Origin of the sequence: Micromonospora sp. 050-3, assembly GCF_046549335.1 — a bacterium.
Classification (GTDB): Bacteria; Actinomycetota; Actinomycetes; order Mycobacteriales; family Micromonosporaceae; genus Micromonospora; species Micromonospora trifolii.
Window position 1 is genome coordinate 283,770 of record NZ_JAJPVX010000002.1, and the last position, 111,627, is coordinate 395,396.

A 111,627-nucleotide genomic window follows, 5' to 3' on the forward strand; every position below is an offset into this window, starting at 1 on the left:
GCGGTGGGCCGGACAACATCACGGTGATCATCGCCGACGCCACGGACCAGGACATCGTGGAGGCGACCCCGATCGTGGGCGGCGCCGCCGCCCGGGACCGCGGCATGGCGACCTCCGCCGACGACTCGACTCCGGCCGCCCGGGCCTCAGCGCTCTCCGCGCCGCGTCCGGCCGTGCCCGAGGAGCCGGCGGCCTCCGACGATGACGCCGACCGGCCGAAGCGACGCCCGGTCCGGACCGCAGCGATGGCGCTGGCCCTGCTGGTGATCGTCGGTGGTGCGTCCTTCGGTGGTTGGACGTACACCCAGCGGCAGTACTACGTGGGCGCCACAGACGAGGGCCAGGTTGCCGTCTTCCGCGGTGTCCAGGGTCAGATCGCCGGGATGGACCTGTCCAGCGTGCACCGCCGCAGCGGCACCCGACTGGACGACCTGACGGTCGCCGCACAGGACACCGTCAAGGTCGGCATCCGGGCGAAGAGTGAGCCGGACGCCGAGCGTCAGCTCGCCGAGCTGACCAGCGACACGCCGAGCAACCCCAACCTGAAGCCGCTCTGCCCGCTCGACCCGACCGTCGCCGGCGGCAACAACACGCCCACGCCCACGCCGACGCCAACGCCGATCGGTTCGACACCGACCCCGAACGGCAGCCCGAGCGCCACCGCGTCGCCGACCCCCGACGGGGTTGTCAGCGCGAGCCCGACCGCCGGTGCCACCACCGCTCTCGGTGGGGCCGGCGCGACCACCACACCCGACGTCACGCCCTCCGACTCGGCAACGCCGGCGCTCGACCCGGCCGGCTGCCGGTCTCCTGAGTGAGCGTCGGCTGAGATCCTGAGGACTCCACCCGTGACCGTAGCGGCCACACCGGCACCCTCGCCCGCCACCGCGGGCGAGCAATCCGGCGTACGCCTGGCGCGGTCGCGCCGCAACGCCGAGCTGTACCTGCTGCTGCTCGCGATGGTGCTGGTGGCCGCGTACGGGGCGACCGTCGAGGCGAACCTGCTGGACACGGTCACCCCGGACTTCTGGATGCCGGCCGCCGCGCTCGGCGCGGTCTTCCTCGGCCTGCACCTGGTCATCCGGTTCCTCGCCCCGTTCGCCGACCCGGCGCTGCTGCCGGCGGTGGCCCTGCTCAACGGGCTCGGGGTGGGCTTCCTGCGCCGGATCGACCTGGGCGACGCCCCGGTGACCGAACGGGAGAGCCTGGCCGTCTTCGCGGGGCAGGGCGGGCGCCAGCTGGCCTGGACGCTCGGTGCGGTGATCCTCGCCGCCGCCCTGCTCGCGATCATGCGCGACCACCGGTCGATCTCGCGGTACGCGTACACCCTGGGCCTGGCCGGCATCGTGCTGGTGATGCTCCCGGCGGTGCTGCCGTCGAGCATCTCCGAGAAGAATGGCGCCAAACTGTGGATCGATGTCGGCCTGTTCTCCATCCAGCCGGGTGAGTTCGCCAAGCTCGCGCTGCTGGTCTTCTTCGCCTACTACCTGGTGCGCAAGCGTGAGGTGCTGTCGCTGGCCAGCCGGCGCTTCCTCGGCATCGACTTCCCGCGGGGCCGCGACCTCGGCCCGGTGGTCGGCGTCTGGCTGATCAGCGTCCTGGTGCTGGTCTTCGAGAAGGACCTGGGCACCTCGCTGCTCTACTTCGGCATGTTCGTGGTGACGCTCTACATCGCCACCGAACGGGTCAGCTGGCTACTGATCGGCCTGGTCCTCTTCTTCGGCGGCGCCTACCTCGCCTACTTCCTCGGTTCGACGGTCGGCGGGCCGTTCGCCAACTTCTACGTGCGGGCGGAGATCTGGCTCGACCCGTTCGCCGACCCGACCAACAAGGGCTACCAACTCGTGCAGGGCCTGCTGGCCCTGGGCACGGGCGGGCTCTTCGGTGCCGGGCCGGGCGGCGGTCAGCCGGAGATCCTGCCCGAGGTGCAGAACGACTTCATCTTCGCCGGCATCGGTGAGGAGATCGGCCTCTTCGGCCTCTCCGCGCTGCTGGTCGTCTACCTGCTCATCGTGGAGCGTGGGCTGCGTGCCGCGCTCGCGGTACGGGACTCGTTCGGCAAGCTGCTCGCCGGCGGTCTCGCGTTCACCCTCGGCCTCCAGGTCTTCGTGATCGTCGGCGGGATCAGCAAGCTGATTCCGCTGACCGGTCAGACCACCCCGTTCCTGTCCGCCGGTGGGTCGTCGCTGATGGCCAACTGGCTGCTCATCGCGGTGCTGCTGCGGGTCTCCGACGGCGCCCGCCGACCGGTGACCGGAGGAGGCGGCGGTAAGGCGGCTCGCCCCAGCGGTGGCCCGCCCGAGCAGCTGCACGGTGCTCCCACGGAGGTGATCAAGCCGTGAACGCACCCCTGCGCCGCGTTGGCGTCGTCGTCATGGTCCTGTTCGGTCTGCTCTTCGCCAACCTCAACTGGATCCAGGCCTACAAGGCGGATGAATACCGGACCAGCGACTACAACGGTCGGGTCCAGGTCGCCGAGTACGACCGCAAGCGCGGAAACATCGAGGCTGGCGGCACGGCCCTGGCCACGAGCAAGGAAACCACCGGCAACCTGAAGTTCCTGCGCACCTATCCACTCGGCGCCAAGTACGCCCATGTGCTCGGCTACAAGCCGGTCAACCTGGCCGACCAGGGCATTGAGCGGGTGGAGAACGACTTCCTGGCCGGCACCAGCGACCAGCTGATCGGCGACCGGTTGAAGGACATGTTCACCGGCGACGACACCGGCGGCGGCAACGTGTTGCTCACGCTCTCGAAGCGGGCGCAGGACGCGGCGTACGACCAGCTCCGCAACAACGAGGTGGGCGCGAAGCGGGGCGCGGCGATCGCCATCGATCCGCGTACCGGCGCGATCCAGGCGCTGGTCTCCATGCCGAGCTTCGACCCGAACCCGCTGGCCAGCCACGCCACCAAAGAGGCAACCGCGGCGTACAACAAGCTGGAACAGGACCCGGAAGGTCCGCTGAAGAACCGCGCACTTTCCGAGACGCTGCCGCCGGGCTCCACCTTCAAGATCGTGGTCGCCGCGGCAGCACTGGAGAACGGCGTCACCAAGTCCACCGAGATCCCGGCCGGTTCCAGCTGGACCCCGCCCACGTCGGGCACCCCGATCCGTAACGCCGCCGCCTCGATCTGCCCGGAACGGCAGGTCACCCTGCTGGAGGCGGTCACCGAGTCGTGCAACACCGGCTTCGCCCAGCTCGGCGTGCGGCTCGGCGCCGAGACTCTCAAGGAGAAGGCCCGCCAGTTCGGCTTCGAGCAGGACGACCTGACCGTCGGCCAGCTCGGCGAGGGTGGCCTGCCCACTGCGCCCAGCCGGACCGGGGACATCAAGAACCCGGACGGCAGCACCGACCAGGCCGCACTGGCCCAGTCCTCGATCGGCCAGAACAACGTCCGGATGACCCCGCTCGAAGGCGCCATGATCGCCGGCTCGATCGCCAACAACGGCAGCCAGATGCGGCCGTACCTGGTGCGGCAGCTGCTCGCTCCGGACCGGACCACCAGCTACTACACCGCGAAGGCGCGGGAGCTGCGCCAGCCCGTCGAGCCGCAGGTCGCCACCGACCTGCGCGAGATGATGGTCAGCGTGGTCCGGAACGGCACCGGCAAGAGTGCCGCGATCAGCGGCTACACGGTCGGCGGCAAGACCGGCACCGCCCAGTCCGCCCCGGACCGACCCGACCACGGCTGGTTCATCGGCTTCGCCCTGGACAAGAACGGCAACCCCGTCTCCGCGGTCTGCGTGATGCTGGAGCAGGCCGGCCCCGGCGGTAGCGCCGAGGCCGCTCGGATCGCCGGCCAGATCATGAAGGCCGCCATCGCCGACCCAGGGGGTCGCTGACATGCTCAGCCCCGGCGTGCAGCTTGGCAACCGCTACCGTCTCGACGAGCGGATCGCCAGCGGCGGCATGGGCGACGTCTGGCGCGGCACCGACCAGGTGCTCGGCCGGACGGTCGCGGTGAAGAGCCTGCTCCCCGCCCTGCTCGACGACCCGGACTTCGGCGAGCGGTTCCGCGGCGAAGCCCGCACCATGGCCACCATCAACCATCCCGGCGTGGTGGACGTCTACGACTTCGGCAACGACCAGCAGATCGCCTTCCTGGTCATGGAGTACGTCGAGGGTGACGCCCTGTCGTCCACGTTGAGCCGGGTCGGCCGGCTCACTCCGGCCCGGACGATGGCCCTCGTCGCCCAGGCCGCCGACGCGCTGCACGCCGCGCACGAGAAGGGCATCGTGCACCGCGACGTTAAGCCGGGCAACCTGCTGGTCCGGCCGAACGGCACGCTGGTGCTGACCGACTTCGGCATCGCCCGCTCCGACATGGTCAGCCAGCTCACCGCCGCCGGTTCGGTGCTCGGCACCGCCTCGTACATCTCGCCGGAGCAGGCCACCGGCGGCGTGGCCACTCCCGCGTCCGACGTGTACGCCCTCGGCGTGGTCGCCTACCAGTGCCTGGCCGGTCGGCGGCCGTTCGAGGGCGACAACCCCCTCGACATCGCGATGCGGCACGTCCGGGAGACGCCCCGGCCCCTGCCGGCCGACATCCCTCCGCAGGTGCGCGCCCTTGTCGAACGGGCGTTGGCGAAGGACCCGGCCGCCCGCTGGCCGAGCGCCGCCGCACTCGCCGGGGTCGCCCGTCAGCTCAAGGCCGCGCTCTCCCAGCAGGCCCGGGCCGGCACCAACTCCGGGCCGGTCTCCGCGGCGCCCGCCTCTCCCGCCGCCCCCGGCCGGGCCCAGGTGCCGCAGGCACACCAGATGCGTCCGCCGACTGCCCGCCCGCCGGTGGCCGGGCCGAGGCCGACCGCTGTCGCGCCCGCCCAACAGCCACGCCCCACCGCCGTCGCGCCGGCCGTCCAGCCCGCCCGTCCGCAGGGCGCACCGAACGGCTACCCACGCGGGGCGGCGGCGGTGCCGTCCGGGCCACCCCGCCAGGAACACCCGCCGGCGTACGTCCGGCAGGCCGGCCCGGTGACGCCGTCACCCCAGCCCCAGCGGTCCCGGCCTGGGATGGTGCTTCTCGCCATCCTGCTGGCCGTGCTGGTCCTGCTCTGCTCTGGCGTGATTTCCTACAACCTACGGAAGCAGTCGCAGGCCGGTGTATCCGCCGGGCTGGCGCCGCGCACCGTGGCGTCCGGCGCGCTACGACTCGACGGGCGCGACGATCCGACCCGGACGTCGTACCGTCGGGAGGTACGACTCCAGCCGGGCAACGGCGGGACGACGACGAGCGAAGGACGACAGACGCGATGACAGCGCAGGCCCGCCTGCTCGGTGGCAGGTACCAGGTCGGCGAGCTGCTCGGCTATGGCGGCATGGCCGAGGTGCACCGTGGTCGCGATCTCCGGCTCGGTCGGGACGTCGCGATCAAGATGCTCCGCACCGACCTCGCCCGGGACGCGACGTTCCAGATGCGGTTCCGTCGGGAGGCGCAGAACGCCGCCTCGCTCAACCACCCGGCCATCGTGGCGGTCTACGACACCGGCGAGGAGACCGCGCCGACCGGTGAGACGCTGCCGTTCATCGTCATGGAGTTCGTCAACGGGCGGACCTTGAAGGAGGTCCTCGGCGCCGAGGGGCGACTGCAACCGCGCCGTGCGCTGGAGATCTGCGCCGACATGTGCGCCGCACTGGAGTTCAGCCACCGGCACGGCATCATCCACCGGGACATCAAGCCCGGCAACGTGATGCTCACCCAGACCGGCCAGGTCAAGGTGATGGACTTCGGCATCGCCCGGGCGCTGGCCAGTGGCGCGACCACCATGACGCAGACCAGCGCGGTCATCGGCACTGCGCAATATCTTTCCCCGGAGCAGGCACGCGGCGAGGCCGTCGACGCGCGCTCCGACGTGTACGCGGCCGGCTGCGTGCTCTTCGAGCTGGTCTGCGGGCACCCGCCGTTCGTCGGGGACAGCCCGGTCAGCGTCGCGTACCAGCACGTACGGGAGACGCCGCCGACGCCGAGCGACATCAACCCGGACGTCACCCCGGCCGTCGACGCGATCGTGCTCAAGGCGCTGTCGAAGAACCCGCTCAACCGCTACCAGAGCGCCGGCGAGATGCGGGCCGACCTGCTCCGCGCCGCCGCCGGCCGGCCCGTGCTGGCCACCCCGGTGCTGCGCGAGGCGGAGACTGTGGCAATGGCGCCGGCCGGCGGCGGGGGCGGTTACCCGGCTTCCGGCCGTGGGCAGCAGACCGGGCAGATCCCGGCCCGGGTGGGCGACCCCCGTCAGCGCAAGGCGTCCTCCTGGCTGATCGCGATGTTCAGCGCGGTGGGCGTACTGGCGGTGATTGCCCTGGTCGCCGCCCTGCTCTGGAACCAGCAGAAGGACAATGACCTGAAGTCGGTGCCCACCCTCACCGGCAAGACCCGGGATGTGGCGATCGCCGAGATCCAGAAGGCTGGTCTGTCCGCACAGGTGGGTGACCCGGTGCTGGCAAGTGACTGCACAGAGGGCACTGTCGTCAAGCAGAACCCCGTGCCGACCACGCAGCTGGAGCAGAACCGTACGGTCACCATTCAGATCTGCGGTGGCAAGCCCGAGGTGCGAGTTCCCGCCGGGCTCAAGGGCAGCAAGCGGGACAGCGCCATCGCCCGGCTCAATGAGGCAAAACTCACGTTCGAGATCAAGACGGTGGACGACGAGGCGAGCCAGGACGAGGTTCTCGACGTCGACCCGCCCTCGGGCGAGAGCGTTCCCGAAGGCACGAAGGTGAAGCTCACGGTCTCGAACGGCAAGGTTCGTGAGGTGCCGGACGTCGTCGGACTGGGCCAGGAGGAGGCCACCCGCGTCCTCAAGAACGCCGGCTTCGTTGTTGTCGTGAACGACGGGCCGGAGGTGCCTGCCGCCCAGGCGGGGAAGGTCACCGACCAGAGCCCGAACGGCAACGAGAAGAAGCCCAGCGGCACGAGGGTGACCATCAAGGTGAGTCAACCGGAGCCGGAGACCGACCCGACGCCCACCGGGACGCCGACGTCCACGCCGACGGGCACGCCGACCACTCCCGGTAACGGGGGCGGCATCGGTCTGCCGTTCCCGCCCCCGCCGGGCCGGCCCCAGGACTAGGCCGCCCGCGGGCATCGGCATGACCGAGGCGGAAACGTCCCCGGTCGGGGCGGTACGGCGGTGGCCTCGCCGCCTCCGCCGGTTGGCCGTCGCCGGCCTCGTCGTGCTGGTGCTCGCCAGTCTCCCGTGGCTGTGGACGACGCTCGCCGCACGCGGCCACCTGTACGCCGCCGCCGACGCGCCGGCCGCCGACGTGGTGATCGTGCTCGGCACCGAGGTGGCGGCCGATCGGCAGCGGCCGGGGGACCGTCTCGCCGGGCGCCTGGACACCGCCGCCGAGTTGGTGGCCAGTGGGCGGGCCACTGTCGTCCTCGTGTCGGGCGACGGGGGCGGGGCGTCAGGTGACGAGCCGGCGGTGATGACGACGTACCTCTCCGAGCGGGGCGTCGAAAGGCGTCGGGTGGTGGCCGACCCGTTCGGCCTGGACACCTACGACAGTTGCGCGAGAGCGCGCGAGGTGTACGGCGTCGAGCGGGCCCTGATCGTCACCCAGTCGTACCACCTGTCCCGGGCGGTGACGCTGTGCCGGCAGCTCGGCCTCGACGTCGACGGGGTGACTGCCCGCTGCGACGGCTGCGGCGCTGCCCTGCTCGCCGAGAAGTCGGTTCGGGACTACTTCGCCAGTGGTAAGGCGGCGTGGGACGCGGTGCGCGACCGGCCGCCGGCGGTGCGTTCGCCAGTGGACCCCGCGATCCAGAACGCGCTGCGGGGCTGATCCGGCCGGCATCGGCTCCCCGACAATCTGGGTGACCGGGCCCTGACGTCCGGGCCTCAGGTGGTGGCGAAGGCTGCTAGGCGACGCGCGTTGACCTCGGCGGCCAGCGCGGGTGCCCGCTCCAGCGCCTCGGGGTGACCGCAACTGGCCAGCCAGTTGGCCAGCATCAGGTGACCGCCCTCGGTGAGCACCGACTCCGGGTGGAACTGGACGCCCTCGATGGGCAGCGTCCGGTGCCGCATCGCCATCACCACGCCGGAGCCGGTCCAGCCGGTGACCTCCAGCTCGTCGGGGAGCGTCTCGGGCAGCACTGCGAGCGAGTGGTACCGGGTGGCGGTGAACGGGTCGGGCAGACCGGCGAGTACGCCGACCGAGTGGTGTCGTACCTCGGAGGTCTTGCCGTGCAGCAGCTCCGGGGCGCGCGTCACGGTCGCACCGAAGGCTTCGCCGATCGCCTGGTGGCCGAGGCAGACGCCGAAGATCGGGAGCTTGCCCGCGTACTCCCGGATGACGTCCAGGCAGATGCCGGCGCGGTCCGGGCTGCCCGGTCCGGGCGACAGCAGGATGCCGTCGGCGCCAACAGTGCCCACCTCGGCGACGTCGATCTCGTCGTTGCGACGGACCTCGCAGTCCACGCCGAGCTGGCCCAGATATTGCACGAGGTTGAAGACGAAGGAGTCATAGTTGTCGATCACCAGGACGCGCATTGTCACCTGCTCGGGGAGGGAGGCGCGGAGTTGTTCTGGTCGGTGTCGTACGGCAGCTCGTGCTCGTCGCCGGCCGGGGTCTCCCCGGTCACCGGGTCGCCGCCGCCACCCGTCTCAGCGGGTACGCCGGACTCGACCTGTACGTCGTCGAAGGGCAGCAGGGGCTCCGCCCAGGGGAAGGCGACATACCACAGCAGGGCCACCGTGGCGGCCAGGAGCAGCACCGAGCCGGTCACCTTCCCGACCACGCCGAACGGCAGCTTGCGCCAGATGAACGCGTACATCGGGTCAGCCTCCCAGCTCCGCCGGGCGGCCCGCGGACTTGGGTTGGGTGCGGTCCAGTTCGGCGTGGATGATCAGGCGCTGGTAGTTGTCGAACTTCGGGTTGCACGTGGTGAGGGTGAGCATCCGTTTGGTCGCCTTCTTGTCCGGCTCGCCGGGCACCGGCGCCACCACCTCGACCTGGGTCGGTCGGACGATCCGGGACTGCGACACCCGGTAGACATACCAGTCGGTCTTGCTCTCGACCACTATCGAGTCGCCCTCGTCCAGCTCGTCCAGCCGCCAGAAGGTGGCCCGGTTGCGGTGGCCGGCGACGGAGAAGTTGCCCACCTGGCCGGGGAGCGCGCTGGTCGGGTAGTGGCCCGGGGCGAAGCGGATGTCCTGCTGAGTGACGCCCTCGACGACGACCCAGTTCTTGTCGAGCTTGGGGATGTAGAGGCCCGCGAGCGGCTTTCCGCGTACCGGTGGGGACGGTTTGACGCTCGGGCCGACCGACGGGACCACCGTGGGGTCGTCGGTCGGGCCCCACTCCTGGGCCAACTGGTTGTTGAGGTCGTTCTGGTGGGCGTCGACGATGGCCGACTTGCCCCAGACCTCGTAGCCGGCGAAGAGCAGAACCACCAGGCCGAAGGTGATCAGGATTTCGCCGGTGACGCGGACGCCGGTGCGCAGTCGCGAGCCGAACGACGGGCGGGTCAGCTCGGAGTAGACGCTCTTGTAGCCCTCGCCGGTCTGGTGCGGTCGGAGTTGCACCACCCGCTCGCCGCGTCGGGGTTGGGGAGGGTCGGCGGGGTTGTCGTCCGCCGGCTCATCCGGGACCGCCGTGCGGGGGACGGCACCCATCAACGCTGTCGAGTCCATGGTCGGCGGCCTGCTGGCAGGTGTGGCGGGCACCGCCGGAATCAACGCCGTGGCGGCCGGGTCCGCGCCGCTCGGCGGGACTCGTCCCGGCCCGTTCGGCGGGACCCGGCTCGGCCCGGTCGACGCGAAGCCATCCGGCCCGGCCGCTGCGACGCGGTCGGGGGCGGCCGGGGAGACCGGCGTGGCCGGGGAGCCGGTGGGTCGGGCGGGCCGGGCGCTGACCTGGGGAATGTACGCCGTCGGCGAGTCGGCCAGCGGCGGCGTCGAGGGGCCGGAGGAGACAGGCCGGCTCGGCGTGCCGGAGGTCGCCGGCCGGGCCGGCATCGGCATCCCGCCGGGTGTGGCCGGGCGGGTCGGTGCGGCACCAGGTGGGTTGCCGACGCCCGGTGGGCGGGTCGGTGCGGCGCTGGGCGCGGTCGGTCGGGTGGACGCGGCGCTGGGCGCGGGGGGCCGGGTCGGGGCGTTGCCGGGGGCAGCGGGCCGAACCGGGCCCTGGTTGCTGGCGGTCGGCCGGCCGGAGGCGGTCGCGGGGGGAACCCCGGCGCCGCTGTGTGAGCCTGGCCCGGCAGCTGCGCTGCCCGGCCAGGGCGGCGGCGCTTCGACGCCCGGGCGCCCCGGGGTCTCGGTCGGCTGGGGTCGAGTGGCGCTCGGCTGCGGCGGCTGCTCGGCTCGCGGGGGATGCAGCACCGGCTCGGGCCAGTTGCTGGCCGGAGTCGGTCGGCCCGGTGCAGACTCGGGCCGGTCGAACTTGGGCAGGAAGGCGGTCGGCTCGTCGGTCTGGTCCCGGTGTCGCCCGTCGCGTCGCTCGTCCGGCCCGCTCACTTGGGCACCGTAGCCGAGCGCAGGGCTGTGGAATCCTCGAATGCGGGAACTCGCACCTCGGAGGCCGTCTCCTTGTAGCCAAGCTGGTAGTCGTCGACCGCGTCCTTGAACAACCGGACTCCCTGAGAGCTGGCGAGGGCCTGCTGGAGGGCAGCGGGATCGCCGATCGCTACGATCTTGAACGGGGGGGAGTACACCCGGCCGTGAAGTAGCAGGGTGTTACCGACGCAGCGTACCGCGCTGGTGGTGAGCACGCGGACATTCATGATTGACATGGCCTCGGCTCCGCCGGCCCAGAGCGCGTTGACCACCGCCTGAACGTCCCCCTGGTGCACCACCAGGTCGTCGTTGCTGGCGTCCGACTGCGTCTGGTCCAGCTGTGGCGCGTCGTTCAGCTCGACGGTGACCCCGGGCCCGCCGAGGGCGGTGAACCCGGCGTTCTGGAGGCTGCCCTGGGCGCGATTCTGCTGATCCTTGATCGGGGCGTCCGAGCCGGCCAGGGTGTTGGTCCGTTGCTCGACCTCGCCGCGCAGCGTGGCGGCGCGGCGCTCGCTGGCGGCGACCTGTTCGCGGCGGTCCTCGATGAGCTGGTTGAGCTGGGGGCGCCGGTCCTCCCGGAGAGCGGTGCCGCCCGCTGTGGTCGCGGTGGTGGTGAAGAGCAACCCGGCCGCTGCGGCGATCAGGGGCACCCCGATCGACCAGCCCGGACGGCGTTGGCGAGGTCGCCGGGGCAGCAGCCCGGCAGCGGCCCGTCGGAGGACCTTCTGCCAGGAGGTCGCGCCGGATGTGTACTCCACCGAGCGTTCCTTCCGCGTGTCGGGGATCAGTCCGTGCCGGCTGGGCCGGTACGAATAGTTCCGCCTCTTTCGGTCACTCCGTGCACCGGCCTGACCCCATTCGTGGTCCGGGCGGCCAATCGGGACTACGCTAGCTCTCGAACATTATTGGCCATGGACCGTCGCCCCCGCGCCCGGTTGTCAGGCCGGACGAGGTCGTCACCCCTCTGGAGAGCGCCGTGCCCAAGTCTCAGGTCCGTAAGAAGAAGGTGTACACCCCGCCGACGGACGTCCGTCCGACGACGACGTCGTCGTCGCGCAAGCCTAGCCCCGTGTGGTTGCCGGTCACCGCTGTCGCCTTGATCGTCGTCGGGATCGGCTGGCTGGTTCTCTACTACCTGTCCGAGCAGGAGTACCCGGTCATGGCGTGGGGTTACTGGAACCTCGCCGTCGGCTTCGGTGCGATGGTCGCCTCGCTGGCGTTGCTCTCTCGCTGGCGCTGATCCGACAGACCGTCGCGCCGGCGGTCCCACGTCACCCCGCCGAGCCCCTGCCCAGCAGGATCGGGTGGGGCCCCCTATGGTGTGCGCAGGCAGCGCGGCCTACTGCGAGATGACTCACGTTACCGCTGGGTAACCTTCGCGTAGGCTGCACTGCATGACCGAGCAGAGCGAGGTCATCAGGCAGCAGACCGGGGAGGCCAACTCGATGGGCAGCGTCCAGATCGTCACCACGATCCTCGCGGCCGCCATCACCGCCGTGGCGGTGTGGCTTGCGGTGCGTGCGGTCCTGAAGATGGTGGCAGTCATCCGGCTCGGGCAACCCGCGCCGGAGCGGTTCTCCGACAAGGTCGCCCGCGCCAGGACGATGCTGGTGGAGACCGCCGGCCACACCCGGATGCTCAAGTGGGGCGTGGTGGGCGCCGCGCACTGGTTCGTGATGGTCGGCTTCGTCGTGCTGTCGCTGCTGGTGCTCGAGGCGTACTTCGAGGTCGGCACCACCGACGGCGGTCTGCCGATCATCGGGCACTGGACGATCTTCGGTCTGGTCACCGAGATCATCGGGGTGCTGAGTCTGGTCGGCATCCTGGTGCTGATGGCGATCCGGCTGCGCAACCGGCCGACCCGCCCGGGCGGGAGGTCCCGGTTCACCGGCTCGACCATGTGGCAGGGCTATTTCGTCGAGTGGATCGTGCTGCTGGTCCTGATCTTCGGCTTCGTGATCCGGGGCTTCAAGGTCGCCACCGACCACTTCGAGTTCCCGTTCTGGGCCACCCCGGTCAGTCACGCGGTCGGTGCGGTGCTGCCCGACTGGGCTGACGGCGTCAGCGTCGCCGCAGCCATCAAGATCATTATTTCGATGACGTGGCTGATCGTCATCTCCCTGAACGTCACGATGGGCGTCGCCTGGCACCGCTTCCTGGCGTTCCCCAACATCTTCTTCAAGCGGGAGCCGGCCAAGCCGGCCGGCTCCGGTCTCGGCGCGCTGCGGCCGATGACGAGCCAGGGCAAGCCCCTCGACTTCGAGGAGGCCGACCCGGAGAAGGACCAGTTCGGCGTCGCCCACGTCGAGCAGTTCAGCTGGAAGGGTCTCCTGGACTTCAGCACCTGCACCGAGTGCGGTCGCTGCCAGTCGCAGTGCCCGGCCTGGAACACCGGCAAGCCCCTGTCGCCGAAGCTGCTGGTGCTGAGCCTGCGCGACCACGCGTACGCGAAGGCGCCCTACCTGCTGGCCGGCGGCGGCAAGGATCTGACCGGCGAGGAGAGGGCCACTCAGGCGCAGCTCGCCCACCTGGACGTGCTGGCCCTCGCCGAGGCCGACAAGCCGTTGATCGGCACCGCCGAGGAGGGCGGTGTCATCGACCCGGACGTGCTCTGGTCCTGCACCACCTGCGGCGCCTGTGTCGAGCAGTGCCCGGTGGACATCGAGCACGTCGACCACATCGTCGACATGCGCCGCTACCAGGTGCTGATCGAGTCGAGCTTCCCCTCTGAGGCCGGCGTGATGCTGCGCAACCTGGAGAACAAGGGCAACCCGTGGGGCGCCCCGCCGAACACCCGCGAGGACTGGACCAAGGGCTTGGACTTCGAGGTGCCCCGGTTCGGCGAGGTGGACGACTTCGAGTACCTGTTCTGGGTCGGCTGCGCCGGCGCGTTCGAGGACCGGGCCAAGAAGACCACCCGCGCGGTGGCCACGCTGCTCAACGAGGCGGGCGTGACGTTCGCGATCCTGGGCGAGGGCGAGACCTGCTCCGGCGACCCGGCGCGACGGATCGGCAACGAGTTCGTCTTCCAGATGCTCGCCCAGCAGAACGTGGAGACGTTGAACGAGGCGTTCGAGGGCCGGGACAGGGCCAAGCGCAAGATCGTCGCGACCTGCCCGCACTGCTTCAACACCCTGGGCAACGAGTACGGGCAGCTCGGCGGGGAGTTCGAGGTGGTCCACCACACCCAACTGCTCGCGCACCTGGTCGCCACCGGCAAGCTCACGCCGGTGCAGCCGGTCGACGGCGGCGTCACCTACCACGACCCCTGCTACCTGGGTCGACACAACCGCGTCTTCGCGGCCCCCCGGGAGGTGCTCGGCGACGCCATCGAGGGCGAGCTGACCGAGATGCCGCGTAACAGCGAGCGCTCCTTCTGCTGCGGTGCCGGCGGCGCCCGGATGTGGATGGAAGAGAAGATCGGCAAGCGGATCAACGTGGACCGGGTTGAGGAGGCCATGGCCACCGGGGCGAAGACGGTGGCGGTCGGCTGCCCGTTCTGCTCGACGATGCTCAACGACGGGGTCAACGGCAAGGGCGCCGGCGAGCAGGTCGAGGTGATCGACGTGGCGAGCGTGCTGCTCCGTTCGGTCAAGCCCGAGCAGCCGCAGGGCGGCAAGGAGACCGCGCCGATCGGCGGCTGAGACGCGTACCCCTGGGATCTGTTCAGCGACGGCGGCGGCCCCTGAGGGCCGCCGCCGTCGTGCAAGAATCTCGCCGAGGTGAGGCGACATCGACGGCCTACTCTTGACGACGTTGTTGCCCCTGGTCGGCTTCGTAGCCCTGACCGCGGGCAACGCGTTCTTCGTCGCGGCCGAGTTCGCCCTGGTCACGGTCGATCGGGCGGAGATCGACCGGCGGGCCGCCGCGGGCGACCAGGCCGCCCTGACGGTACGCACGGCGTTGCGCGAACTCTCCTTCCAGCTCTCCGGGGCGCAGCTCGGCATCACCATCACCGCGCTGCTCACCGGCTACCTGGCCGAGCCGGCCCTGGCCCGGCTCTTCACCCCGCTGCTGCGCCCGCTGGCCGGAGACAGCACCGAGCGGCTCACCCCGTTCATCGCGTTGGCCCTGGCCACGCTGATCTCCATGCTCTTCGGCGAGTTGGTGCCGAAGAACGCGGCGTTGGCCCGGCCCATGCCGGCGGCGCTGGCGACGGCCGGCCCGATGCACACGTTCTCCCGGACGTTCGGCTGGGTGATCCGAGGGTTGAACGGCTCGGCGAACCGACTGGTCCGGGCACTCGGCGTGGAGCCGCAGGAGGAGTTGGCCAGCGCCCGCTCACCGGAGGAACTGGGCCTGCTGGCGGGCATCTCGGCGCGGGCCGGCGCACTGCCCACCGACACCGCGATGCTGCTGCGTCGCACCATCCGCTTCGGTGACAAACGGGCAGCGGAGGCGATGACCCCCAGGGTGGACGTGGTCGCGCTGCGCGCCACGGCCACAGTGGCCGAGCTGCTGGAGGAGTCGCGGCGGACCGGGCGGACCCGCTTCCCGGTGTACGAGGAGACCCTGGACCTGGTGACCGGTGTGGCCGGTGTGCCCGACGCGCTGGGCGTGCCGCTGCCCGAGCGCGCGTCGACCCGGGTCGGCTCGGTGGCCCGCGAGCCGGTGTACGTGCCGGAGAGCCTGAACTTGGACGGTGTCCTGGCCGCGCTGAAGGCGGCCAGGGCCGACCTGGCCATCGTGGTCGACGAGTACGGCGGCACGGACGGCGTGGTGACCGTCGAGGACCTCGTCGAGGAGCTGGTCGGAGAGATCGCCGACGAGTTCGACCCGGCGAGCGTGGACGACCACGGGTCGGCCGAGCTGACAGTGCCGGGCGGTGAGCGCACAGTGCTGGTCGACGGTGTGCTCCGCTCCGACGAGTTGGCCGAGCAGACCGGCTTCCGGCTGCCCGAGGGGCCGTACGAGACGTTGGCCGGGTTCCTGATGGCCCAGCTCGGGCACATCCCGCTCGCCGGCGAGACGGTCGAGACGGGCGGCTGGGAGTTCACAGTGGTCGAGGTGGAGCGGCACCGGATCGAGCAGGTCCGGGTCTTGCGCCCGGCGGATCCGGACGACGATGACTGAGCTACTGGTGACAGTGCTGCTACTGCTCGGCAACGGGTTCTTCGTGGGCAGCGAGTTCGCGCTCATCGCGTCCCGCCGGACGGTGATCGAGCCGCTGGCCGCCGGGTCGAAACGCGCCCGCTGGGCGTTGTCGGCGATGAACCAGATCCCGTTGATGATCGCTGGCGCGCAGCTTGGCATCACTGTCTGCTCGTTGGGTCTGGGCGCGATCGCCGAGCCGGCGTTGGCCCACCTGCTGGAGCCGCCGTTCCACGCGGCCGGCCTGCCGGAGCGGGCGGTGCACCCGGTGGCGTTCGTGCTGGCACTGGGCGTGGTGGTCTTTCTGCACACGGTCGTCGGCGAGATGGTGCCGAAGAACATCACGCTTGCCGGTCCGGAGGTCTCCGCGCTCTGGCTCGGCCCGGCGATGCTGGCATTCTGTGTGGCCACCAAACCGTTGTTGCTCGCGATGAAATGGGCGGCACGACGGGTGCTCGCGTTCTGGCGGATCGAGGCGTCGGAGGCGGTGAAGACGGTGTTCACCGCCGAGGAGTTGGCCGGGTTGGTCTCTCAGGCGCGGACCGAGGGGCTGCTCGACGCGGAGCAGCACGCGCGGATCACCGGCGCGCTGGCCCTGCACGCGCGGACGGCGGCGGACGCGCTGCAACCGTGGTCGACGGTGGTGACGGTGGCCGAGGACGTGTCGCCGGCGTCACTGGAGGTGCTGGCGACCCGGACCGGCCGGTCCCGGTTCCCGGTGGTGCAGCGGTCGACCCGTCGGGTGCTCGGCTTTGTGCACGTCAAGGACGTGCTCGGCTACTCCGGGCAGGGTCGCCGGTCCCCGGTGCCGGCCGACGTCTACCGGCCGCTGGCGGTGGTGCCGCCGGAGCGTACGTTGGCCGATTTGCTGCTGGCCATGCGCCGCGAGCGGCGGCACATGGTGCTGGTCAGCGACGGGCGACGGCCGCTCGGTGTGGTCACTCTTGACGATGTATTGACCGCAATCGTTGGTTGATGGACCAATACCCATGGTGTGCAAGCGGTTGCACGACAGTGATGGTTACCGCGCTCGCCTTGATTACCGCCTCAAGCTTCCCTAATGTGGGGCACCGACCGCTGTGGGTCGTCTGCCTCGGCCCTTCCCTCACGCGAGGCGCCCGGCGGTCGGTTGCAAAGGAGTCGGTGCCGGTGGCAACCATGCCCCCTCATCGTCACGACCTGAACGCGTCTGCTCGCTCTGGCGGCTTGCGCCGCGCCGCGCACCGGGTGCTGATCCTGGTCGCCGCGGCGGCGGTCGGCGCCGGTCTGCTGACCGCGCCGGCACATGCCGCGCCCACGGTCGACGAGATCGAGGCGCAGATCGACAAGAAGTGGGAGCAGTTGGAGCCCACCATCGAGCAGTACAACAAGGTCCGGGCGCAGCTGAAGGTCAACCGGCAGAAGTCGGCGGACCTCCAGAAGAAGATCGAGCCGCTGGCGCTGCAAAGCGAGATGGCGCTCAACCGGGTCGGCGACCTCGCCTCCCGCTACTACATCTCGGGCCCGTCGCACGACATTGGCGCGCTGCTGGTCAGCGCCAAGCCGGACACGCTCACCGAGCAGCTCACCATCCTCGACCGGCTCGCTTCGCAGGAGCGCAAGCAGGTCGAGGGCGTGCTTGCCGTGCGGGCCAAGTACGACGGCGAGAAGCAGAAGCTGGACGCGCTGATCGTCACCCAGACCAAGCAGCAGAACGAGCTGGCGGCCAAGAAGAAGCAGATCGACGCCGAAATCAAGCAGCTCGAGGCGTCGATGCCCAAGACCACGGTCAAGACCGCTGCCTGCCCGACCATCAACGGGGTGTTCAGCGCAGCGGCACGCACCGCGATCAAGACCGCCTGCGGCAAGGTCGGCAAGCCGTACGTCTGGGGTGCCACCGGGCCGAACTCGTTCGACTGCTCGGGGCTGACCCAGTACGCCTACAAGGCGGCCGGGATCTACCTCACCCACCACACCGGTGACCAGTGGAACGAGGGCAAGGCCGTCTCGCGAGCCGATGCCCGCCCCGGTGACCTGGTCTTCTTCTTCTCCGGCCTGAGTCACGTCGGGCTGTATCTGGGGAACAACACCATGGTGCACGCGCCACGTGCCGGTAAGCCGGTGCAGGTGTCCAGCATCAACACCATGCCTGTCGCCGGGTTCCGCAGACCTGGCTGACCCACCTCGCGCAACACGAAGGCCCCCGGTCACCGACCGGGGGCCTTCGTGGTTCTCAGCGGGGCGCGCCGACCGGGGACGGCAGCAGCTGCACGTCGGCGAGGTCGACGTACATGATCCGGTGGCCGAACTGGATCTGCGCGTACCGGTTCTTGCCGCGAATCACCGTCCAGTCGCCGGGCGAGGAGCCGTCGAACGTGCTGGCCCGGTAGTACTCGCCGGCCAGCACCGCGCCGACGGCGTACCGCTGCCCGGCCGCCAGGGTGTACTGGAGCGGCGAGATTGTCTGGTAGGGCACCCCTTCCGGGTACGCGGACTGCTCCGGGTACGCCCGTCCGTAGACCGGAATGGTGGTCCGTCCGGGCTTCGGCGTGGCCACCACGCCGACGGTCCAGCTGGCGGTCGGCGCGGACGCCGGGTTGTGGAACCAGGCCCGCTGCCCGAGGTACCAGATCGCCGTCCAGTCGCCCTGTCGTCCGGCCAGCGCGTACGTCTGCCCGGCGGACGCCCGGGCCCCGTGGTCCGACACGACCATCGTGTTCGGGCTGCCGTCCGGACGGAGCGCGATGTCGTTGACCAGCGGCGCGTCCGCGGACGGCGCGCTGCGCAGCACCACCGACGAGGAGCCACGCGGCGCGCAGGGCACGCCCGCGGTGACGCAGCCGGTGAACGCCGGCTGGTTGGTGGCGTAGTCCGGGTCGATCCGGACCAGCCCGGTGGCCGGGGTGCCGGTGTCCAGTCGAGGTGCGTGCAGCAGGTCGAAGTAGTGCGTCCAGTCCCAGTACGGGCCCGGATCCCAGTGCATCCCCCGCACGTTCGAGGCGATGGTGCCGGGCACGTTGTCGTGGCCGATGATGTGCTGGCGGTCCAGTGGGATGCCCAGCCGCAGCGCCAGGTGCCGGACCAGCTTCGCCGAGGTCCGGTACATCGCCTCGGTGTACCAGGTGCCCTGCGCCGCGAAGCCCTCGTGCTCCAGCCCGATCGACTTCGCGTTGACGTACCAGTTGCCGGCGTGCCAGCCGACGTCCTTGGTCTTCACGTGCTGGGCGATGTGCCCGTCGACCGAACGCAGCGAGTAGTGCCAGCTCACGTAGGTCGGATCCTGGACGAGTTGCAGGGTCGTGGCCCAACTCGCCTCGGTGTCGTGGATGACGATGTACTCGATCTTCTGCCGCGCGGGTCGGTCGGAGAGGTCGTGGTTGCCGTAGTCCCCGTCGCCGAACGCTTCGTAGGGCGCCGGGATCCATTCGCAGGAGATGGTGCGGGGGCACTCCACACCGTCCGGGCGGGCCAGCCGGCGCAGGCCCAGCCGGTCCAACCAGGAACGCTCGGGCCGTACCGCACGGGCCGGCAGGGTGATCCGCTGGCCGTCGTCGGTCACCCGGGCTTCGCCAGCGCCGATGGTGGTGAAGACCTCGTCGGCGAAGGCCGCCGCGGCGTCGGCGCTGTCCGCGCCCGAGTAGCGGGCCACCGCGCCGTACCAGGCCGCCGGGTCGGTGTCCGCGCCGACCGGCGCGCCCAGATCCCTCTGGTACGCGCTCAGCAGCGCGGCCCCACCCCGGATGTTGAGGCCCGCGTCGGTGCGCAGTGCCTCGGGGGTGGCGCCGGTCAACGCGGCGGCGGCGTCAACGGTCTGCAACGCGGCGGTGGACGGCGCGGGGGCCTCGACCGGGCGGGGCGCGGGCACCCGGGCGGGACGGGAGTCGTCGCCGCGTGGATCCTCGGCACCGGCGTCGTGGTGGCCCCGCCCGGGTAGGGCGGCCACGTGCCGGGCGTCGGTCAAATGCATCGGGCCGTAGCCGCCACTGGTGCTCGGTGTGCCGGCGTTGGTGTCCCAGCGCGACTCCAGGTAGGAGACGCCGAGCAGCACGACGGCCGGCACTCCGTACTCGGTGGCCGCTGCGGCGTACTGCTGCTGGCGGTCGGTGGTGGGCGCGGCGGCGGCCGGGCCGACGGAGAGTGGCACCGTTGTCGCGGCGGCGACCACTGTGGCGGCGAGCAGTGCGCGCCAGCCGGCCGACAGGGTTGGATGGTGCATCGAACCCCCTAGATTCTCGCGGAGTGAGGTCAGGTCACCATCGCGCCGTCCGGGAGGTCACGTCAATACCTTTCTATCTATCGAAGTGGATGGAAAGAATTCTTCACACACTGTCGGTGACCTCGTCCAATCCGTACGGAGTGTCACGGCCGCACGGGTTGCGGATCGGTAACAGGCGTCTCTACTCTGGTCATTTGTCGGCCCGACAGCAGCTCCGCCCAGCCCGGGCGGTAACGGACCGACACCGCCGAGTCGTTTCCGAGCGAACCGGGGACCCAGGTCCCTCGGGGTGAATCCGCAGCCACTGCGGTAGGGCGCCGACTTCCCGCCCGAACCCGTCAGCTAACCCGGTAGGCGGTCAGGAAGAAGGAGTACGAGACCCCGGTGGCACTCCATGCCCCGCGGCCGTCGTCCGAGCGGTCGGCATCAGCCGGCCCGACGTCGATCGTGCCGCGCCCACGCTGGTCCCGCTTCACCACCGCTCTCGCCGCGCTGGCCGGCATCGCCGTCGTCCTGACCGGCAGTGCCACGGCGGCCCACGCCGACCCGTCCGTCGCCGAGATCGAGCGCCAGATCGACGCCGACTGGAACAAGCTCGAACCGATCATCGAACGGCACAACGCCACCCGCACCGACCTCGCCGCGAAGCGCAAGCAGGCCGACGCGCTGGCCGCCCGGATCACTCCGCTGGAGCGCCAGGTCGACGCCGCGATGGACAAGGTCAGCGCCCTGGCCGTACGCGCCTACAAGGGCGAGAACGTCTCGACGGTCAACGCGGTGCTGGGCAGCCGGTCGCCCAGCGAGGTCGTCGGCCAGCTCGAAATGCTCGACCGCTTCGCGCACAACCAGCAGAAGGACGTACGCCAGGTGGCCGACCTGCGCGACCAGTTGGCCGCGCAGAAGGCGCCGCTGGACGAGATGGTGGCCCAGCTGACCCGCACCGAAGCTCAGCTGGCGGCGAAGAAGAAGCAGATCAACGACGAGATCGACCGCCTGCAGAAGCTGCGTCTCAAGGTGTACGGCAGCGGCGGCGGCGGTCCACTGCGCCCGGCGCCCTGCCCGGGCAGCTACCCCGGCGGCGCTGCGGGCACCGCTGTCAAGTTCGCCTGCGCACAGATCGGCAAGCCCTACGTCTGGGGTGCCGAGGGCCCGAATTCGTACGACTGCTCCGGGCTGATGCTGGCCGCCTGGGCGAAGGCCGGCGTGTCGCTGCCGCACAACGCCGCCGCGCAGAGCCGGGTCACGAAGAACGTCAGCAAGGGCGACCTGCGCCCCGGCGACCTGGTCTTCTACTACAGCGACATCCACCACGTCGGCATGTACGTCGGCGGCGGCTGGGTGGTGCACGCCTCGCAGGCCGGTCAACCGGTCAAGATGAAGAAGGTCGATGACGGCCCGATCCACAGCTACGGCCGCCCAGGCTGACCCTGGGTGACCGAAGGGCCCGTCGCGATTCGTCGCGGCGGGCCCTCGTCGTCTTGTTGCTAGCGGGTGAACCTCAGCGGGTGGGCCAGGTGCGCCAGTGCTGCCAGGCGCGGCTGGGTGTTGGCCCCCGCTGGCCCTGGTAACGCGAGCCGTAGACCACCGAGCCGTACGGGTGCTCGGCCGGCGAGGAGAGCCGGAAGATGCAGAGCTGCCCGATCTTCATGCCCGGCCACAGGGTGATCGGCAGGTTCGCCACGTTCGAGAGTTCCAGCGTCACGTGGCCGGAGAATCCCGGGTCGATGAAGCCGGCGGTGGAGTGCGTGAGCAGCCCGAGCCGCCCCAGGGAGCTCTTGCCCTCCAGCCGGCCGGCGAGCTGGTCACCCAGCGAGATGACCTCCAGCGTCGAGGCGAGCACGAACTCCCCCGGGTGCAGCACGAACGGCTCACCGTCGGGGACCTCGACCACCGATGTCAGGTCGTCCTGCTGCATGGCCGGATCGATGTGGGTGTAGAGGTGGTTGTTGAAGACCCGGAACAGCCGGTCGAGTCGGACGTCGATGCTGGACGGTTGGACCAGGGTGGGCTCGAACGGTTCCAGGCCCAGCGTGCCGGCCTTGATCTCGGAGACCAGGTCGCGGTCGGAGAGCAGCATCGGACCACCATAGCCGCGCTGCCAAAAGTGGCCGGATTCGGTGCCGGTGACCAGCGCGTCGAGGTCGCTGCTCGTACATTTGTTCGATAGAATGCCCACATGGCTTCCTGGTCCGAATTCGCCGCCGACGAGCCCCGACTCGCCGACGGGATCCGCGTTCTCCTCCAGCAATACGGGCCGGGCTTCGGCTATCTGGCCACGGTCCGCGCCGACGGCGGGCCCCGCGTCCATCCGGTCTCCCCGGTCATCACCGCCGAGGGGCTGTTCTGCTTCATCATCGACTCACCCAAGCGCCGCGACCTTGAACGTGACGGCCGTTACGCGCTGCACTCGTTCCCTGCTGAGGAGAGCGACGACGAGGCGTACGTGGCGGGGCGGGCCCGTCCGGTGACCGATCCGGTCCGGGTCGCGCAGCTGGCGCAGAGCGCCCGGGCGGAGCCGCAGGTCGACTGGCGGCTCTTCGAGTTCACCGTCGACGTGGCGATGCTCACCCGCCGCGAGCAGCACATCGCGGGCATTCCGGGCCTCCCGCCTGGTCGGCCGGCCGTTCGGGTCTGGCTCGACCCAAACGCCCCGTCGGCGGTGGCCGCGCCCCTCGCCGTCCCGCAGGCGCGCCCGACCCGCCTCAGCCGTGACGTCCAGTACACGGCCGCCTGACCACAGTCGGAAGATCATCGGTGCCGGCTCCGTCGTACCGGAGTCGGCACCGGGCGTCCGCGCGGGCCCCGCGCCCCGCCACCCGGGAAGATCAACTCGGCTTCCGCAATATCGCGGTGTCCCGGCGATCCGGATGCCCCGACTTCCAGGAAACCGAGTGGATCAACACGGCGGCACGGTCCGCGGACAGCCGCGGCCGGCGGGGGTGCCTGGGTGCACGGGCCCGACGACTCGGGTACAGTGGTGCCGCTTGCGGGTGTAGTTCAATGGCAGAACATCAGCTTCCCAAGCTGACAGTGCGGGTTCGATTCCCGTCACCCGCTCCACTGCGAAGGCCCTGGCCAGGACGAGAGTCCCAGCCAGGGCCTTCGATGCTGTTGCGGCCAGCAGCGCTCGCGGCCGACAAGACCCTGAACGCCCCGAACCCCGGCCGTCCGTGCGTTAACCTCGCTGGCCCTCCACAGCGTTCAAGTGGTGGGAGGTACACACACGATGCAACGACCTCGGGACCTGGTGCCACCGGAAGGCTTCGCCGAGTTCGTCGCGGCGCGCTCCGATGCACTGCTGCGTTCGGCCTGGTTGCTTACCGGTGATGCCGGGCGGGCCGAGGACCTGTTGCAGACGGTCCTGGCGGACGTCTGGCGGCGCTGGGCCACGATCAAGAGTGCCGGGCATCCCGAGGCGTACCTGCGCCGAGCGTTGTTCACCACCTACGTCTCGTGGTGGCGGCGCTGGCGCAGTGAGATTCCGAGCCAGCCACCGGACGAGCCCTCCCGTGGCGACATGGCCGGTGAGTCCGCCGATCGGGACGCGGTACGCCGCGCGTTGGCCCGGCTCAGCCGGCAGCAGCGGGCGATCGTGGTGCTCCGCTACGTCGAGGACCTGACGGTGCAGCGGACAGCGGAAGTGCTCGGCTGCTCGCACAACACGGTCAAGGTGCAGGCCTTCCGTGCCCTACGGATTCTGCGTACCGATCCGAATCTTGAGCTGTTCGCCGCCTGGAGGTCGAGAAGTGACGCGTGAGGATGAGGACATCAGGCTCCTGTTGACCAACGCCGTACCCCCGCTGACGCCGCCACCAGATCGGGTTGTCGAGGTGGCCAGGCGGGTCCGCCGGCACCGGCAGCGCCTGATCGGGAGCGCCGCGCTCGCCGTTGCCGTTGCCGTGGCCGTTGGGCTGGGCGTCGGAGGGGCGCAGATCCTCACCGATGGCAACCGTGCCCCCTCGATGGCGGGCGATTCCGGCGGACAGGGGCAGTGGACTTCGTGCGTCGAGGCTGCACCGGAGATGGTCAAGCGCGGCTTCAATGTCCGGACCGAGGAGGCAGCCGCCCTGCCCCGCCTCGGCGATGACTTCATCCCCGCCGAGGCCGTCATCTGCCGGCTGGAGCAACGCGCTAACGGGGGCGAGGACGTGCTGGTGGCGGAACAGCGCAGCGACGACGCCGCCGCTCTCGCCGCCCTCGCCGCCGTGCTCCGCCTGCCTGATGCGCCACAGAATCCCGGCGGCCTCTGCCGGGCGAACCTGCAGATGGCGCCCTGGCTCGCGCTCGTCGACGCGGAGGGCCGGTGGACACGGCCCGGCATACCACTCGCTACCTGCCACAACCATCTCCCCGACACGGTCAGTGAAGCCCTTCATGCCCTGCCGCTGACCACCGTGGCAACCCATCAGCTCGCCGAGTCGCCCACGGCGGGCTGCGACATGACAGCGCTGGCGAGGACGAGCGACCCTGACGCCCGTCCCGGGGCCCTGCCGGAGCCGCTCCCCGCCGGGCAGCAGGTCCGCCTCTGCGTCTACGACGTGCCGGAGAATCGGCAGGGAAGCCGCATGCCAGCCGGCGACTTCGCGCACGGGACGGTGCTGCCGGAGGACCGACGGGCAGCGATCGAGGGTGCGCTGCGCTCGTCCGGGCCGGCGAACCCGTGCAACACCCACGCCAGCCGCTTCGCGGTGCTGAGTCCGTTGACCGGCAGCGGTCCGCACACCTACGTCGAACTCGACGGCTGCCGTCGAGTCACAATGGGAGCCGCTCCTGATCCTGTGATCAACGCGCAGGGCGACGCCGCACTGATCGCGCTGATCGACAAGCCGTGACCTGTTGGGCGGGGCGTCCGGGGAAATCCGGCCACCGGCCGCGCCTGGAGGTCATGCCGAGATCGCTTGTAGCCCGTACCAGCCGCCGCTAAGGGTGGGTGCCCAACCGGAACTCACAGACGGTGCGCCACGGGCTGACGTCAGGTGTTCCGGCGATGAGCCGGACCCTGTCGACGGCCGCGTTGATCGGCAGGTGCGCGGAGACAGTTTCCGCGGCGTGGCTCAGCACGGGCTTGGCGGCGTCGTGACCAATGGTCAGGTGCGGCACCACGTCGCTGTGCGCCCCGGCGTACGGGGGTGCCTCGGGAAACCGTTGCCACACTGCCTTGGTGAGGTCGCGGAAGGGCAGGTCTGGCTGCGGGGCAAGCCAGACGACCGCGTCACCGAACCAGTCGACGTGCGTCAGTGCGACGTCGAACCGTGGTATCCCGGCAAAGGTCTCGCGCAGCGCCGCCAGGGCCTGCTCATTGATCTGTTGCGGCGACAGGAACGGGTAGAGGACGGTCACGTGCGCCGGCACGCCCCACGAGGCGGCCGGGTCGAGCGATGACCGGAACCGGCCCACCGCGTCCTCGGCCTCGGGTATCGGCACGATGAGCGCCGTCTGTGTCGGTTCCATCCCTGCAGTTTCCAACCACGGCCGGTGCCGGTCCACCGGATTCACCACCCGCCGGGCGGTCCGCACCCACCAAACGTCGGGCAGCAGGAGAGTCAGACAGGCGTGGTGTGCAGGAACCCTTTTAGTTCCGAGAACGCATTCGGGCAGCGAGAAAGGACGGCCGTTCGGTGAGGCGGGCGTAGGCGTCCTCGTTGACCTTGCGGAGTTCGACGCGCGGCCGTGGCTCGACGAGCTTCTCCAGTAGGAATCCGGCGTCCAGGAGTTCGCCGAGGAATGTTTCCAGCGTCATCCGCTGGAAGTGGAGGGCGCCCGGCCCGTGCGGCAGATCGACCCAGGAATCGTCGTAGTAGGAGCCGCCGAAGTGTCGCCAGTCAGCCGTCGGATGGGTGGTCGAGATGACGAGCCAGCCGGCGGGACGTAGCACCCGACGCATCTCGGTGAGCAACTGCCGCCGGTTCGTCAGATGGCCGATGACCAGCGCGCAGACGACCCCGTCGAAGGACGCGTCAGCGGCAAAGTCCAATGGCCGCTCCAGGTCGTGCAGGCGCAACTGCGCCTGAACGGCACGTGAGTGCGCATGGCGGAGCAGTGTGGCGCTTGCGTCGATGCCAGTCACCCGGGCGCCCCGCGCCAACAGTTCAGCCGCATAGTGACCGGCACCGCAACCGACATCGAGGATGTCCGTACCGGCGACGTCACCAGCGAGCGCCAGCATTGCCGGCCGATCGGTGTACGCGTTGTAGGGGCTGGTGGTCGCGTTCTGTGCGAAGAATTCACCGAGCTCGTCGTGGTACCCGGTCCCCGTCGGCATCCGAGCACGATCCCCGACCGCTCAGCGGATCCGCAACCGGTTTCGCCCGGCGGCACGCCCCTGGCCCTCATAGTTGTCGGAAAGCTCCTATCGGTAGTCGGCGAAGATGCGACGCTCCACGCCATCAACGGTGACCGGGCCGCCGTGGGGAAGGATCCACTGCGGTCTGGTGTGGCCGAATGGCACGCCAACGCAGATGACCGCTTCGGGGTTGTAGTGGTTCACCACGCTGACGACCGTGTCCCGCTGCTGCTCGCGGAGGCGTGCCCGATCCGCGGCCGCGGGTCGACGGTCGTGGTCGGAGACCGGCGGACGGGCGACCAGGACCGCGTCGACGGCGCTGAGGAGACCGCGTTCACCCAGTGATCGGACGATCCAGCCGACCTCGCGGGCGGGGAGAAGCTCCTCCGACGTCTCGATCATCAGAACCCCGCCGTTCACGACCTCCGGAGGAAACGGGAAGCGCCCCGCCGTCAGGATCCACTGGATGACGTCCAGACAGCCACCCCAGGTGGGGCCGGTGACTGCGCGGCGCGGCCCGTACCAGCTCCACGGCTCCGTCGGTTCGCGCTCTCCGAAGGACTTCAACGCCTGCGGATCTGCCCAGTCGATGCCGATGTCCTCGGACTCACCCGGATCGGTGATCTCCAGCCGCTCCCCGGTGAGTAACGCCGCTCGCAGCGACCGGACGTGGATGTCATCGACGGCAGGCCCGGGGCCAAGGTGCACCTGGGAGGATCCGCCGTAGAAGCTGGCGATACCGAGGCCCCACAGCCAGTGGTGCAGGTTGGTGTTGTCGCTGGTGCCGAGGAACGGCTTCGGGTCGGCTCGGGCCAGGTCGGCGTCCAGGTGGGGGATGACAGTGATCTGGTCGTCGCCTCCGACGACGGCGAGAATGCCGCGTACCTGGGGATCCGCGAAGGCGGCGTTGATGTCCGCCGCCCGCGCTGCCGCGCTCGCGCTTACCTGGCGGGTGGTGGGGTATTCGACCGGAACGAGGCCGGTCAGGTCGGCGAGCCGTCGCATGGCCTGCTCGTGGATCTCGGGATAGGCACCGGCCGCGGCGAAGGACGGCGACAGGACCGCGAGGCGGTCCCCCGGGCGGGCCTTTCGAGGACGAACAAGCTCATGCACCATGTCGAGATCCAACAGGTGTGCCAGCCGATGCGCATCTCATTTTGTAGGGGTTCCAGGAGAACCGGATGCTTTTCATGTTCATGGCAGGATCTGCCAGGTGCAGGTCGGGATGCTTGGTCCATTCGAGGTTCGCACGGCCGTCGGCACCGTCATCGACGTGCCGGGCGCGCGGCTGCGCGGGCTGCTGACCGCTCTCGCGCTCAACCCGGGTCACGTGGTCCCGAAGGGGACCCTCGTCGACTGGATCTGGGGCGAACATCCGCCCACCGACGCGGCGAACGCCCTGCACCGCCTGGTTTCCCGGCTGCGCAAGGCGCTGCCGGAGGGGTCGATCGAGGGACAGGCGGACGGCTACCGGCTGATTGTCGAACCCGACGTCGTCGACGCCGTACGGTTCGAACGCCTCGTCGGCCTGGCTCGCGATGACGAGGGCCCGCAGCGGGTACGGCGGTTGCGTGAGGCCCTTGACCTGTGGCGCGGTGCCGCGATGCAGGACGTCGGGCTGGTCGACAGCACGGCGCTCGACGCGGCGGTCACGCGATTCGACAGGCTGCGTCTGACCGCCCTGGAGGATCGCTTCGACGTGGAGGTCAGCCTCGGCCACGGCCCGGAACTTGTCGCGGAGCTGACCGACCTGGTGGCCGAGCACCCCGTACGGGAGCGGCTGGTTCTCGCGTTGATGCGGGCCCTCGCCGCGAGCGGCCGCGACAACGAGGCGCTGCTGGTGTATCAGCGCACGAGTGCGGCCCTGGCCGACGCGCTGGGCGTCGACCCCTCGCCGGAACTCTCGGCGATGCACGTCGCGCTCCTGCGGGGCGAGGTGCGACGGCGCGAAGAGGGCCGGAAGACCAACCTTCGTGCCGAGTTGAGCAGCTTCATCGGCACTGACGAGGCCGTTGCCGAGGTCGGCACGCTCGTCGCCGAACATCGGCTCACGACCCTGATCGGGCCGGGTGGCTCCGGAAAGACCCGGCTGGCCACGGAAACCGCGCGCAGAATGCTCGACGACCTGCCGGACGGTGCCTGGCTGGTCGAGTTCGCCGCCATCGGCGCGGACGGTGACGTCGTGCAGGCGACGCTCACGGGGCTCGGACTGCGGGACGCTCTGCTCGGCGAGCCACCGAGCATGGAGCTGGCCGACCGGCTCGTCGCCGCAATCCGCGAGCGGGAGGCGTTGCTGATCCTGGACAACTGCGAGCACGTGATCCAGTCGGCGGCGGTGCTCGCTGACCGGCTGCTCGGGGAGTGTCGGCGACTGCGGATCCTCGCGACGAGCAGGGAACCGCTCGGCATCACTGGTGAGGCGCTCTGGCCGGTCGCGCCACTGGCCCTGCCGGACGTCGACGCCGACCCCGGCGAGATCGAAGCCTCTCCCGCCGTCCGGCTGCTGCGGGACCGAGCGGGCGCGGTGCGGAGGGATCTGGCTGTCGACGGCTCCACGTTGTCGACGATGGCGCGGATCTGCCGGGCGCTGGACGGGATGCCACTGGCGATCGAACTGGCCGCCGCCAGGTTGCGCACCATGTCCATCGACCAGCTCGCCAGGCGCCTCGACGATCGGTTCCGCCTGCTGACCGGCGGCAGCCGTACCGCGTTGCCCCGGCACCGGACGCTGCGCGCGGTGGTCGACTGGAGTTGGGAGCTGCTGACCGACGCCGAACGGACGGTCCTGCGCCGGCTGTCGGTGTTCTCGGGTGGGGTGAGCCTGGAAGCGGCCGAACGGGTCTGCGCCGGCGACGAGGTCGAGCAGGAGGACGTGCTCGAGCTGGTCACCGCGCTGGCCGAGAAGTCGCTGTTGGTCGCCGAGGCCGGCGAAGCCCCGCGCTACCGGATGCTCGGCACGATCAAGGAGTACGCCGCGCACCGCCTCGGCGAGGCGAGGGAAACGGACCTGGCGCGGCATGCGCACCTGGCGTACTTCACCGAACTCACCGAGACCGCAGAGCCGCAGCTTCGCCGCGCGGACCAGGTGAAATGGCTCGCCACTCTCGAAGTCGAGCACGACAACATCGGTTCCGCGATGCGCGGTGCCCTCGCCGCCGGCGAAGCGCACGCGGCCATGCGGCTGGCCGCGGGTGCCGGCTGGTACTGGTGGCTCGGTGGACACCGGACCGAAGGCATGGAGTTGATCACGGCGGCCACCGAAACGGCTGGTGAGGTCAGCGACGAGATCCGGGCCACTGTGTACGCGCTCGTCGTGCTCTTCATCAACTCGGGGCCTGGTGACGAGCACCAGGCGGCGGAGTGGATCCACAAGGCGTACGAGCTCAGCCAGCGCAGTAACGGCAGCCACCCGGGGACAGCGCTCGTCGTCCCGCTGGAACGCATGTTGCGAGCCCCAGACGCGATCCTGCCCGCATGGGAACCGCTGCTGAACCACGAGGATCCCTGGGTACGCGCACTGGCCCGGTTGCAACTCGGCAAGATGCGGATCATTTTCGGCCAGGACGGTCGGGAGGTGGACGCCTATTTTGTGGCGGCGCTCGCCGAGTTCCGGGCACTCGGCGAACGGTTCGGGATCTCATTCGCCCTGACCGAGCTGGCGGAGCTGATTGCCGTACGCGGTGAGTTCGTCGGTGCGTGCGAGCTCTACGAGGAGGCGGCAGCGGTCGTCACCGAGGTCGGCACCGTCGAGGACATCATCCGGATGCGGTCCCGGCAGGCTCAGCTGTACTGGTTGCTCGGCGATGAGAAGTCCAGTGCGGCTGCCATGGCCGAGGCGCGACGATGCGCGGCGCGGGTCACGTGGCCGGGTGCGTTGGCCGTGCTGGCTTTGTCACAGGCGGAACTCGCTCGCTGGAGTGGCGATGCCGAGGAGGTGGCCCGGCAGGTCGGTGTCGCGGCGACCCTGTTGCGCGACGAAACGAAGCAGGCGCACATCCGCGTGGTGACACACGACCTGCTCGGTTATGTTGCGGACGACCTCGGTGAGGCACGTAGGCACCACTCCTTGGCCTGCGAGGCGGCAGCCGAGACAGGGCACGCACCCTCGATCGCGCGGGTACTCGTCGGCGTAGCTGACCTGGCGCTGCGCCATGACCAGTACGAGCACGCCGCCCGGCTGCTCGCCGCGAGCAGCGCTGTGCGCGGACGGCAGGATCATTCCCAGCCGGATGTGGCCCGGATCGAGCAGGAAGTACGGCGCCGCCTCGGCGAAGTGGGCTTCGCAGAGGCGGCGCGAGAAGGCAGCCGGACGGACTGGAATCGGTTGGTCGCTGTCACGCTCGCTTCGTGAACGTGGAACGTGCCCACAGGTAGCCGACGAGAGCGATGCCGACGCACCAGGCGAGGGCGGGGATCACGTCACCGCTGGACGGCGTTCCGTTGAGGAACCCGCGCAGAGTTTCGATGATCGGCGTGAAGGGCTGGTATTCCGCGAACTCCCGCAGCCCGGGCCCCATCTTGTCCGCCGGCACGATCGCGCTGCTGAAGAACGGCAGCATGACCAGCGGTACGGAGGCCAGACCCGCGGTTTCCGGAGACTTGGCCGATAGCCCCAGGGCGACAGTGAGCCAGCCGGCGGCGAAGCCGAGCAGCACGATGATGCCGATTGCGCCGAGCCAGCCCAGGAGGCCCGCCGACGGGCTGAATCCGAGCAGGAAGGCCACTCCGACAAGGGCCGCGATGGCGACCAGGTTGGTCAGCACGCTGGCGACGACGTGACCGGTCAGCACCGCGCCGCGGGAGACGTGCATGACTTTGAACCGGTTGATGATGCCCTTCGTCATGTCGGAGTTCACAGCGGTCGCGGTGGCCCCCAGCCCGTAACAGACCGCCAACAGCATCAGTCCGGGAGTTGCGTAGTCGATGTAGTCGACACCGACGTTGAAGGCGTCACCGAACATGTACACGAACATCAACATGATCACGATGGGCATCAGGACCGCGTTGAACACCGAGGTCGGGTTTCGGGCGATGTGCTTGAAGTTGCGACGCAGCATGACGATCGAGTGGGACTTGGTGCTCATTTCGCGGAAACCTCCTGGGTGCGGCTGCCCGTCAGGGCGAGGAAGACGTCGTCGAGGTCCGGCGTCTGCACGGAGAACCCTTCGGCGCTGATCGCGTACTCGTCGAGCCGGTCCAGCAGGGCCCGCAGCGAGGCCGTTCCGCCATCGCCGGGAACCCGCAGCGCCAGTGCCTCGTCGTCGCGTGTGGCGCCGGTGAGGACCCGGGCGGCCGCGTCGAGTTCGGCGACGGTGGTGAACCGGAGCCGGACGTGAGTGCCGGGGATCTGGCGCTTGAGCTCGTCGGGCGTGCCCTGGGCGACCAGACGCCCCTGGTCGAGTACGGCGATCCGGTCGGCGAGCTGATCGGCTTCTTCGAGGTACTGGGTGGTGAGGAAGATCGTCACGCCGTCGGCCACCAGGTCACGGATGATCGACCACATCGTGCGGCGGCTACGTGGATCGAGGCCCGTCGTCGGCTCGTCGAGGAAGATGATCCGCGGGTCGCCGACGAGCGTCATCGCCAGATCCAGCTTGCGGCGCATACCACCGGAATAGGTCGACACCGGCTTCTGTGCCGACTCCACCAGATCGAACCGCTCCAGCAGTTCCGTGACGACCCGCGTGCCGTCCTTGCCGGGAACCTGGCTGAGATCCACCATCAGCTGCAGGTTCTCTCGGCCGGTCAGCAACTCGTCCACCGCCGCGAACTGTCCGGTGACACCGATCGCCGCGCGCACCGCTTTGGCCTCGGTGGCGGCGTCGTGCCCCGCGATGCGTACGGTCCCACCGTCGGCCTTCACCAACGTGGTCAGCACGTTCACCGTCGTCGTCTTACCCGCCCCGTTCGGACCGAGCAGGGAGAAGATCGTGCCCGCACGGACATCCAGATCGATGCCATCGAGCACGACCTTGTCCTTGTAGGCCTTCCGCAGCCCGGAGACTGCAATCGCTGAACTCGTCATGCAACTACCATCGGCGGCCGGGCTGTCACCCCCCTGTCATGGCCCTGACACGGCCACTGACACCGCGTTTCACTACGTCAGGCCCCCGTTCGGCAGTGGCGGCGTTACCGACTGCGGCCCGTCGTCGGGATGGGTCAGCGCGCCCGCTTGACGCGCCGGTCGTCGAGCCAGAGCGCCAGCCCGTTGCGACTGCGGTAGACGGCGATGCCGGCGATCACAAGGGTGATCAGAATCCCCCAGCCCCAGAATCGACCACCCACCCCGCCGGGCGGGTTCGCCTCGCGGGTGCGGCCGGCGCTGAGCACGCTGTCGGCGACGTCGACGGCGAGGACCTGCTCCGGGGCGGTCATCAGGGTTCGTGGCGCCGTGGCGTCGGGCGCCAGCGCCAGCACCCGTACGCTGCGCACATTGGGGTAGGCGGTGCGTTGGTCCAGCTCCAGCGGCTGGTCGAACCGGTCCGTGCTGAGGGGTTCGGGCTGGTAGGCGACCACCAGCGCCGACCCGTCCGGGCCCCAGCCGAGCAGTCGGATGGCGGTCACGCCTGTGACACCGGGCAGGGGCAGTGGTGTGGTGTCCCGGCCGGTGGCGCTGTCGACCCGGCGCAGGCTCCAGTCGGTGGTGCCGGCCTTCCGGCTGATCAGCGTCAACGCCCCGTCGGTCGTCCAGGCCCCCTTGCCGGCCAGCCAGCTCTCGGCGGGCAGCTCGAAGGAGGAGACGGCGCGGCCGTCCGGGTGGGCGACAGCCACGGTCCGACCGATCTGGTACGCGACCCGCTCACCGCCGGGGGCGAAGGCGACGGGCGAGCCGGAGATCGGCTGCTGGGCAGCATCCGCCAACTGGGTCCAGCGTTCGCCGTCGAGCGTGACGATGCTCAGCACCTGCCGGTAGCCGCTGCGCACCGGGTCGGTCGGCACGCTGTCGTCGACCACCAGTTGCCTGCCGTCCGGGGACCAGGCCCTGGGGGTCGCCCCCACGCTGTCGGCGACCTTGCTGCGCAGCTGCCGGGTACGGCCGGCGACGAGGTCGATGACGTCGACCCGTGGGTCGCTCTCCGGGCCGGCGGGCCGGGCCACGTAGCGGCCGTCCGGGGAGAGGAGAACCTGCTCGCCGACGGGTGCCTCGTACCCCATCGAGAAGATCCGGTATCGGTCGGAGTCGGCGCCGACCACGCCGACGATCCCGTCCTCATCCCAGCCCTGGAGGCGTGACGCCTGACCGCTGAAGATGACCGAAGCCGGTCCGAGTCGGGGTCGGTCGGTGGCGTGCAGCGCCCCGAGCGGTGGCAGCGCGATCCGGTCGGGCAGCGCGGCGTCCGCGCCGGCCGCCGGATCCACGGCAGGTGTACGCGTCAGCGGGAGCACAGCCCCGGTCAGCGCGACGAGCACGAGCACCACGACAGCGGCGAGGACGGCCCGGCGGCGGGAGCGGCGGGCCGTGGCGAGCGCTCGTTCGTAGACCGGGTAGGCGGGCACGTCGGCCGCGGCGGCGTGCAGCGTCTCGCGGAGTCGCGCTGTCACTGCTGGCTCCTCTCCACCGTCGGGTCGATCAGGTCGAGGGCGGTCGCGCGCAGCCGGCGGATGGCGTCGTGGCCGTGTCGCTTGACGGTGCCGACCGAGCAACCGAGCACCGCGGCGGCCTGGGCCTCGGTCAGGTCCTCGTAGAACCGCAGCACGATCACGGCGCGCTGACGAGGGGTGAGCCCGCGCAGCGCGTTCACCAGGCTCAGCCGCAGCGCGGTCGCCTCGGAGTGATCGTCACCGGGCCGGTCGGTGGGTTGTGCCTCCAGGCGCTCGGTCAGCCGGCGACGCCGCCACCAGGAGACCTGCTGGTGGTACATCACCCGCCGCACGTACGCCTCGGGGTCGCCGTCGCCAATCCGCCGCCAGTGCCGGTACGTCCGGGCCAGGGCGCTCTGCAACAGATCCTCGGCGAGTTGGTGGTCGCCGGTGAGCAGGTAGGCCGTCCGGGACAATGCCGGCGTGCGGTGCACCACGAACTCGTGGAACGTGTCGGTCATCCATACCCCCTCGCCAGGTAGAACGCCACCCGTCCCGGGAATGGTTGAGGCCGGGCCACAGGTTCGGTCGGATGACGCCGTGCCGGACCCGACGGCCGTCAGGTGGCGGCCCGGAACTCCTGGTGGCGGCGAGTTCGCGGATTGGAAGTAACCCCACCTCGATGATCAGGTGCGGGAACATGCCGCGATCGGAGATGCCCAGCAGCGGTGTGGTCACCCAGCTGGTCCCGTTCGAGATCGCCACCCGCACACAATGCCACCGATACCACCCCGGGGATCGACAGTGGTGGTTCCTGCCGGGCCTCGACACCGGCTAGGGTCCGGCTTGGAGGTGGTCCGTGTTCACCGAAGCGTTTCCGATCGTGACGACACCTGACCTGCCACGACTGATCGCGTTCTACCGGGACGTGGTCGGCTTCGAGCTGACCTACCGGTTCCCGGACGAGGGCGCCCCGGAGTTCGTCGCTCTCCGGCTGGGCAGCAGCGAGCTCGGCCTGGCCGCCAACCCGGAGGCTGGCGAGCCGGCCGACACGCATCGCTGGGAGTTGTGCGTCTACGCCGACGACTGCGACGCGGCAGTTGGCGCGCTGCGCACGGGTGGAGCGACAGTCACCGAGGAGCCTGTCGACCAGCCCTGGGGTGAACGCTCCGCGCGGGTCACCGACCCCGACGGCAACCGGTTGCTGGTGCTGTCACGCCTGCCCTAGGTCTCCCCGCGGAGCCGGTCGACGAGCCCCGGGGTGAGCGGTCGGCGTGCTGTCATCGTCTCCAGAACAGGAGATGGGTGACCCCGCTGGGGCTGGGCACCGACTCAAGGTGGAAGCGGTCGAGCAGCTCGTCGGGGCTGTCCCACAACCGCTCCCCCCGGTGGAGGTCGACGGGCGCCACGGCGATGTGCATCGTGTCGACCAGGTCGGCCTCGATGAACTCACGGATCGTCGCCACCCCACCACCAAGGCGTACGTCCCGACCGCCGGCTGCCTGCTTCGCCTCGACCAGTGCCTCGGCCGGGCTGACATCGCGGAAGTGGAACGTGGTGTCGGACACGCTGAACGACGGGCGCACGTGGTGGGTGAGCACGAAGACCGGCGTGTGGAACGGCGGGTTGTCCCCCCACCATCCCTGCCACTCGTGGTCCTTCCAGGGGCCACGCTGGGGTCCGAACTTGTTGCGACCCATGATCTCCGCGCCGATGTTGCACTCGGCGTCGCGGGTCAGGTAGTCGTCCAGGCCACGGGTGCCGCCCGGCTCGGTGCGGTACACGAAGCTGGCGGTGGCGGCACGCCACGAGAACAGCGGGGTGGGGTCCGCGTGACCGAAGGGCCGTTCCAGGCTCTGCCCCTCGCCGGTCCCGAACCCGTCGCGCGAAACGTTGAAGCACTGCACCCGCAGTAGTTGTGGCATCGCATCTCCTCTCAGGTTTATGGGGCCGATTCAGTTCGCGGTCACCGTCGGGCCGCCTCCGCGGCCCCGGTCGTCGAGCAAGAGCGGGGCGCGGCCGCGCACCGCGTACCGGATGTGGGTCACCTGCGGGGTGGCAAGGACGCGGGTCGGCGTCAGCTCGACCCCCTCCCGGTCGCCCAGGTCGAGGTCCGCGTCGAAGAGCCGCAGGCCGGTTCCGAGTACGACCGGTACGACGTGCAGCTCCAACTCGTCGAGCAGGCCGGCCTTGAGCACCTGCCGCACCAGGCTGCCGCCCCCGGCCACCGCGACATCCTTGCCACCGGCCACGGAGCGTGCCTGCTCCACGGCGCTGGCCACGCCATCGGTGACGTAGGTGAAGCTGGTGCCCCCTCCGCGCAGCAGCCGCTGGCGGGGGCGGTGGGTGACGACGAAGACCGGTGCGCGAAACGGCGGCTCCTCACCCCAGGGGATCTCACCCCCGTCCGCCATCCGGCGCCCCATCACGTACGCGCCGGCCGCACCGAACGACTCGGCGATCACCTCTGAGTCGGTGTCCTGCTCTCCGCCGGCGAAGCCCTGCCGTTCGCGCCAGGCAGCGGCCTCGGTCGCCCACCGGGTGACCCGGAAGAACTTGGCGCTCTCCGCCGAGTCCATCCAGTTGCCGTTTCCGTCGAACTGGGGGCCGGCGTAGAAGCCGTCCACTGACACCGAGAGCTGTGCGGTCACCTTCGTCATCGCGCCTGGTCCTCTCCTCGGGCGACACCCCGCCTGGGTGCCGCTCACCGAAAGGTCGGAGCCGAACGCGATGCCCCTACCGGGAAGAAGTGTGACCCGTGTCACCCGTCGGCTCGATCAGGAGCCACGTCCCGGCGTGTTCCGGGTCGCGCGACCAGCGCATCCGGGGCCTCTCCTCCGGGCGAGGGCTCCAGTCCCGGTAGGGCGCGAGGGCCACCCGCCAGGCGATCACCGTGAAGACGTAGATGCCCGGGCCGACCAGCCAGAGCAGGGCGTCGCGTCGCCGGTAGGAGGCGTACGGCGCCAGCCACGCGGTCGCCGCCATCGGCACCGCGACAGCGCTGAGGTCGGCGAGCGGCCCGCGGCCGAACCAGGCCTCGATCAGCTCGCGAAGAATGAGGGACGGAACGACCACCCCGACCAGCAACGCCACAGTGCGGATCATGCGGATCCGACGCGTCCGATCCGGGGATACGCGGGCTGCAGGTGCTTCGGCGGGCATCCCCGGAGGGTACGGGCTGGTCGCAGCGGTAGATCTAGGACTTCCGGTCGGCGATCGCCGGCCTCAACCGGCGGGTCGCCTGACCCACGAGGTGCCGGACGGTCCGTAGCCGTGGCGGCGGTAGAAGCGCACCGCGCTCGCGTTCCGGTGGTGGACACCCGCCGACAGGTAGGAGAGCCCGTGTTCGGCCGCCCACCGGTTTGCCGCGTCGAGCAGTGCGGAGCCGACCCCACGGCCCCGGGCCTCGCCGAGCACCACAGTGTGGATCTGCGCCGACGGCTCGGGGCGAAGGATCTGGTGTGCGGGCGGTTCGGGCAGGCGCAGCACCTCGACCATCCCGACCACCTGCCCGCCCTGCTCCGCGACAAGAACCGCGTTCCGGGCGGTCGCGTCGCTGAGGACGGCGGTGAAGTGCTCGATGACCGCCTCGCGCTGCGGCAGGCGGTAGGCGTCGGGGTCGAGGGCGAGGTGCGCTTCGGCGTTCGCCATGCGTAACTCGACCAGCGCCGGCACGTCAGAAAGACTCGCCGGTCGTACGGCTGCCCCGATCTCCTGCATGAGCGTGATGCTAGGACGCGGGTGCCCGGCCCGGCCAGGCATAGCGATCATGCGGATTGGCATCGTGATCCTGGCGGGTCCAACGGTGGGCTGAGTCGCGGTTCATTGGCGATTTGAGGGATTTAGCCTGCCGTCTCGGCGATCGACCCTTCGGTCCACAAGGGCGGCGATTTATGGGCGGCAGGGGTAAGCATTTTCCTAAAGCAACAACATTGATCTATCTGGTTGGGTGCAGTATCGTCGGTCCAAGCCGACGGCGTTTAGGCGTGGCACGGGGCTAGCCAAATGCTGCGGCACAGGAGGAAATATGTTGCCGCGTCGCGTCCTGACAATTTTTACGCTGGCGACCATCGCCGCCGCAGCCACCACGACGCCTGTAATGGCTGCTCCGGTGGGTGAAGTAGGAACCATGGCAACGACCTGCAACAAGTGGATTTCCTACAACGGGGCCGACGTGCCTGCGTACGGAAGCAGCGTCAATTGCACGCTGCGCCGGGGCAATGTGAACTCTGCCGTCTTCCAGCTGCAGGTCACAATGAACGTCTGCTACGAATGGGTTCTCCGTAGTAAAGGCGTCTATCCGCTCACCGGCGATAGCAACTTTGGCCCAACTACCGAAAAGGCACTACGAGCCGTTCAGGCTGCGGAATCCATTCCCGCCGACGGCGTGTATGGCCCGTATACCCGTTCGGCGATCTTTCACCAGCGTTCAAATGGTGGCGTGCCCTGCCTGCAGGTGCCGTAAACCGTAGTCGCTCGGGTCGGAGGGTGGCCGGCGGGCAAGCCGCAGGTCGCCCTCCGGCAGGCCGCCGTGAGGTCCACAGCGGAACGATAGCGAGAACCTGGCTCCGGTGGTGTCCCCGGCTAGGCTGGCGATCATGCGGATTGGCATCGTGATCCTGCCGGACCAGCGGTGGGCGGAGTCGCAGCGTCGCTGGCGGCAGGTCGACGAGTGGGGTTTCGACCACGCCTGGACGTACGACCACTTGGGCTGGCGTGACCTGGTCGACGGCCCGTGGTTCGACTCGATGGCCACGCTGACCGCCGCCGCCACTGTGACCTCGCGGATTCGGCTGGGCACCCTCGTGGCGTCCCCGAACTTCCGGCATCCGGCCGCCTTCGCCCGGCAGATCACCACAGTGGACGACGTCTCCGCCGGCCGGCTGCTGCTCGGCCTGGGCGCGGGCGGCATCGGCTTCGACTCGGCGGTGCTGGGCGGGGAGACGTTGCCGCCGCGTCAGCGGGTCGACAGGTTCGCCGAGTTCACCGAGTTGTTGGACCTGATCCTGCGGGAGGACGGCACCACCTGGCGTGGCGACTGGTTCGCCGCCGTGGATGCGCGCAACAATCCCGGCTGCGTGCAGCAGCCCCGGGTGCCGTTCGTGGTGGCCGCCAACGGGCCACGGTCGATGCGGTTGGTGGCCCGCTTCGGGCAGGGGTGGGTGACCACCGGCACCGGTGACGACGACGACCTGGCGGGCTGGTGGGCGAGTGTGTCGGCGCTGTCCGCGCGGATGGACCGAACCCTTGACGAGGCCGGCCGCGACCCGGCCAGCCTGGACCGCTACCTCTCGCTGGACGCGGCGCCGGTCTTCTCGCTCAGCAGCGCACAGTTCTTCGCCGATCAGGTCGGCCGGGCCGCCGAGTTGGGCTTCACCGACGTGGTGACGCACTGGCCGCGCGCCAGCAGTTGGTACGCCGGTGACGAGGCCATCCTGGTGGACGTGGCGACGCGGTTGCTGCCACAACTACGCGGCTGAGGCCGACGCACCGACCCGGCCGGGGTCAGGTGCCGAGGTCGCCGCTGGCCACCCCGCCCTCGCCGCCGGAAACCAGGCGGAAGCGCAGGCAGACGATCGGGGTGTCGCCGTCGACAGGTGTGCCGAGCCGCGCCCAGTAGGTCGAGTGCCCGGCCCGCCACTCTTCGATCGAGCGGTCGCCCTCGCCCTCGGCGTGGGCGAAGTCCCAGGGCACGTCGGCGAAGCGGACCACCTCGACTCCGGTGATCTCCACGACGCCGGCCAGTGCGTTGTCGTCGTCGACCAGGGCCAGGCGTTCGCCGACGTGCTCCAACTCCTCGCCTTCTTCCGCGTACTCGGCGAGCCGGCCGGCCGTCGCGGTCTTCACACCGGCCAGCACCAGGGTGTTGAGGGTTGCCCGCAACTCGCCGGGGGTGCCGAGGGCGAGGGCGCGCAGTTCACCGATCCGAGGCCACATCCTGCCGAGGCTAGGCCAGCACTGCCCGAGCCGCCGCCGCAATAGCCGTCGCCGCGCTCAGATCAGCTGGCCGGCGTAGCCGGGTGCGGTGAGGAGCCGCTCGTCGGCACTTGTCGCGTACGCGTCGAGGATCGCGTCGGCGAGCTTGACCACGTGCTCGTCGCCGTGCCGGGCCGCGCGGGCGAAGACCTCCGCCGGCGTGGCGGGGGTCACTGTCGGTGGCGCGATGCCGTCGGCTGGGGCGTACACGGAGGTCATGGCCGCCGCCGCGGCCCAGGCCGCGGCGAAGCTCGGCGCCCACAGAGCCCGGTCCAGTGCCGGCAGGGTACGCAGCACGGCGGTCGGCGCGGTGACCGCGTGCACCAGCATGACCGGCGCGGCGTGCCCGAAGCGCAGGTAGTCCAGGCCGGCCCGGTGCACCAGCGCGGTGAGCCCGCGCTCCGCGCCGGCCGGGCTCCGCACGGGGCGCAGCGTCGCGAGTGCCGGCTCCCATCGGGGTACGCCCGGCAGTTGGTTCAGCCGATCCCGGACTCCGCCGGTCTGGTCGTCGATCCGGGGCAGCCCGTCCAGCGCGGCCGCCACGTCGATGTCGTCGCTGCCCGGCCCTGCCGTCTCGCCGGTGAGCAGTCGGTCGGTGCCGGGGATCGGCTGCCAGCGGGCCGCCCAGTAGCCGAGGGCCTGGCCCAACTCGGTGAGGCGCTGCCGGTTCTCGTCGTCCCGGTCGAGCGCGCGTACGGCGTGCCCGACCCGGATCACACCGTGTGTGGCGCCGGCGGCGATGCCCGGCAGCAGCCGGGGCCACCAGGTGCCGAGCACCGCACGCCACGGGTTTTCGCGCAGTTGCCGGTCGAAGTAGGCCAGCCAGTCGCCGGCGCGCTTCGGATCGCCCAGCGCCGATCGCCAGTCGTCGATCGGGTGCAGCCCTCGGGGCAACTCGTCGAGGCGGCCGAGGTAGTCGTCGAGCCAGCGGTGCACCCGATGTGGGTGCCCGTGACGGACCAACGCCTCGACGGCCATCGGCCCGTGGTTGGACAGCCAGCCCTGATATTCGGGGCCGGTGCGGTGCAGCCGCTGGTACGCCTCGTCGAGAACTCCGTCACTCATCCGCCGATCGTCGGTGCTGAACCTCGCTTCAGGTCAAGCGGGGAGATCCGCGGCGTCGATCAGGCCAGTGATCCGTAGGTCGGCCGCGACGTCGGGCGGGCAGTCCACGGCCACCACGGCGGTGCCCAGCACCTCGGCGCCCCGCGCGGTGCAGATGTCGTAGAGGGCGCGTAGTTGCGCGCCGGTGCGCACCCAGTCGTCCACCACCAGCACCCGGTCGTGGGGGCCGAGGTGTCGGTCCCGTACGGCGAGGTCGACCCGTCGGCCCCGGTAGTCCGGTGGGCTCTGGGCCCAGGTGAGCGGCCCGGCCGGTAGTCGCCCGTCACCGGGTTTGTGGGCGGCCACGAAGCCGACCCCGAGGGCGGTGGCGGCCAGCGGCCCGAGCAGCAGCCCGGTGACGGCTGGCGCGAGCACCACTGTGGGCCGGGCGGCCCGGTACGGCGCCACCAGGGCCGGCCCCAGCTCGGCCAGCACCGCCGGGTCCCGCCACCAACCGGAGATGTCGCTGACCAGATGGCTGGTGTCCGGGCCGGGGTCGATCCACTGGAACAGGGCGGCCAGGCGTTCGGTCAGATCGGCGGGCATCCGCCCATCCTGCGGCACGGGCTGTGGGCGTGGCGGCACCCGGGCCACCCGGCCGACCCGGGGTCGGATGATCGGCTACACGTACCTGTGCAATTACGGGCATACCACCATGATCACGTTGACTTCGGAAGTGCTTCTCTCGTTACGGTCCGACCCGGTTTGTTCAGACGACGAAAGGACCGGGCCGGTGGCAGGCAAGCACTCCCGTACCCGCATCTTCTCCTCCCCGGCGGGCATCGTCGCCACCGCGGCGGTCGGCGTCGCCCTCGCCGTCGGCGGCACTGTCGGTGCCGTACAGCTGGCCTCCGGCTCCGACCAGCCGGGGCAGGTAGCTCTCGACCTCACCCCGACCACCGCCGCGAGCAGCCTCACCCCCAGCTCCCCGGCCGTCACCCCGAGCGTCAGCGCCTCGCCCAGCGTGGCCCCCAGCCCGTCGGCGACCCGGTCGCAGCAGGCCGCCTCCCGGGGCAAGGAGCGCACCGCGTCGCCGAAGCCGAAGCCGACCGTCAAGAAGACAACGGCCGCGGCGAAGGTGCTGGAGAGCGGTTCGTGCGGCGCCTCGTTCTATTCCGACGGGCAGCTCACCGCCAACGGCGAGTCGTTCAACCCCGACGCGCTGACCGCCGCGCACAAGACACTGCCGTTCAACACAAAGGTCCGGGTGATCAACCCGGCCAACGGCAAGTCGGTGACGGTGCGGATCAACGACCGCGGCCCGTTCATCGACGGCCGCTGCCTGGACCTCTCCCGGGCCGCCTTCGCCAGCATCGCCTCGGTCGACGTGGGCGCGCTCACCGTCCGCTACGAGGTCCTCGGCTGAGCGGGGCCGGCGCCGCCGATTCGGCCAGCCGAGTGGGCCGGCCGGACAGAACCTCCTCGGACGACGGGTCAGGTTCATTCACCGGTTCACGTGGATCAGGCAAACTGTCCCTCGTACCCACGCGACTCCTTCAGTCGGGCCGTCGCCCGCTGAGCCCCGGATCCCGCGCCGGCCTCGGCGCGGCCCTCGTTCTGCTCGCGATCGTGTCGGCGGTGGAGGCGGCGGACGGCCGTAAGGTGCACTACGTCGCGCTCCTGGCGGCCGCGCCGATTCTCGCCGCCGCCCTGGCGTCCTGGCTGGTGGTCCTGGGTGTGGGCGTCGCGGCGACGCTGATCGGCGCCGGCTTCGCGCTGGCCGCGCCGAAGGTTTCGTTGGGCACCTCGGTCAACGTTGTCGCGGTCGCGGTCGTCACCGGGTTGGCAGTGGCAGTGGCGTGGGTTCGCCAGCGACAGGCCGAGCGGATCGTCGAGCTGACCAAGCTCGCCTCGGTGGCCCAGCAGGCGGTGTTGCGCCCGCTCGGCCCGCAGGTCGGCACGCTTTCGGTCGCTGGACGCTACATCTCCTCCACAGCGACGGCCGAGATCGGCGGAGACCTGTACGAGGCGATCGACACCCCCTACGGCGTCCGCATGATCATCGGTGACGTGCGGGGCAAGGGCCTGGACGCGGTCCGGCTGGCCAGCATCGTCCTCGGTTCCTACCGGCACGTGGCGTACGAGCGGGCCGACCTGCGGGCCGTCGTCGCCGACCTGGACCGCGCGGTGGCCCGCAACGTCGGCGACGAGGACTTCGTCACTGCGGCTCTGGTCGAGGAGCGTGGCGGCACCCTCACGATCGTCAACTGTGGGCATCCGCCTCCGCTGCTGCTACGTCGGGGTGCGGTGATCCCGCTGGAACCGCCGGCCCCGGCGCCTCCGCTCGGGTTCATGCCGGTGGTCCGCCCCCGGGTCGAACGTCTGGAGCCCGGGGACCGGCTGCTGCTGTTCACCGACGGCCTCGGCGAGGCGCGGCGGGACGGCGAGTTCTTCCCCACCGCCGACCGGGCCTGGCGACTGCTCGGCCATGGCACTGTCGCCGACGGGCTGGCGTCGCTGGAGACCGCCCTGGTCGAGTGGGTGCACGGTCGGCTCGACGACGACATCGCGCTGGTCCTGATGGAGTACGTCGGTGCCCGTACCGGCGCGGCCGTGGCCGTCCCGAGCTGGGAGGTCGGCGCCGCCGAGAGCTGAGCCGGTCGACCGCGCCCGTAGGTGTGTAATCGCCGTCACTTGGGTGATCCGCTTGTCGCTGCCTACCCGCGAGTAATACAGTCGGGGTTACTGATCGGTAACACCTGTCCGGAAGCGGGGCCAGCGAGCATGACCCACTACAAGAGCAACCTCCGGGATCTCGAGTTCAACCTGTTCGAGGTCTTCGGGGCGGACCGGGCGTTCGGCCAGGAGCCGTACTCGGATCTCGACACCGACACCGCCCGCAGCTTCCTCGCTGAGGTCGACCGCCTCGCCCGTGAGGATCTGGCCGCCAGCTACACGGACAGTGACCGCAATCCGCCGGTCTTCGACCCGGCGACGCACACCGCGCCGCTGCCGGAGTCGTTCAAGAAGTCCTACCAGGCATTCATGGACTCCGAGTTCTGGCGCCTGGACCTGCCGCCTGCGCTGGGCGGCACCAACGCGCCGCGCGCCCTCTGGTGGGCGCTCGCCGAGCTGGTGCTCGGCTCGAACGCGCCGGTCTGGATGTACGCCTCCGGCCCGTCCTTCGCGCACGTGCTGCACGTCGAGGGCAACGAGCGGCAGAAGAAGTGGGCCAAGCTCTTCATCGACAAGCAGTGGGGCTCCACCATGGTGCTCACCGAGCCGGATGCCGGCTCGGACGTGGGCGCGGGACGCACCCGGGCGGTCCAGCAGCCCGACGGCACCTGGCACATCGAGGGCGTGAAGCGCTTCATCACCTCGGGTGAGCACGACCTGAGCGACAACATCGTCCACTACGTGCTGGCCCGTCCGGTCGGCGTGGAGGGTGTCGGTGGCCCCGGCACCAAGGGCCTGTCCCTCTTCGTGGTGCCGAAGTTCCACTTCGACGAGACCACCGGCGAGCTGGGCGAGCGCAACGGCGTCTACGCCACCAACGTCGAGCACAAGATGGGCCTGAAGGTCTCCAACACCTGCGAGGTGACCTTCGGCGAGCACGGCGTACCCGCAAAGGGTTGGCTGCTGGGCGACAAGCACGACGGCATCCGGCAGATGTTCATGATCATCGAGTACGCCCGGATGATGGTCGGCACCAAGGCCATCGCCACCCTCTCCACCGGCTACCTCAACGCCCTCGAGTACGCGAAGAACCGGGTGCAGGGCGCCGACCTGATCCAGCAGGCGGACAAGACCGCCCCCCGGGTCACCATCACCCACCACCCGGACGTGCGCCGCTCGCTGCTGCTGCAGAAGTCGTACGCCGAGGGTCTTCGCGCTCTGGTGCTCTACACCGCCACCTGGCAGGACAAGGTCGCGCTGGCCGAGGCTGCCGGCGACGAGTTGGCCACCAAGCTGGCCAAGCGGGTCAACGACCTGCTGCTGCCGCTGGTCAAGGGCGTCGGTTCGGAGCGGGCGTACGAGATGCTCGGGCACGAGGCCCTGCAGACCTTTGGCGGCTCCGGGTTCCTCCAGGACTACCCGCTGGAGCAGTACGTCCGCGACGCCAAGATTGACACCCTGTACGAGGGCACCACCGCCATCCAGAGCCTCGACCTGATCTTCCGCAAGATCGTTCGGGACAACGGCAAGGCGCTGCTCGCGGTCTCCGGCGAAATCCAGGAGTTCATCTCCTCCGAGGCGGGCAACGGCCAGCTCAAGGAGGAGCGGCAGGCGCTCGGCAAGGCGCTGGCCGAGATCCAGAACATCCTCGGCGTGCTGACCGGCTGGCTGGGCGAGGCGCAGGGCGGCGACACCCGCGCGCTCTACAAGGTCGGGCTGAGCAGCCGGCGGTTCCTGCTGGCGATCGGCGACCTGGTGGTCGGCTGGCTGCTCCAGCGGCAGGCCGACGTGGCGCTGAAGGCGCTGGCCGGCGAGGTCTCCGCCAGCGACAAGGCGTTCTACACCGGCAAGGTGGCCGCTGCCCGCTTCTTCGCCCGCGAGGTGCTGCCCCGCATCGGCGCCGACCGGCGGATCATCGAGGGTGCCGACCTCGACATCATGGACCTCCCGGAGGAGGCCTTCTGAGCAGGCCACGACAGGTTTGACGTGTGCTGGGTCGCACCACCCGGCACCGCGACGGCCGGCGGGGCAGAAGCCCCACCGGCCGTCGCCGTCCCCGCCTGGCGGCGGCACGTATTGGCCGAGCCCGGTCGGGTATGCCGCAGGCGTGGCGGGTAACCCTCGCGTGACCTCGAAAGGGAACGCCCAGAGCCACCGCACGGGGGAGTGCAGCGCACATGGGTGTAGGAAGCGGCATTTTTCTCATCGCGATCGGCGCGATTCTGACCTTCGCGCTGAGAGCCAACGTCTGGTGGATCGACGTACGCGCGGTCGGCTGGGTGTTCATCCTGGCCGGGCTGGCCGTACTGCTGACCACTGTCTGGTTCTGGCAGGACCGGCGCAAGCGGGCTCGAACCCTCATCGTGGAGGAGAACCGGCTGTCTCATCCGACGGCGATGATGCCGCCACCGCCGGACCCGCCGCCACCAACCGCGCCGCCGTCCTGATCCCCGCACAACGCGTACCCCTGAGCCACCCGTCGGATCGGCGGGTGGCTCAGTCGCGTGCTGTGTGCCGAGCCGTGAGCGGCGCTCCCGCCCTGCTCAACTCCGCCCAACCGGACGGGCAGCGGTGCACCGCCAGCTCGGCGGTGCGCAAACCCTCATCGTCCACCCCCTCGGGATCGAGGAGCGCGGAGAGCAACGAGATCCCGGGATTGTGGGCAATGAGTAGCGCTGTGCGGGCTGCCGGGTCCACCGTGCGGACCAGCGACAACAACTCCTCGGGGTGCGCGTCGTACGCACCCGGCTCATAACGGACCGTCGGGCGAGGACCGGTCGGGCCACCCTCCGGCGGCGAACCGGTCATCCCCATCGCCACCCCGTGCCAGGTCTGCCGGGTGCGTCGGGCCGTCGAGCAGATCACCACGTCGGGCAGCAGCCCATGGTGCGCCAACCAGGCCCCAGCCGAGGCCGCGTCGGCGTTTCCGCGTGCGCTGAGCGGCCGCTCGGCGTCGTCCGCCGCGTCGCTGCCCTGCTCGGCCTTCGCGTGCCGCAGCAACACAAGTGTCCGTGTGTCGGGGTCGGCGTCCGTCATGCCCCCAGCTTGCCCGATTGGCGATCTCCGTGCCTGGGTAAGTCGATGGATGCCGCACCCCTACCGACGGCCGCGGCGCGACGTACGCCAGGTTAGAGCCGAGGAGCGAGACATGGGCATTGGTGGCAGCATCTTCTTGATCGCATTAGGTGCGATCTTCGCGTTCGCAGTGGAGGCCGACCTGGGCTGGCTGGACCTGGCCGTGGTCGGCTGGGTGCTGATGCTCGCCGGCGTCGCCGGCCTGGTCACCACCCTCTACTTCTGGAGCAGCCGCCGCCGCGCGGTGGTCGCCGCCCCGGTACGCGAGGAGCGCGTGGTGGCCGACCGGGTCGTGCCGGTCCAGGACGACCAGGTCATGCGGGAGTACCGCGAGGTGCGTCGGCCGGGCCGACCGGTCTGATCCTCGCCCACACACTCCGGGGTCCCGCAGCGTAGCGGGGCCCCGGCTCGCGTCTCGGCCCAGCTCGTGTGTGCCCGGCCCGCTGTTTCCGGTTCGTGCGTGTGCCCGGTCCGTGCGTGGACTCCGGGCGGCGGCGATCGGCCCATGATCGTTTGGGCGCGCCTGCGTCCCGGCCGTTTTGGGTCAGGAGAACAGCGCGAAGTAGATCGCGATGTGGTGACACAGCGCCGCCAGCAGCGTGCAGGCGTGGAAGAACTCGTGGTGGCCGAAGACGGTCGGCCACGGATTGGGCCGGCGCAACGCGTAGAAGACCGCGCCGATGCTGTAGATCGCACCACCGACGATCAGCAGCACCAGTGCGGCGACGCCGCCCCCGTGCAGGATCTCCGGCAGCATGGCCACCGCCACCCAGCCCAGCGCCAGGTAGAGCGGCGCGGACACCCAGCGCGGTGCGTGCGGCCAGACCACCTTGACGGCCACGCCGGCCAGCGCGCCGCCCCAGACCAGGGCCAGCATGACGGTGGCCGGCCGGGGCGCGAGCAGCATCGCGCAGAGCGGTGTGTACGTGCCGGCGATGAACACGAAGATCATCGAATGGTCCATCCGGCGCATCACCTGGTAGCCGCGCTCTGACCACACACGACGGTGGTACAGCGCGCTCGTGCCGAAGAGCCCGCAGACCGTCAGGCTGTAGATGAGGCAGCTCACCAGGGGTGCCCACCCCGGCCGGGTGGCGGCGATCGAGCAGAGCACGATGCCGCAGACCAGGGCGACGAAGAAGGCGTACGTGTGCAGCCAGCCGCGCATCCGGGGCTTACCGATGTCGACCGGCTTCAGGCGAAGCGGGGCGGAGGTGGTCACCCAGTCAGGTTACGGCACCGTAGGTTACTTGCAAGTAGTGGCGTTGGTGACACCCGGCACCGTCCACGTGAACACCGCTGCGGCACGACATCGGCGAGGATGAACCGATGCGGATCCGACAGGTCGGGGCGCACGCCCTGCTACTCGACTGCACCGTCCTCGCCGACACCCCCGAAGCCGTGGCCAACAGCCGGGAGGCCGCGTTTGTCGAAGCGTGGCGGGCCGAGCTGTGGCGGCGCCGAGAGCAGGGCGACCTGATCGCCGTGGAGATCGTGCCGGCGGCCCGGACCGTGCTGCTCGACGGCCTGCCCGACCCGACCGCCACGGCCGAGCAGCTGACCCGATGGGCTTCCGCCGTCACCGCCGCGACCACCAGCCCCGACCAAGCCGACAACGACGCCCAAGCCGAAGACCACGAAGCCACAACCGAAGATCACGACGCCACAGCCGAAAACGGTGCCGACGACGCGGCGGACGTGGTCGTACCGGTCACCTTCGACGGGCCGGACCTGCCGGCGGTGGCGGAGCACTGGGGCGTGGACGTGCCAGCAGTGCGGCACCGGCTGACCAGCACCCGGTTCCGGGTCGCCTTCTGCGGCTTCGCCCCCGGATTCCCCTACCTGACCGGGCTGCCCGCCGAGTTGGCGCTGCCCCGGCTGGCCACGCCCCGTCCCCGGGTGCCGGCCGGATCGGTCGCGCTGGCCGGCCCGTACGCCGGCATCTATCCGGGCGCTTCCCCGGGCGGCTGGCAGTTGGTCGGTCGCACCGACCTGGTGCTGTTCGACGTGGCCGCCGACCCGCCGGCCCGACTCGGTCCGGGCACCACGGTCCGGATGGCGGCGGCGTGACCGACCCGGCCACCATCGAGGTGCTCCGCGCCGGTGCGCTCACCACAGTGCAGGACCTGGGCCGGCCCGGCTGGGCGCACCTGGGCGTACCCCGGTCCGGCGCCCTCGACCCGGGTGCCCTGCGGTTGGCCAACCGACTGGTCGGCAATCCGGAGCGCGCGGCCGGCCTGGAGATCACCCTGACCGGATGCACCCTGCGGCTGACCCGGGCCGCCACTGTGGCGGTCACCGGCGCCGATGTCCCCGTCCAGGCGGGTGCCCGGCCCGGTGACACCGGACGTCCGCTCAGCGTGCCGGCCGGGACGGTGCTGCGGATCGGTCCCGCCCGGCGGGGCGTACGGAGTTGGCTGGCGGTGTCGGGCGGCATCGACGTGTCACAGGTGCTCGGCAGCCGGGCCAGCGACACCCTCTCCGGGCTCGGCCCTCCTCCGTTGCGGGACGGCGACCGACTGCCGCTCGGCGAGCCGGTCGGCACCCCCGCACCGGTGGACCTGACCGTGTGCCCCACGCCGCCTGAAGAGCTGCACCTGACGCTGGGCCCCGGCCCTCGCGAGGACTGGTTCACGCCGACCGCGTTCGACCGGCTCTTCGGCAGCGCGTACATCGTCAGCCCGGTGAGCAACCGGGTCGGCGCGCGGCTCGCCGGCGCGACGCTGCCCCGCGCGGTGGCCGGCGAACTCCCCAGCGAGGGCATCGTGCTCGGCGCGGTGCAGGTGCCGGCGGACGGCCAACCCCTGATCTTCCTCGCGGACCACCCGACCACCGGTGGATACCCCGTCATCGGGGTGGTCACCGACGTGACCCCGCTCGCGCAGGCCCGGCCAGGTACTACCGTCAGATTCCATGGACCTCAACGCTGACCTGGGCGAGGGATTCGGCATCTGGCGACTCGGCGACGACGAGGCGCTGCTGAGCCTCGTCACCTCCGCCAACGTCGCCTGCGGCTTCCACGGCGGCGACCCGTCCACCATGCGGCGGGTCTGCGAGGGCGCCGCGCGACGCGGGGTCGCGGTGGGCGCGCAGGTCGGCTACCGCGACCTGGCCGGCTTCGGTCGGCGGCACATCGCGTACGACTTCGCCGAGCTACGCGACGAGGTGACCTACCAGCTGGGGGCGCTGGACGCGTTCTGCCGGCTGTTCCGCACCCGGGTCCGCTACCTCAAGCCACACGGCGCGCTCTACCACGCGGCCAGCACCGACGAGTCCCAGGCAGCGGCGGTGGTCGCCGCCGTCAGCGGTTACGACGCCGAGCTGCCAGTGCTCTGCCTGCCCGGCTCGACGCTCGCCCAACTCGCGGTCGGCGCGGGCCTGCCGGTGGTCGCCGAGGCGTTCGCCGACCGCGCCTACCTGCCCAACGGGGCGCTGGTGCCGCGCGGCACCCCCGGCGCGGTGATCACCGACCCTGAGCAGGTCGCCGAAAGGGCGGCGCGGATGGCCACCGAACGCAGCGTGGTGGCGGTCGACGGCACCGTCATCCCCTGCTCGGTCGACTCGATCTGCGTGCACGGTGACACCCCTGGCGCGGTCTCCGCCGCCGAACTCGTCCGCGCCACCCTGATCGACGCCGACATCACACTGGCCCCCTTCGCCTGATCGGAGGGGCCCGGCGGGCCCCTCCGATCGCGTCAGGCGTCCAGGCCGCGAAGCACCAGCGGCAGCCGGGTCACGGCGCCGTCGACCACCCGGACCGGTACGCCCCAGTCCTGCCGGGTCAGGTGGCACGCCGCGTGCTCGACGTCCGCGTCACAGGTCGCCGCCTGCGCGGTCACCTGGAGCACCCCAGCGGTGACCTCGCCGTTGAGCACCAGCCGGCGGGACAGTTCGGTGCCCGTGCCGGCACCGTCCACCAGCAGCTCCGGCGGGGACGCGGAGACCACCAGCCGGGTCGACGGCCCGTACGTCTCGTCCAGCTTCTGCCCCGGCGCCGGGGTGAAGACGATGTCCAGGGTGACCTCGCCGGCCGCGACGTCGGTCGGCGTGCGCTCGGTGCGGTGCCGGGGCCCGTCCACCGTGCTGGCACCCGCCGCCGACAGGGCACCCGGCGCGAGCCGGGTCAACCGGTGCGCGGCGGACTCCACCACCAACACCTCACCGGACGGGGTGAGCACCAGGTCGCTCGGCTCCGCCAACCCGTCGGCGACAGTGGAGACCTGGTTGCTGGCCGGGTCGAAGCGGCGTACCGCGCCGTTGTACGTGTCCGCGATCAGCACCGAGCCGTCCGGCAGCGCGCACACGCCCAGCGGGTGCTGAAGCAGCGCGGTCTCCGCCGGACCGTCCACGTGCCCGAAGTCGAACAGGCCCTGCCCGACGGCGGTACCCAGCACGCCGTTCTCGACGTACCGGATCGAGCTGGTCTCGCTGTCGGCCACCCAGAGCCGGGTGCCGTCGGCGGAGGTCGAGAGCCCTGACGGCTGGGCCATCCACGCCTCGGCCAGCGGGCCGTCGCGCAACGCCTCAACTGTGGTGCCGGCGTACATGCCGGCGGTCCGCTTGATCGGGTCGAACCACCAGAGCTGGTGGATGCCGGCCATCGCGATGATCAGCTTGTCGTCGTACCAGGCCAGGTCCCACGGCGAGGACAGGTCGACGGCGAACGCGTCGTGGGCGTGGTCGTCGACCTCAGCGCGCCACTGCCGCCCACTGCCGGCCACAGTGACCACCTCGCCGGACTCCAGCCGTACGCCGCGCAGCAGGTGGTTGACAGTGTCGGCCACCACCAGGTCGTAGCCGGCCACCTCGGCGACGTGCGTGGGCAGCAGGCACACCCCCTGCGGCTCGGAGAACGTCGCCGCGGCGGCAGGCCCGTCCGCCCGACCCCGCTCACCCGAGCCGATCCGACGCACCGGCGTCTCGCCGTCCGGGTCGATCTCGACCAGGGAGTGTCGGGCCGAGTCCGAGACCAGCAGGTTGCCGTTCGCCAGCAGCGTCGCCTTACCCGGGAAGCGCAGAGCGGTCTCCGGTGCCGGCGGCGGGACGTACGGGCCGTTCCCCCGGTGCAGGGTGCCCTTGGCCTCGTGGGTGGCGATCAACTCGTCGATCAGTCGGGCCAGCCCCTCGGCATGCCCCTCGCCGGCCATGGTGGCCACCACGTAACCCTCGGGGTCGATCACCGACAGGGTCGGCCAGGCCCGCGCCGCGTACTGCTGCCACATGTCCATCTCGGGGTCGTCGAGTACGGGGTGGTGCACCCCGTACCGCTCCACCGCGGCGGCGAGCGCGTCGGCGTTTTTCTCGTGCTCGAACTTCGGCGAGTGCACGCCGATCACGACGAGCACGTCGCCGTACTTCTCCTCCAGCGGGCGCAGCTCATCGAGCACGTGCAGGCAGTTGATACAGCAGAACGTCCAAAAATCGGCAATGATGATCTTGCCGCGAAGGTCGGCGAGCTTGAGGTCGCGTCCGCCGGTGTTCAGCCAGCCCCGACCGTGCAGTTCGGGAGCCCGTACTCGTGCGCTCATGCACCCATCGTGCCTGACCATCGGCCCGCGTCCAGCCGGAGGGGGCGAGATTCGGTAACACCTGCGGATACGACGACGGCGGGGTCACGGTTGCCCGTGACCCCGCCGTCGGTGGAGCTACTTGGTGGCCGGCTTCAGGCAGAGCACCCGGTTGGTGCCCTCACCCGGCAGCACCACGTGGGGCTGCGTCGGGTCGGCGCACTTCTCCTTGGCGTCCACCTTCGAGACGATCGTGAACGCGCTGGCCTCGCCGCAGTCCGCCGCCGAGGCGCCGCCCTGCCCGGACTGCTTCACGCAGGTGCCGACCGCCGGGTCGAAGGCCGGCGTGTCGTCCCCGCCGACCTTGCCGAGCAGCAGCAGCAGGCCGAGCGGCACCGCCAGGATGAGCATCGCAGCGATCAGCACCGCGGCCAGCACCCTGCCGTTGCGTACCTTCGGCGTCGGTGGCTCCACCTTCGGCTCGTCGGCGTCCGGCTTGAACGCGTCGAACCGGCCCTGGTCCGACTGGCCGGCCTCCTGGCCCCAGGACGGCGCGGGCTGCGGCGGCGGCGGGAACGACGGCGGGAAGCCGCCGCCCGGCACCGGCTCGGTCGCCGGTCCGCCGTAGCCCGGCGTGCCGGAGCCCGGGCCACCGAAGTTCGGCGCGCCGAAGGTCGCCGTCCCGTTCACGGTGCCGGCGGCAGGTGACCCGGGGCCGCCGAACTGGTCGGCCGGCGGCTCGGTGCCGGAGTGCGGGCGGGTGCCGTTCACCGGCCTGTTGTTGCCCGGGGCGTCGACGAAGGACGGCACACCGGGCGGGAACGCCGGCGGCGCCGACGCAGCGTCGTTGAACGCGTTCGGTGCGGGCTGCCGGTCGTCGAAGCGCGGATCGGCCGCGGACTCGCTGCCCCAGCCGGGCCCAGCCTGCCGCTGCGCGTCGTTCTGCCAGTCGGGTGCGGCCTGCTGCCGCTGCGCCTCGTTCTGCCAGTCGGGAGCGATCTGCCGCTGCCCGTCGTTCTGCCAGTCGGGCGTCGCCTGCCGTGGCGCGTCGTTCTGCCACTCCTGAGCACCCTGGCGGTCGGAGCCCGGGTCACCCTGGAACGCCTCCGGCTCCGGCTCGGCCTCCGGCTCCGGTCGTGCCGGACGGCCGTACACCCGGGGTTGCGGGGTGGCCGTGCCGGTCGGTCGGATGGCCTGGTCGGTCGGGGGCATCACCCGGCTGGCCAGCGGCACCGAAGCGCTCGCCGTGGCCCGTGCCGCCGCGCTGGCTGCCGACTCGGCGTCCGACACCGGTACGACCGCGCGGCCCGCTCCGGACTCCGGAGAGGTACGCGGGGCGGGCACCACCGCGGCACTCGCCTGCACGTCCTCGGGACGGCCACCGTACTGCGCGGCGGCGTCCGGGGTCTCCCGCTCGGGGTAGGCGGGCTGCTCGGGGATCGGGGCGAACTGGGCCTGGGGCGCGTAGTCGACCGGCGGGGCGGCAGCCAGGCTGGCACCCGGGACGCGCTGCTCCTGCGGAGGCAGTGGCACCGCGTTCGCCGGCGAGATGCCCGGCGCGGGCCCGGGCTGGTAGGCCGGTGCCTCGTCGCCCCGGTCAGCTTCCCAGCCCCCACGGGGCTGGGCGGAAGCCTCGGCCTCCGCGCGACCCCACACCTCACCGGGGGCCCACGGCTCGACCTCCGGCACGCCGCCGGAGTTGCCCTGCGCGGCATTGTCCGGGCCGGCGGCCCAGTTGGGCGCGCCACCGCTGGTGGGCACGCTGGCGCTGGCCCGCGCGGGGAGGTTGCTCGGCTCGGCCGGGGTCCACCCTGCCTGCTCCGGCCGCTCGGTCGGCTGCTCCGGCTGGGAGAGCACCCAGTCGGGCTGCTGCGGACGGCTCTCGGCGCCGCCCCAGGCGGCCGGCTGCGCGGGCTGGTCCTGCCGCGCGTCGCTGCCGTCGTTCCATCCTGCGGGCTGCGCCTGCTGCTGCTGCGCGGCCCATCCGCCGGAGTTGGCCGGGTCGTCCTGCGCGTGCCAGGTCGTCGTCGGGGCCGGGACCTGGGCAGCGCCACGGGCCGGGTTCGGCTGGGCGGCCTGACCCCAGCCGGGGGCGGGCTGCTCGGTCGCTTCGGCGGGCTGGCCCCAGGCCGGTGGCGACTGCTCCGCCGGCGTCCACACCGGCTGTTCGTCGCGGGCGGCGCCGTCGGCGGGCCAGCCGCCGTTGCCAGTGGCCTGGTCCTGCTGAGCGCCGCCGGACCAGCCGGCGGCCTGCCCTGCGTCGGGTTGCGGAGATTCGGCTCCGCGCCAGTCGGCGGCGGGCGGGTTGGCCTGCGGCGCGTCGCCCCAGCCGCCGGCGCTTGCCGGGTCTTCCTGGGCGGGCCAGGCAGCGGTGGCCGGGGGAACCTGCGCGGCGCCCCGCGCGGCCGGCTGGACCTGCACCCAGTCCGGCTGCTCAGCGGGGGCGTTCGGCGTCCAGGTCGGCGCCGGTGCGCTCTGCTCGGCGGGCGTCCAGCCCTGCTGCTGCGCGGCCCAGGGGTCGGGCTGTGCCGGAGCCTGCGCACCGTCGTTGCCGGGCCACGCGCCGGGCTGCTGCTGCGGCGGCTCGCTCGCGCCGCCGGCGGCCCAGGCGGGCTGCGCCGGGTCGTCGGGCTGCGGAGCGGCGGCGGCACCCCAGGCGGGGGCCGGCGGCTGCTCGGGCTGGGTCGCCCATGCCGGTGCCGACGGGTTGGACCGCGTCGGGGGCGGGGGTGCCCAGCCCAGGTCGGGGCCGCCGGCGTTCTGGCCGTTGTCCGGCTGCGCCGGGCGGTCGCCGTACGGCGCCGGTCCGCCGGCGCCCGGTGACACCTCGTCCGGCTCTTGGCCGGGTCGGTGCGGGCCCTCGGACGTCATGGGTGCGCCTCCTCCATCACATGTCGGCTCGCCGGTGCCGATCGGTCTCCTCGGCGTGGCTGCCGGCGTCACCGGCGTACCGCTGTGCCGGCTCCCCGCACGGTATCGGGTGGTCGCACGACACGTCCAAGGAGCACTGGTCGTCACTCACCGTGGCCGGTTGATGTCGAGCAGTTTTGTCGGCTCGGCCTCTGCCGGGTCGGCGGGCGGCGACCGAAGCCCACCGTACCGGGCGCTGCGGCAGGGCGGAATCCCGGTGGTGGTGGTTGGGAAACGCCGATGGCCCACCCGGTGGGCCGGGTGGGCCATCGATCTGGAGGAGGTGAGGAATGTCGTGGAGCGTCAGCTCATGTGACGCTGGGCGATGACGAGGATTTCCTCGCGGACCGCCGGCGAGTTCGCCGAGCGCAGCGCGTGCTCGATGGCACGGGCGCGGCGGGTGGCGTCGCGGTGGTTGCGGATTCGCTCGATCATGCTCATTGGTGGGTCCCCCTAGCTATTCGGTTGTCAGCCCCTGATGCCTCTATTCAACAGCAGAAGCCGGCGAACTTCCATCGATTATTAGGTGAGCTGAGACACCTGCCTAACAATCAAAGGTCAACTGGCCATCTGGCCGACGGTTCCGTCGCTCAACGGACACGGCCGGTGTGCCGGGCGTTAACCCGTGGCACACCGGCCGTGGCTGGCGTTCGAACCGGTCAGGTCCAGGCGAGCAGCGCCGCCTCCGGATCCGTGAGGAAGTCGCCGACGTCCCGCAGGAACTTGGAGCCCAGCTCACCATCGATGATCCGGTGGTCGAAGCTCAGCCCCAGCGTGGTGACCTGGCGAACCTTGACCTTGCCCTTGTGCACCCAGGGCATCTCCCGCACCGCACCGAAGGCCAGGATCGCGGACTCACCCGGCGGCAGGATCGGTGTGCCGGTGTCCACCCCGAACACGCCGACGTTGGTGATCGTCAGGGTGCCGCCGGACATCGCCGCCGGCGAGGTGCGCCCGGACTTCGCCGTCTGCACCAGGTCGGTCAGCGCGTCCGCCAACTCCCGCAGCGAGAGTCGGCCGGCGTCCTTGACGTTCGGCACGATCAGGCCGCGCTCGGTGGCCGCCGCGATGCCGAGGTTGACGTACTCCTTGACCACGATCTCGTCGCCCGCCCAGGTCGAGTTGACCATCGGGTGCCGTTGCACCGCCAGCAGCACCGCCTTCGCCACCAGCAGCAGCGGCGAGACCCGTACGTCGCGCCACTCCCGCCGGCCGCGCAGCCGGTCCAGGGCCTTCATCGCCCGCGTCACGTCGACGGTCAGGAACTCCGTCACGTGCGGGGCGGTGAACGCCGAGCGGGACATGTTCTCGGCGGTCAGCTTGCGGACGCCCTTGACCGGGACGCGCTGCTCCCGGTCCGCACCGAAGCTGGGCGCGCTCGTCGCCGCGATCGGCTCGGCAACCACCACGCTCGCACCGCTCGCCGCCTGCTGCACGTCCTCCCGAGTGATCGAGCCGAGCGGCCCCGACCCGGTCAACGTGCCGAGGTCGACCCCGAGATCCTTGGCGAGCTTGCGCACCGGCGGCTTGGCCAGCACGGCCCCACCGCGTCGATCATGGACTTGTGGTGCCGGAATCGTGGGGGTCGCGGCTGGTTTGTCACCCACCACAACTCCATGATCGACGCCAGCAGGGGCGGCGGGAGCCGTCACGGCCTGCGCCGGGACCGCGCCCTTGCGGGGGCGGCGCTTCGCGGCGGTCGTACGCGGGCCGTAGCCGACCAGCACCGCCGTCCGCCCACCCGGGGCCGCGCCACCGATCAGGCCGGGCTCGACCATGCCCTCGGCCGGCGCCACCTCCACCGCCGCCAGCGAGGCCGCCGACGGAGTGGGCAGGTCGCCGCTGGGCGTGGCAGTGGTCGACGGCGCCTCCAACGGGCCGGCACCCGGGTCGGTGTCGATCGCGATGATCGGCGTACCGACCTCGACTGTGGTGCCCTCCGGGTGGTGGATGGCCTGCACCTGGCCGGCCCACTTCGCCGGGATCTCCACCGCCGCCTTGGCCGTCTCCACCTCGACGATCGGCTGGTTCAGCTCGATGGTGTCGCCGACCTTGACCAGCCAGGCCAGGATCTCGCCTTCGGTCAGCCCCTCGCCCAGGTCGGGCAGGTTGAACGTCTTGATCCGGGACATGTCGCTCACCAGCCGAAGGAGCGGTCGACGGCGTCGAGCACCCGATCGAGGTCGGGCAGGAACTCCTCCTCCACCCGGGCGGCCGGGTAGGGGATGTCGAAGCCGGTCACCCGCAGCACGGGCGACTCCAGGGAGTAGAAGCACTCCTCGGTGATCCGGGCGGCCAACTCGGCGCCGAGGCCGATGTTGGACGGCGCCTCGTGCACCACGATCGCACGGCCGGTGCGCTTCACCGACTCGTACGCCGCGGTCAGGTCCAGCGGCGAGAGCGAACGCAGGTCGATGACCTCCAACTCCCGGCCGTCCTCGGCGGCGGCGGTCGCCGCCTCCAGGCAGGTCCGCACCATCGGGCCGTAGGCCAGCACGGTGACGTCTGTGCCGGGCCGCACGACCCGGGCCGAATGCAGGGGGTACGCGTCGGCCAGCGGCGCGTCCAGGTCGACCTGGCCCTTCTCCCAGTAGCGCCGCTTGGGCTCCAGAAAGACGATCGGGTCGTCCGAGGCGATGGCCTGCTGGATCATCACGTAGGCGTCCTGCGGGTTGGAGCAGGTCACCACCTTCAGGCCGGCGGTGTGCGCGAAGTACGCCTCCGGCGACTCGGAGTGGTGCTCGACAGCGCCGATGCCGCCGCCGAACGGGATCCGGATCACCATGGGGATGCTGAGCCGGCCGCCCGAGCGGTAGTGCATCTTCGCCACCTGCGACACGATCTGGTCGTACGCGGGGTAGACGAAGCCGTCGAACTGGATCTCGCAGACCGGCCGGTAGCCGCGGATGGCCAGACCGACAGCGGTGCCGATGATGCCGGACTCGGCCAACGGGGTGTCGATCACCCGCTGGTCGCCGAAGTCCTTCTGGAGACCGTCGGTGATCCGGAAGACGCCGCCGAGCTTGCCGACGTCCTCGCCCATGATGATGACCTTGGGGTCGTTCTCCAGGGCGCGGCGCAGACCGGTGTTGAGGGCCTTGCCGATGGTGAGCGTCTCCGTGGCCATCAGTGGGCGCTCCCCTCGAACGACTCCATGTAGCGGCTGAACTTCGCGCGCTGCTCGTCGAGCAGCGGAGACCCGTTGGGGTAGACGTTGTCGAACATCGTCACCGGCTCCGGGTTCGGCATCTCGAGCACCCGCTCGCGCAGGTGCACCGACTCGCGGCGGGCCTGTTCGTCGACCTCGGCGAAGAAGCCCGCGTCGGCGATCTTCTGCTTCTCGAGGAAGGCCTTGACCCGGGCGATCGGGTCCTTGGCCTGCCACGCCTCGACCTCGCTGGCGATGCGGTAGCGGGTCGGGTCGTCGGAGGTGGTGTGCGCGCCCATCCGGTACGTGTACGCCTCGATCAGGCTCGGGCCCTGTCCGAGGCGGGCGTTGTCCAGCGCGGTGCGGGTGACCGCGTACGTGGCGAGGACGTCGTTGCCGTCCACCCGTACGCCGGGGAAGCCGAAGCCGGCGGCCCGCTGGTAGAGCGGGACACGGGTCTGCCGCTCCAGCGGCTCCGAGATCGCGTACTGGTTGTTCTGGCAGAAGAAGACCAGCGGCGCGTTGAACACGCTGGCCCACACGAACGCCTCGTTCACGTCGCCCTGGCTGGTGGCGCCGTCGCCGAAGTAGGCGATCGCCGCCTCGCCGTCGTCGGTGCCGGTCTTGCCGTCGATGGTGATCCCCATCGCGTAGCCGGTCGCGTGCAGGGTCTGCGCGCCGATGACGATCGTGTACATGTTGAACTTGAACTCGTTCGGGTCCCAGCCGCCCTGGTCGACACCGCGGAACAGGCCGAGCGGCATGATCGGGTCGATGCCCCGGCAGTAGAGGACGCCGTGCTCCCGGTAGGTCGGGAAGGCCATGTCCTGGGTACGCAGCGCCCGCCCGGAGCCGACCTGGGCGGCTTCCTGGCCGAGCAGGCTGGCCCAGAGGCCCAGCTCGCCCTGGCGCTGGAGAGCTGTCGCCTCGGCGTCCAACTTCCGGACCAGCACCAGGTCGCGGTAGAGACCGCGGTATTCCTCGTCGGTGAAGTCGACGCGGTACTCGGTGCCGTCCGGCCCGGTGGCGCTGTCGATCCGCTCGCCTTCGGGGGTGAGCAGCTGCACGAGCGCGGGGTCGCCGGCCGCGCCCTTCCTGGAGCGGGGTGCAGCCCGCCTGCTGCGGGTGCCCCCGGGGTCGCCCTTTGCCATCGGTCTCTCCCTGTCGTGTCTGCGTCGGCACCGGGGGGTCACCCGGCCGCGCAACTCGTGCGCCTGCCCGGCTGGTGCCGGACCGGTTCCTGGCGGCCGCGCCTAGCCCCGGTGGGGGTTGCCGCACGGCGTGATCCGGGTTCTGGCCGAGCCCGGATCGGGAGCGCCGGCGCTCAACCGCGCCTGCCGCGAGGGTGCGCGGAGGTCACGGCTGCGTTGCCGTCGTGCTCCATATTCGCAGAGCAGGTGAGCGCGCCCACAGTACGCCTGCCTCCGCAATCCGAGCGCCCATGCTTTGACGCCGTTTGTCGCCATCATGCCGGCCCGCGTTTCCCATGCGTTGCGGCACGATTCGTCACCGTTCGGGCAGCACCGCGTGTCGACACGCGGTGGAGGTTGGCTGACCCACTGTGACTGCGCGAGGCTGATTCCCGCAGGATCGCGCCTATCGGGTCATTTGTCGGGTTTTTGCCCCGGGCGGCGTCCATCCATGTCCTCCGACGGCCGACGACAAGGGGTGTGCGGTGTACGAGCCAGGTGACGGTCCCGGCACACCAGCGCTTGGTAGGCACCGGTCTGCCGGCGCCTACCGTCGGGTGGTCGGTGTCCACCGGGCTCCCGGCGCCGGTGGCCCCTCCCGGGGTTACCTGCTCACCGTCGCGCTGCTGGCCGGCACGGCGTCGATGCCCATCCTCGCCGCGATCAGCGCGGGCTCGGCCACCCCGGGCAGCACCGCCCTACCGGACAGCAGCACCCCGTTCATGCCGACCCCGTCCGTCGGGCCGGTGGTGATCCCGCTGCCGATGACCAGCCAGCCACCGCTCCCCCCGCTCGGTACACCCAGCGTCGGCCCGACCAGCGGCTGGCTGCCGGCCGCCCCGTTGCGCCCACGGGAAGGGCCCGCCGCCGCCGATCCCGGGCCCGCCCGGTGGACGACCGCCCCGCCGGTGGCACCGAGACCCACGCAGAGCACCGTGCTGCCGGCACCCCCGCCCGTCGCGCCGCCGCCGACCGACCCGGACCCGACCGACCCGCCGGACCCCGATCCGACCGACCCGGACCCGACCGACCCGGACCCGACCGACTCGCCGGAACCGGACCCCACCGACCCGGACCCGACCGGCTCGGCGGATCCCGATCCGACTCCGACCCTGACGGTGGCCCCGACGCCCACACAGGCCCCGACGTCGGGGCCGACACCCACACCGACCGACGACGCGACCGCGACCGCCGTGCCGACCAGCACCCGGTCCATGCCGGCCCCCACACCCACGCCGCCCGCAGTACCGACCCGCCGACCCAGCCCGGCGATCCCGTCGCCGTCGGCCGTCGCCCCGACGCCCAGCGTCAGGCCGGCGCCGCTGGCCGGACCGACGTACCCTGCGGTGTAGCCGGCGGTACGGTGACGATCAGGCGCGGCCCGTCCGGCGACGGCGGTGTTCGGCGGTAGGCGCGTACCGGAGGGGGTGGCGTGGGCGGCGGTGCGGAACCCCGCCCGGTCACCACCCGGCCCGGCCCGGGGTTGCGGATCGCCCGGCTGGTCACCGAGGTGACCGCCCCGGCGGTGCTCGTGTCGCTGCTGATCATCACGGTGAGTTGGCACAGCGCCAGCCGTCCCGGTCAGGGCCTCGTCTGGGGTCTGCTCGCCACTCTCTTCGTTACCGGCATTCCGTTCGCCTACATCGTCGGCGGGGTACGCCGTGGCCGGCTCACCGACCACCACGTCGGCCGCCGGGAGCAGCGCCGGGCGCCGCTGCTGGTCGGTCTCGGTTCGGTTACGGCGGGGCTCGCCCTGCTCGCCGTGCTCGGCGCGCCCCGCCCGGTGCTGGCGCTGGCGGTGTCCGGCCTCGTCGGCCTCGTCGTCGCCGTGTCGGTCAGCCACTGGTGGAAGATGTCGATCCACTCGGCGGTGGCCGCCGGCACGCTGGTCATCCTGATGCTGACCTTCGGGACGCGGCTGGTCGTCGCCGCACCGCTGCTGGCGGTGGTCGGCTGGTCCCGGGTACGCCTGAAAGACCACACGGTGGCGCAGGTGCTGACCGGTGGCGCGCTCGGCGCCCTGATCGCCGCAGTGATCTTCGGCCCGTTGCGCTAGCCCGGTCAGTGTCCGCTGCGCCAGTCCGGCCCAGGGCGGGCGGCGCGGGGCCGCCCACCCTCGAACACCGTCAGGCGCCGTCGTCGGCGAGGCGGTGCCGGTTCGCCTCGATCCACGCGTCCAGTGCGGCCGGGTCGTCCGGGTCCACCCCGTCGGCCATCAGCTGCGCCACAGCGGCGGTGGCCGCGCTGCGTCGCTCACCGGTCGAGTAGAGGCGGGCGAACTCCGGCACCATCTCCTCGATCGCCTCGTCGGTGCGCGTCGCCGCCGCCTCGGGCAGCCCGCGCTGGCGCGACGCGTACCGCGCCCAGGCCCGCAGCACCCGGGGCAGCATCGCCGCGTCGTCCATGTCCAGCACGGCCCGGCGGTGCACCCAGTCGAGCAGGAAGAGCCCGGACACGGCAGGGCTCCAGCGCATCGGATCGGCGTCCGGGAAGCTCGCCGAGTGGTCCAGCAGCAGGCTCAGGCAGAAGTGCAGGGAGGCCAGCTCGGGGCCGTCGACGGCGTCCAGCCCGAAGCGGGCGGCCTCCGGCGCGGCGAGGAACCGCCGGACCAGGTCGGTGCGCTCGGCCGCGGAGAGCGGCTCGACCTCCGCCGGCCCGGTCGGGACGGCCGCGGTGGGCAGGATCGCCAGCCGGGCCCCGACCAACGCCCGGTCGGTGGCGAGCGACCCCTCGCCGGGCAGCTCGCTCAGGTCGTCGGTGACCGCCAGATGGCGGGCCACCTCACCCCGGAACCGGGCAGGATCTTCGGTACGGAACCAGGTCAGCTCGTCGTCGGCGCACATCTGCCGGACCTGGTCCAGGATCCGTTCGGCCGGCCCGCCCACGAAGATGTCCTTGGTGATCCCGATGTTGTGGTCCACCAGGGCCACCAGCGCGTGCTCCGAGCCGCCGGACTCGTCGTCGTAGGCGAAGGTCGCGAGGTAGGAGGTCTGATCGCCGTACACGTCCCCGTACGCCCAGGTGCCGGTGAGGTGCACCCGGCCGAGCTGGGCCGTCCAGGTGGGCGCCTGGCTGCCCGGGCGCACCCGATCGGCGCCCTCGGCGGTCGGAACGAGGGTGGCGAAGACCTGCCGGATGGTGGTCGCCGCAGCGATCCTGCGGCGGGCGGTGGCGGCGAGGAAGCCGGTGACGAACTCCCGTACGGCGGCGTCGCGGTCGGTCTCCGCGATCGCGTAGACACTGCCCAGCAGGGCGCTGCCGAGCATCTCGGCGTCGAGGGCGGACTCCAGCTTGGTCACGTCGCGTGCGGCGTGCAGCACCGCGTCGTAGGGGGTCTGAGGCGTGGCCATGCTCCGACCCTACGCCGCCCGAGGCGTAGGCAGAGCGGTAGCGAGCCGTGCGGAGCGTCAGCGGCGCGCGGCGTCCCGCAGCGCGTCGCGCGCCTGCGCGTACGAGCCGAGCACGAGCCGTACCGGTGCCAGCACGTACTCGTCGCCCACCTGGGCGACCCGCGCCGTCAGCCGCTGGTCGGCGCGGGCCCGGGCGCGCCGGGCGGCCCAGCGCACCACCGGGCGGGTCAGCGCCGCCACCAGCAGCCCGGCCAGCAGGCCGCCGAGCAGCAGCACGGTCGGCAGCGGCACCTCGCCGACCATCGGGTTGTCCAGTGCGGGCAGGCCGAGCGCCCGCAGCGCGTAGCCGAGCACCAGCCAGCCCAGCCCGACCACTGCGGCGAGGGTGACCAACCACTGGACACCGCCCACGACCCGCCACCACAGCGGGCGACGGTCGAGGCCGAGGTCGGTGCTGGCGATCGTGCGATCCAGGGCGTCCGGCAGGTCGCCGAGGCGGGACCGGGCGGCGCCGGTCACCGCGCCGGGCCAGGCGGCGGGCAGGTCGGTGGCGGCCCGGTCGGCCACCGCGCGGATGGCGAGGCCGAGCGCCGAGCGCTGGGCGGCCGTCGGGTCCGGTACCGAGGTGGCCGCGACCAGGCTCTCCGCCGGGTCGGCCTGGTCGCCGGTCGGGCCGGGCAGGTGCAGCCGACGAAGCGGGTCGGGTCGCAACCGCCGCCAGCCCCGGACCACGGGCCAGCCGGTGGCAGCGCCGGCCCGGTGCCGGTACGCCCGCTCCACGGCCTCGGTCACCGCTGGCACTCCGGCCGCCCCGGCCAACGCCCGGTTCAGCCCCTTGACGGCGGTGTCGTCCGGCCCGTCCGCCGGCCGGGCCGAACCGACCAGCTCGTCCAAGCCGGCGACGACAGTGTCGACGTCACCAGCGAGCCGGCGCAGCGCGGCCTGCCGCTCGGCGACGGTGCGCTCCAGCGTGTTGCGCAGCCCGACCATCCCGGCCGGATCGATGGCGGTGGTGGCCAGCAGGGGCACCCCGGTCAGCCCGTCCGTGTCGAGCAGCCGACGCAGGTCGTCCAGGACCCGGGGCACTTCGGCCGGGGGCAGCCGGTCGGCCTGGTTGAGCACGACCACTGTGACCTCGCGGTGCCTGTGGAACTCGCGCAGGTAGCTGTCGTGGATGACCCGGTCGGCGTACTTCTGCGGGTCGACCACCCAGACCACCTGGTCGACCAGGCCGAGGAGTCGGTCCACCTCGAGCCGGTGCGATCGCTGCACCGAGTCGAAGTCGGGCAGGTCGAGCAGGATCAGCCCGTGCAGGGCCGTCTCGTCGTCAGCGTCCAGGGCGCTCTCCCGGACGAAGCGGTGTCGGGGCAGGACGCCGACCCAGTCGAGCAGATGGTTGGCGCCCTCCAGCGGCCCCCACACGCAGGCGTGGGTGACGCCGGTGGTCGGCCGGCGGACCCCTACTGGCGAGAGTTCCAGTTGGGCCAGCGCGTTGAAGAGGCTGGACTTGCCGCTGCCCGTGGCGCCGGCCAGGGCGACCACTGTGTGGTCCCGGGACAGCGCGAGCCGGGTGCCGGCCCGCTCGACCACTGTGTGCGCGGGCACCAGGTCGGAGTCCGGCAGCAGACCGTCCACGGCGATCAGGAACCGGCGTACCGCGTCCAGGCGGGCGATCAGCGCGTCGGCGTCGACCCGCTGGTCCCCGCGGAACACCTCGCGGACCCGGCCGGCGATGTTGCTCACCGAGAACCCTCCTCGTCGGCGGTGGACAGGCCGCTGCGGTGCCGGGCCAGCTCGACCCGGCCGGCGGCCCGGCGCAGCCTGTCGCCGGCGTCCTCGGCGGGGCGGGCGTCGGCGGTGCGGCTCAGGAAGCGGTCGGCCTCCACGGCGAGCAGCGTCCGCACCCGGTCCAGCAGGTCGGTACGGGCCTTGGCGGCGAGGGTACGCACCGCCTGGTCGCCGAAGATCGCCTGGAGGACGGCCTGCGCGGCGACAGTGGTGCCGGCCCCGGTGGCCAGCTCCAGCCCGGTCGGGATGAACGCGGTGGAGGCGAAGACAGCGATCATCACGGCCAGCCCGGTGGCGTTCACCGCGTACGCGGCGGTGCGGGCCACGAACCGCTTGTCACCGCCCTCGACCCGGACCAGTTCCAGCACTCCGCGCTGCCAGTCCCGGACCATGCGCTCGGCGCGTTCGGGTAGGTCGTCGCTCGGGTGGGCGAGGGGCGGCTCGAGCAGCCCGGCGCCGGCCGGGTGTGCCTTCCACCCGGTGTACGCGGACTCGGCGGCCTCCGAAGCCACCCCACGCAGCAGCGTCACCAGCTGGGACTCGATGGCGTTGCGCAGCTCGACGGCGGGCGCCGGCCGACCGGTGACGGCGGCCACCACCCGGTCCCGGAGGCGACCGATCCGTGCCTCCAGCGTGCGGAACAGCTCGCCGGTGCCGACGAACTCCTGCCAGCGGGCGAGCACCTCACCCCGGAGCAGCCGGCCGTCCTGGAGCCCCTGCTCGACGGTGCGCTCGGCACCCCGGTACGCGGCCTGGACCCGTTCGTCCAGCCCGTCGGCGGCGGCGAGCTGCTCGTCGGCGGCGTCGGCCAGATCCTCCACGGCGGGGTGGAGGGCGGCCAGCGCCCCGTCGAGGGTCTGGCGGACCACCGCCGCCCGCGCGTCCACGTCGGCGGCCAACCGGGCGAACCAGTCGGCCAGTGGGGCGGTGACTCCCTCGGGCAGCAGCCCCTGACCGTCGACCCAGGTCTCGGGCAACACGAACAGCGGCGCCCGGCCGAGGTCCTGCTCGGCGAGCATCTCGGTCAGGTGCGCGGCGATCTCTTCGGTGGCCTCGGCGGGCACCCGGTCCAGCACCATGGCGATCACCGCGCCGCGCGCCCGGGCACTGCGCAGCAGCTCCCAGGGCACCGCGTCGGCGTACCGGGCGGCAGTGGTGACGAAGAGCCACAGATCGGCGGCGGCCAGCAGTTGGGTGGCGAGCGCCCGGTTGGCGTCGACGACCGAGTCGATGTCGGGCGCGTCGAGGAAGGCCAGCCCGGCGGGCAGGGCCGGGGCGGTGACGAGGTGCAGGGCGCGCGGATCGTCGCTCGGCTCGGTGGTGCGGGTCAGCCCGGGCAGGAGGTCACCCTGCCGAAACCAGGCCGCGTCGGACGGGTTGCAGACCAGCACCGGCGAGCGGGTGGTCGGCCGGAGCACGCCGGCGGCGCTGACCCGGGCCTTGACCAGGCTGTTGACCAGTGTCGACTTGCCCGCGCCGGTGGAGCCGCCGACCACCACGAGCAGTGGGGCGTCCAGCCGGGCGAGCCGGGGCAGCAGGTAGTCGTCGAGCTGGTCGGTGAGGGCGGTGGCGGTCTGCCGGGCGGAGCCGGCAGAGGGCAGCGCGAGGGGATACCGGGTCGCGCCGATCGCCTCCCGGAGGCCCGACAGTGCGCCGGGGAGGCTGTCGTCCCCGGTGGTGGCGGGCGGCTCCTCCGCGGCGTCCGGCGGGTCGGTGCGGGCTGCGACGGCGGGCGCACCGGAACGGGTGGCGGGATCGCCGTGCGTCGTCACCGCTAAAGCGTGCCCGACCGATGCAAGGGAAGACAACCGGACGGTAATAACGGCTGGGTTGCGTCGGGTTGACTCAAGTCAACTTGACGATTGGCCAACGCGTGGCACTATTGAGTCAAGTTCACTCAACTTGTGGTGGGGCCCGCTGCGGGCGGTGCTCGCCAGCAGCCCACGGGCGACGCCCGTCACCTGCACAACCTTACGAAGCGAGGAAGCGAAGATGGCACGTGCGGTCGGTATCGACCTCGGCACGACGAACTCCTGCGTCAGCGTTCTCGAGGGCGGTGAGCCCACCGTCATCGCCAACGCTGAGGGGTCGCGGACGACTCCGTCGATCGTCGCGTTCGCCCGCAACGGCGAGGTGCTCGTCGGTGAGGTCGCCAAGCGCCAAGCGGTGACCAACCCCGATCGGACGATCCGGTCGGTCAAGCGCGAGGTCGGCACGAACTGGTCCGTCGACATCGACGGCAAGAAGTACACCCCGCAGGAGATCTCGGCCCGGACGCTGATGAAGCTCAAGCGGGACGCCGAGGCGTACCTGGGCGAGCAGATCACCGACGCGGTGATCACCGTTCCGGCCTACTTCAACGACAGCCAGCGCCAGGCCACCAAGGAGGCCGGTGAGATTGCCGGCTTCAACGTGCTGCGGATCGTCAACGAGCCGACCGCTGCCGCCCTGGCATACGGGCTGGACAAGGGCTCCAAGGAGCAGACCGTCCTGGTCTTCGACCTCGGCGGCGGCACCTTCGACGTGTCGCTGCTGGAGCTGGCCGAGGGCGTCGTCGAGGTCAAGTCGACCAGCGGTGACAACCAGCTCGGTGGCGACGACTGGGACCAGCGGATCATCGACCACCTGGTCAAGACGTTCCGCGGTGAGCACGGCATTGATCTGTCTCAGGACAAGATGGCCCTCCAGCGGCTCCGTGAGGCCGCCGAGAAGGCCAAGATCGAGCTTTCCGCCGCCACCACCACCAACATCAACCTGCCGTACATCACCGCCGGCGCGGCCGGCCCGCTGCACCTCGACGTGACGCTCAGCCGCGCCGAGTTCCAGCGGATGACGCAGGACCTGCTGGACCGGTGCAAGGGCCCGTTCGAGCAGGCCGTGAAGGACGCCGGGATCAAGATCTCCGACGTCGAGCACGTCATCCTGGTCGGCGGTTCGACCCGGATGCCCGCCGTGACCGACCTGGTCAAGCAGCTCACCGGTCGCGACCCCAACAAGGGCGTCAACCCGGACGAGGTGGTCGCCGTCGGCGCCGCTCTCCAGGCCGGTGTGCTCAAGGGTGAGGTCAAGGACGTCCTGCTGCTCGACGTGACCCCGCTGAGCCTGGGCATCGAGACCAAGGGCGGCATCTTCACCAAGCTGATCGAGCGCAACACCACAATCCCGACCAAGCGTTCTGAGGTCTTCACCACGGCGGACGACAACCAGCCGTCGGTGCTGATCCAGGTGTTCCAGGGTGAGCGGGAGATCGCGGCGTACAACAAGAAGCTCGGCACCTTCGAGCTGACCGGCCTCCCGCCGGCGCCGCGTGGCGTGCCGCAGATCGAGGTCGCCTTCGACATCGACGCCAACGGCATCGTCAACGTGCACGCCAAGGACCTGGGCACCGGCAAGGAACAGAAGATGACGATCACCGGCGGCTCCTCGCTGCCGAAGGACGACATCGAGCGGATGCGCCGGGACGCCGAGGAGCACGCGGAGGAGGACAAGCGTCGTCGCGACGACGCCGAGGCTCGCAACGTGGCCGAGGCGCTGCAGTGGCAGACCGAGAAGTTCCTCGCCGAGAGCGGCGACAAGCTGCCCGGTGAAAACCGCGAGCAGCTCAACGAGGCGCTCGGCGAGCTGCGCGGCGCCCTCGGCGGTCAGGACATCGACAAGATCAAGTCGGCGCACGAGAAGCTGGCCAAGGTCTCCCAGGAGGCCGGTTCGCTGCTCTACTCCCAGCAGGCCGAGCAGGGTCAGCAGCCGGGTGGCGAGGCTGGCCCGGGTGCGACCGGTGCGACCGGCGCGACCGGCGCGACCGGCGCGCAGGCCGGCGGCGCCGACGACGTGGTCGACGCGGAAATCGTGGACGAGGACGGCAAGAAGTGACCGTCGGCCTCCGGCACGTTTTCACCGCGAAGGGGATGAGGTAGCCGCATGACGCAGAAGCCACGAGCCGCCGACCCGGGCGACACCGGGTCGACGCCGGGTGGCTCCGCGACCACGGAGCCGACCGGCGACGGGGAGCGGGTCGTCATCCGCAACAACCGCAAGCTCGTCGACACCGCCGAGCCGGAGGGCACCGCCGCCGACGCGGAGACCGGTGTGCCGGCCGAGGGTCTGGTCGAGGACGCCGAGGTCGTGGTCGACGAGATCGAGGTCGAGGTCAACTCCACCAACGGGCCGGAGCCATCCGGTCCGCCGGTGGTGGACGCCCCGGCGCAGCCGGTGGACGGCGGCGGCACGGGCACCTCGCTCGGCGCCGAGCTGGAGGCGCTCCGGGCCGAGCTCGACGAGCGGACCAGGGACCTGCAGCGGGTGTCGGCGGAGTACGCCAACTACCGCAAGCGCATCGACCGCGACCGCAACCTCGTGCAGGAGCAGGCGACCGGCTCGGTGTTGGCCGCGCTGCTGCCGATCCTGGACGACCTGGACCGGGCCCGGGAACACGGCGACCTGGTCGGGCCGTTCGGCACGGTGGCGGAACAGCTCACCACCGCGCTGGGCAAGTTCGGCCTGAACGCCTTCGGCGAGCAGGGCGACCCGTTCGACCCGACCCGGCACGAGGCGGTCGCGCACCAGACCTCGGCCGACGTCAGCGAGCCGACCTGCGTACAGGTCATGCGACGCGGCTACCAGCTCGGTGAGCGGCTGCTGCGCCCCGCGCTGGTCGCGGTCGCGGATCCGGAATAGTGCCAGACAGTGACCGGGCCGTCCCGTCCACCGCGCTGCGGTGGGCGGGACGGCCGGGCCACCGGGGTCGGAAGGGGGTGGACCGGTGAGTTCGAAGGACTGGATCGAGAAGGACTTCTACGCCGTGCTCGGCGTGGACAAGGCCGCCTCCGCGGATGACATCAAGAAGGCGTACCGCAAGGTGGCCCGGGAGTCGCACCCGGACCACAACCCGGGCGATCCGAAGGCCGAGGAGCGCTTCAAGGCAGCGTCCGAGGCGTACAACGTGCTGTCGGACAGCGGCCGCCGTCGCGAGTACGACGAGATGCGTTCGCTCTTCGGCTCGGGCGCGTTCCGGCGCAACGCCCGGGGTGGCGGTCAGCAGGGCGGCATGCCGTTCGACGTCTCCGACATGTTCGGCGGCGGCGGAGGCGGCGATCGTCGCTTCGGCGGCGCCGGCTTCCAGGACCTGTTCAGCTCGATCTTCAGCGGCGGCCAGGCCGGTGGGCAGGCCGCACCACATGGTCCGGCCCGTGGTCGAGACGTGGAGACCGAGGTGGCGCTGGACTTCGGCGACGCGGTGCGGGGAGTGACGCTGCCCCTGACGCTGCGCGCGCCGGGAGTCTGCGACACCTGCCACGGCAACGGGGCCAAGCCCGGCACCCAGCCGCGTACCTGCCCGGTCTGTCATGGTGCCGGCGTGACCACCCGCAACCAGGGGTCGTTCAGCTTCTCCGAGCCGTGCCGCAACTGCCAGGGCGTCGGCACCGTGGTCGAGGAGAAGTGCCCGGAGTGCCACGGCAGCGGCGGTGTCACCAAGACCCGCACGATGAACGTGCGCTTCCCGGCCGGTGTGGCCGACGGTCAACGCATCCGGTTGGCCGGGCGCGGCGAGCCGGGCGAGCGCGGCGGCCCGGCTGGCGACCTCTTCGTGCACGTCAAGGTTCGGCCGGACGAGCTGTTTGGGCGTACCGGGGACGACCTGACGCTGACCGTGCCGGTCACCTTCGCGGAGGCCGTGCTCGGCACGGACCTGCGGGTGCCCACGCTCGACGGTGCGATGACCCTGCGGGTGCCGCCGGGGACACCGAGCGGGCGGGTGCTGCGGGCCCGGGGCAAGGGTGTGGTCCGCCGCGACGGGCAGGCCGGTGACCTGCTGGTCACGCTGGACGTGGTGGTGCCGGCCCGGTTGTCGGATGAGGCGCGCACGGCGCTGGAGTCGTTCGCCGAGCAGACCCCGCCGGCAGCCCGGGAACATCTCGACGCACGGGTGCGTCGAGTCAGTTAGTCCGGTGGAATGGACGCGGAGGTGAGCGGGATGTCGGGCGAGTTCCTCGGTTCGGGCGACCCTGCCTACGAGGCCAAGGTGCTGATGATCTCGGTAGCGGCACGGATGGCGGGGATGCATCCACAGACCCTGCGCCAGTACGACCGACTGGGGCTGGTGCAGCCCGGCCGGGCCGCTGGTGGCGGGCGTCGCTACAGCGTCCGCGACGTGGTGCTGCTGCGCGAGGTGCAGCGGCTCAGTCAGGACGACGGGATCAACCTGGCCGGCGTCAAGCGGATCATCGGGCTGGAGCGGCTGCTGGAGCAGGCGCAGCAGCGGGTGGCCCGGCTGGAGGCGGAGCTGGACGCCGCGTACCGCCGGGTGGCGGAGTTGGAGTCGCTGGCCCGCTTTCCGGGCCGGGATCTGGTGCCGACCAACCGCACGTCCACAGCCCTGGTGGTGTGGCGCCCCCGCCGCACGCCCGATCGCTGAGCTACCGCTCACCCGGATCTGTCTTATCGGCCCGGACCACGCTGGATTTCCCGGCGCGGTCCGGGCCGCTTCGGTTAGCCTGTCAATAAGGGTCCAATCGGCTTAATCCGGACCTACCGGCATGGCGAGGGGGAGCGATGGCGGAACCGGCGAAGAAGGTGGCCCAGCAGACCGAGGACCGGTTGGAAAATCTGGCCGAGACCGTCCGCAAGAAGTTCGACAAGGTGACCGAGGGGACCTACCGGGACCGGATCATCGCGGGCCGGTTCGCCGAAGACGGCGACCACGCCGGCGAACGGGGCCGAGCCGAGACGGAACGCAAGCAGGACTGACCGGTGACCGACGTGCGGGCCGGGACCCACGGGGGGTCCTGGCCCGTTCGCCATAACCAATGCGGGCCGGGACGCGGGGATGCCGTAGCGGGGGTCCCGGCCCGTTCGCCATAACCAATGCGGCCGGGGCTCAGCCGAGGCGGCGGTTTTCGCGGACCAGACCGCCCTCGCACCAGTCCCGGTAGACGAAGAGGTCCGGTCGGGCCAACAGCACCCGGCCGTTGTGTGCCCAGATCTTCATCAGCTCGTCGCCGTCACGCTCGGCCTGTTCGACGAGCTTGCGGAAGCGGCGCTTGGGGTGGGCGCGGAAGTTCGTCCGGATGCCGTCGGCCGCGTAGATGTAGAGGCAGTGCAGCGCGAACCGCCGGGCCGGGCAGGTTGGATCCATTGCCAACTCGAAGAGTGTCACCACCAGCCGGTCGCCGGAGACCAGAAGGTCCCAGTCGGGTGGCATCGAGGCCAACGGCACCGAATCAGGCTGGTACGCCCATGCCCGCAACTCCGCCGGAGTCGGATCGACGGGGTTGGCGAAGCCGTGGAAAGTCGACTCCTGCACGCTCACCGGCCAACCTTCCGCTCTCGCCCGCGTCTGGCAACGCTGCCTGCGGACCCTGGCTGCTGGGGCGAAACGGTAACCCGCCGTCGGGTGCTGCGGTAGTACCCGCGAGGAGCAATTCCGCAACCGTTGGCACGGGCCGGTCCATTGCATCGACAGCGCAGCCGATGATGCTCCTATGACAATCCACGTTAGACGGTTCCAGCGGGGCGCCGAGGCCGAGTTCGTCGTGGGGCTGGAGTGGCTTTTCGCCCCTCCCGGTAGCCGTCCCGTGGATTGGGACCACGACCGCGCCGTCGAGCGGACCGGGCAATTGCTCGCCCACGAGGACGTCGCACTCTTCGAGGCACGATCGGACGAGGATCAGCTGGTCGGCGTCGCCAGCGTCTACCTGGACATCCTCTCGGTGCGCTTCGGCCGTCGGGCGTCGATCGAGGATCTCGCTGTGCACCCCGAGTGGCGCTCCCGGGGTGTCGGCTCCCGCCTCCTCGCGGCGGCCAGGGCGTGGGCGCACGAACAGGGTGCCGACTACGTCTTCCTGGAGTCCGGCCTGGCCCGAACGGAGGCGCACCGCTTCTACCTCCGCGAGGGTGCGACCCACGCCGCCGCGGCGTTCAGGTGGAGCTCAGTGCAATGATTCGACGATCGGGGTTTGCTCCCGCCGCTGGGCCGCCGCGCGGTTGCGCAGCCACCGCTTGAACCACGGGAAGTCGGGCAGCCGAGCCAGGACCGGCCCGGTCACCACGGTGATCAGGACGTACGTCGCGGCCAGCGCCGCCAACCGCGGCTCGACGCTCCCGGCGGCCACCGCGAGACCGGCGATGACGATGGAGAACTCACCGCGAGGTACGAGCGCCAGGCCGGCCCGCCATCGACCAGGTTCCGCGATGCCGACCCGGCGGGCCGCGAGGTAGCCGGTGAGCGTCTTCGTCGCCATGGTGACCACGGCCAGGGCGAGTGCCGGCAGCAGCACCGGCGGAATGTCCTGCGGGTCGGTGGTCAGGCCGAAGAAGACGAAGAACACCGCGGCGAACAGGTCCCGCAGGGGCGAGAGCAACTCGGTGGCGTGGTGCGCCACCGGGCCGGAGAGGGCGATGCCCACCAGGAACGCGCCGACCGCCGCCGACACCTGGAGCGACGCGGCAATGCCCGCGATCAGCAACGTCAGACCGAGTACGCCGAGCAGCAGCGCCTCCGGGTCCTTCGCCGACAGGGCGGACGAGATCAGGTGGCCGTACCGGATGGCGACCACCAGCACGATCAGCACCGTGCCCACAGCGACGGTGAGCGCGATCCCGCCGCCGAGCAGGCCGGTGCCGGCCAGTACGGCGGTGACGAGCGGCAGGTAGAGGGCCATCGCCAGGTCCTCGATGACCAGCACCGAGAGGATCACCGGGGTTTCCCGGTTACCGAGCCGGCCCAGGTCGGCGAGGACCTTGGCGATCACCCCGGAGGAGGAGACCCAGGTGATGCCGCCGAGTACCAGGGCGGCGACCCAGTCCCAGCCGAGCAGCAGGGCAAACCCCGCGCCGGGCAGCGCGTTGAGGACGCCGTCGATCAGCCCTGCCGGTGCCGCCGAACGCAGGTTGCCGACGAGTTCGTTGGCCGAGTACTCCAGGCCGAGCATCACCAGCAGAAGGATTACGCCGATCTCGGCGCCGACTGCGAAGAACTCCTCGCTGGCGTCCAGCGGCAGCAGCCCGCCGTGCCCGAACGCGAGCCCGGCGAGCAGGTAGAGAGGAATGGGAGAGAGGCCGAAGCGCCGGCTGAGCCGGCTGAGGAGCCCGAGCAGCAGCAGCAGCGCACCGACTTCGATGAGCAGCGTGGTGAAATCGTGCATCCGCCTCAGCCGTCCGGGTCACTGTCGGCGAGGATGGCGGAAACGCCGTCGAGACCTCTACGGGTCCCGACAACGACCACCACGTCGCCGGCCGCGAAGCGGAAGGAGGGGAGTGGCGAAACGATGACTTCGCCTTCACGCAGTACAGCCACGATCGAGGCGCTGGTGCGGGTACGCGCCTTGGTGTCGCCGAGCTTCCGGTTGACGTACGGGGACCCGGCCGTGATGGCGATCTGCTCGGTGAGCAGACCGGCGGCCTGCTCCCGGAGCCCGGAGAGCTGGCCGAGCATCAGCGACGCGCCGAGGATGTCGGCCAGAGCCTCGGCCTCGTCGTCGGTCAGCGGGATGTCCGCCTGGCAGGCGTCGGGATCGTCGGGATCGTAGAGAACGAGATCACGGCGGCCATTGCGGTGGGAAACGACGCCCAGGCGGCGTCCGGACTCCGTCACCAGATCGTGACGTACCCCGATCCCGGGTAAGGCGGTCTGCTCGACACGTACTCGCACCCTCCAAGGCTACCGCTTCGTGAACAGAATGCAGATCTTGGACGGACAGCGCCCCTAGGGTCGGCGCCCGCCCCGGTCGAGCGGAGCGGGCACCGATCAACCGAGTCAGCGCAGGCTGGCGAAGAACTCGCGGATGTCGGCGACCAGCACCTCGGTGGCCTGGTGGGCCGCGTAGTGGCCGCCGACGTCGCCCCGGCCGTCGACGTCGGTCTCGTACGCCGTCCACCGGACGATGTTCGCGTGGTCCCGCTCGGCGAAGCGGCGGATGGACTGGAAGTCGCCGGGGAACATGGCCAGCGCGGTCGGAGCGGTGGTCGGCTCGGTCGGCGGCTCGCCGGCGTGCGCGTCCTCCCAGTAGAGCCGTATCGCCGAGGCGGCCGTGCCGGTGAACCAGTAGAGCGCCACGTTGGCCAGGATGAAGTCGGCGTCCAGGCTCTCGTCGAAGAGCTGGGCGTTCCAGGCGAGCAGCCCCACCGGCGAGTCGGCCAGCGCGAACGCCAGGGTCTGCGGCTGCTGACTGTGCACCTGGTTGAAGGAGAACTTGTTCTCGTAGAACCACTGGAGGTGCCCGAGCGCCGCCTGGTCCGCCTCGGAGAGCCCGGCGAACTCGGCCGGGTCGCCGGAGGGGAACGAGAAGAGCTGGGTGACGTGTACGCCGAGCACCCGCCCCGGGTCGACCCGGCCCAGCTCGGGCGCGACCATCGAGCCGGCGTCGTTGCCGACCGCGCCGTAGCTGTCGTACCCCAGGCGGTTCATCAGCTCGGCCCAGGCGCGGGCGATGCGGAACCAGTTCCAGCCGGCGGCGCGGGTCGGGCCGGAGAAACCGAACCCGGGCAGCGACGGAACGACCACGTGGAAGGCCGGCGCGTCCGGGTCGCTCGGCTCGGTGAGCGGGGCGATCACGTCGAGGTACTCCAGCACCGAGCCGGGCCAGCCGTGGGTGAGCACCAGCGCCGTGGCGTCCGGCCGGGACGACCGGACGTGCAGGTAGTGGATCTGCTCGCCGTCGATCTCGGTGACGAACTGCGGGTGGGCGTTCAGGCGGGCCTCGACGGCTCGCCAGTCGAACTCGCCCCGCCACCGGTCGACGAGGGTGCGCACCCGGTCGTTGCTCATCCCGTACGAACCGCCGGCGCCGGGCAGGTCGGCGGGCCAGAGGGTGCGGTCCAGCCGGGCGGCCAGGTCGTCGAGGGCGGTCTGAGGGATCTCGACGCGGAACGGGCGGATCGCGGTGTCGCTCATGACGGAACTCCTTCGGAACGGAATGTTTCGTTCTGTAATCACCATAGCAGAGCGGAACGATCCGTTCCACTGTTAGGCTGGGGGCATGTCAACGACTTCCGGCAAGACGCTGGGCGGTCGCCGCGCCCAGGCCGCCCGCAACGACGAGGTCATCCTCGAAGCCGCCCGCGCCGTCTTCCTCGACGACCCGAAGGCCCCGATCGCCGCCGTCGCCGAACGCGCGGGCGTCGGGATCAGCGCTCTCTACCGGCGGTACGCGGGCAAGGAGGACCTGCTGCGCCAGCTCTGCCACGACGGGCTGCGCCGGTACGTCGCTGAGGCCGAGACCGCCCTCGCCGAGCCCGACGACTGGCCCGCGTTCACCGGCTTCCTGGCCCGCGTGGTCGACGCCGACGTGCACTCGCTCACCGTCCACCTGGCCGGCACCTTCACCCCGACCGAGGAGATGGGTCGGGACGCGATGCGCGCCGGCGAGTTGGCCACCGCACTGGTCGACCGGGCCCACGCCAGCGGGCGGCTGCGCTCCGACGCTGTCGTACACGATCTGGGGTTGTTGTTGGAGGCGTGCGCCGCGGTCCGCGTACCCGATCCGGAGCGGACCCGCCAACTGCGCCGGCGGCAGCTCGCGGTCCTGCTGGCCGGCCTGTCGTCGGTGCCGGACGCGGACCCGCTGCCCGGCCCGCCCCCGGCGGCCGGCGAGTTCGACTGGCGGTGGCGGCGCCGGGAGTGATGGGCATCACGCGCTAAGGTTGAGCGGAATACGCTCAACTCTGGTTGTGTCCAACCCAATGGACAACGCCGATCCGGGGGAGCCCATGAACACCGAAAGACTCACCACCAAGAGCCGCGAAACCATCACGGGCGCTGTCGCGCTGGCCAACCAGCGTGGTCACGCCACCGTGGAGCCCTGGCACCTACTCCTGTCACTCCTGGACACCGACGGCTCGACCGCCACCGGTCTGCTGCGCGCCGTCGGGGCCGACCCGACCGAGCTGCGCCGGGCCGCCCAGCGCGCTGTCGACAACCTGCCGGCCGCGCGCGGCTCCAGCATCGCCGAGCCGACGTTGGCTCGGGAGTTCGTCAACGCCATCGGCGCCGCCGAGCAGATCGCCCGGCCGCTGAGCGACGAGTACACCTCCACCGAGCACCTGCTCGCCGGTCTGGCCCGGGTGGGTGGGGCAGTGTCCGGCGCGTTGAAGACCGCCGGTGCCACCGAGGAGGCACTGGTCGCCGCCTTCCCGACAGTTCGCGGTGGGGACCGTCGGGTCACCACCGCCGACCCCGAGCAGACCTACCAGGCCCTGACCAAGTACGGCGTCGACCTCACCGCCAGCGCCCGGGACGGCAAGATCGATCCGGTCATCGGCCGGGACTCCGAGATCCGTCGGGTCATCCAGGTGCTCTCCCGGCGTACCAAGAACAACCCGGTGCTGATCGGCGAGCCCGGCGTCGGCAAGACCGCGATCGTCGAGGGCCTGGCCCAGCGCATCGTCACCGGCGACGTGCCCGAGTCACTGCGCGACAAGAAGCTGATCTCGCTGGACCTCGGCGCGATGGTCGCCGGCGCGCAGTACCGCGGCCAGTTCGAGGAGCGACTGAAGTCCGTCCTGGAGGAGATCAAGAACTCCAACGGGCAGGTCATCACGTTCCTCGACGAGCTGCACACAGTCGTCGGCGCCGGCAAGGGCGAAGGCTCGATGGACGCCGGCAACATGCTCAAGCCGATGCTGGCCCGTGGTGAGCTGCGGATGGTGGGCGCCACCACGCTGGACGAGTACCGCGAGCACATCGAGAAGGACCCGGCGCTGGAGCGCCGTTTCCAGCCGGTGCTGGTCGGTGAGCCGACCATCGAGGACACCATCGGCATCCTGCGTGGGCTCAAGGAGCGCTACGAGGTGCACCACGGCGTACGGATCACCGACGCCGCGCTGGTCGCCGCCGCGACGCTGTCCGACCGTTACATCACCGACCGGTTCCTGCCCGACAAGGCGATCGACCTGGTCGACGAGTCCGCGTCCCGGCTCCGGATGGAGATCGACTCCCGTCCGGTCGAGGTGGACGAGATCGAACGGGCGGTCCGCCGGTTGGAGATCGAGGAGATGGCTCTGGCCAAGGAGCCGGACGCCGCCTCGGCCGAGCGGTTGGAGCGGCTCCGCAAGGAGTTGGCCGACAAGCGTGAGCAGCTCACAGTGCTCTCCGAGCGCTGGCAGACGGAGAAGAGCCACATCACCAAGCTCTCCACCGCCAAGGAGGAGTTGGAACGTCTCGGCGGTGAGGCCGAGCGGGCCGAGCGGGACGGCGAGCTGGAACGCGCCGCCGAGCTGCGCTACGGCCGGATCCCCGCCCTGAAGGTCGAGCTGAAGCAGGCCGAGGAGGAACTGGCCCAGCTCCAGGCCGACGGCGCGATGCTCAAGGAGGAGGTCGGCGCGGACGACATAGCCGCGGTGGTCGCCGCCTGGACCGGCATTCCCGCCGGCCGCCTGCTGGAGGGTGAGACGGCCAAGCTGCTGCGGATGGAGGATTCGCTGGGCGGCCGGGTGGTCGGCCAGACCGAAGCGGTCGGCGCGGTCTCCGACGCGGTACGCCGTGCCCGGGCCGGTATCGCCGACCCGGATCGCCCGACCGGCAGTTTCCTCTTCCTCGGCCCCACCGGTGTCGGCAAGACGGAGCTGGCCAAGGCCCTCGCCGAGTTCCTCTTCGACGACGAGCGGGCCATGGTCCGCATCGACATGAGCGAGTACGGCGAGAAGCACTCGGTCGCTCGCCTGGTGGGTGCGCCGCCCGGCTACGTCGGCTACAACGAGGGTGGTCAGCTCACCGAGGCGGTGCGCCGACGGCCGTACTCGGTGGTGCTGCTGGACGAGGTGGAAAAGGCCCACCCGGACGTCTTCGACGTGCTGCTCCAGGTGCTCGACGACGGGCGGCTCACCGACGGCCAGGGCCGCACCGTGGACTTCCGCAACGCGATCCTGATCCTCACGTCCAACCTCGGGTCGTCGGTGATCAGCGACCTGACGCTCGCCGATGAGCAGCGCCGGGAGGGCGTGCTGGCCGTGGTCCGGTCGCACTTCAAGCCGGAGTTCCTCAACCGGCTCGACGACATCGTCGTCTTCGCCTCGCTACGCGGGGACGACCTGCGTTCCATCGTCGACATCCAGCTGAACCGGATGCGAAACCGTCTTGCGGACCGCCGATTGGCACTGGACGTCACCGAGTCCGCCCGTGAGTGGCTGGCCGAGCACGGCTACGACCCGATCTACGGTGCCCGCCCGCTCCGTCGCCTCGTCCAGACGGCAATTGGAGACCAACTGGCCAAGGCCCTCCTGAGCGGATCAATCCGCGACGGCCAAACGGTGAAGGTAGACCGCGCCCCCAACGCCAACGCCCTGGAGGTAACCCCCGCCTGACCCACCCGAACACGTTGATCAAGAGGTTTGCGTCAGCCCGCGTCTTCTCATGACGCAAACCTCTTGATCAACAGGGTGGGGCGGGGGCGGGTGGGGAAAGAGGTGGGGCATGTTTGGGATTGGGAAGAAGAAATGGGAGCGGGAACTTGGTGCGGCCGCCGACACGTTGGCGGCGGCTGACACGCTCGCCTTTGGTGGGGTGGGGATCGCGGGCACGCTGTTGCCGGTGACGGAGGCGTACGAGCAGATCTCTGCCGCTCTCGACGACCACCCCGAGGAGGTACGCCGCCAACTCGACCGGGTGCTGACCGACGGCACACCCGCCGGCCGGGCGTACGCGGCCACGCTGCTGGAGCGCGTCGACCCGGAAGCGGCCCGAGCGGCCTGGACGTCGCTGCGGGACGATCCGAGCGAGTTCACCACCTTCGTGGGGTGCGTGATGGACCGCGAAACCCTCGGCACGTACGCCAGCCGGCGGCTCGCCGCAGCATGATCCATTCGCCGGTCGGTACTGCCCGATTGGTCCTGCCGGTCGCCGTCCACGGGCCGTACGTTGCGGGCCATGAGCCCGCCCGTCGCCGCGCCGCGTCCGCCCCGCCCGGCCACAGTGACCATCGCCTTCTGGCTGCAACTGGCAGTGGTGCTGGTGCTGCTCGGCCTGGCCGCGCTGACGGTGGCCGAGGCGGTGCACTTCGATGGCCAGATCGACCGCGCGGCACGACTGGTGCCGGACGCCGACCCGGACGAGGTGGCTGGCGAGCGGCAGGGCAACGTCGCGATGACGCTGATCCTCGGTGTGCCGGCGGTGTTGCTCGCGATCTGGCTGGCGGCCACCGCCGTTCCGGTCCGGCGGGGCGCCAACCTCGCACGGATCCTGGTCTTCGTCGCCAGTGGCGCGCAGTTGCTGGTCTGCTTCGCGCAGTGCTGTTCCGGCGGGTTTCTCGTGCCGCTGCTGACCATGCCGGAGATGGGGGACGAGCCGCCACCGGACTGGGACGAAGAGTGGGAGACCTCGACGTTCTTCGACACGCTCTACTCCGGCACCGATCCCTGGGACGACCTGTTCTTCCCCGCGGCAGGGCTGGGTGTGCTCACCGTCCTGGCCCTCTCCGCGGCCGTGGTCCTGCTGCTGGCGCTGCCACCGGCGAACCGCTGGTTCGTGCCGCGTACCGCGAACGAGGCGCTGCCCGGCCCGGCCTGGGTGATGCCCGTCCCCACCTACGCCCCGACCGGTTACGGATACCCGACAGCTCCGTTCGTGCCGGGCTTCCTGCCGCCGAGCCAGCCCCTCCCACCCGGCTACCTGATCTGCCCCGACCCGGCCGCGCACCTGACGCCGGGCGCGCCGGGCACCTCACCAGGGCCAACCGGACCGTCGACGGCGCCTCCGCAGGACACTCCCGACGGCCTTCGCTAGCTGAGCTGTCGGCCACAGCGCGGGCCTTCCTGGTGCCGAAAGTTGTTACCGTCTGCGCCGACGTACCTGGGGAGGTGGTCGGGTGGACGCGCTGGTGACGTGCCTGGTGGCGGCTGTTGCCGTACTCGCGGTGGTAGTGGTCGTCGGGCGGGCCCGCCGGCGGCCGACGGGCCCGCCCGACGGCCAGCCGACAGAGCCGCCGCGCGGCGGCCCGCTTCGCCTGACCCCGGGCGACCGCGTGCGCATCCGCGAGCGGGAGTACGCGGTGAGCGCCACGATCCGCCTGGTCGAGGGCGACTGGAGCTGGGTGCAGCACCTCCTCGACGACGACGCCGGCACCCGCCACCGGCTCTCCGTGGAGGACGGCCCCGAAGTCGAGCTGGTGTTCTGGACCGCCGAACCGGGCGCCACCGTCACACCGGGCGCCCCGACCATCGAACTCGGTGGGCGGCGCTACACCTGGGCCGAGACCGGGCAGGCGCGTTACACAGCCACCGGCGAGACCGAGCTGCCGTCGACCGGGACTATGCGCTACCACGACTACCAGTCCGGCGGCGCCGCGCGGCTCTCCTTCGAGGCGTACGGCGAAGAGGGTTGGCGGGTGGCCCGTGGTGACCTGCTCGACCCCGCCGACCTGACGATCCGACCGCCCCAGGCCTGAGTCCCGCTGAGCCGGACCGGGCGGACGCGCCGGGCTCGTCACGGCATGCCGAACTGGCCGGTTGTCGATACGGTGTGGGCGCGATCTTAGGGAAGGAGAATCGTGGTCGATTCCCAGAGCACGCCGGCCCGTCAGCGGCCATCCATTGTGTCGATTTCCAGTTACCTGCTTTTCCTGTTCCTGGCACTCCAGGTGATCAGTCTGATCATCACGCTCAGCACCTTCGGCAAGACGCGGGACGCACTCCGTGAGGCGTACGCGGGCAGCGCCACCGACGGTGAGCAGGTGGCCGACGTCTTCGCCGTCATCGGCATCGGCGGAAGCATCGTCCTGCTGCTACTCGCTGTCGTTCTGGGCGTGTTGGCCCTGTTCAACAACCAGGGCCGCAACGGCGCCCGGATCACCACCTGGATCGTCGGCGGCATCATGGTCTGCTGCGTCGGTGGTGGTCTGCTCAGCAACGCGGCGGGCGGGTTCAACACCGGTGGCGGGACTAGCGACGGGCCGAGCCCGGAGGAGATCCAGCGCCGCCTGGAGGAGGCACTGCCCTCCTGGGTGACCCCGGTCAGCCTCCTGCTCGGTGTGCTCAGCCTGATCGCGCTGATCACGGCGCTGGTCCTGCTGGCGCTGCCGAAGGCGAACCCGTTCTTCCGCAAGCCCACAGCGGGCTGGGAGCCGCCCACCCCGGGCGCCAGCTACCCGGGTCCGCAGGCGCCCGGTCAGCCGGGCTACCCGCAGGCATCGGGTGAGCCGGGTTATCCGTCGAGTGGGGAGCCGAGCTACCCGCCGCCGGCAGCCCGGCCGGACGACACGCCGCCCACGGATCGGCCCGGGTCAACCCCGCCGTCGACGAGCTGACGGCTCGATAAGCACGACGCCGACGATCCCTCCGAGTAGGTTGCAACCCGACGCCTACCGGAGGGATTCGTCGTGTCGTACCCGGAATCGGCACCGGCCCGCCGGCCCGCCGCCGTCCTGTCAGCCGCGACAGTGCTGTTGGTGATGGCGGTCGCCGCGCTCGCGTACGCCGTGGTGGACCTGGTGGTGCTGGGCGGGACTGTCGACGCGTTCCGCTCCGCCGCCCGCGACACCTCGGCGAGCCCGGAGCAGATCGACGACGTGGTGACTCTGCTCCGCGCGTCCGCGGTGCTGTCGGCGGTGGTGGCGGTGCTCTCCGCGCCGCTGCTCGCCGGCCTGGCCCTCGGGCTGCTGGCCGGTCGCAACGGCGTCCGGGTGGCGACCTGGGTGGTCAGCGGGCTCGGCGTGCTCGCCGGCTGTTGCAGCGTGGCGGTGGTCGTCGGCGAACGGGCCGCGCCACTGCAACTGGGCTCCGGCGAACAGGCTCTCGCCGAGTTGCTGGGTCTGATCGGCGACGCGCACCCGTCCTGGTGGATCCCGCTCAACGCCGGGCTTTCCGTCGCACAGGCGCTCGGTTACCTTGTAGTAGCTACGCTGCTGGCGCTGCCGGCGGCGAACAGCTGGTTCGGCCGTCACCGCTCGACGGCGCCAACCGCGCCGCCCATGTTCACGCCCGCCCCGCACCAGCCCCCGTCGGCGCCGCACGCGCCCCCGTACCCGCCCAGGTGAGGACCACCCCGTGACGCTCGACCCCACGACTGCCGAGCGCCGAGCCCTGATCACCGGGGCCACCGCCGGCATCGGCGCGGCGTTCACGCGACGACTGGCCGCCGACGGCTGGCACCTGGTGCTCGTTGCCCGCGACGCGGCGCGCCTCACCGAGTTGGCCACCGAGTTGGGCTCCACGTACGGACGCGAGGTGGAGACGATCCCGGCGGATCTGTCCACCGACGACGGCTGCGCCATCGTGGAGCAGCGGCTCGCCGACGGCAGCCCGGTGCACCTGCTGGTCAACAATGCGGGGATCAGCCTCAACAAACCGTTCCTGCGCTCGACGGCGGAGGACGAGGCACGACTGTTGCGACTCAACGTGCACGCGGTCATGCGGCTGACCCTTGCGGCGCTTCGACCGATGACTGAACGGCGAAATGGGGCAGTGATAAATGTCTCTTCGGTCGCCGGGTTCGGCACGGCGATGCCCGGATCGACGTACTCCGCCAGCAAGGCGTGGGTCACCAACTTCAGTGAGTCCGTCGGGCAGTCGGCGCGGCCGTTCGGCGTTCAGGTGATGGCCCTCTGCCCCGGCTACACCCGCACCGAATTCCATCAGCGAGCCGGCATCAACATGTCCAAGACACCGGAGTGGCTGTGGCTGCGGGCCGAGGATGTGGTGGACGAAGCCCTGCGTGACCTGCGCAAAGGCAAGATGGTCAGCATCCCGGCGTGGAAGTACAAGGTGGTTGTTGCCGGCATGCGACACGCGCCGCGGCGGCTGCTCCAGGCGGTCGCTCGGGACACCCGCGGCCGGATCGGTCGCGACGAGCGCTGAGCCTCGACCGGCCCGCCGACACCGAGCGAATGGTGGGACGGCGTTGGCGCGCCGCTGTCGGGCCAGTTGCTGAGCGTAGTCGAACATCGCCAGTCATCGGTTCCCCCCGAGGCTGATCAGGGTGGACCCCGCACACGGCGTTCAGAGTTGCGCAGTAACCTCTATCGCCATGGGGGACCACGACGACCTGCGTAAATTCATTACCGACCTGGCTGTGGTCCACGGCCGGGTCGTGCTCTCGTCGGGGCGCGAGGCAGACTGGTATGTGGATCTGCGGCGCGTCACGCTCCATCACCGGGCCGCTCCTCTGGTCGGCCGGGTGTTGCTCGACCTCACCGCCGACTGGGAGTTCGACGCCGTCGGGGGCCTCACCCTGGGGGCGGATCCTGTCGCGCTCTCGATGCTGCACGCCGCCGCTCCGACCGGCCGGGCCCTGGACGCCTTTGTGGTGCGCAAGGCGGGCAAGGCTCACGGTCTACAGCGGCGAATCGAGGGACCGGAGGTGGCTGGCCGCCGAGTGTTGGCGGTGGAGGACACATCCACGACGGGCGGAAGTGTTTTGACGGCTGTCGAGGCGCTTCGCGAGGCCGGGGCGGAAGTCGTGGGCGTGGTGGTTATTGTTGATCGAGGCGCCGGCGACGCGGTGCGAGCCGCCGGATTGCCGTACCGGGCGGCCTATACGTTGGCTGACCTCGGCCTTGTGGCGTAAAAGTCTGCCGATTCGGATCTGCTGATATGCAGGCGGATCGATGCTGCTGGTGGAAGGATGGAATACGTGGGAACTGCGTTGGCCGAAATGACTATGCCTCAGATCTCGCCGCTAAACGGCGAGCCGATCGAACGTGCCGATGCCGAGCGTCTCGCCGGGGTCCTCAAGGCCCTTGCTGATCCTGCTCGGTTGCGGCTGCTCAGCCTGATCCAGTCGGCCCCCGAGGGCGAGGCGTGCGTCTGTGACCTGACGGCGCCGCTCGGCCTCTCTCAGCCGACGGTCAGTCACCACCTGCGCATCCTCACCGAGGCTGGCTTGTTGCAGCGGGAGAAGCGCGGTGTCTGGGCGTACTACAGCCTGGTCCCGAGTGCGATCGCGACGATCGCCGACCTGCTGACCCCGCCGCGTAAGCGGGCCACCAAGAAGGCCCGCTGACGTAGGCACCACACGCCGTCCCGAGCTGGGGCGGCGTCCGGTGGCGAGCCAGGGGTGGCGCCACCGGTGGTTGACACCTGCTCGTCCCCGGTCGCACCACCGGAGGCCGGGTTCGACATGCCGACGGCCGACCCCCTCACCAGGGGGCCGGCCGTCGTCGTACCGCTCAACGGTCCTGACCGTGCTCCGGGCGCTGACGACCGTGCTGGTCGTGGTCGAACGCCTCGCGGGCCGCCTCCACAGCGCCGGCGGCACTGGCCGCCGCGACCACCGCGACCGCCTCGCCGCGCTTACGAGCCCGCCGGTCGCGAAGGAACTCGAAGAAGATCGGCAGCACCGAGATCAGAATGATCAGAGCCACCACCGGCAGGATGTAGTGGTCGATCTTGTCGCCGATGGCCTGGTAGATCTGCTCGGCCAGCAGGTAGCCGATCAGCAGGATGCCGTCCACCCAGAGCACCGCGCCGACGATGTTCCAGAGCAGGAACGTCTTCGCCGGCATGCCGAGCGCGCCCGCGACCGGGTTGAGGAACGTCCGGACGATCGGAATGAAGCGCGCCAGCACGACGGCCTTCGCCGGGCCGAACTTCTGGAAGTAGTACTCGGCCTTCTCCACGTACTCCTTCTTGAAGAGCCGGGAGTTCGGCCGCTCGAACATCGGCCGGCCGTACCGCGCGCCGAGCCAGTGCCCCAGTTGGGCACCGACGATCGCGCAGATCGGACCACCGATCAGCAGGCCGACGAGGGAGAGGCGGGTGCCGTCGCCGAAGATCGCGTCCGCCACCGGTGACGAGGCGACCCCGGCGAGGAACAGCAGCGAGTCACCCGGGAAGAAGAAGCCCACCAGCAGGCCGGTCTCGGCGAAGAGGATCACCCACACGCCGATCAGCCCGAAGGTCTGCAACAGATCCTTGGGATCGAGCGGGTTCAGGGCGACGCTCTCCACGAGAGCGCGGGTCTTCTCAGCTGTGTCCACGGCCACAAAGGGTACCGAAGCCCAGGGCCCCGGCCGCGCCGGACCGGCCCGTCACCACCCGCCCGCGTCGTGGGGTCGTGGCGTCCAACGACGGTGCCCCGCCGACCGTGTGGTCGACGGGGCACCGGTGGTGCGGGGTGGGTCAGGCGACGAAGCGGGTCCGGCGGCGCTTGGCCACCAGGTAGCCGCCAGCGCCCGCGGCGAGCAGCAGCGCGCCGAGGCCGGCGATCAGGCCGGTGGACTGACCGGTGATCGGCAGCGAACCGCCGTCACCGTCACCACCGCCCGTGCCACCGTCGCCACCGTTGGCCGCGCCCTTGATCACGAAGGCAGCCGTGTCGTTCTTCGAGTCGAGGTCGGCCACGGTCGAGCCATTGCCGTCCAGGTTGAAGTGCCGCAGGTGAACAGCACCCGGGGCGCCAGCCAGCTTGTCGATGCGCAATCCGAACTCGAACACCGCACTGTCACCCTTGTGCAGCGTGTCGTACCACTCGCAGAAGTAGAGGCGAGCGCCGGGCTCGCCGTACCCGCCGATCTCTTCGCCGTCCTTGACCGGCGAGCACTGGTCCGGCGCCGTCACGGCGGTGGCACCGGCCGGGATCGTGATCTCTACGGCGGTGACCAACTCGTCCGGAGAGTACGAGTTGATCATTGCCGGCCCGTTGTTGACGAAGCCGACCTTGGCGTTCACCGTCTTGCCGACGGCGCCGCTCACTTCGGCCCCGGTGGCGGCCGCGTCGGCACGCTGGCTGCCGGTCACGGTTGCCATGATCGCCGTGAAGTTGTTGCTGGAGTCCTTGTCGGTCTGCCGGAGCCGCTGGGCCTGTGCCTTCGAAGCCGGCACCAGGGTCAGCTCAGCGCCGGTCCCCTTCTCCCACTTGTCGACCGGGATCGGGAAGTCCGCGAGGAACTCGGCCCAGTCTCCATCGGCGAACCATGCACCCGAGCCGTACTGCTTGCCTGGCGCCCAGGCGTCCGAGGCGATCTTCAGCGTGGACGAGGAGTCCAACTGCAGGACCGCATTGGGCTCGATCTTCTGGTCGTACGAGCATTTCGCAAAGTTCGTCCCGAATGCCTGCAGGTAGGAGCAGTTCGAGTGTCGCGAGGTGGCGATACCGGGAGTGGTCGTGATGAGGAGGACGGCGCCATTCGTGGGCTTGTCACCCACGTTCGCGACCCGCAGCGGCGCCTTCAGCGACGACCCCGGCGCGCCCGAGACTTCGAGAACCTCGTCAGCCTTCAGGTCCACGCCCTCGCCGACCTCGACGGTGGACTTGGTGGTGACGCTTGCCCTGCCCTTCGCCGCCAAGGTGAGGGCCAGGTCACCCTTCTTCCCGACCGATGCGGAGTCCTTGGCCTCGACGGTCAGATCGAGGACGTAGTCGATGGTGTCGGCGCCCTTGAGGGTGCAGGTGATGACCGATCCTGCCTCCGAGCAGCCCGGCAGCGCGTCCGTCAGAGTGACCTTGGCGAAGTCCGTCACGGCGGCGCGGTCAACAGTGATGGTGAAGGTCTCGGGCAGTGCCTCGGTGAAGGCCTGCAAGGTGACCGCTTTGGTCTCGCCGCCGGATGCGATGAGCACGTTGTTGGCGTACAGGAAGACCTCGTTCGAGGGCTCCTCGACGGCGGAGGCCGGGCTGGCGGAGGCAGCGACGAACGCGCCTGCTACGCCCAGTCCGGCGAGCCAACGCCGGGTGGAGTGGGTGAGCATGAGGGGGGTTCCTCCAGTTGGGGGATCAGGTGGAGCCTGCGGATCTTAAGGAATCGCTAAGGCTGATTGCATCCCCCGGAGCCGCCCACTGGATAAGACGAACCAAAAGGTTGATCAGAGTCACCGCAACGTTCGGTCGGTCCGCTTCCGTCATTTGTGGCAGGAGCCCCGGGAGGTGCAGTGACGTACGAGGAGTTCGCGGACACGCGGCTGGCCCCGCTACTGCGGTACGCGGTCATGCTGACCGGCGAACCGCACCAGGCTCAGGATCTGGTCCAGGAGACGATGGTCCGGGTCCAGCTCAACTGGCGTCGGGTCGCCCGCGCGGACTCGCCCGAGCGTTACGTACGCCGGATGCTCACCAACCAGTACGTCGACTGGCGGCGCGGCTCGTGGGTCCGCCGGGTGCTGCTGCGCGGGGAGCCCGACACGTCGGTGCCGATGCCCACCGACCATGCGCAGTCCGCCGTGGACCGGGATCAGGTCTGGTCCTGGCTGTCCCGGCTGCCGCGTCGGCAGCGGGCGGCTCTGGTGCTGCGCTACTACGAAGACCTGCCCGACGTCGAGATCGCCGACATTCTCGGCTGTGCCGTCGGGACCGTCCGTTCGTCCATCTCCCGGGCCCTGGCCACGCTCCGGGCCGAGTACGTGGAGGTGTGAAAATGATGGAGGATGACCTGCGTGCCGCGTTCGTCCGGCACGAACCGTTGACCCCGTCGACGGGTCCGCTGCGGGTCGCGATCGACCGCCTCGCCGCCGTTCGCCGCCGCCGTCGACAGCGGTTCCAGGCCGCCGGCGTCACGCTCGCCCTGCTCGGCGCGCTCGGAGTCGGGGTGCCGCAACTGCGCCCCGATCGGCCGGTGGAGGGCCCGTCGTTGTCCGGTCAACCGGCTGGCGCGCAGTCCGGGGCGCTGAACGTCCTGCTGGTCGGGGTGGACGGCTTCGGCGAGCAACCGTCGTACCGGTTGGCGGACTCCGTCCTGCTGGTGCACATCCCGGCCGACCGGAGCCGGCCGTACCTCATCTCGTTGCCGCGCGACCTGGAGGTCTCGATCCCCGGCCGGGGGGTCGAGAAGCTCAACAGCGCGTTCTACACCGGTGCCGGCGAACCCCGGCCCGACCTGGACGCCGGCTACGACCTGACCCGCCGGGTGGTCGCCGACCTGACCGGGGTACGCATCGACGCTGGCGCGGTGCTGACCTTTGCCGGGCTGCGCCGGATCACCGAGGCGGTCGACGGGGTGGAGGTGTGCCTACCGAAGGAGGTTCGGTCCTGGCACACCCGCCGGACCTTCCCGGCCGGCTGTCAACTGCTCGACGGGGATGCCTCCGTCGACCTGCTGCGGCAACGGCGGTATCTGCCCGACGGCGCGTCCGACCGGGACCGTAACGCCCAGCGCTACGTCGCCGGGCTGGTCCGGCGGGCGGTCGCCCAGGACGTGCTGACCAATCCGGTCCGGCTCACCGCGCTGCTGTCGGCTGCCGGTAAGGGGCTGGCGGTCGACGACGACGGCCTGCCGCTGACCAGGCTGGTGGCGGTGCTACCCGAGCTGGAGAGCGTCGACCCGGTGGGGCTCAGCCTGCCGGTCGGCCCCCCGGCGGGCAACGCTTCGCGACTGCCGCTGGACCCGAAGCAGGGCCCGGAGTTCCTCGCCGCGCTGCGCGAGGATCGGTTGGCGCAGTGGGTGGCGCAGCACCCGGAGCAGGTCAATCCCGTCCGATGACGGACGAGGACAGCACGACGACGCCCCGCCGGCCCGGTACGGGTCGGCGGGGCATCGGTCGGGTCGGGGCTGGTCAGGCGGCGAAGCGGCCGCCGTGGCGTCGGGCGAGCAGGTAGCAGCCCACACCGGTGACGAGCAGCAGGGCGCCGATGCCGGCGATCAGGTTGGTGGGGGCGCCGGTGATGGGCAGCGAACCACCGCCACCGCCACCGCCACCGTCACCATCGCCCTGGCCACCGCCGCCCTGGGCCGCGTTGACCACGATGGTGGCCTTGTCGTTGGCCGGTTTGATGTCGTCCTGGAAGCCCTCGCCGGCGGGGCACTCGCACGGCGCGTTGACCCGCACCGCTCCCCGGGCGTTGGGGATGACCTTGTCGATACGCAGCCGGAACTTGGTGGTGTAGGTCTGCCCGGCCACCAGGAGCATCTCCGAGGCGCACAGGTACGTGCGGGTGGTGTCCTGCCGCAACCAGCAGTTGTCGGGGACCTCGACGGCGGTGGTGCCCGGCGGTAGCTCGACGTCGGTGTGGGTGGCGGCCTCGAAGTCTGCGTTCGTCCCGTCGAGCGTTGCCGGGCCGTTGTTCTGGAAGCCGACGGTCGCCGTGACGACGGCGCCGGCCGCGCCCTTGAGCGTGGCGCCGATCGCCGCGAGGTCGGTGCCGTTCTTGCCGGTGGCCTTGATGGTCCACCCGGTGTAGTCGTAGCCCGGGCCGACATCGGTCTGGTCGGCCTGCCGCACGCTGGCGGCGGGTGCCCCGGTCAGAGTCAGCTTCGGGCCGCTGCCGGGAGTGCCCGCTCGTGCGCCGACGGCCGCCCGTACCCGGGTCAGGTCCTCGAAGTCGGCAGTGGTCATGAACTGGGCGTAGCCGGACTGGTTGGTCGGCGCGTACGTGTCCTTGGCGAGTTCGAAATTCAGCGTGGTGGCCAGCCCGGTGCCCAGCGGGATGTCCACGTCGAACTGGCAGGAGACCAGGTGGTCGTCGGCGTAGCGGCAGTTGCTGAACCGGTCCTTGGTGCGGATCGAGTAGCTGAGGTCGAAGACCGCCACGAATCCGTTGATGACCCTGTCGCCGGCGTTGGCCACCACCAGTGGCACCGTGAACTTCCCACCGGGCTTGGCGGAGAGTTCGGTGAACGGCCCGCCGGTCAGGTCGACCCCCTCACCGACCCGGACACGGGAGGTGTAGCTGCCGCGCCGCCCGCCGGCCGCCTGGAAGCTGACAGCGACGTCGCCGGAGTCGCCGAGCTGCGCATCTTCGGTGAGGCCGAGGTTCACCCGCTTGGCCCCGTTGCGGTAGATCCCGTTGCCGAGCGGCGGCAGCTCGTACAGGGTGACATCGGAGGGCTCCGCGCAGACCAGAACGCCCGGCTCCGGCGCGGTGCACTTCTGGCCGTCGGCCGGAGTCACAGTGAGCTTGTCGGCCAGGGAGCGATAGTCGTACCGCACGGAGACGTCGCTGAGGACCGTCGGCTCGTCGGCGTACAGCAACAGGCCGCGGATGGTCGCCTCCGAGCCGATGGCCAGTGTGGCGTCCTGGAAGTAGGGCTTGATCGTGGGTGCGGCGACGGCGGGGGCGGCGGAGACGACGATCAACGCGCCGGCGGCGCCGAGCCCGGTCAGCCAGCGGAGCGAGTGCTTGAGCATTGGGGTCCTCCCGTGGGGGTACAGGTGGCGCTCGTCCAACCTAGGGAGGCCCCGACTCCTCCGGTAACCCCTCTCGGATCGATATTTGTCTAATGACCCGAACGGTTGAACACCCCTGTCGCAACGGGCAGCGGACCCCGCGACGGAATCAGCGGTAGTCGTCCTCGTCCGCGGTGACCACCCGGGCCTGCTCCATCGCGTCCCAGTCGTCGACTTCCAGGCCGCGGTGCGGCTCACTGTCGACGTCGGCCGGGCCGGCAACAGTGGCCTGCTCGACCGCGTCGGCCGGGTCCGCCTCGGGGTCGCGTTCGTCGGGCGCGAGGTGGTCGCCGGGGGTGAAGTCCTCGTCGGGCTGGCCCATCATCCCTCCCGGGGGTCTCGGGGCATGGCTTCCACCCACCGTACGGGTTGGGCCGGCGCACCGCCCGGAAGCGGAGTAGGCGGAATCAGCCCTCGGCGACGCGACCCGGTGCCAGGATGGTGCCGTGGGCTTCCTCATCAGACTGGCGATCACCGCTGTCGCGTTGTGGATAACCACGCTGATCGTGCCCGGGGTCGACGTGCATGGTCGATCGGGTGGCAACACCGTCCTCACCCTGATCGTGGTGGCGCTGATCTTCGGCGTGATCAACGCGGTGCTCAAGCCGGTGATCCGGGTCGTCGGCTGTGTGTTCTACCTGCTGACCCTGGGCCTGTTCGCGCTGGTGGTCAACGCGTTGCTGTTCCTGCTCACCGACCGGATCGCCAGCGGGCTCGACCTGCCGTTCCAGGTGGACGGATTCTGGCCGGCGTTCTGGGGAGCCATCGTGATGACAGTGGTGACCTGGTTGATCAGCGTCATCGTGCCGGACAACCTGGACCGGCGGTGAACGGCCAGCACCGGGTCGGTTGTTCCGGCGCACCTCACCTGCGGGATACTTCCGGGCGGAGGACAGCGCGGTCCGGCGCACAAATGAAGAACAGCGGCCAGCACGGCCGAGAGTGGTAAGTAAGGAGCACATCACATGCCCATCGCTTCCCCCGAGGCTTACGCGGAGATGCTGGACCGCGCCAAGGCTGGCCGGTACGCGTACCCCGCGATCAACGTGACCTCCTCCCAGACGCTGAACGCGGCGCTCAAGGGCTTCGCCGACGCGGAGAGCGACGGCATCATCCAGGTCTCCACCGGTGGCGCCGAATACCTCTCCGGCCCGTCGATCAAGGACATGGTCACCGGCGCGGTGGCGTTCGCCGCGTACGCGCACGAGGTTGCCAAGAAGTACTCGGTCAACATCGCCCTGCACACCGACCACTGCCCGAAGGACAAGCTGGACGGGTTCGTCCGTCCGCTGATGGCCATCTCGCAGGAGCGGGTGAAGCGCGGCGAGGAGCCGCTGTACCAGTCGCACATGTGGGACGGTTCGGCCGTGCCGGTCGCGGAGAACCTGCAGATCGCCGCGCAGCTGCTCGACGAGGCCGCCAAGGGCAAGATCGTCCTTGAGATCGAGGTCGGCGTCGTCGGTGGCGAGGAGGACGGCGTCGAGAACGCCATCAACGACAAGCTCTACACCACCACCGATGACGGTCTGGCCATGGTCGAGGCGCTCGGCCTCGGCGAGAAGGGCCGCTACATGGCGGCGCTGACCTTCGGCAACGTGCACGGCGTCTACAAGCCGGGCAACGTCAAGCTGCGTCCGGAGATCCTCAACCAGATCCAGGAGGCGGTCGGCGCCAAGTACGGCAAGGACAAGCCGCTCAGCCTGGTCTTCCACGGCGGCTCGGGCTCCCTGCTCAGCGAGATCCGTGAGGCTCTGGACTACGGCGTGGTGAAGATGAACATCGACACCGACACCCAGTACGCCTTCACCCGCCCCGTCGCGGACCACATGCTCCGCAACTACGACGGCGTGCTGAAGATCGACGGCGAGGTCGGCAACAAGAAGCAGTACGACCCGCGCGCCTGGGGCAAGGCCGCCGAGGCCGGCCTGGCCGCCCGCGTCGTCCAGGCCTGCGAGGACCTGCGTTCGACCGGCACCACGATGACCAAGTAACGACGTACCACCCGACGGCCGGCGCCCCGCAGGGGGAGCCGGCCGTCGTCGTCAGGTCGTCAGCAGGCGTACGGCCTCGCGGACGTCGTCGGTGAGGTGAATCGTCGACGACAGGTCACCGAACGGGGACGCGGCCAGCAGCGGGCGCAACAACGCCTCCACCGGCAGTTCCGTGGTCCAGTAGGCGCGGTCCAGGAAGATGTACGCCCCGCTGGCGCCGTCGGTGCCGTAGTAGGTCTTGGTGGCCGCCTGGAACACCTCCTGCACAGTTCCCGCCCGCCCCGGCGCGAAGACGATGCCGCCCCGGGCGAGGCGCAGGATGGTGTCCTCCCGGATCGCGTTCGAGAAGTACTTCGCGATCCGCCCGGCGAACAGGTTCGCCGGCTCGTGCCCGTACAGCCAGGTCGGAATGGCCAGACCACCCGCACGCGCCCAGCCCAGATCGTCGCCACGTTGCCGGGGCACCCCCGCGTACCGCTGCCGGACCGTCAGCGCCGTGGCCGTGTACCGGTGGTGGTCGGTGAAGTCGGGGGCGGTGGCCAGCAGGTCGATAGCAGCCGTCACGTCGGCCGCCGGCCGGTCCGCCAGGTAGGCGCCCAGGTTCGCGGCCTCCATCACACCCGGGCCGCCGCCGGTCACCACCAGCCGGTCGGCCCGCGCCAGCTCCCAACCCAGCACGGCCGCCATCCGGTACGCGGGACTGCCGCGCCGCACCGCGTGCCCGCCCATGATGCCCACCACCGACTGCGGCCCGTACGCGGTCAGCCAGACCCGGGTGGCGTCGGCCAACGCGTTGTCCACGCCGTGGTCGTGCAGCCGCTGACCCAGCGCCTCCCTCACGTCCGGCAGCGCGCCGCCGTGCGCGCGGTAGTGGTCGTACACCCGGGTGTCGTACATCCCGGTGAACCCGCCCTCGGCGAACCCGGCGGCCAGGTCGTCCGGGGTGTAGAGGTGCGTCGGCTGGGTCGGGTACGGCAACCCCGAGAACGGCGGCACCACGTTCGCGCCGCGCCGGACCAGGTCGGCACCCACGTCCCGGGACGCGAACCGGCAACCGACGAAGAGGGTGCCGGCGACGTCGACGCTGGTCAGGTCGGGTACCGGCGCGAGGTCGAGCCGCAGGCCCTGCACGGTCAGCCCGGTCAGTCGACCCGTGGTCAGCTGGTGGTCGAACTCGGCCCGGGTCTGGATCTCACCGGCGTGCAGGTGCGGCTCGATGACGTCCGCGGGAGGTGGGGTCGGCACCGGGCCATCCTGCCCCTCCGCCGGGGCCGGTCAAACCTCGGGCCAGGGGTGGAACCAACAGGAGCCCGGTGGTCGTGGCCACCGGGCTCCTGCATAACCGGTTCCTGGGGAGGCTCCGGACCATTAGTTGTAGTGGAAAACACCAGGCAGCGGCATAGGCCGCAGGCGTGACCAACTCCTCAGCCGTTCAGCGGGACACGTCGGCCGACCCGCTCGCGTGTCGCCCTGTCCAGCGGGTTGAATGGGGCGATGCAGAACCTTTTGCCAGAGCCACCGGCCACCCGCCTGCCCGTGAACGACGAGGCCGACGCCGCCCTGGCCGCCGCCGACGAGGCCGGCACCGATGAGGCGTACGCCAACGTGGCGGCCGGCTTCCCGACCTACAGCGCGGCCTGGGCGGAGCTCGCGGCGCGGGCGTTCGCGCAGGGCCAGGTGGTGACGGCGTACGCGTACGCCCGCACCGGCTACCACCGGGGCCTCGACCAGCTGCGCCGCAGTGGTTGGAAGGGGCACGGCCCGGTGCCGTGGTCGCACGAGTCCAACCGCGGCTTCCTCCGCTGCCTGTACGTGCTGTCCCGGGCCGCCGACGAGATCGGCGAGGCCGACGAGGCGGCCCGCTGTGCCCAGTTCCTGCGCGACTGCGACCCGGAAGCGGCGGACGCGCTGGCGAGCAACTGACCCCGCCCCGGCGGCCGGCCCGACATCGGGCCGGCCGTCGGTCTGTCACAACCCTTCGGCGACCGCAGCGGCGATCTTCAGCCAGGCGTCCCGGGTGGCCGAGGAGAGCCCGCCGTACCGGATCGGCTCGCCGCTGTCGATGAGCCGCTCGTACGGGGCCAGCAGCACCGCCCGGGTGCGGGCCGCGAAGTGCTCCTGGATGGCCGGCAGGTCGATCTCCTTGCGGGACGGCGGCATCGACACCACCGTCACGGCCTGACGGACCAGCCGTTGCCGGCCGCTCTGCTCCAGGTGGTCGAGCATCCGGGCGGCGGTCTCGGCGGAGTCGTTACGGGCCGACATGGTGACCACCAGTTGGTCGGTGGCGTCCATCGACGCCTGCCAGTTCTGCGCCCGGACGTTGTTCCCGGTGTCCACGAAGATCAACTTGTAGAACCGGCTGACCACCTCACGGATCTCGGCGAACGCGGCCGCGGTCAACATCTCGCCACCGGTGGCCGACTCGTCCGAGGCCAGGACGTCGAACATCCCCTCGCCCTGCGAGCGGACGTACTGCGACAGGTCGCCGACCCGCCCGTGCGCGCCCTGGAACTGCCCGAGGTCACGCAGCATGTCCCGCACCGTGCGGGAGTGGAAGTCCTGTTGGGCGCGCATCCCCAGGGTGCCCTGGGTCTCGTTGTTGTCCCAGGCCAGCACATAGCCGCCGCGCTTCTGACCGAACGTCATCGCGAGCAGCAGGATGGCCACCGTCTTACCCGCGCCGCCCTTCGGGTTGACCACGGTGACCTGCCGCAGACCGCCGAAGTTGCGGCGCACCATCTCGATGTCCCGCTTGAGCTCCTGCTCGTGCCGCCCCGGAGAGAGCCGGAGCAGCCCCATCTTGTTGACCACCGCGCGTACACCCATTGTCGCCACCGGGTCGGCGGGTCGAACCTGGCGGCGTCGGGCGAAGTCCTCGGCGGTCGGTGCGGCGGTGGTGTCCGGCGTCCAGCTCGCATCCGGGTACGCGGCCGCGTCCGGGTACGCGGGAGTCGGCACCCGGGTCACCCCATCGGCCTCCTGGTACGGCTGCCCGGGCGTGCCGCCGGGCGAGCCCTGCTGCCAGGGCGGTGGGTACCAACCCGGCGAGGGTGGGAACGGCCCGGGCGGTGGGGTCGCCGGCACGGCCTGCCCCGGATCGTGCTGCGGTGCGGCGAGGCCGTGCGGCGGACTGCTGAACTGCGTCACGTCGGGCGGCGGCGGAATCTGCGCGGGGCCGGGCTGGCCGGGGATGAACGGCTGCCCGGGATGTGCCTGCGCGGGACCGGCGTGCGGGACGACCGGCGGCGGAGGCGGAATCGGAGGCGTGGCGCCGGCCTCGTCCTGAACGGAAGTGGTCGCTCCAGCCGGGCGTTGCGGCGGGTACGCCCACGGCGACTCGGCAATCGGCCGCGCCGGCCCGTCGGCGGGCCCGTCCGCACCGGGCCCACCCGCCTGCTGCACCGGCTGGCCAGGCTGCTGCATCGGCCCGGCAGCCTGCGGTGTCGGCCCGCCAGTCTGTGGTGTCGGACCGCCAGCCCGCTGCAGCGGCCCGCCAGGTTGCGGTGCCGGCTCGGCTGCGGCGAGGGCTGCGGCCGAGGAGTCGGCCGGCGTGGGGCCGGCGGCCGTCGGGCTGTCGGTGGCGCTCGGGCTGGCGGTGGACGCGGTGGCGGCTGGGACGGACCGGTCGGTGGCTGCCGGCCGGTCGGTGCCTGCGGCAGTGGTGGGGCGGTCGGCGGCGGTCGGCTGGTCCAGGGTGAACGGCAGGTTCAGGTCGACGCCGCCCGTGGCGATCCGCGCGGAGGTCGGACCGCGGTCGCCGGGCTGTACCTGAGTCGCTCCGCCGCCCTGGCTGGCCGCGTCGGGTGCGGCACTGCCCGCGTCGCTGGCGGCAGGCCGGCCTTCCCTTGGCGCGGAGGTGGTGCTCGATGCCGCGGCGGCAGCGGGGATGCCGGGGCCGGCTGGCCCGCCGTTGCTCCCCGGGCCGGTCGCCGACGGCGTCGGTTGGGCACCGGTCGTCGGCGGAGCGGGCGGCGGAGACGCAGCGGCCGGGGCGGTCGGTGGCGGCCAACTCGGCTGCGCCGGCGCCCAACCCGACCCGACGCCGGACGGACCGCTGACCCCCCACCCCCCGGGCGCCGGGACGGCGCCGGTGAGCGACGGGTAGTCCGACGGCGAGGGCGGCGACTGGGCCGCGGCGCCGGGCTGGCCGGGAACCGGCGGGCGCCCGGTCGGCGGCGCGGCCACCGGTGGCGTGACCGGCGCCGTGACCGACGACGGCCCACCCCGCTGCTCGGCGACCGCAGCCCACGGCGGCACCGCGCCCCGGTCACCCGGATCTGGTGGCCAGAGTGGTTCGACGTCCCGCTCCGGCACCGGCTGCTGGCCGGGCACCTGCGCCCGGTCGGCGTTCTCGTCCATTACGGCCCTCCCCAGTCCTCCTGCGAGGATAGGCCCAATCGCCCAACAGGGCCGATCGCGCAGGCAGGTCGGCCGGTCGGTGCGGTCGAGGTCAGATCGACCAGACCGCCCAGGCGCCCGGCTCGACCCACCAGGAACGCTTACGGGTCAGGTCGCCCTCGACACCATCGTCGAGGTACGGCACCTTGCCCTCCCTGGGCAGCACCGACACCGCCCGCCCCCGGGCCCGCCGAACTTCGAGGCGTACCCGCTTGCGCCCCCACGCCGAGCGGACGACCACCGGCACGGCCACCGCGACCTCGACCTGGCCGTCGGCCGGGTCCGGCGCGGTCAGCAGAGTCACGTCGTTGAGCGTCGCGTACCCGCCGGCGTTGCCGACCGCGCAGGCCAGCAGCGGTTCCGCACCGTCGGTAAGGATGGTGTCGTCTACCTCCACCCGGGCCCGCCAGTGCAGTGGCCGGCCGGCGTCGTCGGCCGCGCCGAGGAGCGCGCCGTCCAGGGTCACCGAGCCGCCGTCGTTGCGCAGCAGGTCCAGCCGGCGGGGCGTGCCGTCCAGCACCGCGGCGGCCACCGCCGCCGGGTCGCGGGGCAGCCCGAGCTGCGCGGCCAGGTCCCGGTGGGTGCCGCCACGAGCCGGGTCGAGCGGGAGTACGGCCACCGGCGGCAGGTCGGGCAGGGTTCGGTTGCCGGGCAGATCCGCCGGGCGCTTGCTCGGCGCCGGGGCGTACCGCTTGACCAGCCGGCGCAGCACGGCGCGCAACTGCCCGTCGCTGGCCGTGGCGACGACCAGCCGGGTCTTGCTGTCCGGGTCCGGCCAGGTGAGGCCGTCCGGGCGGGCCGGGCCGTCGAGCCGGGCCAACACCGCGTCGATCTCCGCGTCGGAGCGGGCGGTGATCGTCTCCACCCGGGCGCCCCGGGCGTTCAGCGCGTCGGCGCACGCCAGCACCGGCACCCGTGGCCGCTCCGTCGCGCACTGCTCGGTATCGGTCTGGCCGCTGCTGGCCTGGTTGCTGTTGGCCTGGTTGGTGTCGGCCTGGCTGGTGTCGGTCCGGCTCGTCGGGGCGGTGTCGGCCCCGGTCGCGCCGCCGCAGCAGGCCCCGCCGCTGCCACAGCCCCCGGGAGCATCCCGCTCCGAACCGAGGGTGAGCAGCACCACGTCGTACACGGAAGGAGCCTCCTGCCTCTCGACGCGACCCCTGCCGGCCGCGCCGTCACTACTTGTTAACCTGACACCCCGGGCTCGCCGAGCGGTCGCCACCTGGCACCCGAGCCTTCTGGAGGCGGAAAAGATGCCAGCGATCGTGCTCATCGGCGCTCAGTGGGGCGACGAGGGCAAGGGCAAGGTTACCGACCTGCTGGGTGAGCGGGTCGACTACGTCGTGCGCTACTCCGGCGGCAACAACGCCGGGCACACGGTGATCACCCCGGACGGCCAGAAGTACGCCCTGCACCTGATGCCGTCCGGCGCGCTCTCACCGAACGCGATGATCGTCATCGGCAACGGTGTGGTGGTCGACCCGAAGGTGCTGCTCGCCGAGATCGACGGCCTGGCGGAGCGCGGCGTCGACGTGTCCCGGCTGCGGATCTCCGGTGACGCGCACCTGATCATGCCCCACCACCGGGCGCTGGACCGGGTCATCGAGCGCTACCTCGGTTCGTCCCGGATCGGCACCACCGGCCGCGGCATCGGCCCGGCGTACGGGGACAAGGTCGCCCGGATCGGCATCCGCCTCCAGGACCTGCTCGACCCGGGCATCCTGCGCAAGAAGCTGGAACTCGCGCTGCGCGAGAAGAACCAGATCCTGTTCAAGGTCTACAACCGCAAGGCGATCGACCTCGAGGCCACCGTCGAGGAGTACCTGGCGTACGCGGAGCGGCTCAAGCCGTACATCGCGGAGACCCGGGCGATGCTCTGGGACGCCCTGGACCGGGGCGAGACGGTGCTGCTGGAAGGCGCCCAGGCCACCATGCTCGACATGGACCACGGCACCTACCCCTTCGTGACCTCGTCCAACCCGACAGCCGGTGGCGCCTGCGTGGGCGCGGGCATCCCGCCGACCGCGATCACCAAGGTCATCGCGGTGAGCAAGGCGTACGCCACCCGAGTGGGTGCCGGGCCGTTCCCGACCGAGCTGTTCGACGCCAACGGTGACCACCTGCGCAAGATCGGCGCGGAGTACGGCACCACCACCGGGCGGGAGCGCCGGTGCGGGTGGTTCGACGCTGTCGTCGCCCGGTACGCCTGCCGCCTCAACGGCGTCACCGACCTTGTCATCACCAAGCTGGACGTGCTCACCGGCCTGCCCAAGGTGCCGATCTGCGTCGGCTACGAGATCAACGGCGTCCGGGTCGACGACATGCCGATGAGCCAGACGGACTTCCACCACGCCAAGCCCGTCTTCGAGGAACTCGACGGCTGGTGGGAGGACATCACCAAGGCCCGCACCATCGACGAGCTCCCGGAGAACGCCCGCCGCTACATCGCGAGGGTCGAAGAACTCTGCAACACGAAGGTGAGCGTCGTTGGGGTGGGCCCAGGCCGAGAAGAAAACGTAGTCCTCCACCCCCTCCTCCCCTAACCCACCCCTCTGGGGGTTGATCATGAAGTTATTGCCAGCCACGTCAGCGTGTCGTGGCAATAACTTCATGATCAACGCGTGCTGATCGCCTGGTTATCCACAGGCGTTCGGTGGTTGTCCACTGGGGGGTGTTTCGGGTTTCGGGTTGAGCCAGGGTGGCGGGGTGGACGCCTTGGATGTGGTGCGGCGGGTTGCAGCCGTGCGGGACGGAGTCGTGACGCTCAGGCAAGCGCGCGCAGCCGGCTTGACCACGCATGAGGTGCAGCGGCTCTGTCGGGCTGGCCGCTGGCGGGTCGTGGTGCGTGGCACCTACCTCGTGGACGCCGACCTGTACGACGGAGTCCCTCGAGCGGCGCGAATCAGGGCTGCGGTGGCCTCCTTTGGGCCGGCCGCAGCCGCTGTGCTCGCAACGGCAGCCGAACTGCACGGGCTGGCCGGTCTGCGGGCCACTGGGGTGATCGACCTGTCGGTGCCAGGCCCGATCGCCAGGCCGGCCCGGCTCGCCCACCCGGAGGTGGTGGTCCATCAGTTGGTCATCCAGCCCGAGCAGATTGTCCGGGTGAACGGAGTCACCACCACCGACCCGCTGCGGACCCTTGCTGACGTGAGTCTGCGGGTTGATCGTTATTCGGCAGTGAGCCTGCTGGATTCGGCCCTGAATCGGCGGCTCGTGACCACCGATGACCTGCTCTCCATTCCGCGCCTCATTCGCGGCCGACGCGGTGCGGTCGCTGCGCGCGGCTATCTCAGCGATGCCGATGGGCGTTCACAGTCCCCGCTTGAGACTCGGACGCGGCTGCGCTGCGTGGACGGGAAGGTGCCACCGGACGCACTGCAACTTGAGGTCCGCGATGAGGACGGCTACCTGTTGGGGATCGGCGATCTCGGCTGGCGTGATCCCCGGATCATCGCCGAGGCCGACGGCCGCGGCCCACACGACGCCCCGGAGGCTGCCTACGCCGACCGCCGCCGCCAGAACCGCCTAGTCAACGCCGGCTGGACCGTTCTCCGATTCACCTGGCAGGACACCCTCCGCCCCGACTACATCCCCTGGACGATCCGCCAAGCGATCGCCGCCGCTCGCCGCCGTTGATCATGAAGTTATTGCCACGACACGCCTTGATGGAGGGCAATAACTTCATGATCAACGGTGGGGTACTGGGGGACAGTAGGATCTCGGGCGTGCGGGTTCTTTTGGTGGGTGGTGGTGGGCGGGAGCACGCTCTTGCGCTTGGGTTGTCTGGCGACTCGGGGGTTTCCGCGCTGATCGCGGCGCCGGGTAATCCGGGGATCGCCGACGTGGCCGAGCTGCGGACTGTCACTCCGACAGACCCGGCCGCGGTGGCCGCGTTGGCCGTGGAGGTGGCGGCCGACCTGGTGGTGGTCGGGCCCGAGGCGCCTCTGGTCGCCGGGGTCGCCGATGCGGTACGCGCCAAGGGCATCGCCGTGTTCGGTCCGTCCGGTGCGGCCGCGCAGTTGGAGGGCTCCAAGGCGTTCGCCAAGGACGTGATGACCGCCGCCGGCGTGCCGACCGCCCGGGCGTACGTCTGCACGGACGAGGAGAGCACCGCTCGGGCGCTGGACGAGTTCGGCGCGCCGTACGTGGTGAAGGACGACGGTCTCGCCGCCGGCAAGGGCGTGGTGGTGACCGACGACCGGGCCGCCGCGCTGGCGCATGCCAACGAGTGTGGACGTGTCGTGGTCGAGGAGTTCCTCGACGGCCCGGAGGTCAGCCTCTTCGTGGTGACCGACGGCGAGGCGGCGCTGCCGTTGGTGCCGGCACAGGACTTCAAGCGGCTCGGCGACGGCGACACCGGGCCGAACACCGGCGGCATGGGGGCGTACGCGCCGCTGGCCTGGACTCCGCCCGGCCTGGTCGACGACGTGATGCGCGATGTGGTCCACCCGACGCTCGCGGAGATGCGTCGCCGGGGCACCCCGTTCGCCGGCCTGCTCTACGTCGGGCTCGCGATCACCGCCGCCGGCCCTCGGGTGATCGAGTTCAATGCGCGCTTCGGTGACCCGGAGACCCAGGTGGTGCTCGCGTTGCTGGAGACCCCGCTGGGAGGGCTGCTGCACGCGGCGGCCACCGGCTCGTTGGCCGAGCACCCGCCGCTGCGGTGGCGCGACGGCAGCGCCGTGACCGTTGTGCTCGCCTCGGCGGGCTATCCGGCGGCGCCGCGCACCGGCGACGTGATCACCGGCGCGGACCGTCCGGGCATCATCCACGCGGGCACCGCCCGCCGGGCCAGCGACGGCGCGTTGCTCTCCGCCGGCGGCCGTGTCCTCTGCGGTACGGCCACCGGCACCGACCTGGCTGCCGCGCGGGACGCCGCGTACGCGCTGGTGGACGGGGTGGAGCTGGCCGGCTCGCAGCACCGCACCGACATCGCTGCCGCCGCGATCGAGGATCGGATCACGATTCCCGGCTGAACTCGGGCAACCCCCGGCCGTCCCGCCGCCGTTTGACCGGTGAGACGAGGGGGTGGCCGGAATGCCGGTCGATGTCGAGGGTTACCGCGACTACGTCGGTGCGCGGCTGGAGCCGTTGCGCCGCACGGCGTACCTGCTCTGCGGTGACTGGCACACGTCCGACGATCTGGTGTCGGCGACGCTGGTCAAGTTGCTCCGGCACTGGTCGCGGGTGTCCGTCATGGACAACCCGGACGCGTACTCCAGGCGGATCCTGCTGCGGGTCTGGCTGGACGAGCGGCGTCGGCCCTGGCGGCGGGAGGCCGCCTGGGCCGAGGTGCCGGATCGCGCGGTCGCGGCCACCGGCACCGACGGCGCGGCTGACCGGCTGACCCTTCTCGCCCTGCTGGCCGAGCTGCCGCCGCGTCGCCGCGCGGTCCTCGTGCTGCGCTACTTCTGCGACCTGTCCGTCGAGGAGACCGCGCGGGAACTCGGCTGCACTCCAGGCACCGTCAAGAGCCAGTCGGCACGTGGCATCGAGGCGATGAGAGCCCGCCTCGCCCCGATGCCGGATCGAGTCGAGGAGGTACGCAACGATGGATGAGCTCTACGACCAACTGCGTGCGGCTGTCGCCCAGGCGCCGCCGACTCGGATCGACGTGGACGAACTGATCCTGGCCGACCGGCGCCGCCGCCAGCACCGGGCGTGGGCGTTGACCGGCTCCGGGGTGGCCGTGGCCGTGATCGCACTGACGTCGACACTGGTCACCGGGCCGTACCGGGACGCGCGGGAGCCGACGGCGAACACCGGCCCGTCGCTCTGTGCCCAGCTGAACGCGTCTCCCAGCGGGTCCGCGTCTCCGTTCGAGCGGTACGGCACGGCACCGCCGTTCCCGTCGGAGCAGCCAGCCGACGCTGCGGTCCGGCTGACCGTGGCGCTGCGCGCCGCTCTGAGCGTCAATCTGCCTCAGGACCTGACTGTCGATTCGGGGGTGCCCGGGTGTCCGCTGCCGGAGCTCTCGTACGAGCGCACGATGAGCGGGTACGTCTACAGCGCGACGATCCAGCTGTCCCGAGGTGGTGATCGCGGCGAGATGGTCATCGGGATGAATCCGACCCTCGGGGCGGTTCTTGGATGCCGGGCCGGCCCGTCCGATAACGACTGCTCGGTCGATCAGTACCCGGACGGCAGCCAGGCGATGTCGGGTACCGATGTCGACCCGGCGGGTACCAGCTCGCGCGCGGCGACGGTGCTGCGTCCCGACCGAACTACGGTCGTGGTCAAGCTGGACCAACCCGGCGCGTCCGTGGACGAGCTGTTGCTGACCGAGGATCAGCTAATGACCCTTGCCCGGTGGCCGGGTTTCACCCTGTACCCGTGAGCGACCGTCAGCCGTAGTAGCGGCGCAGTTCTCGGGTGAGCACCTTGCCGGTGGCGTTGCGGGGCAGGTACTTCACGAAGATCACGTCCCGGGGGACGCTGAACCGGGCCAGGAAGTGCCGGACGTACTCGCGGACCGCCTCGGGGTCGAGGGTCTCGCCGGGGTGCAGGGCGAGGAACGCGGCGAGGCGCTGGCCGTACTCGGGGTCGGGCACGCCGATCACTGCCGCCTCGCGGACCTGCGGTAGTTGCGCGAGCAGGTCCTCCACCTCGGACGGGAAGACGTTCTCGCCGCCGGAGACGATCATGTCGTCGGCTCGGCCGTCGACGAAGAGCAGCCCGTCGGCGTTGAGCCGGCCGAGGTCGCCGGTGTCGAGCAGGCCGTCATGGGTTTCCCGGCTGGCACCGGAGGTGTAGCCCTCGAAGAGCATCTCGTTGCCGACGAAGATCCGCCCGACCCGTCCGTCCGGTACGGCCTGGCCGTCGTCGTCGAGCAGCTCCAGCCGGGTGCCGTGCGGCGGACGACCAGCGGTGGTGGGTGCCTGACGCAGGTCCTGCGGGCCGGCGATGGAGGCCCAGGAGACCTCGGTGGAGCCGTAGAGGTTGTAGAGGACGTCGCCGTAGACGTCCATGAACTTCGGGGCCAGCCCGCCGGGCAGGGCGGAGCCGCTGACCGCGACGACAGTGAGCGGGGGGCGCGGGTCCGGCGGGGGCACCTCCAGCAGTCGCTGCATCATCACCGGTACGGCGAAGAGCGCGTTGCACCGATGAGCGCTCAGGGCGGCGAGCGTGGCGGCCGGGTCGAAGCGGCGGTGCAGCACGATGGTGGCCCGTAGTGCCAGGCAGACCTGGAGGGCGGCGAATCCCCAGGTGTGGAAGATCGGCGCGGCGATCATCACCCGGTCCCGGGCGTGCAGGGGGATGCGGTCGATGATGGACACCAGTGGGCCGAAGCCGCTGGGCGTCGGTCGGCGAGCGCCCTTGGGCGTGCCGGTGGTGCCGGAGGTGAGCACGATGATCCGGCCGTCGCGCTCGGGCGGGTGCAGGTCACCCGGCAGCGCCCCGGCCACCAACTCCTCGCGGGCGCGTTCGTCGAGCCGGGGCAGCTCGGCGGGGAGGCCGAGGACCCGCTCGGCGAACTCGTCGTCGTGAACGAGGAGCCGCAGCCGCTGCTCCTCGGCGACGGTGCCCAGTTGCGCGGCGCTGAGCCCGGTGTTTACCAGTACCGCGTCGACGCCGAGCAGGGTGGCGGCGACGATCGTCTCGATCAGCCCGTGGTGGTTGCGGCAGAGCACGCCGACCCGGTCGCCGGCCTGTACGCCGAGCCCGGCCCGCATGGAACGGGCCATCCGTTCGGCCCGGTCGAGCAGGTCGTGGTAGGTCAGCTCGACGCCGTTCTCATCGATGACGGCGGGACGGCCCGGGTCCCGGGCGGCTGCTTGGCGTAGCTCGCCTGCCAGGCTCCACCCCCACGTTCGCAACGCGTTGAGCTGCGAGGCGACCCGGACCGGGCTGCCGGGGGTGAGCAGCCCGCGACGGGTCAGCGTGGCAACGATGAACGGCAGGTCCATGCCGCAGACCTCCTCGGGGTGGTGCGCGGGCGGGGCGGTCGCCCACCCGTCCATCAGGCTTCTTTCCTTGATCATGCACTGGGCGCGGCTGAAGGCCCAGTTGGCGTCGGCGTGGGGTGACAAAGACGGCACAGATCGTGGAATCCGGGCCACCGTCGGCCCGACCCCGTGGAGAAGGGGCTGGGCCGACGGCGGTCAGCGGATCTGCATCCCGGAGATCGCCCGGGAGATGACCAGTCGTTGGATTTCCGAGGTGCCCTCGAAGATGGTGTAGATCTTGGCGTCCCGATACCAGCGCTCGACCGGGTGGTCACGCAGGAAGCCGGCTCCGCCGAGCAGTTGCACGGCCTTCTCGGTGACCGACACGGCCACCTCGCCGGCCTTGAGCTTGGACATCGACCCTTCGCCGGCGGTGAACGGGCGGTTGTTGCGGCCCATCCACGAGGCCCGCCAGACCAGCAGCCGCGCCGCGTCGATCTCCATCCGCATGTCGGCCAGCGCGAACGCGACCGCCTGGTTCTCGATGATCGGGCGTCCGAACTGGACCCGGTCCTTCGCGTAGTCGAGGGCGTACTCGTAGGCGGCCCGGGCCACGCCGAGCGCCTGGGCGCCGACGGTGGGTCGGGACAGCTCGAAGGTGCGCATCGCTGCCTGTCCGGTGGCCCGCTGACCGGAGCGGGCCCGGTCCAGGCGTTCCAGCAGGGCGTCCCGTCCGCCGAGCAGGCAGCGGCCGGGTACGCGTACCCCGTCGAGGAAGACGTCCGCGGTGTGTGACGCGCGGAGGCCGAGTTTGCGCAGCTTGCGGGTGGCGGCCAGGCCGGGGGTGCCCGGCGGTACGACGAACGCCGCCTGGCCCCGGGAGCCGAGCGCGCTGTCGACGGAGGCGGTGACCACGTGCACTCCGGCGATTCCGCCGTTCGTGGCGTACGCCTTCTGGCCGGTGAGCACCCACTCGTCGGTGGCCTCGTCGTAGACGGCCCGGGTGCGCATCGCGCCGACGTCGGAGCCGGCTTCCGGCTCGCTGGTGCAGAAGGCGGCGACGGCCGGCGAGTCGACGTCGCCGAAGCACTGCGGCACCCATTCGACCATCTGGTCCGGGGTGCCGGCGCCGTAGATGGCGGCGACGGCGAGCGAGGTGCCGAAGATGCTCATGCCGATGCCGGCGTCACCCCAGAAGAGTTCTTCGCTGGCGATCGGCAGGGAGAGCCCGGTCGGGTCGGCCCAGCAGGTGGCGAGGAACTCGAAGCCGTAGAGGCCGACCTTGGCGGCTTCCTGGATCACCGGCCACGGGGTGTCCTCGCGCTCGTCCCACTCGGCGGCGGCCGGGCGCACGACCTCGGCGGCGAAGCCGTGCACCCAGTCGCGTAGATCCCGCTGTTCCTCGTTCAGGTCGAGCGAGAACTCAGCCATGTCAGGCCTTGGGGATGTCGAACAGGTTGGCGATGTTGGCGGCGAGGCCGAGGTCGCCCTTCGCCTTCAACTTGCCGGTCATGAACATCATCACCGGGTTGGCGCCACCGGAGACGATCTTCAGGAACTCGACCGGGCCCATCGTGAGGCTCAGCTTCGGGTCGTGCTGCGGGGTCTCGTTCACGACGCAGGTGCCGTCGGCGATGACCACCTCGTAGGTGTCGCTGCCGCCGTCGGGGCGACCGGTGATGATCCAGTGGATGACCGCGTTTGTGGAACCGGCCCGGTCCGCGCGGAACAGCGACGGCATCCGGCCGAACACCTCGCCCAGGACCTTGTCGCGCATGTCGCCGGACATCACCTGGGCGATCTTGTCGTCCGGGGTGGACTTGACCAGCTGGGCAAACTCCTTGGGGCCGACGTTGGCGAAGGTGGCCGGGTCGAAGTCAGTCATCAGGTGCGCCTTCCGGAAGATTGGCTACTCGCGCGTAACCCTACGCACGAGTAGGTATGCTCGCAAGGTGTCCAGCGTCCCTGCCTTCAAGCGCCTGCCTCGCGCCGTCCGCGAGCAGCAGATGCTCGATGCGGCCGTCAAGGTCTTCTCCCGACGTGGCTTCCACGCCGCCAGCATGGACGAGATCGCCGAGGACGCCGGCATCTCCAAACCCATGGTGTACGCGTACCTCGGCACCAAGGAGGAACTCTTCGTCGCCTGCCTGCACCGGGAGGGAACCCGGATGATGCAGGCCATCGCCGGGGCGGCGGCCCCCGACCTGCCGGCCGACGAGCGGCTCTGGCGCGGGCTGAGGGCGTTCTTCGGCTTCGTGGGCGCCCACCGGGACGGCTGGGCGGTGCTCTACCGGCAGGCCCGGGGCGAGCAGCCGTTCGCCGGTGAGCTGGCCACCATGCGGGCCCGGCTGGTCGAGGTGGTCGCCGGAATGCTCGACCACGCGCTGCGCGCCGAGGGCCGCGAGATCGCCGCCATCGACCTGGAGGTCGTCGCGTACGCCCTGGTCGGCGCGACCGAGTCGTTGGCCGACTGGCTCGCGGACCACCCGGACGCCGACCCGGAGAAGACGGCCACCCGGATGATGAACGTGGCCTGGCTCGGTGCCGCTCAACTGCTGCACGGCGTCACCTGGCGTCCGCCGACCGACTGACGGCCCCGGCGGAGAGAGCGGCCGGGCCCGGCTCGCCGGCCCGCGCCGCACGGCGCCGGTTGCGGAGCCAGCGGGCCACCTCGACGACCACAGTCACCGTCAGGGCGAGGCCCAGACCGAGCAGGAGACCACGCAGCGGGTCCTGCTCGAAGGCCAGCCCGCCGACGTAGCCGACCAGCGCCGAGTAGAGCCCCCACGAGATGGCGGCCAGGGCGTCGAAGGCCAGGAACCGTCGCCGGGGATAGCGCACAGCACCCATGGTGAGTGTGACAGCGGTGCGGCCGCCCGGAATGTAGCGGGCCACGGTGAGGATCAGACCGCCCCGGGTGGCGATCCCCCGACGGGCCCGGTCGATGGCGGCGCGGCGTCGACCGTCGGGCGGCAGCCGGTCGAGCAGCCGGGTGCCGCCACCCCGCCCGATGGCGTACGAGATGTGGTCGCCGACCAGCGCCCCGGCGGCGGCCACCAGGATCACCGCCGGCAGGTACGGCGCTCCGGAGGCCGCGAACACCCCCGCGGTGATCACCGCCGTCTCGCTCGGCACCACCGGAAAGAAGCCGTCGAGCACCGCGATCGCGAAGATCGCCAGGTACACCCAGGGTGAGGACATCGTGTCGTGCAGCAGGTCGAGCAGATCCATGATCCCGATGCTGGTCGGGTCGGCGGCTCCCGACATCGGCCACTGGTCAGGTGGGCGGCACTACTTAGGTAGCGGCCGGCCCGGACTGCGGATCGGGGTCATCCCCCACCTCACCCGGGTCCCGGGGCGCGGGGCGGCCCCTTGCGCCCAAAGGGCCCTAGGCTCGCTGCGTGGCCTCCAGCGCCGTCGCCCTCCGGTGGGTCGTCCATCGGTACGCCCCGCCGCTGCTCGCCGTCCTGGTCGCCGCGGCCGTCTGGGCCAGCGCGACAGGCGACCTCGGGGTCCGCTCACCGCTGCCGGGCGCGGTCGTGCTGTTGATCGCACTGGGCTCCGCGTGGGCCGCCGGCACGGTCCGGACCCGCCGTTGGCCGTTGTTCCTGGCCGCGGCGGTCGGCTGGTTGGTGCTCGCCGCGGCGGCCGCCGGGGTGCTGGCCTCGTACCAGGCGGGTCTGCGGTTGCGCGGTCGCCAACTCGCCGGCTACCTCGCCGGGGCGGCAGTGGTGCTGACGGGCGGGGTGCTGGTCGGGCTGGCGGTGGGTGGCGTACGCCGGATCACCACCGCCACCACCGGCAACGTGCTGCTGCTCGCCGCCTGTCTGGTGGGGCTTCCGTTGGTCTTCGGCCTCTGGGTGCGGGCCCGTCAGGACACGCTCGCCGTACTGCGGGACCGGGCCGAGCGGCTGGAACGCGAGCAGGAGGCCCGCGCCGACCGGGTCCGTGCCGAGGAGCGGACCCGGATCGCCCGGGAGATGCACGACGTGGTGGCGCACCGGGTGTCGCTGATGGTGGTGCATGCCGGGGCGCTGGAGGTGACCGCCGTGGACCCGGCAACCGTCGAGGCCGCCGCGCTGATCCGGACGACCGGCCGGCAGGCGCTGACCGACCTGCGCGAGGTGCTGGGTGTGCTGCGCCAGGCCGGCTCGACAGTGACGCCGGAGCGAGGGCTCGACACGTTGGACGAGTTGATCGGGGAGTCCCGTGCCGCCGGGCTGCGGGTGTCCCGGCAGGACGAGGGCGTGCCGACGGCACTACCCGCGACGCTGGGGCGTACCGCGTACCGGGTGGTCCGTGAGGCGCTGACCAACGTGCGCAAGCACGCGGCCGACGCCGAGACGACTGTCTGCCTGCGCTATCTGCCCGACGGGCTGGAGGTGCTGGTCCGCAACGGCCCGTCCGAGGGCGGGTCGGCGCTGCCCGGCGCCGGCCAGGGGCTGCTCGGTCTGCGGGAACGGGTGGAGTTGCTCGGCGGCCGGTTGGAGGCGACTCCGGTCGACGGCGGCTTCCTGGTCCGGGCCCTGATCCCGCTGGCGGGTGCGGCGTGATTCGGGTGGTGGTGGTCGACGACGAGCAGTTGGTCCGTGCCGGGCTGCGGCTGATCCTCGAGGCGGCGGAGGACATCACAGTCGTCGGCGAGGCGGCGGACGGCGCCGGCGCGCTGGAGCAGGCCCTGCGGTTACGCCCCGACGTGGTGCTGCTCGACGTGCGGATGCCGGGCGTCGACGGGCTGACCGTCGCGCCCGACGTGGTCGCCGCCGGTCCGAAAGTGATCATGTTGACCACCTTCGACCTCGACGAGTACGTGCACCGCGCGCTGCGGGCCGGCGCTGTCGGCTTCCTGCTCAAGGACACCCCGCCCCGCGAGTTGGCCACCGCCGTTCGTACGGTGGCCGCCGGGAACGCGATGCTCGCCCCGACGGTGACCCGGCGCCTGATCAGCTCGTTCGCCGAGCGTGGTCCGGCCCGCCGGGACGCGGCCCGCGAGCGGCTCGCACCGCTGACCGAGCGGGAGCTGGCGATCGTCCGGGAGGTGGCGCGCGGGCACGGCAACGCGGAGATCGCCCGGCGGCTGACGATGAGCGAGGCCACCGTCAAGGCACACGTCAGCCGGGCGCTGGCGAAACTCCATGCGGGCAACCGGGTGCAGTTGGCCATCCTGGTGTACGACGCCGACCTGCTGTGACGGGTGCGCCAGTCAACGTCGGGCGGCGGCGCGACGGTGTGCTCGGCGGCGCAGCCACCGGATCCCCTCGAGTCCGAACGTGACGACCACCGAGAGCCCCACCCCGACCAGCACGCCCTTCACCGGGTCACGTTCGAAGGCCAGCCCGCCGAAGTAGCCGAGCAGCCCGCAGTACAGCGCCCAGGTGACCGTCGCGATCGCGTCGTACAGCAGGAACGACCGGCGGGGATAGCCCACCGCGCCCATGGTGAGGGTGACGGCGGTCCGCCCGCCCGGCACGTACCGGGAGGTGGTCAGGATCATCCCGCCGCGTCGGTCCACCGCCCGCCGGGCCCACTCGGAGCTGGCCCGTCGCCGGCTGCCGTCGGGCAGCCGGGCCAGCCGGTGCGCGCCGCCACCCCGACCGATGGCGTACGAGATGTGGTCGCCGACCAGCGCGCCCACGGCGGCGCTGACGATCACCAGGGTCAGGCTGGGATGCCCGCCGCTCGCCGAGAGCACCCCGGCGGTGATCACCGCTGCCTCGCCCGGCACCGCGGGGAAGAACGCGTCGATCGCGGTGAGCCCGAAGATCACCAGGTAGACCCACGGCGACGTGACCGTCCCACGCAGGAGGTCGAGCAGGGCGTCCATGCCCCAATGCTCGGCGGCTCGACGACGGTCGGTGGCGCTTCGCCGACATTGCGCCGACTGGTCAGCCACGCGCCGCCTCAGCTCCCTCCGTCAACTCATCGCATCCCGCCGGTAGCCTCGGGATAGTGGGCGCCGTTGAAGGTGACTCGCAGCGCGTACACCGAGGTACCGGCGGTGATGAACAGGTGGTTGCGTTTCGGGCCACCGAACGTGAGATTGGCTACCGGTTCGGGCAGCAGCAGCTTGCCGATGAGGGTGCCGTCCGGGTCGAAGCAGTGCACACCGTCCCAGGCCGCAGCCCACACGCGCCCGACGTCGTCGAGACGGATGCCGTCGAAGCGGCCGAAGTCACACTCAGCGAAGATCTTCCCGTTCTCGAGGGTGCCGTCGGCCATGACGTCGAAGACGCGGATGTGGCTGGGGTTCTGCCGAGTGTCCACGATGTAGAGCTGCTGCTCGTCGGCGGAGAACGCCAGGCCGTTGGGGCGGCAGAAGTCGGTCGCCACGACGCGCATCTCGGCCGTGGCGGGGTCCAGGCGGAACACGTAGCAGGCGCCGCCGAACTCGCTGTCGCCCTTGTTGCCCTCGTAGTCACCCTGGATGCCGTAGGTCGGGTCGGTGAACCAGATCGTCCCATCGGCGCGGACGACTACGTCGTTGGGACTGTTGAGCCGTTTGCCGTCGAATCGGTCGGCGAGCACAGTGATCGTGCCGTCGTGCTCGGTACGGGTGACCCGCCGGTTGCCCTGCTCGCACGTGACAAGCCGGCCTTGGCGGTCCACCGTGTTGCCATTGGCGTAGCCCGAGCCATGGCGGTAGACGCCGACGGCGCCGGTGGTCTCGTCCCAGCGCAGCAGCCGGTCGTTGGGGATGTCGCTCCACACCAGGTAGCGGCCAGCCGGGAAATACGCTGGCCCTTCGGTCTTACGTGCGTCGGTGTGCAGCCGTTCGATCACGAAGTCGCCGTCACAGTCGCGGAACCGCTCGTCCAGCAGGTGGAACTCGGCGGGAACAATGTCGGCCATCCGTGCCTCCCAGCATCGATCGTCGTTCGGTAGAATCATATGTAGACCGAACCTGATATGGTCAACACGCTAATGACTAAATCACATTCTAGGATGCGCGAATGGTAGACGACATCGACCGGGCGCTGTTGGCACACCTGCAGCACGACGCCACCCAGTCCTACGCGACGCTGGGCAAGGCGGTGGGCCTGTCCGCCGGCTCGGCCCATGACCGGGTGCGCAAGCTGCGTCAACG

General features: G+C 71.0%; 107 protein-coding genes, 1 tRNA gene and 1 riboswitch (2 of these 109 running past the window's edge). Of the genes, 60 read left to right on the plus strand and 48 right to left on the minus strand.

The genetic code is table 11. The annotated features are described in order from the left end of the window. The 6 genes in view from ACLJOK_RS16270 to ACLJOK_RS16295 are tightly spaced (at most 30 nt apart) and all read left to right on the plus strand, a layout consistent with a single transcriptional unit that may run on beyond the window. Positions 1 to 818 carry the 3' portion of a PP2C family protein-serine/threonine phosphatase gene (locus ACLJOK_RS16270; RefSeq protein WP_410819682.1) on the plus strand. Its footprint begins 667 nt before the window's first position, so 818 of the gene's 1,485 nt are visible here — the last part of the coding sequence; its start codon lies off the left edge, out of view; the stop codon is at positions 816 to 818. 30 nt (positions 819 to 848) lie between these two features. Further along, positions 849 to 2,342 carry an FtsW/RodA/SpoVE family cell cycle protein gene (locus tag ACLJOK_RS16275; RefSeq protein ID WP_410819683.1) on the plus strand — a complete coding sequence of 498 codons (1,494 nt, stop codon included), beginning with the start codon at positions 849 to 851 and terminating at the stop codon, positions 2,340 to 2,342. Further along, positions 2,339 to 3,844, plus strand: coding sequence for a peptidoglycan D,D-transpeptidase FtsI family protein (locus ACLJOK_RS16280; RefSeq protein WP_410819684.1), 1,506 nt, complete (start codon positions 2,339 to 2,341; stop codon positions 3,842 to 3,844). Before ACLJOK_RS16275 ends, ACLJOK_RS16280 begins: the two co-directional genes overlap by 4 nt. Before the next feature lies 1 nt (position 3,845). Further along, complete coding sequence (locus ACLJOK_RS16285; RefSeq protein ID WP_410819685.1) at positions 3,846 to 5,255, plus strand: protein kinase domain-containing protein; 1,410 nt, start codon at positions 3,846 to 3,848, stop codon at positions 5,253 to 5,255. Continuing rightward, on the plus strand, positions 5,252 to 7,069 hold the full coding sequence (pknB, locus tag ACLJOK_RS16290) for a Stk1 family PASTA domain-containing Ser/Thr kinase (protein WP_410819686.1): 1,818 nt from the start codon (positions 5,252 to 5,254) through the stop codon (positions 7,067 to 7,069). The genes ACLJOK_RS16285 and pknB overlap by 4 nt, the downstream gene beginning before the upstream one ends. 19 nt (positions 7,070 to 7,088) lie before the next feature. Beyond that, positions 7,089 to 7,784, plus strand: coding sequence for a vancomycin high temperature exclusion protein (locus tag ACLJOK_RS16295; RefSeq protein WP_410819687.1), 696 nt, complete (start codon positions 7,089 to 7,091; stop codon positions 7,782 to 7,784). A 56-nt stretch (positions 7,785 to 7,840) separates the two neighbouring features. Here ACLJOK_RS16295 and ACLJOK_RS16300 read toward each other — a convergent pair whose 3' ends face one another. From ACLJOK_RS16300 to ACLJOK_RS16315, 4 genes are read right to left on the minus strand one after another with little or no spacing between them, the layout of a single operon-like run. Then, complete coding sequence (locus ACLJOK_RS16300) at positions 7,841 to 8,491, minus strand: aminodeoxychorismate/anthranilate synthase component II (RefSeq protein ID WP_410819688.1); 651 nt, start codon at positions 8,489 to 8,491, stop codon at positions 7,841 to 7,843. Between the two features lie 2 nt (positions 8,492 to 8,493). Further along, entirely contained in the window at positions 8,494 to 8,775 is a 282-nt protein-coding gene (locus ACLJOK_RS16305; protein ID WP_410819689.1) for a hypothetical protein, read from the minus strand. Between the two features lie 4 nt (positions 8,776 to 8,779). Beyond that, positions 8,780 to 10,456, minus strand: coding sequence for a class E sortase (locus ACLJOK_RS16310; protein ID WP_410819690.1), 1,677 nt, complete (start codon positions 10,454 to 10,456; stop codon positions 8,780 to 8,782). Further along, positions 10,453 to 11,253, minus strand: coding sequence for a DUF881 domain-containing protein (locus tag ACLJOK_RS16315; protein WP_238677552.1), 801 nt, complete (start codon positions 11,251 to 11,253; stop codon positions 10,453 to 10,455). Before ACLJOK_RS16315 ends, ACLJOK_RS16310 begins: the two co-directional genes overlap by 4 nt. A 218-nt stretch (positions 11,254 to 11,471) precedes the next feature. On the opposite strand from ACLJOK_RS16315, the gene ACLJOK_RS16320 reads away from it, so the two are divergent. From ACLJOK_RS16320 to ACLJOK_RS16340, 5 genes are all read left to right on the plus strand, one after another. Continuing rightward, the gene (locus tag ACLJOK_RS16320) at positions 11,472 to 11,735 is read left to right on the plus strand and encodes a cell division protein CrgA (RefSeq protein ID WP_350854895.1); all 264 of its coding nucleotides are present in this window, start codon (positions 11,472 to 11,474) and stop codon (positions 11,733 to 11,735) included. Between the two features lie 205 nt (positions 11,736 to 11,940). After that, on the plus strand, positions 11,941 to 14,139 hold the full coding sequence (locus ACLJOK_RS16325; RefSeq protein WP_410821511.1) for a (Fe-S)-binding protein: 2,199 nt from the start codon (positions 11,941 to 11,943) through the stop codon (positions 14,137 to 14,139). Positions 14,140 to 14,242: 103 nt separating this feature from the next. Further along, positions 14,243 to 15,568 (plus strand): hemolysin family protein, encoded by a 1,326-nt coding sequence (locus tag ACLJOK_RS16330; protein ID WP_410819691.1) that lies wholly within the window; start codon positions 14,243 to 14,245, stop codon positions 15,566 to 15,568. Further along, the gene (locus ACLJOK_RS16335) at positions 15,561 to 16,562 is read left to right on the plus strand and encodes a hemolysin family protein (RefSeq protein WP_410819692.1); all 1,002 of its coding nucleotides are present in this window, start codon (positions 15,561 to 15,563) and stop codon (positions 16,560 to 16,562) included. Before ACLJOK_RS16330 ends, ACLJOK_RS16335 begins: the two co-directional genes overlap by 8 nt. A gap of 167 nt (positions 16,563 to 16,729) precedes the next feature. Then, positions 16,730 to 17,743 (plus strand): NlpC/P60 family protein, encoded by a 1,014-nt coding sequence (locus tag ACLJOK_RS16340; protein ID WP_410819693.1) that lies wholly within the window; start codon positions 16,730 to 16,732, stop codon positions 17,741 to 17,743. Between the two features lie 55 nt (positions 17,744 to 17,798). Here ACLJOK_RS16340 and ACLJOK_RS16345 read toward each other — a convergent pair whose 3' ends face one another. Next, complete coding sequence (locus ACLJOK_RS16345) at positions 17,799 to 19,781, minus strand: N-acetylmuramoyl-L-alanine amidase (RefSeq protein WP_410819694.1); 1,983 nt, start codon at positions 19,779 to 19,781, stop codon at positions 17,799 to 17,801. A 235-nt stretch (positions 19,782 to 20,016) separates the two neighbouring features. Continuing rightward, a riboswitch (cyclic di-AMP (ydaO/yuaA leader) is annotated at positions 20,017 to 20,152 on the plus strand. Positions 20,153 to 20,165: 13 nt separating this feature from the next. Here ACLJOK_RS16345 and ACLJOK_RS16350 point away from each other — a divergent pair. Next, positions 20,166 to 21,206: an NlpC/P60 family protein gene (locus ACLJOK_RS16350; protein WP_410819695.1), complete on the plus strand. Its 1,041-nt coding sequence runs from the start codon at positions 20,166 to 20,168 to the stop codon at positions 21,204 to 21,206. A gap of 73 nt (positions 21,207 to 21,279) precedes the next feature. Here ACLJOK_RS16350 and dcd read toward each other — a convergent pair whose 3' ends face one another. Then, a complete protein-coding gene (gene dcd, locus ACLJOK_RS16355; protein WP_089018323.1) occupies positions 21,280 to 21,858 on the minus strand; it encodes a dCTP deaminase in 579 nt (192 codons plus the stop codon). Positions 21,859 to 21,957: 99 nt separating this feature from the next. On the opposite strand from dcd, the gene ACLJOK_RS16360 reads away from it, so the two are divergent. The 4 genes from ACLJOK_RS16360 (at position 21,958) to ACLJOK_RS16375 (ending at position 24,613) form a co-directional block, all read left to right on the plus strand. Next, positions 21,958 to 22,515 carry a pyridoxamine 5'-phosphate oxidase family protein gene (locus ACLJOK_RS16360; protein WP_354943795.1) on the plus strand — a complete coding sequence of 186 codons (558 nt, stop codon included), beginning with the start codon at positions 21,958 to 21,960 and terminating at the stop codon, positions 22,513 to 22,515. Between the two features lie 252 nt (positions 22,516 to 22,767). Further along, positions 22,768 to 22,841 (plus strand) — tRNA-Gly (locus ACLJOK_RS16365). 166 nt (positions 22,842 to 23,007) lie between these two features. Further along, positions 23,008 to 23,538, plus strand: a complete 531-nt coding sequence (locus tag ACLJOK_RS16370; RefSeq protein ID WP_410819696.1) for a SigE family RNA polymerase sigma factor — start codon at positions 23,008 to 23,010, stop codon at positions 23,536 to 23,538. Then, entirely contained in the window at positions 23,528 to 24,613 is a 1,086-nt protein-coding gene (locus ACLJOK_RS16375; protein WP_410819697.1) for a hypothetical protein, read from the plus strand. The genes ACLJOK_RS16370 and ACLJOK_RS16375 overlap by 11 nt, the downstream gene beginning before the upstream one ends. 88 nt (positions 24,614 to 24,701) lie before the next feature. Here the strand turns inward: ACLJOK_RS16375 and ACLJOK_RS16380 are convergent, their stop codons facing one another. The 3 genes from ACLJOK_RS16380 to ACLJOK_RS16390 form a co-directional block, all read right to left on the minus strand. Further along, positions 24,702 to 25,232: a 2'-5' RNA ligase family protein gene (locus ACLJOK_RS16380; RefSeq protein ID WP_410819698.1), complete on the minus strand. Its 531-nt coding sequence runs from the start codon at positions 25,230 to 25,232 to the stop codon at positions 24,702 to 24,704. Positions 25,233 to 25,353: 121 nt separating this feature from the next. Beyond that, positions 25,354 to 26,043 carry a class I SAM-dependent methyltransferase gene (locus tag ACLJOK_RS16385; RefSeq protein WP_410819699.1) on the minus strand — a complete coding sequence of 230 codons (690 nt, stop codon included), beginning with the start codon at positions 26,041 to 26,043 and terminating at the stop codon, positions 25,354 to 25,356. An 87-nt stretch (positions 26,044 to 26,130) separates the two neighbouring features. Beyond that, complete coding sequence (locus ACLJOK_RS16390) at positions 26,131 to 27,069, minus strand: LD-carboxypeptidase (protein ID WP_410821512.1); 939 nt, start codon at positions 27,067 to 27,069, stop codon at positions 26,131 to 26,133. A gap of 208 nt (positions 27,070 to 27,277) precedes the next feature. Between ACLJOK_RS16390 and ACLJOK_RS16395 the strand changes: the two genes are divergently transcribed. Continuing rightward, positions 27,278 to 30,415, plus strand: a complete 3,138-nt coding sequence (locus ACLJOK_RS16395) for a BTAD domain-containing putative transcriptional regulator (protein ID WP_410819700.1) — start codon at positions 27,278 to 27,280, stop codon at positions 30,413 to 30,415. Here the strand turns inward: ACLJOK_RS16395 and ACLJOK_RS16400 are convergent. The 4 genes from ACLJOK_RS16400 to ACLJOK_RS16415 form a co-directional block, all read right to left on the minus strand. After that, positions 30,399 to 31,148, minus strand: a complete 750-nt coding sequence (locus ACLJOK_RS16400) for an ABC transporter permease (protein WP_410819701.1) — start codon at positions 31,146 to 31,148, stop codon at positions 30,399 to 30,401. The genes ACLJOK_RS16395 and ACLJOK_RS16400 overlap by 17 nt on opposite strands. Next, positions 31,145 to 32,089, minus strand: a complete 945-nt coding sequence (locus tag ACLJOK_RS16405) for an ATP-binding cassette domain-containing protein (RefSeq protein ID WP_410819702.1) — start codon at positions 32,087 to 32,089, stop codon at positions 31,145 to 31,147. The genes ACLJOK_RS16400 and ACLJOK_RS16405 overlap by 4 nt, the downstream gene beginning before the upstream one ends. Before the next feature lie 134 nt (positions 32,090 to 32,223). Beyond that, positions 32,224 to 33,606: a TolB family protein gene (locus tag ACLJOK_RS16410; RefSeq protein WP_410819703.1), complete on the minus strand. Its 1,383-nt coding sequence runs from the start codon at positions 33,604 to 33,606 to the stop codon at positions 32,224 to 32,226. Next, complete coding sequence (locus ACLJOK_RS16415; protein WP_410819704.1) at positions 33,603 to 34,106, minus strand: SigE family RNA polymerase sigma factor; 504 nt, start codon at positions 34,104 to 34,106, stop codon at positions 33,603 to 33,605. The genes ACLJOK_RS16410 and ACLJOK_RS16415 overlap by 4 nt, the downstream gene beginning before the upstream one ends. A gap of 362 nt (positions 34,107 to 34,468) precedes the next feature. On the opposite strand from ACLJOK_RS16415, the gene ACLJOK_RS16420 reads away from it, so the two are divergent. Next, entirely contained in the window at positions 34,469 to 34,813 is a 345-nt protein-coding gene (locus ACLJOK_RS16420; protein WP_410819705.1) for a VOC family protein, read from the plus strand. 52 nt (positions 34,814 to 34,865) lie between these two features. Here the strand turns inward: ACLJOK_RS16420 and ACLJOK_RS16425 are convergent, their stop codons facing one another. The 4 genes from ACLJOK_RS16425 to ACLJOK_RS16440 form a co-directional block, all read right to left on the minus strand. Then, a complete protein-coding gene (locus ACLJOK_RS16425; protein WP_410819706.1) occupies positions 34,866 to 35,510 on the minus strand; it encodes a dihydrofolate reductase family protein in 645 nt (214 codons plus the stop codon). Positions 35,511 to 35,540: 30 nt separating this feature from the next. Continuing rightward, complete coding sequence (locus tag ACLJOK_RS16430) at positions 35,541 to 36,245, minus strand: dihydrofolate reductase family protein (protein ID WP_410819707.1); 705 nt, start codon at positions 36,243 to 36,245, stop codon at positions 35,541 to 35,543. A gap of 76 nt (positions 36,246 to 36,321) precedes the next feature. Further along, a complete protein-coding gene (locus ACLJOK_RS16435; protein WP_410819708.1) occupies positions 36,322 to 36,690 on the minus strand; it encodes a hypothetical protein in 369 nt (122 codons plus the stop codon). A gap of 120 nt (positions 36,691 to 36,810) precedes the next feature. Then, entirely contained in the window at positions 36,811 to 37,305 is a 495-nt protein-coding gene (locus ACLJOK_RS16440) for a GNAT family N-acetyltransferase (protein WP_410819709.1), read from the minus strand. Positions 37,306 to 37,612: 307 nt separating this feature from the next. On the opposite strand from ACLJOK_RS16440, the gene ACLJOK_RS16445 reads away from it, so the two are divergent. Both ACLJOK_RS16445 and ACLJOK_RS16450 read left to right on the plus strand, forming a co-directional pair. Then, positions 37,613 to 38,050 (plus strand): peptidoglycan-binding domain-containing protein, encoded by a 438-nt coding sequence (locus tag ACLJOK_RS16445; protein WP_410819710.1) that lies wholly within the window; start codon positions 37,613 to 37,615, stop codon positions 38,048 to 38,050. A gap of 133 nt (positions 38,051 to 38,183) precedes the next feature. Further along, the gene (locus tag ACLJOK_RS16450) at positions 38,184 to 39,065 is read left to right on the plus strand and encodes an LLM class flavin-dependent oxidoreductase (protein ID WP_112680933.1); all 882 of its coding nucleotides are present in this window, start codon (positions 38,184 to 38,186) and stop codon (positions 39,063 to 39,065) included. A 25-nt stretch (positions 39,066 to 39,090) separates the two neighbouring features. Here ACLJOK_RS16450 and ACLJOK_RS16455 read toward each other — a convergent pair whose 3' ends face one another. Genes ACLJOK_RS16455 through ACLJOK_RS16465 form a run of 3 tightly spaced genes read right to left on the minus strand, consistent with a single transcriptional unit; the run spans position 39,091 to position 41,211 of the window. Beyond that, positions 39,091 to 39,522: an ASCH domain-containing protein gene (locus ACLJOK_RS16455; protein ID WP_238669729.1), complete on the minus strand. Its 432-nt coding sequence runs from the start codon at positions 39,520 to 39,522 to the stop codon at positions 39,091 to 39,093. Positions 39,523 to 39,579: 57 nt separating this feature from the next. Further along, complete coding sequence (locus ACLJOK_RS16460; RefSeq protein WP_410819711.1) at positions 39,580 to 40,626, minus strand: questin oxidase family protein; 1,047 nt, start codon at positions 40,624 to 40,626, stop codon at positions 39,580 to 39,582. 33 nt (positions 40,627 to 40,659) lie between these two features. Further along, a complete protein-coding gene (locus ACLJOK_RS16465) occupies positions 40,660 to 41,211 on the minus strand; it encodes a phosphoribosyltransferase family protein (RefSeq protein ID WP_410819712.1) in 552 nt (183 codons plus the stop codon). Between the two features lie 187 nt (positions 41,212 to 41,398). Here ACLJOK_RS16465 and ACLJOK_RS16470 point away from each other — a divergent pair, with 187 nt between their 5' ends. The 4 genes from ACLJOK_RS16470 to ACLJOK_RS16485 all read left to right on the plus strand — a co-directional run bounded on the left by ACLJOK_RS16470 (position 41,399) and on the right by ACLJOK_RS16485 (position 45,728). Then, positions 41,399 to 42,031, plus strand: a complete 633-nt coding sequence (locus ACLJOK_RS16470; protein WP_410819713.1) for a septal ring lytic transglycosylase RlpA family protein — start codon at positions 41,399 to 41,401, stop codon at positions 42,029 to 42,031. 104 nt (positions 42,032 to 42,135) lie between these two features. Then, entirely contained in the window at positions 42,136 to 43,260 is a 1,125-nt protein-coding gene (locus ACLJOK_RS16475) for a PP2C family protein-serine/threonine phosphatase (RefSeq protein WP_410821513.1), read from the plus strand. 129 nt (positions 43,261 to 43,389) lie between these two features. Next, the gene (locus tag ACLJOK_RS16480; protein ID WP_410819714.1) at positions 43,390 to 45,246 is read left to right on the plus strand and encodes an acyl-CoA dehydrogenase; all 1,857 of its coding nucleotides are present in this window, start codon (positions 43,390 to 43,392) and stop codon (positions 45,244 to 45,246) included. A gap of 212 nt (positions 45,247 to 45,458) precedes the next feature. After that, on the plus strand, positions 45,459 to 45,728 hold the full coding sequence (locus ACLJOK_RS16485) for a DUF6458 family protein (protein ID WP_030487564.1): 270 nt from the start codon (positions 45,459 to 45,461) through the stop codon (positions 45,726 to 45,728). Between the two features lie 49 nt (positions 45,729 to 45,777). On the opposite strand, the gene ACLJOK_RS16490 is transcribed toward ACLJOK_RS16485, so the two are convergent. Then, positions 45,778 to 46,317, minus strand: coding sequence for a SixA phosphatase family protein (locus ACLJOK_RS16490; RefSeq protein ID WP_410819715.1), 540 nt, complete (start codon positions 46,315 to 46,317; stop codon positions 45,778 to 45,780). A gap of 112 nt (positions 46,318 to 46,429) precedes the next feature. Here ACLJOK_RS16490 and ACLJOK_RS16495 point away from each other — a divergent pair, with 112 nt between their 5' ends. Next, positions 46,430 to 46,717 carry a DUF6458 family protein gene (locus tag ACLJOK_RS16495; protein WP_410819716.1) on the plus strand — a complete coding sequence of 96 codons (288 nt, stop codon included), beginning with the start codon at positions 46,430 to 46,432 and terminating at the stop codon, positions 46,715 to 46,717. A gap of 183 nt (positions 46,718 to 46,900) precedes the next feature. Here ACLJOK_RS16495 and trhA read toward each other — a convergent pair whose 3' ends face one another. After that, positions 46,901 to 47,578 (minus strand): PAQR family membrane homeostasis protein TrhA, encoded by a 678-nt coding sequence (gene trhA, locus ACLJOK_RS16500; protein WP_410819717.1) that lies wholly within the window; start codon positions 47,576 to 47,578, stop codon positions 46,901 to 46,903. Between the two features lie 107 nt (positions 47,579 to 47,685). On the opposite strand from trhA, the gene ACLJOK_RS16505 reads away from it, so the two are divergent. Genes ACLJOK_RS16505 through ACLJOK_RS16515 form a run of 3 tightly spaced genes read left to right on the plus strand, consistent with a single transcriptional unit; the run spans position 47,686 to position 50,019 of the window. Further along, positions 47,686 to 48,426 (plus strand): 5-oxoprolinase subunit B family protein, encoded by a 741-nt coding sequence (locus ACLJOK_RS16505; protein ID WP_410819718.1) that lies wholly within the window; start codon positions 47,686 to 47,688, stop codon positions 48,424 to 48,426. Beyond that, positions 48,423 to 49,286 carry a biotin-dependent carboxyltransferase family protein gene (locus ACLJOK_RS16510; RefSeq protein ID WP_410819719.1) on the plus strand — a complete coding sequence of 288 codons (864 nt, stop codon included), beginning with the start codon at positions 48,423 to 48,425 and terminating at the stop codon, positions 49,284 to 49,286. The genes ACLJOK_RS16505 and ACLJOK_RS16510 overlap by 4 nt, the downstream gene beginning before the upstream one ends. After that, the gene (locus ACLJOK_RS16515; protein WP_238677582.1) at positions 49,270 to 50,019 is read left to right on the plus strand and encodes a LamB/YcsF family protein; all 750 of its coding nucleotides are present in this window, start codon (positions 49,270 to 49,272) and stop codon (positions 50,017 to 50,019) included. Before ACLJOK_RS16510 ends, ACLJOK_RS16515 begins: the two co-directional genes overlap by 17 nt. Positions 50,020 to 50,051: 32 nt before the next feature. On the opposite strand, the gene ACLJOK_RS16520 is transcribed toward ACLJOK_RS16515, so the two are convergent. The 6 genes from ACLJOK_RS16520 to pdhA form a co-directional block, all read right to left on the minus strand. Then, complete coding sequence (locus tag ACLJOK_RS16520; protein ID WP_410819720.1) at positions 50,052 to 51,884, minus strand: NHL domain-containing thioredoxin family protein; 1,833 nt, start codon at positions 51,882 to 51,884, stop codon at positions 50,052 to 50,054. 117 nt (positions 51,885 to 52,001) lie between these two features. After that, positions 52,002 to 54,734: a hypothetical protein gene (locus tag ACLJOK_RS16525; protein WP_410819721.1), complete on the minus strand. Its 2,733-nt coding sequence runs from the start codon at positions 54,732 to 54,734 to the stop codon at positions 52,002 to 52,004. 342 nt (positions 54,735 to 55,076) lie between these two features. Beyond that, positions 55,077 to 55,214, minus strand: coding sequence for a hypothetical protein (locus ACLJOK_RS16530; protein ID WP_165435866.1), 138 nt, complete (start codon positions 55,212 to 55,214; stop codon positions 55,077 to 55,079). A 218-nt stretch (positions 55,215 to 55,432) separates the two neighbouring features. After that, entirely contained in the window at positions 55,433 to 56,914 is a 1,482-nt protein-coding gene (locus ACLJOK_RS16535; protein WP_410819722.1) for a dihydrolipoamide acetyltransferase family protein, read from the minus strand. After that, the gene (locus tag ACLJOK_RS16540) at positions 56,911 to 57,900 is read right to left on the minus strand and encodes an alpha-ketoacid dehydrogenase subunit beta (protein ID WP_410819723.1); all 990 of its coding nucleotides are present in this window, start codon (positions 57,898 to 57,900) and stop codon (positions 56,911 to 56,913) included. The genes ACLJOK_RS16535 and ACLJOK_RS16540 overlap by 4 nt, the downstream gene beginning before the upstream one ends. Continuing rightward, a complete protein-coding gene (pdhA, locus tag ACLJOK_RS16545; protein ID WP_410819724.1) occupies positions 57,900 to 59,072 on the minus strand; it encodes a pyruvate dehydrogenase (acetyl-transferring) E1 component subunit alpha in 1,173 nt (390 codons plus the stop codon). The genes ACLJOK_RS16540 and pdhA overlap by 1 nt, the downstream gene beginning before the upstream one ends. Positions 59,073 to 59,668: 596 nt before the next feature. Here pdhA and ACLJOK_RS16550 point away from each other — a divergent pair. Together ACLJOK_RS16550 and ACLJOK_RS16555 are read left to right on the plus strand one after the other, a co-directional pair. Then, complete coding sequence (locus tag ACLJOK_RS16550) at positions 59,669 to 60,463, plus strand: hypothetical protein (RefSeq protein WP_410819725.1); 795 nt, start codon at positions 59,669 to 59,671, stop codon at positions 60,461 to 60,463. A gap of 80 nt (positions 60,464 to 60,543) precedes the next feature. Further along, positions 60,544 to 61,167 carry a phosphatase PAP2 family protein gene (locus tag ACLJOK_RS16555; protein ID WP_410819726.1) on the plus strand — a complete coding sequence of 208 codons (624 nt, stop codon included), beginning with the start codon at positions 60,544 to 60,546 and terminating at the stop codon, positions 61,165 to 61,167. Between the two features lie 70 nt (positions 61,168 to 61,237). Here ACLJOK_RS16555 and ACLJOK_RS16560 read toward each other — a convergent pair whose 3' ends face one another. From ACLJOK_RS16560 to ACLJOK_RS16570, 3 genes are read right to left on the minus strand one after another with little or no spacing between them, the layout of a single operon-like run. Beyond that, positions 61,238 to 62,461, minus strand: a complete 1,224-nt coding sequence (locus ACLJOK_RS16560; protein ID WP_410819727.1) for a hypothetical protein — start codon at positions 62,459 to 62,461, stop codon at positions 61,238 to 61,240. Between the two features lie 57 nt (positions 62,462 to 62,518). Beyond that, complete coding sequence (locus tag ACLJOK_RS16565) at positions 62,519 to 64,204, minus strand: GTPase (RefSeq protein ID WP_410819728.1); 1,686 nt, start codon at positions 64,202 to 64,204, stop codon at positions 62,519 to 62,521. Beyond that, positions 64,201 to 66,021 carry an ABC transporter gene (locus ACLJOK_RS16570; RefSeq protein ID WP_410819729.1) on the minus strand — a complete coding sequence of 607 codons (1,821 nt, stop codon included), beginning with the start codon at positions 66,019 to 66,021 and terminating at the stop codon, positions 64,201 to 64,203. Before ACLJOK_RS16570 ends, ACLJOK_RS16565 begins: the two co-directional genes overlap by 4 nt. 220 nt (positions 66,022 to 66,241) lie before the next feature. On the opposite strand from ACLJOK_RS16570, the gene dnaK reads away from it, so the two are divergent. From dnaK to ACLJOK_RS16595, 5 genes are all read left to right on the plus strand, one after another. Beyond that, entirely contained in the window at positions 66,242 to 68,119 is a 1,878-nt protein-coding gene (dnaK, locus tag ACLJOK_RS16575) for a molecular chaperone DnaK (protein ID WP_410819730.1), read from the plus strand. Positions 68,120 to 68,167: 48 nt separating this feature from the next. Continuing rightward, positions 68,168 to 68,923 (plus strand): nucleotide exchange factor GrpE, encoded by a 756-nt coding sequence (gene grpE, locus ACLJOK_RS16580; RefSeq protein ID WP_410819731.1) that lies wholly within the window; start codon positions 68,168 to 68,170, stop codon positions 68,921 to 68,923. Positions 68,924 to 69,008: 85 nt separating this feature from the next. Continuing rightward, positions 69,009 to 70,190 carry a molecular chaperone DnaJ gene (dnaJ, locus tag ACLJOK_RS16585; RefSeq protein ID WP_410819732.1) on the plus strand — a complete coding sequence of 394 codons (1,182 nt, stop codon included), beginning with the start codon at positions 69,009 to 69,011 and terminating at the stop codon, positions 70,188 to 70,190. A 30-nt stretch (positions 70,191 to 70,220) separates the two neighbouring features. Continuing rightward, the gene (locus ACLJOK_RS16590; RefSeq protein ID WP_030332087.1) at positions 70,221 to 70,661 is read left to right on the plus strand and encodes a heat shock protein transcriptional repressor HspR; all 441 of its coding nucleotides are present in this window, start codon (positions 70,221 to 70,223) and stop codon (positions 70,659 to 70,661) included. 137 nt (positions 70,662 to 70,798) lie between these two features. Further along, a complete protein-coding gene (locus ACLJOK_RS16595) occupies positions 70,799 to 70,993 on the plus strand; it encodes a hypothetical protein (protein WP_210782997.1) in 195 nt (64 codons plus the stop codon). A gap of 130 nt (positions 70,994 to 71,123) precedes the next feature. On the opposite strand, the gene ACLJOK_RS16600 is transcribed toward ACLJOK_RS16595, so the two are convergent. Further along, positions 71,124 to 71,555, minus strand: a complete 432-nt coding sequence (locus ACLJOK_RS16600; RefSeq protein ID WP_410819733.1) for a hypothetical protein — start codon at positions 71,553 to 71,555, stop codon at positions 71,124 to 71,126. 172 nt (positions 71,556 to 71,727) lie between these two features. Here ACLJOK_RS16600 and ACLJOK_RS16605 point away from each other — a divergent pair, with 172 nt between their 5' ends. Next, a complete protein-coding gene (locus ACLJOK_RS16605) occupies positions 71,728 to 72,186 on the plus strand; it encodes a GNAT family N-acetyltransferase (RefSeq protein ID WP_410819734.1) in 459 nt (152 codons plus the stop codon). Here the strand turns inward: ACLJOK_RS16605 and ACLJOK_RS16610 are convergent. The 3 genes from ACLJOK_RS16610 to ACLJOK_RS16620 form a co-directional block, all read right to left on the minus strand. Next, the gene (locus ACLJOK_RS16610; protein ID WP_410819735.1) at positions 72,175 to 73,389 is read right to left on the minus strand and encodes a cation:proton antiporter; all 1,215 of its coding nucleotides are present in this window, start codon (positions 73,387 to 73,389) and stop codon (positions 72,175 to 72,177) included. The two genes, ACLJOK_RS16605 and ACLJOK_RS16610, sit on opposite strands and share 12 nt — an antisense overlap. A gap of 5 nt (positions 73,390 to 73,394) precedes the next feature. Further along, positions 73,395 to 73,895 (minus strand): cation:proton antiporter regulatory subunit, encoded by a 501-nt coding sequence (locus tag ACLJOK_RS16615; RefSeq protein WP_124815967.1) that lies wholly within the window; start codon positions 73,893 to 73,895, stop codon positions 73,395 to 73,397. A gap of 105 nt (positions 73,896 to 74,000) precedes the next feature. Next, positions 74,001 to 75,137, minus strand: coding sequence for an epoxide hydrolase family protein (locus ACLJOK_RS16620; protein WP_410819736.1), 1,137 nt, complete (start codon positions 75,135 to 75,137; stop codon positions 74,001 to 74,003). Between the two features lie 85 nt (positions 75,138 to 75,222). Here ACLJOK_RS16620 and ACLJOK_RS16625 point away from each other — a divergent pair, with 85 nt between their 5' ends. The 10 genes from ACLJOK_RS16625 to ACLJOK_RS16670 all read left to right on the plus strand — a co-directional run bounded on the left by ACLJOK_RS16625 (position 75,223) and on the right by ACLJOK_RS16670 (position 84,173). Further along, positions 75,223 to 75,867: a TetR/AcrR family transcriptional regulator gene (locus ACLJOK_RS16625; protein WP_410819737.1), complete on the plus strand. Its 645-nt coding sequence runs from the start codon at positions 75,223 to 75,225 to the stop codon at positions 75,865 to 75,867. 85 nt (positions 75,868 to 75,952) lie between these two features. After that, positions 75,953 to 78,544, plus strand: a complete 2,592-nt coding sequence (gene clpB / locus ACLJOK_RS16630) for an ATP-dependent chaperone ClpB (protein WP_410819738.1) — start codon at positions 75,953 to 75,955, stop codon at positions 78,542 to 78,544. Between the two features lie 109 nt (positions 78,545 to 78,653). Continuing rightward, complete coding sequence (locus tag ACLJOK_RS16635; protein ID WP_410819739.1) at positions 78,654 to 79,037, plus strand: hypothetical protein; 384 nt, start codon at positions 78,654 to 78,656, stop codon at positions 79,035 to 79,037. A gap of 69 nt (positions 79,038 to 79,106) precedes the next feature. Beyond that, positions 79,107 to 79,961, plus strand: a complete 855-nt coding sequence (locus ACLJOK_RS16640) for a hypothetical protein (RefSeq protein ID WP_410819740.1) — start codon at positions 79,107 to 79,109, stop codon at positions 79,959 to 79,961. An 82-nt stretch (positions 79,962 to 80,043) separates the two neighbouring features. Beyond that, complete coding sequence (locus ACLJOK_RS16645) at positions 80,044 to 80,622, plus strand: DUF4178 domain-containing protein (RefSeq protein WP_410819741.1); 579 nt, start codon at positions 80,044 to 80,046, stop codon at positions 80,620 to 80,622. Positions 80,623 to 80,724: 102 nt separating this feature from the next. Then, positions 80,725 to 81,480 carry a hypothetical protein gene (locus ACLJOK_RS16650; RefSeq protein ID WP_410819742.1) on the plus strand — a complete coding sequence of 252 codons (756 nt, stop codon included), beginning with the start codon at positions 80,725 to 80,727 and terminating at the stop codon, positions 81,478 to 81,480. A gap of 72 nt (positions 81,481 to 81,552) precedes the next feature. Further along, complete coding sequence (locus tag ACLJOK_RS16655) at positions 81,553 to 82,209, plus strand: hypothetical protein (RefSeq protein ID WP_410819743.1); 657 nt, start codon at positions 81,553 to 81,555, stop codon at positions 82,207 to 82,209. Between the two features lie 10 nt (positions 82,210 to 82,219). Beyond that, positions 82,220 to 83,029, plus strand: a complete 810-nt coding sequence (locus ACLJOK_RS16660; protein WP_238677609.1) for an SDR family NAD(P)-dependent oxidoreductase — start codon at positions 82,220 to 82,222, stop codon at positions 83,027 to 83,029. 169 nt (positions 83,030 to 83,198) lie between these two features. Next, positions 83,199 to 83,738 carry an orotate phosphoribosyltransferase gene (pyrE, locus tag ACLJOK_RS16665; protein ID WP_112586136.1) on the plus strand — a complete coding sequence of 180 codons (540 nt, stop codon included), beginning with the start codon at positions 83,199 to 83,201 and terminating at the stop codon, positions 83,736 to 83,738. 57 nt (positions 83,739 to 83,795) lie between these two features. Beyond that, positions 83,796 to 84,173 (plus strand): ArsR/SmtB family transcription factor, encoded by a 378-nt coding sequence (locus tag ACLJOK_RS16670; RefSeq protein ID WP_030332125.1) that lies wholly within the window; start codon positions 83,796 to 83,798, stop codon positions 84,171 to 84,173. Positions 84,174 to 84,339: 166 nt separating this feature from the next. Here ACLJOK_RS16670 and ACLJOK_RS16675 read toward each other — a convergent pair whose 3' ends face one another. Both ACLJOK_RS16675 and ACLJOK_RS16680 read right to left on the minus strand, forming a co-directional pair. Continuing rightward, positions 84,340 to 85,155, minus strand: coding sequence for a DedA family protein (locus ACLJOK_RS16675; protein ID WP_410819744.1), 816 nt, complete (start codon positions 85,153 to 85,155; stop codon positions 84,340 to 84,342). A 136-nt stretch (positions 85,156 to 85,291) separates the two neighbouring features. Further along, positions 85,292 to 86,860, minus strand: coding sequence for an LPXTG cell wall anchor domain-containing protein (locus ACLJOK_RS16680; protein WP_410819745.1), 1,569 nt, complete (start codon positions 86,858 to 86,860; stop codon positions 85,292 to 85,294). Between the two features lie 180 nt (positions 86,861 to 87,040). Between ACLJOK_RS16680 and ACLJOK_RS16685 the strand changes: the two genes are divergently transcribed. Together ACLJOK_RS16685 and ACLJOK_RS16690 are read left to right on the plus strand one after the other, a co-directional pair. Then, positions 87,041 to 87,520 (plus strand): SigE family RNA polymerase sigma factor, encoded by a 480-nt coding sequence (locus ACLJOK_RS16685; RefSeq protein ID WP_410819746.1) that lies wholly within the window; start codon positions 87,041 to 87,043, stop codon positions 87,518 to 87,520. 2 nt (positions 87,521 to 87,522) lie between these two features. Continuing rightward, positions 87,523 to 88,584, plus strand: a complete 1,062-nt coding sequence (locus ACLJOK_RS16690) for an LCP family protein (protein WP_410819747.1) — start codon at positions 87,523 to 87,525, stop codon at positions 88,582 to 88,584. A gap of 73 nt (positions 88,585 to 88,657) precedes the next feature. On the opposite strand, the gene ACLJOK_RS16695 is transcribed toward ACLJOK_RS16690, so the two are convergent. Beyond that, positions 88,658 to 90,229, minus strand: coding sequence for an LPXTG cell wall anchor domain-containing protein (locus ACLJOK_RS16695; RefSeq protein WP_410819748.1), 1,572 nt, complete (start codon positions 90,227 to 90,229; stop codon positions 88,658 to 88,660). A gap of 148 nt (positions 90,230 to 90,377) precedes the next feature. Then, positions 90,378 to 90,590, minus strand: coding sequence for a hypothetical protein (locus ACLJOK_RS16700; RefSeq protein ID WP_410819749.1), 213 nt, complete (start codon positions 90,588 to 90,590; stop codon positions 90,378 to 90,380). Positions 90,591 to 90,714: 124 nt separating this feature from the next. Between ACLJOK_RS16700 and ACLJOK_RS16705 the strand changes: the two genes are divergently transcribed. Beyond that, complete coding sequence (locus ACLJOK_RS16705; protein WP_238677616.1) at positions 90,715 to 91,098, plus strand: phage holin family protein; 384 nt, start codon at positions 90,715 to 90,717, stop codon at positions 91,096 to 91,098. A 135-nt stretch (positions 91,099 to 91,233) separates the two neighbouring features. After that, complete coding sequence (fbaA, locus tag ACLJOK_RS16710; RefSeq protein WP_357243449.1) at positions 91,234 to 92,259, plus strand: class II fructose-bisphosphate aldolase; 1,026 nt, start codon at positions 91,234 to 91,236, stop codon at positions 92,257 to 92,259. Positions 92,260 to 92,310: 51 nt separating this feature from the next. Here fbaA and ACLJOK_RS16715 read toward each other — a convergent pair whose 3' ends face one another. Beyond that, a complete protein-coding gene (locus ACLJOK_RS16715) occupies positions 92,311 to 93,504 on the minus strand; it encodes an LOG family protein (protein ID WP_410819750.1) in 1,194 nt (397 codons plus the stop codon). A 249-nt stretch (positions 93,505 to 93,753) separates the two neighbouring features. Between ACLJOK_RS16715 and ACLJOK_RS16720 the strand changes: the two genes are divergently transcribed. Beyond that, a complete protein-coding gene (locus tag ACLJOK_RS16720) occupies positions 93,754 to 94,182 on the plus strand; it encodes a DUF3151 domain-containing protein (RefSeq protein ID WP_410819751.1) in 429 nt (142 codons plus the stop codon). Between the two features lie 45 nt (positions 94,183 to 94,227). Here the strand turns inward: ACLJOK_RS16720 and ACLJOK_RS16725 are convergent, their stop codons facing one another. Continuing rightward, positions 94,228 to 96,150 (minus strand): chromosome partitioning protein, encoded by a 1,923-nt coding sequence (locus ACLJOK_RS16725; protein WP_410821514.1) that lies wholly within the window; start codon positions 96,148 to 96,150, stop codon positions 94,228 to 94,230. A gap of 562 nt (positions 96,151 to 96,712) precedes the next feature. Then, complete coding sequence (locus tag ACLJOK_RS16730) at positions 96,713 to 97,786, minus strand: diacylglycerol kinase family protein (RefSeq protein WP_410819752.1); 1,074 nt, start codon at positions 97,784 to 97,786, stop codon at positions 96,713 to 96,715. A 124-nt stretch (positions 97,787 to 97,910) separates the two neighbouring features. On the opposite strand from ACLJOK_RS16730, the gene ACLJOK_RS16735 reads away from it, so the two are divergent. The 5 genes from ACLJOK_RS16735 (at position 97,911) to ACLJOK_RS16755 (ending at position 102,994) form a co-directional block, all read left to right on the plus strand. Further along, on the plus strand, positions 97,911 to 99,200 hold the full coding sequence (locus ACLJOK_RS16735; protein ID WP_410819753.1) for an adenylosuccinate synthase: 1,290 nt from the start codon (positions 97,911 to 97,913) through the stop codon (positions 99,198 to 99,200). 163 nt (positions 99,201 to 99,363) lie between these two features. After that, a complete protein-coding gene (locus ACLJOK_RS16740) occupies positions 99,364 to 100,293 on the plus strand; it encodes a type IV toxin-antitoxin system AbiEi family antitoxin domain-containing protein (RefSeq protein ID WP_410819754.1) in 930 nt (309 codons plus the stop codon). A gap of 89 nt (positions 100,294 to 100,382) precedes the next feature. Further along, the gene (gene purD, locus ACLJOK_RS16745) at positions 100,383 to 101,633 is read left to right on the plus strand and encodes a phosphoribosylamine--glycine ligase (RefSeq protein WP_410819755.1); all 1,251 of its coding nucleotides are present in this window, start codon (positions 100,383 to 100,385) and stop codon (positions 101,631 to 101,633) included. 61 nt (positions 101,634 to 101,694) lie between these two features. Continuing rightward, positions 101,695 to 102,216 (plus strand): SigE family RNA polymerase sigma factor, encoded by a 522-nt coding sequence (locus ACLJOK_RS16750; protein WP_410819756.1) that lies wholly within the window; start codon positions 101,695 to 101,697, stop codon positions 102,214 to 102,216. Further along, positions 102,209 to 102,994, plus strand: coding sequence for a hypothetical protein (locus ACLJOK_RS16755; protein ID WP_410819757.1), 786 nt, complete (start codon positions 102,209 to 102,211; stop codon positions 102,992 to 102,994). The genes ACLJOK_RS16750 and ACLJOK_RS16755 overlap by 8 nt, the downstream gene beginning before the upstream one ends. Before the next feature lie 7 nt (positions 102,995 to 103,001). On the opposite strand, the gene ACLJOK_RS16760 is transcribed toward ACLJOK_RS16755, so the two are convergent. The 3 genes from ACLJOK_RS16760 to ACLJOK_RS16770 form a co-directional block, all read right to left on the minus strand. Beyond that, positions 103,002 to 104,564 carry an AMP-binding protein gene (locus ACLJOK_RS16760; protein ID WP_410821515.1) on the minus strand — a complete coding sequence of 521 codons (1,563 nt, stop codon included), beginning with the start codon at positions 104,562 to 104,564 and terminating at the stop codon, positions 103,002 to 103,004. 195 nt (positions 104,565 to 104,759) lie between these two features. Then, a complete protein-coding gene (locus ACLJOK_RS16765) occupies positions 104,760 to 105,974 on the minus strand; it encodes an acyl-CoA dehydrogenase family protein (RefSeq protein WP_410819758.1) in 1,215 nt (404 codons plus the stop codon). 1 nt (position 105,975) lies between these two features. Further along, positions 105,976 to 106,428, minus strand: coding sequence for an SCP2 sterol-binding domain-containing protein (locus tag ACLJOK_RS16770; RefSeq protein ID WP_030332160.1), 453 nt, complete (start codon positions 106,426 to 106,428; stop codon positions 105,976 to 105,978). A 67-nt stretch (positions 106,429 to 106,495) separates the two neighbouring features. Here ACLJOK_RS16770 and ACLJOK_RS16775 point away from each other — a divergent pair, with 67 nt between their 5' ends. After that, positions 106,496 to 107,134: a TetR/AcrR family transcriptional regulator gene (locus ACLJOK_RS16775; protein ID WP_358139426.1), complete on the plus strand. Its 639-nt coding sequence runs from the start codon at positions 106,496 to 106,498 to the stop codon at positions 107,132 to 107,134. Here the strand turns inward: ACLJOK_RS16775 and ACLJOK_RS16780 are convergent. Then, a complete protein-coding gene (locus tag ACLJOK_RS16780) occupies positions 107,109 to 107,774 on the minus strand; it encodes a DedA family protein (protein ID WP_410819759.1) in 666 nt (221 codons plus the stop codon). The two genes, ACLJOK_RS16775 and ACLJOK_RS16780, sit on opposite strands and share 26 nt — an antisense overlap. A 170-nt stretch (positions 107,775 to 107,944) precedes the next feature. Between ACLJOK_RS16780 and ACLJOK_RS16785 the strand changes: the two genes are divergently transcribed. Both ACLJOK_RS16785 and ACLJOK_RS16790 read left to right on the plus strand, forming a co-directional pair. Further along, on the plus strand, positions 107,945 to 109,096 hold the full coding sequence (locus ACLJOK_RS16785) for a sensor histidine kinase (RefSeq protein WP_410819760.1): 1,152 nt from the start codon (positions 107,945 to 107,947) through the stop codon (positions 109,094 to 109,096). Continuing rightward, the gene (locus ACLJOK_RS16790; RefSeq protein WP_410819761.1) at positions 109,093 to 109,734 is read left to right on the plus strand and encodes a response regulator; all 642 of its coding nucleotides are present in this window, start codon (positions 109,093 to 109,095) and stop codon (positions 109,732 to 109,734) included. Before ACLJOK_RS16785 ends, ACLJOK_RS16790 begins: the two co-directional genes overlap by 4 nt. Before the next feature lie 12 nt (positions 109,735 to 109,746). Here the strand turns inward: ACLJOK_RS16790 and ACLJOK_RS16795 are convergent, their stop codons facing one another. After that, positions 109,747 to 110,367, minus strand: coding sequence for a DedA family protein (locus tag ACLJOK_RS16795; RefSeq protein ID WP_410819762.1), 621 nt, complete (start codon positions 110,365 to 110,367; stop codon positions 109,747 to 109,749). Between the two features lie 95 nt (positions 110,368 to 110,462). After that, the gene (locus ACLJOK_RS16800; protein WP_410819763.1) at positions 110,463 to 111,392 is read right to left on the minus strand and encodes an SMP-30/gluconolactonase/LRE family protein; all 930 of its coding nucleotides are present in this window, start codon (positions 111,390 to 111,392) and stop codon (positions 110,463 to 110,465) included. Positions 111,393 to 111,493: 101 nt separating this feature from the next. Here ACLJOK_RS16800 and ACLJOK_RS16805 point away from each other — a divergent pair, with 101 nt between their 5' ends. After that, positions 111,494 to 111,627, plus strand: partial view of an Lrp/AsnC family transcriptional regulator gene (locus tag ACLJOK_RS16805; RefSeq protein WP_410819764.1) — the 5' end (the start) only. The gene runs 361 nt beyond the window's last position; only the first 134 of its 495 coding nucleotides appear in the window; it begins with the start codon at positions 111,494 to 111,496; the stop codon falls past the right edge of the window.

Excerpts from the sequence above, each read along its gene's own strand:
- ACLJOK_RS16285 (WP_410819685.1), top strand. The coding sequence starts at position 3,846 with ATGCTCAGCCCCGGCGTGCAGCTTGGCAACCGCTACCGTCTCGACGAG.
- pknB (WP_410819686.1), top strand. The coding sequence starts at position 5,252 with ATGACAGCGCAGGCCCGCCTGCTCGGTGGCAGGTACCAGGTCGGCGAG.
- ACLJOK_RS16295 (WP_410819687.1), top strand. The coding sequence starts at position 7,089 with ATGACCGAGGCGGAAACGTCCCCGGTCGGGGCGGTACGGCGGTGGCCT.
- ACLJOK_RS16300 (WP_410819688.1), bottom strand. The coding sequence starts at position 8,491 with ATGCGCGTCCTGGTGATCGACAACTATGACTCCTTCGTCTTCAACCTC.
- ACLJOK_RS16305 (WP_410819689.1), bottom strand. The coding sequence starts at position 8,775 with ATGTACGCGTTCATCTGGCGCAAGCTGCCGTTCGGCGTGGTCGGGAAG.
- ACLJOK_RS16325 (WP_410821511.1), top strand. The coding sequence starts at position 11,941 with ATGGGCAGCGTCCAGATCGTCACCACGATCCTCGCGGCCGCCATCACC.
- ACLJOK_RS16335 (WP_410819692.1), top strand. The coding sequence starts at position 15,561 with ATGACTGAGCTACTGGTGACAGTGCTGCTACTGCTCGGCAACGGGTTC.
- ACLJOK_RS16345 (WP_410819694.1), bottom strand. The coding sequence starts at position 19,781 with ATGCACCATCCAACCCTGTCGGCCGGCTGGCGCGCACTGCTCGCCGCC.
- dcd (WP_089018323.1), bottom strand. The coding sequence starts at position 21,858 with ATGCTGCTCTCCGACCGCGACCTGGTCTCCGAGATCAAGGCCGGCACG.
- ACLJOK_RS16360 (WP_354943795.1), top strand. The coding sequence starts at position 21,958 with ATGGCTTCCTGGTCCGAATTCGCCGCCGACGAGCCCCGACTCGCCGAC.
- ACLJOK_RS16370 (WP_410819696.1), top strand. The coding sequence starts at position 23,008 with ATGCAACGACCTCGGGACCTGGTGCCACCGGAAGGCTTCGCCGAGTTC.
- ACLJOK_RS16380 (WP_410819698.1), bottom strand. The coding sequence starts at position 25,232 with ATGGAACCGACACAGACGGCGCTCATCGTGCCGATACCCGAGGCCGAG.
- ACLJOK_RS16385 (WP_410819699.1), bottom strand. The coding sequence starts at position 26,043 with ATGCCGACGGGGACCGGGTACCACGACGAGCTCGGTGAATTCTTCGCA.
- ACLJOK_RS16390 (WP_410821512.1), bottom strand. The coding sequence starts at position 27,069 with ATGCGACGGCTCGCCGACCTGACCGGCCTCGTTCCGGTCGAATACCCC.
- ACLJOK_RS16400 (WP_410819701.1), bottom strand. The coding sequence starts at position 31,148 with ATGAGCACCAAGTCCCACTCGATCGTCATGCTGCGTCGCAACTTCAAG.
- ACLJOK_RS16405 (WP_410819702.1), bottom strand. The coding sequence starts at position 32,089 with ATGACGAGTTCAGCGATTGCAGTCTCCGGGCTGCGGAAGGCCTACAAG.
- ACLJOK_RS16415 (WP_410819704.1), bottom strand. The coding sequence starts at position 34,106 with ATGACCGACACGTTCCACGAGTTCGTGGTGCACCGCACGCCGGCATTG.
- ACLJOK_RS16425 (WP_410819706.1), bottom strand. The coding sequence starts at position 35,510 with ATGCCACAACTACTGCGGGTGCAGTGCTTCAACGTTTCGCGCGACGGG.
- ACLJOK_RS16430 (WP_410819707.1), bottom strand. The coding sequence starts at position 36,245 with ATGACGAAGGTGACCGCACAGCTCTCGGTGTCAGTGGACGGCTTCTAC.
- ACLJOK_RS16435 (WP_410819708.1), bottom strand. The coding sequence starts at position 36,690 with ATGATCCGCACTGTGGCGTTGCTGGTCGGGGTGGTCGTTCCGTCCCTC.
- ACLJOK_RS16440 (WP_410819709.1), bottom strand. The coding sequence starts at position 37,305 with ATGCAGGAGATCGGGGCAGCCGTACGACCGGCGAGTCTTTCTGACGTG.
- ACLJOK_RS16445 (WP_410819710.1), top strand. The coding sequence starts at position 37,613 with ATGTTGCCGCGTCGCGTCCTGACAATTTTTACGCTGGCGACCATCGCC.
- ACLJOK_RS16450 (WP_112680933.1), top strand. The coding sequence starts at position 38,184 with ATGCGGATTGGCATCGTGATCCTGCCGGACCAGCGGTGGGCGGAGTCG.
- ACLJOK_RS16455 (WP_238669729.1), bottom strand. The coding sequence starts at position 39,522 with ATGTGGCCTCGGATCGGTGAACTGCGCGCCCTCGCCCTCGGCACCCCC.
- ACLJOK_RS16460 (WP_410819711.1), bottom strand. The coding sequence starts at position 40,626 with ATGAGTGACGGAGTTCTCGACGAGGCGTACCAGCGGCTGCACCGCACC.
- ACLJOK_RS16465 (WP_410819712.1), bottom strand. The coding sequence starts at position 41,211 with ATGCCCGCCGATCTGACCGAACGCCTGGCCGCCCTGTTCCAGTGGATC.
- ACLJOK_RS16480 (WP_410819714.1), top strand. The coding sequence starts at position 43,390 with ATGACCCACTACAAGAGCAACCTCCGGGATCTCGAGTTCAACCTGTTC.
- ACLJOK_RS16485 (WP_030487564.1), top strand. The coding sequence starts at position 45,459 with ATGGGTGTAGGAAGCGGCATTTTTCTCATCGCGATCGGCGCGATTCTG.
- ACLJOK_RS16490 (WP_410819715.1), bottom strand. The coding sequence starts at position 46,317 with ATGACGGACGCCGACCCCGACACACGGACACTTGTGTTGCTGCGGCAC.
- ACLJOK_RS16495 (WP_410819716.1), top strand. The coding sequence starts at position 46,430 with ATGGGCATTGGTGGCAGCATCTTCTTGATCGCATTAGGTGCGATCTTC.
- ACLJOK_RS16505 (WP_410819718.1), top strand. The coding sequence starts at position 47,686 with ATGCGGATCCGACAGGTCGGGGCGCACGCCCTGCTACTCGACTGCACC.
- ACLJOK_RS16515 (WP_238677582.1), top strand. The coding sequence starts at position 49,270 with ATGGACCTCAACGCTGACCTGGGCGAGGGATTCGGCATCTGGCGACTC.
- ACLJOK_RS16520 (WP_410819720.1), bottom strand. The coding sequence starts at position 51,884 with ATGAGCGCACGAGTACGGGCTCCCGAACTGCACGGTCGGGGCTGGCTG.
- ACLJOK_RS16525 (WP_410819721.1), bottom strand. The coding sequence starts at position 54,734 with ATGACGTCCGAGGGCCCGCACCGACCCGGCCAAGAGCCGGACGAGGTG.
- ACLJOK_RS16530 (WP_165435866.1), bottom strand. The coding sequence starts at position 55,214 with ATGAGCATGATCGAGCGAATCCGCAACCACCGCGACGCCACCCGCCGC.
- ACLJOK_RS16540 (WP_410819723.1), bottom strand. The coding sequence starts at position 57,900 with ATGGCCACGGAGACGCTCACCATCGGCAAGGCCCTCAACACCGGTCTG.
- pdhA (WP_410819724.1), bottom strand. The coding sequence starts at position 59,072 with ATGGCAAAGGGCGACCCCGGGGGCACCCGCAGCAGGCGGGCTGCACCC.
- ACLJOK_RS16560 (WP_410819727.1), bottom strand. The coding sequence starts at position 62,461 with ATGGCCACGCCTCAGACCCCCTACGACGCGGTGCTGCACGCCGCACGC.
- dnaK (WP_410819730.1), top strand. The coding sequence starts at position 66,242 with ATGGCACGTGCGGTCGGTATCGACCTCGGCACGACGAACTCCTGCGTC.
- grpE (WP_410819731.1), top strand. The coding sequence starts at position 68,168 with ATGACGCAGAAGCCACGAGCCGCCGACCCGGGCGACACCGGGTCGACG.
- ACLJOK_RS16590 (WP_030332087.1), top strand. The coding sequence starts at position 70,221 with ATGTCGGGCGAGTTCCTCGGTTCGGGCGACCCTGCCTACGAGGCCAAG.
- ACLJOK_RS16595 (WP_210782997.1), top strand. The coding sequence starts at position 70,799 with ATGGCGGAACCGGCGAAGAAGGTGGCCCAGCAGACCGAGGACCGGTTG.
- ACLJOK_RS16605 (WP_410819734.1), top strand. The coding sequence starts at position 71,728 with ATGACAATCCACGTTAGACGGTTCCAGCGGGGCGCCGAGGCCGAGTTC.
- ACLJOK_RS16610 (WP_410819735.1), bottom strand. The coding sequence starts at position 73,389 with ATGCACGATTTCACCACGCTGCTCATCGAAGTCGGTGCGCTGCTGCTG.
- ACLJOK_RS16620 (WP_410819736.1), bottom strand. The coding sequence starts at position 75,137 with ATGAGCGACACCGCGATCCGCCCGTTCCGCGTCGAGATCCCTCAGACC.
- ACLJOK_RS16625 (WP_410819737.1), top strand. The coding sequence starts at position 75,223 with ATGTCAACGACTTCCGGCAAGACGCTGGGCGGTCGCCGCGCCCAGGCC.
- clpB (WP_410819738.1), top strand. The coding sequence starts at position 75,953 with ATGAACACCGAAAGACTCACCACCAAGAGCCGCGAAACCATCACGGGC.
- ACLJOK_RS16635 (WP_410819739.1), top strand. The coding sequence starts at position 78,654 with ATGTTTGGGATTGGGAAGAAGAAATGGGAGCGGGAACTTGGTGCGGCC.
- ACLJOK_RS16640 (WP_410819740.1), top strand. The coding sequence starts at position 79,107 with ATGAGCCCGCCCGTCGCCGCGCCGCGTCCGCCCCGCCCGGCCACAGTG.
- pyrE (WP_112586136.1), top strand. The coding sequence starts at position 83,199 with ATGGGGGACCACGACGACCTGCGTAAATTCATTACCGACCTGGCTGTG.
- ACLJOK_RS16670 (WP_030332125.1), top strand. The coding sequence starts at position 83,796 with ATGGAATACGTGGGAACTGCGTTGGCCGAAATGACTATGCCTCAGATC.
- ACLJOK_RS16680 (WP_410819745.1), bottom strand. The coding sequence starts at position 86,860 with ATGCTCACCCACTCCACCCGGCGTTGGCTCGCCGGACTGGGCGTAGCA.
- ACLJOK_RS16690 (WP_410819747.1), top strand. The coding sequence starts at position 87,523 with ATGATGGAGGATGACCTGCGTGCCGCGTTCGTCCGGCACGAACCGTTG.
- ACLJOK_RS16695 (WP_410819748.1), bottom strand. The coding sequence starts at position 90,229 with ATGCTCAAGCACTCGCTCCGCTGGCTGACCGGGCTCGGCGCCGCCGGC.
- ACLJOK_RS16700 (WP_410819749.1), bottom strand. The coding sequence starts at position 90,590 with ATGGGCCAGCCCGACGAGGACTTCACCCCCGGCGACCACCTCGCGCCC.
- fbaA (WP_357243449.1), top strand. The coding sequence starts at position 91,234 with ATGCCCATCGCTTCCCCCGAGGCTTACGCGGAGATGCTGGACCGCGCC.
- ACLJOK_RS16720 (WP_410819751.1), top strand. The coding sequence starts at position 93,754 with ATGCAGAACCTTTTGCCAGAGCCACCGGCCACCCGCCTGCCCGTGAAC.
- ACLJOK_RS16735 (WP_410819753.1), top strand. The coding sequence starts at position 97,911 with ATGCCAGCGATCGTGCTCATCGGCGCTCAGTGGGGCGACGAGGGCAAG.
- ACLJOK_RS16750 (WP_410819756.1), top strand. The coding sequence starts at position 101,695 with ATGCCGGTCGATGTCGAGGGTTACCGCGACTACGTCGGTGCGCGGCTG.
- ACLJOK_RS16755 (WP_410819757.1), top strand. The coding sequence starts at position 102,209 with ATGGATGAGCTCTACGACCAACTGCGTGCGGCTGTCGCCCAGGCGCCG.
- ACLJOK_RS16760 (WP_410821515.1), bottom strand. The coding sequence starts at position 104,564 with ATGGACCTGCCGTTCATCGTTGCCACGCTGACCCGTCGCGGGCTGCTC.
- ACLJOK_RS16765 (WP_410819758.1), bottom strand. The coding sequence starts at position 105,974 with ATGGCTGAGTTCTCGCTCGACCTGAACGAGGAACAGCGGGATCTACGC.
- ACLJOK_RS16770 (WP_030332160.1), bottom strand. The coding sequence starts at position 106,428 with ATGACTGACTTCGACCCGGCCACCTTCGCCAACGTCGGCCCCAAGGAG.
- ACLJOK_RS16780 (WP_410819759.1), bottom strand. The coding sequence starts at position 107,774 with ATGGATCTGCTCGACCTGCTGCACGACACGATGTCCTCACCCTGGGTG.
- ACLJOK_RS16795 (WP_410819762.1), bottom strand. The coding sequence starts at position 110,367 with ATGGACGCCCTGCTCGACCTCCTGCGTGGGACGGTCACGTCGCCGTGG.
- ACLJOK_RS16800 (WP_410819763.1), bottom strand. The coding sequence starts at position 111,392 with ATGGCCGACATTGTTCCCGCCGAGTTCCACCTGCTGGACGAGCGGTTC.